General features: G+C 69.0%; 90 protein-coding genes (1 of these 90 running past the window's edge). 47 read left to right on the top strand and 43 right to left on the bottom strand.

Features of this window, described 5'->3' with window-relative positions; genetic code table 11:
- From VRZ77_RS04530 to trxA, 15 genes are all read left to right on the top strand, one after another.
- Nucleotides 1–241, top strand: the 3' portion of a protein-coding gene (locus tag VRZ77_RS04530) for a hypothetical protein (protein ID WP_414591471.1). 239 nt of this gene lie to the left of the window's left edge; the window shows 241 of its 480 coding nt (coding positions 240–480); its start codon lies beyond the left edge, outside the window; the stop codon is at nt 239–241.
- Nucleotides 242–360: 119 nt separating this feature from the next.
- Nucleotides 361–1368 carry a L,D-transpeptidase gene (locus VRZ77_RS04525; protein ID WP_414591470.1) on the top strand — a complete coding sequence of 336 codons (1008 nt, stop codon included), beginning with the start codon at nt 361–363 and terminating at the stop codon, nt 1366–1368.
- 130 nt (nt 1369–1498) lie between these two features.
- Nucleotides 1499–2302, top strand: coding sequence for a bifunctional demethylmenaquinone methyltransferase/2-methoxy-6-polyprenyl-1,4-benzoquinol methylase UbiE (ubiE, locus tag VRZ77_RS04520; protein WP_414591517.1), 804 nt, complete (start codon nt 1499–1501; stop codon nt 2300–2302).
- A gap of 5 nt (nt 2303–2307) precedes the next feature.
- Complete coding sequence (gene ubiB / locus VRZ77_RS04515; RefSeq protein WP_414591469.1) at nt 2308–3876, top strand: 2-polyprenylphenol 6-hydroxylase; 1569 nt, start codon at nt 2308–2310, stop codon at nt 3874–3876.
- Nucleotides 3877–3892: 16 nt separating this feature from the next.
- A complete protein-coding gene (locus VRZ77_RS04510) occupies nt 3893–4114 on the top strand; it encodes an amino acid transporter (RefSeq protein WP_414591468.1) in 222 nt (73 codons plus the stop codon).
- A gap of 195 nt (nt 4115–4309) precedes the next feature.
- Complete coding sequence (coaBC, locus tag VRZ77_RS04505; protein ID WP_414591467.1) at nt 4310–5566, top strand: bifunctional phosphopantothenoylcysteine decarboxylase/phosphopantothenate--cysteine ligase CoaBC; 1257 nt, start codon at nt 4310–4312, stop codon at nt 5564–5566.
- Nucleotides 5567–5568: 2 nt separating this feature from the next.
- Complete coding sequence (gene dut, locus VRZ77_RS04500) at nt 5569–6036, top strand: dUTP diphosphatase (protein WP_414591516.1); 468 nt, start codon at nt 5569–5571, stop codon at nt 6034–6036.
- A gap of 9 nt (nt 6037–6045) precedes the next feature.
- Nucleotides 6046–6489 (top strand): RrF2 family transcriptional regulator, encoded by a 444-nt coding sequence (locus VRZ77_RS04495; RefSeq protein WP_414591466.1) that lies wholly within the window; start codon nt 6046–6048, stop codon nt 6487–6489.
- 116 nt (nt 6490–6605) lie between these two features.
- On the top strand, nt 6606–7604 hold the full coding sequence (gene cysK / locus VRZ77_RS04490; RefSeq protein WP_414591465.1) for a cysteine synthase A: 999 nt from the start codon (nt 6606–6608) through the stop codon (nt 7602–7604).
- A gap of 178 nt (nt 7605–7782) precedes the next feature.
- Nucleotides 7783–10314, top strand: coding sequence for a PAS-domain containing protein (locus tag VRZ77_RS04485; protein ID WP_414591464.1), 2532 nt, complete (start codon nt 7783–7785; stop codon nt 10312–10314).
- Nucleotides 10315–10318: 4 nt separating this feature from the next.
- A complete protein-coding gene (tsaE, locus tag VRZ77_RS04480) occupies nt 10319–12163 on the top strand; it encodes a tRNA (adenosine(37)-N6)-threonylcarbamoyltransferase complex ATPase subunit type 1 TsaE (RefSeq protein ID WP_414591463.1) in 1845 nt (614 codons plus the stop codon).
- Nucleotides 12160–12891, top strand: coding sequence for a nucleotidyltransferase family protein (locus tag VRZ77_RS04475; protein WP_414591462.1), 732 nt, complete (start codon nt 12160–12162; stop codon nt 12889–12891). The genes tsaE and VRZ77_RS04475 overlap by 4 nt, the downstream gene beginning before the upstream one ends.
- 6 nt (nt 12892–12897) lie before the next feature.
- A complete protein-coding gene (addB, locus tag VRZ77_RS04470; protein ID WP_414591461.1) occupies nt 12898–15984 on the top strand; it encodes a double-strand break repair protein AddB in 3087 nt (1028 codons plus the stop codon).
- Nucleotides 15981–19391: a double-strand break repair helicase AddA gene (gene addA / locus VRZ77_RS04465; RefSeq protein WP_414591460.1), complete on the top strand. Its 3411-nt coding sequence runs from the start codon at nt 15981–15983 to the stop codon at nt 19389–19391. Before addB ends, addA begins: the two co-directional genes overlap by 4 nt.
- Before the next feature lie 67 nt (nt 19392–19458).
- Entirely contained in the window at nt 19459–19779 is a 321-nt protein-coding gene (gene trxA, locus VRZ77_RS04460; RefSeq protein WP_241621381.1) for a thioredoxin TrxA, read from the top strand.
- Between the two features lie 87 nt (nt 19780–19866).
- Here the strand turns inward: trxA and mdlC are convergent, their stop codons facing one another.
- The 6 genes from mdlC to VRZ77_RS04430 all read right to left on the bottom strand — a co-directional run bounded on the left by mdlC (nt 19867) and on the right by VRZ77_RS04430 (nt 29300).
- A complete protein-coding gene (gene mdlC / locus VRZ77_RS04455; protein ID WP_414591459.1) occupies nt 19867–21471 on the bottom strand; it encodes a benzoylformate decarboxylase in 1605 nt (534 codons plus the stop codon).
- A 129-nt stretch (nt 21472–21600) separates the two neighbouring features.
- Nucleotides 21601–22545 carry a ring-cleaving dioxygenase gene (locus VRZ77_RS04450; RefSeq protein ID WP_414591458.1) on the bottom strand — a complete coding sequence of 315 codons (945 nt, stop codon included), beginning with the start codon at nt 22543–22545 and terminating at the stop codon, nt 21601–21603.
- Between the two features lie 158 nt (nt 22546–22703).
- Complete coding sequence (locus VRZ77_RS04445; RefSeq protein ID WP_414591457.1) at nt 22704–24992, bottom strand: mechanosensitive ion channel domain-containing protein; 2289 nt, start codon at nt 24990–24992, stop codon at nt 22704–22706.
- Nucleotides 24993–25246: 254 nt separating this feature from the next.
- Nucleotides 25247–27418, bottom strand: coding sequence for a malate synthase G (locus tag VRZ77_RS04440; protein ID WP_414591456.1), 2172 nt, complete (start codon nt 27416–27418; stop codon nt 25247–25249).
- Nucleotides 27419–27630: 212 nt separating this feature from the next.
- Nucleotides 27631–28926 (bottom strand): isocitrate lyase, encoded by a 1296-nt coding sequence (aceA, locus tag VRZ77_RS04435; RefSeq protein ID WP_414591455.1) that lies wholly within the window; start codon nt 28924–28926, stop codon nt 27631–27633.
- 128 nt (nt 28927–29054) lie between these two features.
- Complete coding sequence (locus VRZ77_RS04430) at nt 29055–29300, bottom strand: hypothetical protein (protein ID WP_241621375.1); 246 nt, start codon at nt 29298–29300, stop codon at nt 29055–29057.
- Nucleotides 29301–29443: 143 nt separating this feature from the next.
- On the opposite strand from VRZ77_RS04430, the gene VRZ77_RS04425 reads away from it, so the two are divergent.
- Entirely contained in the window at nt 29444–30871 is a 1428-nt protein-coding gene (locus tag VRZ77_RS04425; protein WP_414591454.1) for a helix-turn-helix domain-containing protein, read from the top strand.
- 117 nt (nt 30872–30988) lie between these two features.
- The gene (locus VRZ77_RS04420) at nt 30989–32422 is read left to right on the top strand and encodes a diguanylate cyclase domain-containing protein (RefSeq protein WP_414591453.1); all 1434 of its coding nucleotides are present in this window, start codon (nt 30989–30991) and stop codon (nt 32420–32422) included.
- On the opposite strand, the gene hpt is transcribed toward VRZ77_RS04420, so the two are convergent.
- The gene (gene hpt, locus VRZ77_RS04415) at nt 32401–32934 is read right to left on the bottom strand and encodes a hypoxanthine phosphoribosyltransferase (RefSeq protein ID WP_414591515.1); all 534 of its coding nucleotides are present in this window, start codon (nt 32932–32934) and stop codon (nt 32401–32403) included. The two genes, VRZ77_RS04420 and hpt, sit on opposite strands and share 22 nt — an antisense overlap.
- A 282-nt stretch (nt 32935–33216) precedes the next feature.
- Here hpt and ftsE point away from each other — a divergent pair, with 282 nt between their 5' ends.
- Genes ftsE through VRZ77_RS04400 form a run of 3 tightly spaced genes read left to right on the top strand, consistent with a single transcriptional unit; the run spans nt 33217 to nt 35591 of the window.
- Nucleotides 33217–33876: a cell division ATP-binding protein FtsE gene (gene ftsE, locus VRZ77_RS04410; protein ID WP_414591452.1), complete on the top strand. Its 660-nt coding sequence runs from the start codon at nt 33217–33219 to the stop codon at nt 33874–33876.
- Nucleotides 33869–34918 carry a cell division protein FtsX gene (locus tag VRZ77_RS04405; RefSeq protein WP_414591451.1) on the top strand — a complete coding sequence of 350 codons (1050 nt, stop codon included), beginning with the start codon at nt 33869–33871 and terminating at the stop codon, nt 34916–34918. The genes ftsE and VRZ77_RS04405 overlap by 8 nt, the downstream gene beginning before the upstream one ends.
- Before the next feature lie 10 nt (nt 34919–34928).
- Nucleotides 34929–35591 carry a YdcF family protein gene (locus VRZ77_RS04400; protein WP_414591450.1) on the top strand — a complete coding sequence of 221 codons (663 nt, stop codon included), beginning with the start codon at nt 34929–34931 and terminating at the stop codon, nt 35589–35591.
- 42 nt (nt 35592–35633) lie between these two features.
- Here VRZ77_RS04400 and lysA read toward each other — a convergent pair whose 3' ends face one another.
- From lysA to VRZ77_RS04355, 9 genes are all read right to left on the bottom strand, one after another.
- Entirely contained in the window at nt 35634–36902 is a 1269-nt protein-coding gene (gene lysA / locus VRZ77_RS04395; protein WP_414591449.1) for a diaminopimelate decarboxylase, read from the bottom strand.
- Between the two features lie 44 nt (nt 36903–36946).
- Complete coding sequence (gene lptM, locus VRZ77_RS04390) at nt 36947–37159, bottom strand: LPS translocon maturation chaperone LptM (protein WP_414591448.1); 213 nt, start codon at nt 37157–37159, stop codon at nt 36947–36949.
- 105 nt (nt 37160–37264) lie between these two features.
- Entirely contained in the window at nt 37265–38083 is an 819-nt protein-coding gene (locus tag VRZ77_RS04385; RefSeq protein WP_414591447.1) for an exodeoxyribonuclease III, read from the bottom strand.
- A gap of 106 nt (nt 38084–38189) precedes the next feature.
- Entirely contained in the window at nt 38190–38897 is a 708-nt protein-coding gene (locus VRZ77_RS04380; protein ID WP_414591446.1) for a LolA family protein, read from the bottom strand.
- 137 nt (nt 38898–39034) lie between these two features.
- Nucleotides 39035–41671: a DNA translocase FtsK gene (locus tag VRZ77_RS04375; protein WP_414591445.1), complete on the bottom strand. Its 2637-nt coding sequence runs from the start codon at nt 41669–41671 to the stop codon at nt 39035–39037.
- A gap of 177 nt (nt 41672–41848) precedes the next feature.
- Entirely contained in the window at nt 41849–43174 is a 1326-nt protein-coding gene (locus VRZ77_RS04370) for an aminotransferase class I/II-fold pyridoxal phosphate-dependent enzyme (RefSeq protein ID WP_414591444.1), read from the bottom strand.
- 375 nt (nt 43175–43549) lie between these two features.
- Nucleotides 43550–44914: an ammonium transporter gene (locus VRZ77_RS04365; RefSeq protein ID WP_414591443.1), complete on the bottom strand. Its 1365-nt coding sequence runs from the start codon at nt 44912–44914 to the stop codon at nt 43550–43552.
- A 50-nt stretch (nt 44915–44964) separates the two neighbouring features.
- The gene (locus VRZ77_RS04360) at nt 44965–45303 is read right to left on the bottom strand and encodes a P-II family nitrogen regulator (RefSeq protein WP_414591442.1); all 339 of its coding nucleotides are present in this window, start codon (nt 45301–45303) and stop codon (nt 44965–44967) included.
- A 315-nt stretch (nt 45304–45618) separates the two neighbouring features.
- Complete coding sequence (locus VRZ77_RS04355; RefSeq protein WP_414591441.1) at nt 45619–46482, bottom strand: acyl-CoA thioesterase; 864 nt, start codon at nt 46480–46482, stop codon at nt 45619–45621.
- Nucleotides 46483–46656: 174 nt separating this feature from the next.
- On the opposite strand from VRZ77_RS04355, the gene VRZ77_RS04350 reads away from it, so the two are divergent.
- Nucleotides 46657–47967, top strand: a complete 1311-nt coding sequence (locus tag VRZ77_RS04350) for a ubiquinone biosynthesis hydroxylase (protein WP_414591440.1) — start codon at nt 46657–46659, stop codon at nt 47965–47967.
- A 14-nt stretch (nt 47968–47981) separates the two neighbouring features.
- Here the strand turns inward: VRZ77_RS04350 and aguA are convergent, their stop codons facing one another.
- From aguA to acnA, 5 genes are all read right to left on the bottom strand, one after another.
- A complete protein-coding gene (gene aguA / locus VRZ77_RS04345; RefSeq protein WP_414591439.1) occupies nt 47982–49070 on the bottom strand; it encodes an agmatine deiminase in 1089 nt (362 codons plus the stop codon).
- Between the two features lie 31 nt (nt 49071–49101).
- Complete coding sequence (gene aguB / locus VRZ77_RS04340; RefSeq protein ID WP_414591438.1) at nt 49102–49974, bottom strand: N-carbamoylputrescine amidase; 873 nt, start codon at nt 49972–49974, stop codon at nt 49102–49104.
- Between the two features lie 47 nt (nt 49975–50021).
- Nucleotides 50022–50372, bottom strand: coding sequence for a DUF2794 domain-containing protein (locus VRZ77_RS04335; protein WP_414591437.1), 351 nt, complete (start codon nt 50370–50372; stop codon nt 50022–50024).
- Nucleotides 50373–50757: 385 nt separating this feature from the next.
- On the bottom strand, nt 50758–51573 hold the full coding sequence (locus tag VRZ77_RS04330) for a DUF1223 domain-containing protein (RefSeq protein ID WP_414591436.1): 816 nt from the start codon (nt 51571–51573) through the stop codon (nt 50758–50760).
- A 276-nt stretch (nt 51574–51849) separates the two neighbouring features.
- Nucleotides 51850–54534, bottom strand: coding sequence for an aconitate hydratase AcnA (acnA, locus tag VRZ77_RS04325; protein WP_414591435.1), 2685 nt, complete (start codon nt 54532–54534; stop codon nt 51850–51852).
- 219 nt (nt 54535–54753) lie between these two features.
- Between acnA and ccmA the strand changes: the two genes are divergently transcribed.
- The 9 genes from ccmA to VRZ77_RS04280 all read left to right on the top strand — a co-directional run bounded on the left by ccmA (nt 54754) and on the right by VRZ77_RS04280 (nt 63057).
- Nucleotides 54754–55395 (top strand): heme ABC exporter ATP-binding protein CcmA, encoded by a 642-nt coding sequence (ccmA, locus tag VRZ77_RS04320; RefSeq protein WP_414591434.1) that lies wholly within the window; start codon nt 54754–54756, stop codon nt 55393–55395.
- Complete coding sequence (gene ccmB, locus VRZ77_RS04315) at nt 55395–56066, top strand: heme exporter protein CcmB (protein WP_414591433.1); 672 nt, start codon at nt 55395–55397, stop codon at nt 56064–56066. The genes ccmA and ccmB overlap by 1 nt, the downstream gene beginning before the upstream one ends.
- A 368-nt stretch (nt 56067–56434) precedes the next feature.
- Complete coding sequence (locus VRZ77_RS04310) at nt 56435–56989, top strand: F0F1 ATP synthase subunit delta (RefSeq protein WP_414591432.1); 555 nt, start codon at nt 56435–56437, stop codon at nt 56987–56989.
- Nucleotides 56989–58521, top strand: a complete 1533-nt coding sequence (atpA, locus tag VRZ77_RS04305; protein ID WP_414591431.1) for a F0F1 ATP synthase subunit alpha — start codon at nt 56989–56991, stop codon at nt 58519–58521. The genes VRZ77_RS04310 and atpA overlap by 1 nt, the downstream gene beginning before the upstream one ends.
- Nucleotides 58522–58555: 34 nt before the next feature.
- Nucleotides 58556–59434 carry a F0F1 ATP synthase subunit gamma gene (locus VRZ77_RS04300; RefSeq protein ID WP_414591430.1) on the top strand — a complete coding sequence of 293 codons (879 nt, stop codon included), beginning with the start codon at nt 58556–58558 and terminating at the stop codon, nt 59432–59434.
- A gap of 30 nt (nt 59435–59464) precedes the next feature.
- Nucleotides 59465–60901: a F0F1 ATP synthase subunit beta gene (gene atpD, locus VRZ77_RS04295; protein WP_414591429.1), complete on the top strand. Its 1437-nt coding sequence runs from the start codon at nt 59465–59467 to the stop codon at nt 60899–60901.
- Nucleotides 60902–61023: 122 nt separating this feature from the next.
- Nucleotides 61024–61440 carry a F0F1 ATP synthase subunit epsilon gene (locus VRZ77_RS04290; protein WP_414591428.1) on the top strand — a complete coding sequence of 139 codons (417 nt, stop codon included), beginning with the start codon at nt 61024–61026 and terminating at the stop codon, nt 61438–61440.
- An 86-nt stretch (nt 61441–61526) separates the two neighbouring features.
- A complete protein-coding gene (gene tenA, locus VRZ77_RS04285; protein WP_414591427.1) occupies nt 61527–62219 on the top strand; it encodes a thiaminase II in 693 nt (230 codons plus the stop codon).
- 91 nt (nt 62220–62310) lie between these two features.
- Nucleotides 62311–63057: a GntR family transcriptional regulator gene (locus VRZ77_RS04280; RefSeq protein WP_414591426.1), complete on the top strand. Its 747-nt coding sequence runs from the start codon at nt 62311–62313 to the stop codon at nt 63055–63057.
- A gap of 176 nt (nt 63058–63233) precedes the next feature.
- Here the strand turns inward: VRZ77_RS04280 and infA are convergent, their stop codons facing one another.
- Together infA and VRZ77_RS04270 are read right to left on the bottom strand one after the other, a co-directional pair.
- Nucleotides 63234–63515: a translation initiation factor IF-1 gene (infA, locus tag VRZ77_RS04275; protein WP_241621349.1), complete on the bottom strand. Its 282-nt coding sequence runs from the start codon at nt 63513–63515 to the stop codon at nt 63234–63236.
- Nucleotides 63516–63605: 90 nt separating this feature from the next.
- The gene (locus tag VRZ77_RS04270) at nt 63606–65066 is read right to left on the bottom strand and encodes a DEAD/DEAH box helicase (protein WP_414591425.1); all 1461 of its coding nucleotides are present in this window, start codon (nt 65064–65066) and stop codon (nt 63606–63608) included.
- A 259-nt stretch (nt 65067–65325) separates the two neighbouring features.
- On the opposite strand from VRZ77_RS04270, the gene VRZ77_RS04265 reads away from it, so the two are divergent.
- Together VRZ77_RS04265 and VRZ77_RS04260 are read left to right on the top strand one after the other, a co-directional pair.
- Entirely contained in the window at nt 65326–66054 is a 729-nt protein-coding gene (locus VRZ77_RS04265; RefSeq protein ID WP_414591424.1) for a class I SAM-dependent methyltransferase, read from the top strand.
- A gap of 92 nt (nt 66055–66146) precedes the next feature.
- Nucleotides 66147–66692 (top strand): hypothetical protein, encoded by a 546-nt coding sequence (locus VRZ77_RS04260; RefSeq protein ID WP_414591423.1) that lies wholly within the window; start codon nt 66147–66149, stop codon nt 66690–66692.
- Nucleotides 66693–66710: 18 nt separating this feature from the next.
- Here the strand turns inward: VRZ77_RS04260 and VRZ77_RS04255 are convergent, their stop codons facing one another.
- Nucleotides 66711–67508: a glutamine amidotransferase gene (locus tag VRZ77_RS04255; protein ID WP_414591422.1), complete on the bottom strand. Its 798-nt coding sequence runs from the start codon at nt 67506–67508 to the stop codon at nt 66711–66713.
- Nucleotides 67509–67825: 317 nt separating this feature from the next.
- Between VRZ77_RS04255 and VRZ77_RS04250 the strand changes: the two genes are divergently transcribed.
- Together VRZ77_RS04250 and VRZ77_RS04245 are read left to right on the top strand one after the other, a co-directional pair.
- Nucleotides 67826–68863, top strand: coding sequence for an LLM class flavin-dependent oxidoreductase (locus VRZ77_RS04250; protein WP_414591421.1), 1038 nt, complete (start codon nt 67826–67828; stop codon nt 68861–68863).
- Nucleotides 68864–68867: 4 nt separating this feature from the next.
- The gene (locus VRZ77_RS04245) at nt 68868–69338 is read left to right on the top strand and encodes an NUDIX hydrolase (RefSeq protein ID WP_414591420.1); all 471 of its coding nucleotides are present in this window, start codon (nt 68868–68870) and stop codon (nt 69336–69338) included.
- Here VRZ77_RS04245 and VRZ77_RS04240 read toward each other — a convergent pair.
- Nucleotides 69335–70246 (bottom strand): LysR family transcriptional regulator, encoded by a 912-nt coding sequence (locus tag VRZ77_RS04240; RefSeq protein WP_414591419.1) that lies wholly within the window; start codon nt 70244–70246, stop codon nt 69335–69337. The two genes, VRZ77_RS04245 and VRZ77_RS04240, sit on opposite strands and share 4 nt — an antisense overlap.
- 117 nt (nt 70247–70363) lie before the next feature.
- On the opposite strand from VRZ77_RS04240, the gene VRZ77_RS04235 reads away from it, so the two are divergent.
- A complete protein-coding gene (locus VRZ77_RS04235; protein ID WP_414591418.1) occupies nt 70364–71104 on the top strand; it encodes an SDR family oxidoreductase in 741 nt (246 codons plus the stop codon).
- A gap of 3 nt (nt 71105–71107) precedes the next feature.
- Here the strand turns inward: VRZ77_RS04235 and VRZ77_RS04230 are convergent, their stop codons facing one another.
- From VRZ77_RS04230 to VRZ77_RS04215, 4 genes are all read right to left on the bottom strand, one after another.
- Complete coding sequence (locus VRZ77_RS04230; RefSeq protein WP_414591417.1) at nt 71108–72442, bottom strand: ABC transporter permease; 1335 nt, start codon at nt 72440–72442, stop codon at nt 71108–71110.
- 4 nt (nt 72443–72446) lie between these two features.
- The gene (locus VRZ77_RS04225) at nt 72447–73139 is read right to left on the bottom strand and encodes an ABC transporter ATP-binding protein (RefSeq protein ID WP_414591416.1); all 693 of its coding nucleotides are present in this window, start codon (nt 73137–73139) and stop codon (nt 72447–72449) included.
- A 2-nt stretch (nt 73140–73141) separates the two neighbouring features.
- The gene (locus VRZ77_RS04220; protein WP_414591415.1) at nt 73142–73612 is read right to left on the bottom strand and encodes a hypothetical protein; all 471 of its coding nucleotides are present in this window, start codon (nt 73610–73612) and stop codon (nt 73142–73144) included.
- A 73-nt stretch (nt 73613–73685) separates the two neighbouring features.
- Nucleotides 73686–75428 (bottom strand): alkaline phosphatase, encoded by a 1743-nt coding sequence (locus tag VRZ77_RS04215; RefSeq protein ID WP_414591414.1) that lies wholly within the window; start codon nt 75426–75428, stop codon nt 73686–73688.
- A gap of 179 nt (nt 75429–75607) precedes the next feature.
- On the opposite strand from VRZ77_RS04215, the gene VRZ77_RS04210 reads away from it, so the two are divergent.
- Nucleotides 75608–76699, top strand: a complete 1092-nt coding sequence (locus VRZ77_RS04210; protein ID WP_414591413.1) for a bifunctional transcriptional activator/DNA repair enzyme AdaA — start codon at nt 75608–75610, stop codon at nt 76697–76699.
- Nucleotides 76700–77013: 314 nt separating this feature from the next.
- A complete protein-coding gene (locus tag VRZ77_RS04205; RefSeq protein WP_414591412.1) occupies nt 77014–78363 on the top strand; it encodes an MFS transporter in 1350 nt (449 codons plus the stop codon).
- A 32-nt stretch (nt 78364–78395) separates the two neighbouring features.
- Here the strand turns inward: VRZ77_RS04205 and gnd are convergent, their stop codons facing one another.
- The gene (gene gnd / locus VRZ77_RS04200) at nt 78396–79514 is read right to left on the bottom strand and encodes a phosphogluconate dehydrogenase (NAD(+)-dependent, decarboxylating) (protein WP_414591411.1); all 1119 of its coding nucleotides are present in this window, start codon (nt 79512–79514) and stop codon (nt 78396–78398) included.
- A gap of 288 nt (nt 79515–79802) precedes the next feature.
- Between gnd and VRZ77_RS04195 the strand changes: the two genes are divergently transcribed.
- Nucleotides 79803–82004, top strand: a complete 2202-nt coding sequence (locus VRZ77_RS04195) for a DEAD/DEAH box helicase (RefSeq protein WP_414591410.1) — start codon at nt 79803–79805, stop codon at nt 82002–82004.
- 60 nt (nt 82005–82064) lie between these two features.
- On the opposite strand, the gene VRZ77_RS04190 is transcribed toward VRZ77_RS04195, so the two are convergent.
- Nucleotides 82065–83261 (bottom strand): aminotransferase, encoded by a 1197-nt coding sequence (locus VRZ77_RS04190; protein WP_414591409.1) that lies wholly within the window; start codon nt 83259–83261, stop codon nt 82065–82067.
- Nucleotides 83262–83493: 232 nt separating this feature from the next.
- Here VRZ77_RS04190 and VRZ77_RS04185 point away from each other — a divergent pair, with 232 nt between their 5' ends.
- Nucleotides 83494–84309, top strand: coding sequence for a CbbQ/NirQ/NorQ/GpvN family protein (locus VRZ77_RS04185; protein ID WP_414591408.1), 816 nt, complete (start codon nt 83494–83496; stop codon nt 84307–84309).
- 26 nt (nt 84310–84335) lie between these two features.
- Nucleotides 84336–86630, top strand: a complete 2295-nt coding sequence (locus VRZ77_RS04180) for a nitric oxide reductase activation protein NorD (protein WP_414591407.1) — start codon at nt 84336–84338, stop codon at nt 86628–86630.
- 90 nt (nt 86631–86720) lie between these two features.
- Here VRZ77_RS04180 and VRZ77_RS04175 read toward each other — a convergent pair whose 3' ends face one another.
- From VRZ77_RS04175 to VRZ77_RS04150, 6 genes are all read right to left on the bottom strand, one after another.
- The gene (locus tag VRZ77_RS04175; protein WP_414591406.1) at nt 86721–87758 is read right to left on the bottom strand and encodes an aliphatic amidase; all 1038 of its coding nucleotides are present in this window, start codon (nt 87756–87758) and stop codon (nt 86721–86723) included.
- A gap of 316 nt (nt 87759–88074) precedes the next feature.
- Entirely contained in the window at nt 88075–88683 is a 609-nt protein-coding gene (locus tag VRZ77_RS04170) for an ANTAR domain-containing response regulator (RefSeq protein ID WP_414591405.1), read from the bottom strand.
- 20 nt (nt 88684–88703) lie between these two features.
- A complete protein-coding gene (locus VRZ77_RS04165) occupies nt 88704–89873 on the bottom strand; it encodes a transporter substrate-binding domain-containing protein (protein ID WP_414591404.1) in 1170 nt (389 codons plus the stop codon).
- Between the two features lie 100 nt (nt 89874–89973).
- On the bottom strand, nt 89974–90531 hold the full coding sequence (locus tag VRZ77_RS04160) for a TetR/AcrR family transcriptional regulator (RefSeq protein ID WP_414591514.1): 558 nt from the start codon (nt 90529–90531) through the stop codon (nt 89974–89976).
- Nucleotides 90532–90662: 131 nt separating this feature from the next.
- The gene (locus VRZ77_RS04155; RefSeq protein ID WP_414591403.1) at nt 90663–91487 is read right to left on the bottom strand and encodes an aldo/keto reductase; all 825 of its coding nucleotides are present in this window, start codon (nt 91485–91487) and stop codon (nt 90663–90665) included.
- Between the two features lie 35 nt (nt 91488–91522).
- Nucleotides 91523–92704, bottom strand: a complete 1182-nt coding sequence (locus VRZ77_RS04150; protein WP_414591513.1) for an MFS transporter — start codon at nt 92702–92704, stop codon at nt 91523–91525.
- Between the two features lie 175 nt (nt 92705–92879).
- On the opposite strand from VRZ77_RS04150, the gene VRZ77_RS04145 reads away from it, so the two are divergent.
- Nucleotides 92880–93794 (top strand): LysR family transcriptional regulator, encoded by a 915-nt coding sequence (locus tag VRZ77_RS04145; RefSeq protein WP_414591402.1) that lies wholly within the window; start codon nt 92880–92882, stop codon nt 93792–93794.
- Nucleotides 93795–93847: 53 nt separating this feature from the next.
- On the opposite strand, the gene VRZ77_RS04140 is transcribed toward VRZ77_RS04145, so the two are convergent.
- On the bottom strand, nt 93848–94702 hold the full coding sequence (locus tag VRZ77_RS04140) for an SDR family oxidoreductase (protein WP_414591401.1): 855 nt from the start codon (nt 94700–94702) through the stop codon (nt 93848–93850).
- Nucleotides 94703–94868: 166 nt separating this feature from the next.
- Between VRZ77_RS04140 and VRZ77_RS04135 the strand changes: the two genes are divergently transcribed.
- The gene (locus tag VRZ77_RS04135; protein WP_414591400.1) at nt 94869–95297 is read left to right on the top strand and encodes a winged helix-turn-helix transcriptional regulator; all 429 of its coding nucleotides are present in this window, start codon (nt 94869–94871) and stop codon (nt 95295–95297) included.
- On the opposite strand, the gene VRZ77_RS04130 is transcribed toward VRZ77_RS04135, so the two are convergent.
- The 4 genes from VRZ77_RS04130 to bcsA are packed head-to-tail and all read right to left on the bottom strand — an operon-like array spanning nt 95291 to nt 103741.
- Nucleotides 95291–97666, bottom strand: coding sequence for a hypothetical protein (locus VRZ77_RS04130; protein WP_414591399.1), 2376 nt, complete (start codon nt 97664–97666; stop codon nt 95291–95293). The genes VRZ77_RS04135 and VRZ77_RS04130 overlap by 7 nt on opposite strands.
- Nucleotides 97657–98715, bottom strand: a complete 1059-nt coding sequence (locus tag VRZ77_RS04125) for a glycosyl hydrolase family 8 (RefSeq protein WP_414591398.1) — start codon at nt 98713–98715, stop codon at nt 97657–97659. The genes VRZ77_RS04130 and VRZ77_RS04125 overlap by 10 nt, the downstream gene beginning before the upstream one ends.
- Entirely contained in the window at nt 98712–101528 is a 2817-nt protein-coding gene (locus VRZ77_RS04120) for a cellulose biosynthesis cyclic di-GMP-binding regulatory protein BcsB (RefSeq protein ID WP_414591397.1), read from the bottom strand. Before VRZ77_RS04120 ends, VRZ77_RS04125 begins: the two co-directional genes overlap by 4 nt.
- Nucleotides 101529–101530: 2 nt before the next feature.
- Complete coding sequence (bcsA, locus tag VRZ77_RS04115) at nt 101531–103741, bottom strand: UDP-forming cellulose synthase catalytic subunit (protein WP_414591396.1); 2211 nt, start codon at nt 103739–103741, stop codon at nt 101531–101533.
- A 357-nt stretch (nt 103742–104098) separates the two neighbouring features.
- Here bcsA and bcsN point away from each other — a divergent pair, with 357 nt between their 5' ends.
- The 4 genes from bcsN to VRZ77_RS04095 all read left to right on the top strand — a co-directional run bounded on the left by bcsN (nt 104099) and on the right by VRZ77_RS04095 (nt 109536).
- Complete coding sequence (gene bcsN / locus VRZ77_RS04110) at nt 104099–105169, top strand: cellulose biosynthesis protein BcsN (RefSeq protein ID WP_414591395.1); 1071 nt, start codon at nt 104099–104101, stop codon at nt 105167–105169.
- Nucleotides 105170–105304: 135 nt separating this feature from the next.
- Nucleotides 105305–107761 carry a transketolase gene (locus VRZ77_RS04105; RefSeq protein ID WP_414591394.1) on the top strand — a complete coding sequence of 819 codons (2457 nt, stop codon included), beginning with the start codon at nt 105305–105307 and terminating at the stop codon, nt 107759–107761.
- 5 nt (nt 107762–107766) lie between these two features.
- On the top strand, nt 107767–108975 hold the full coding sequence (locus VRZ77_RS04100; RefSeq protein WP_414591393.1) for a M23 family metallopeptidase: 1209 nt from the start codon (nt 107767–107769) through the stop codon (nt 108973–108975).
- A gap of 75 nt (nt 108976–109050) precedes the next feature.
- Nucleotides 109051–109536, top strand: a complete 486-nt coding sequence (locus tag VRZ77_RS04095; RefSeq protein ID WP_414591392.1) for a GNAT family N-acetyltransferase — start codon at nt 109051–109053, stop codon at nt 109534–109536.
- Between the two features lie 89 nt (nt 109537–109625).
- On the opposite strand, the gene pyk is transcribed toward VRZ77_RS04095, so the two are convergent.
- Nucleotides 109626–111173 (bottom strand): pyruvate kinase, encoded by a 1548-nt coding sequence (gene pyk / locus VRZ77_RS04090; RefSeq protein ID WP_414591391.1) that lies wholly within the window; start codon nt 111171–111173, stop codon nt 109626–109628.
- Nucleotides 111174–111664: 491 nt separating this feature from the next.
- Between pyk and pyc the strand changes: the two genes are divergently transcribed.
- Nucleotides 111665–115132 (top strand): pyruvate carboxylase, encoded by a 3468-nt coding sequence (gene pyc / locus VRZ77_RS04085; RefSeq protein ID WP_414591390.1) that lies wholly within the window; start codon nt 111665–111667, stop codon nt 115130–115132.
- The last annotated feature ends 211 nt before the right edge of the window (nt 115133–115343 follow it).

Below are 115343 nucleotides of genomic sequence, written 5' to 3'. Positions count from 1 at the left end.
CAGCCCTGGCACCTCGGGCGGCTTCATGATGTATCTCGCCGACCAGTCGCAGCCTTCCGAAGTGGTGTCGAAGCAGGTGGCCGGCGGCCCGATCTTCATTGGCCTGCCGGACGAGCCGCCGGGCGCGGACAGCGACCGCGAGGTGCTGCGCTTCGACGGGCAGGTGCTGGTGCTCAAATGGGTCGACAAGGAAGTCGCCGGCCGCTACGGCACCATGGTCTATGTGCGCTGCACATCCTGATCGCGAGCCCCGGCAGACGACGCGGCGATACCGGATTCCGGCACCGGCACTAACGGTAAATTAACCATAGGCGGGCAGCTTATGGTTAATGTAGCGTCACTGCCGGAGTGTCGTCCGCCATGTCTCAATCTGATTCGCTGTCGATCCGCGTTCTGGCCCGGGCCGGGCGCTTCGTCAGGTTGCCGCTCGGCGTGACGGCGCTGGGCCTCGGCCTCGTCTTTGCCGGCGCTCCCGCGCTCGCGCAGGGCGTCTACGGCGTGACCGAGTCCAATTACGGCGTGTTCTCCAGCCGCGGCAGCCAGGCGCCGGCGCGCGCCATGCCCTCCCGGACCGCGATGAATGACGGCGGTCGCTGGCGGCCCGGCGGCGCCAATGTGTATCCGCCGGCGGCCGTGACCGCGCCTCGGCCGCCCATGGATGTCGGCGCCGGCTATGGCGGCCCCTATCGCAGCAGCGGCGGCTATCGCGAGGCCCCGCCGGCCGATGTCTACGGTGCTGCGCCTCCGCGTGCCCCGCGCGGCAACATCACGGTGCAGACGCGCGGCGGCGGCATTCCCGCACCCGAAGTCTATACCCAGCCCAGGGTCGAGCAGGTCGCGGCGGTCGATGCCGACGACTATGATTACGACGACGAGGACGCTCCGCTCCCGGTCTATCGCGCCTCGGCGGGCGCCAAGGGCGTCGATCCCAAGTTCAACCGCAAGGTCGTGCGCTACACCACGGGCGAGGCGCGGGGCACGATCATCGTCGATACCGGCGCGCGCTTCCTCTATCTGGTGCAGGGCGACGGCACGGCCGTGCGCTACGGCATCGGTGTCGGCCGCGAGGGCTTCGGCTGGACCGGCACCCAGCGAATCAGCCGCAAGGCGGAATGGCCGGACTGGCGGCCGCCGGCGGAGATGGTGCAGCGCCGCCCCGACCTGCCAAACTACATGCCCGGCGGCGAGGACAACCCGCTCGGCGCCCGCGCGCTCTATCTCGGCGACACGCTCTACCGCATCCACGGCTCCAACGAACCGGACTCGATCGGGCAGGCGGTGTCCTCCGGCTGCTTCCGCATGCGCAACCAGGACGTGATCGACCTTTACAATCGTGTCGGCGTCGGCACGGTGGTCAAGGTGATCTGACCGGCGACAAGCGCGCGCCCCTCCCGTGGCGCGGGCCTGACCCGCCTTCTCCCGGCTTGGCAGTGCGGTCACCTCTCCGCTATGGTCCGCGCCGTTTCGAGCGAGAGGGTGGACCATGGCTGCGAGCACGATGGCGACGAACGACGCCGCCCCGGAAAGTGCGACGCCGGACGACGCCGGTTCCCGCGCCGACACCCATTTCGGTTTCCGCACCGTGCCGCTCGCCGAGAAGCAGCGCATGGTCGACGAGGTGTTCCACTCGGTCGCCAAGCGCTACGACGTGATGAACGACCTGATGTCGCTCGGCCTTCACCGCGTCTGGAAGGACCTTCTGGTCTCCAAGCTCCGCCCGCCGAAGAACGATCGCCCCTTCGCGCTGCTCGACGTCGCCGGCGGCACGGGTGACGTCTCGTTCCGCACGGTTGAGGCGGGCGGCGCCGGCACGCAGGCCACCGTGGCCGACATCAATGGCGGCATGCTCGGCGTCGGGCGCGAACGGGCGGAGGCCCGCGGCCTCGCCGGCCGCGTGGAGTTCGTCGAGGCCAATGCCGAGGAGCTTCCCTTCGCCGACCGCTCCTTCGACGCGGTGACCATCGCCTTCGGCATCCGCAACGTGCCGCGCATGGACAAGGCGCTGGCCGAGATGCGCCGGGTGCTTAAGCCGGGTGGGCGCTGCCTGGTGCTGGAATTCTCCCGCGTCGACGTGCCCGGCCTCGACGCGATCTACGACACCTATTCGTTCAAGCTGATCCCGGGCATGGGCAAGATGGTGACCGGCGACGCCGAGTCCTACCAATATCTCGTCGAATCGATCCGCCGCTTCCCCGCGCCGGAGGCCTTCGCCCAGCTCATGCGCGAGGCCGGGCTGAAGCGGGTGGACTGGACGCCGCTGACCGGGGGCATCGTCGCCCTGCATTCCGCCGTGCGGATCTGACCGGCGTGGCGACCCCGTTCGGAGATTTCCTTCGCCTCGCCCGCGCTGGCTATGTCATGGCGCGTGAAGGCGTGCTCTCGCGCATCGATCCTGGCGCGCTGCCGCCCGGCTCCGAGCCGGTGTTCGCGCTGGCTCGCCTCATCGAGCGGCGCGGGCCGGCATCGAGTGCCGCGCGGCTGTCGGCCGCCCTGTCGCGGCTAGGCCCCTCCTATGTGAAGCTCGGCCAGTTCCTCGCCACGCGGCCGGACGTGGTGGGCCCCAAGCTCGCCCGCGACCTCGAAGTGCTTCAGGACCGCATGCCCGCCTTCCCGATGCCGGTGGCGGAAGAGGCGATCCAGCGCTCGCTCGGCCGCCCGGCGCGGGAGACCTATGCCGCGCTCGGTCCGGCCATCGCCGCCGCCTCGATCGCGCAGGTGCATCAGGGCGAGGTGGCGGAGGCGGACGGCACGCGCCGCACTGTCGCGGTGAAGGTGCTGCGCCCCGACGTGCAGCGCCGCTTCCGCATCGACCTCTCCTCCTTCTACCGCGCGGCCCATTTCGGCGAGCGCACCTCGCCGGAAGGCCGCCGGCTGCGGCTGGTCGCCATCGTCGACACGCTGGCGCGTTCCGTCGCCATGGAGATGGACCTGCGTCTGGAGGCCTCCGCGCTGGCCGAACTCGCGCAGAATACCGAAGGCGAGGATGATTTCCGCGTGCCGGCGGTGGACTGGGACCGCACCGGCCGCGAGGTTCTGACCACCGAATGGATCGACGGCATCAAGCTCAATGATCTAGAGGCGCTCAAGGCGGCCGGGCACGATCTGCCGGCGCTGGGGCGCACGGTGATGCAGTCCTTCCTGCGCCACGCGCTGCGCGACGGCTTCTTCCACGCCGATATGCATCCCGGCAATCTGTTCGTCGACCGCGACGGCCGGCTGGTGGCGGTGGATTGCGGCATCATGGGCCGGCTCGGGCCCAAGGAGCGGCGCTTCCTCGCCGAAATCCTCTACGGCTTCATTACGCGCGACTGGAAGCGCACGGCGGAAGTGCATTTCGAGGCCGGCTACGTGCCCGCCCATCATTCGGTCGACGATTTCGCACAGGCGATCCGGGCGATCGGCGAGCCGATCCATTCCCGCCGCGCCGACCAGATTTCCATGGCCAAGCTGCTGACCCTGCTGTTCGAGGTTACCAGCCTGTTCGACATGAAGACCCGCCCCGAATTGCTGCTGCTGCAGAAGACCATGGTGGTGGTCGAGGGCGTCGCCCGCTCGCTCGACCCGCAGCTCGACATGTGGAAGACCTCCGAGCCGGTGGTGCGCTCGTGGATCGAGCGCAATCTCGGGCCGGTGGGGCGCATCGAGGAGGTGGCGGACGGCGTCGGCGCGCTTGCCCGCGCGCTGCAGACCCTGCCCGAGCTCATCGGCCATTCCCAGCGCGTGGTGGCGCAGCTCGACGCCGCGACCCGCAACGGTCTGGCGCTGTCGCCCGAGAGCGTGGAGCAGATCGGCCGCGCCGAAGGGCGCGGCAATCGCTGGGTAAGCACGGCGCTATGGGTGATCGCGGGACTTCTGGCGGCACATCTCATTTTCTGAAAATGGGGCGGCGGCGATGAGCCTCATTCATAACGAGCGGACGAAACTGTCGGCGACCTATCTCAACGGCGTCGCCATAGCTGTGATGGCGGTCGGCGGCCTCGGGCCGGTGGTTTCGGTGCTGAATGGCGGTTCTGCCTCCGCCGCGTCCGTCGCGGCGGTCAGCGTGATTTGTCTTGCGGGCAGTATCACCCTACATTTCCTGGCAAGACGTCTCCTCGGGAGCCTTGAGCCATGAACGCCGTGGATTTCCTGCTGCTGCTGATCATGCCGGTCGGGGCGCTGGTGGTTGGCGGGATTGTTTATTTCGTTGCCTCGCGCGGCCACCATCCCCATGCCGACCCGGCGGAGTGAGTTGCACCTCCCCGCCCCTGTGCCCCGTCTCATCCCTGCGTTATAGGCTGCGCAGCAACTCATGCGCAGGCACGGCCCCATGCTCGCCGACAAGACCATCCTTCTCATCATCGGCGGCGGCATCGCCGCCTATAAGAGCCTCGACCTTATCCGCCGGCTGAAAGAGCGCGGCGCGAGCGTGCGCGTGGTGATGACCGCCGGCGCCCAGCATTTCGTCACCCCGCTCGCCGCCGGCGCGCTGGCGCATGGCCCGGTGTTCACCGAGCTGTTTGATCGCGCGGCGGAGCAGGATATCGGCCATATCAGGCTGGCGCGCGAGGCGGACCTGATCATTGTCGCCCCCGCCACCGCCGACCTGATGGCGAAGATGGCGAACGGGCTCGCCGACGACCTTGCCACCGCCATTCTGCTGGCCTCGACCCGCAAGGTGCTGGCCGCCCCCGCCATGAACCCGGCGATGTGGGCGAACCCGGCGACCCGGCGCAACGTCGCCCGTCTCGCCGCCGACGGCATCGCCTTTGTCGGGCCCAATGCCGGCGCCATGGCCGAGCGCGGCGAGGAGGGGCCGGGCCGCATGGCCGAGGCGACCGAAATCGCGGACGCCGCCGAGAAGCTGCTGGCGCCGGCCGACCCTCTTGGCGGTCACCTTGCCGGGCGCCATGTGCTGGTGACCTCCGGCCCGACCCATGAACCGATCGACCCGGTGCGCTACATCGCCAACCGCTCCTCCGGCAAACAGGGCCACGCCATCGCCCTCGCTGCCGCCAGCGCGGGGGCGCGGGTGACGCTCATCGCCGGTCCGGTGAACCTGCCTGATCCCGCCGGCGTCACGGTGGTCCATGTCGAGACCGCGCGGCAGATGCTGGCGGCGGTCGAGGCGGCACTACCGGCGGACGCCGCCGTGTTCGCCGCCGCGGTCGCCGACTGGCGCACCAGTGAGGAGGCCGGGCAGAAGATGAAGAAGGACGGCGGCGCGCTGCCGACCCTCGCCTTGACCGAGAACCCCGACATTCTCGCCCGCGTCGCGCAGCTCGCGGCGGGGCGCCCAGGCCTTGTCGTCGGCTTCGCAGCGGAGACGCAGAACGTCGTCGCCCATGCCCAGGCCAAGCGCGCCCGCAAGGGCTGCGACTGGATCCTCGCCAATGACGTGTCGCAGGACGGCGACATCCCCGGCGGGGTGATGGGCGGCGATCGCAACGCGATCCATCTCGTCACCGAGGGCGGGGTAGAGGACTGGCCGGTCGCCTCCAAGGCCGAGGTCGCCGGGCGGCTGGTCGCACGCATCGCCGCCCATCTCGGGCCCCTCGATCCCCCAGCCGTGGAGAGCGCTTCGTGACGCTGACTGTTCCGGTGCAGGTGCTGCCCCACGGGGCCGGCCTGCCGCTGCCTGACTATGCCACCACGGGCGCGGCCGGGGTCGACCTGATCGCCGCGCTGCCGGAAGGGGAGGCGCTCATTCTCGCCCCCTTCGCCCGCGCGCTGGTGCCGACCGGGCTGGCGCTGGCGCTGCCGGAAGGCTTCGAGGCGCAGGTGCGCCCGCGTTCCGGCCTCGCCTTCAAGAACGGGATCACCGTGCTGAATGCGCCGGGAACGGTGGACGCCGATTATCGCGGCGAGGTGAAGGTGCTGCTGATCAATCTGGGCGATTCGCCTGTGACGCTGGAACGCGGCCAGCGCATCGCACAGATGGTGGTGGCGCCGGTGACGCGGATTAAGCTGATCGACGTCGGTAATTTGGAAGAAACAACACGAGGAAGTGGTGGTTTCGGTTCCACAGGGCTCGACGGCGCGGCGATATCGCGCTAGCCAAGAGCCATGCCACGTTTATCCGACAAGAGCCTGCTCGCCATCGCCGCCGTCGTGGACGTCGCGCTTCATGCGCGCGGCACGCCCGTGGCCGCCAAGGCGTTGGCCGCCCGCCACGAACTGCCGCCCCGCCATCTCGAACCCGTGCTGCAGGCGCTGGTGCATGCTGGCGTTCTGAAAGGCGTTCGCGGCCCGCGCGGGGGCTATGAACTCGCGCGCGAGCGCCGGCGCATCACTGTGGCCGAGGTGGTGCGGGTGGTGGAGGCGGAGGCCGACGAGGCGCTGGACAACCTTCCCGAGATCGTGCGCGACGTGGTGCAGCCGGCCGTGGCCGAGGCCGAACGAGCCTTCGAGGCAGCGCTGGACGGCGTGACCGTCGAAGACCTGTGTCGCGCCGCCGCGCAGGGCAATGCCCGTCGCGGCATGCCCGAAGGCATTGATTTTACCATTTAAGATTGTGAATATTAGGTTTTCTCGACATCGGTACGTGAATATGTTAGGCGTGCCGGGAAAGCCTGATAGCAAGTGATGACGGCGCCCGTCGCGGCGCCTGTTCCCCGGAGGTCCCCATGTCAGACGCTGCACTGTCCGACGCCGCCCGCGCGACGCCCGCTGCTGCCGAGAAGCCCGGCCGCGGCCGTGTCTACGACTCGATCACCGAGACCATGGGCAACACGCCCCTGGTCCGCCTCAACCGCCTGCCGGCGGAGCGTGGGGTGAAGGCGACGATCCTGGCCAAGCTCGAATTCTTCAACCCGCTCTCCAGCGTCAAGGACCGCATCGGGGTCTCGATGATCGAGGCGATGGAGGAGGCCGGCGTGCTGAAGCCGACCACGGTGCTGGTCGAGCCGACCTCGGGCAATACCGGCATCGCGCTCGCCTTCGTGGCCGCCGCGCGCGGCTATCGACTGGTGCTGGTGATGCCGGAATCCATGTCGGTCGAGCGCCGCAAGATGCTGGCGCTGCTCGGCGCCGAGCTGGTGCTGACCCCGGCAGCGCAGGGCATGCGCGGGGCGGTCAACCGCGCCGAGGAACTGGTGAAGGAACTGCCCGACGCCATCATTCCCCAGCAGTTCCGCAACCCGGCGAACCCCGCCGTGCACCGTCGCACCACGGCGGAGGAAATCTGGAACGACACGGACGGCGCGGTGGATATCGTTGTGTCCGGCGTCGGCACCGGCGGCACCATCACCGGCCTTGGCCAGGTGCTGAAGCCGCGCAAGGCCAGCCTCAAGATGGTCGCCGTGGAGCCCGAGGACAGCCCGGTCCTCTCCGGCGGCCAACCCGGCCCGCACAAGATTCAGGGCATCGGCCCCGGCTTCGTGCCGGACGTGCTGGACCGCTCGGTGATCGACGAGGTGGTCACCGTCGGCAACCAGACCGCCTTCGAGACCGCCCGCGCGGTGGCGCGGCTGGAAGGCATCCCGGTCGGCATCTCCTCGGGCGCGGCGATCGCGGCGGCGCTGGAGGTCGGCGCCCGGCCAGAGAACGAGGGCAAGACCATCGTGGTCATCATTCCCTCCTTCGCCGAGCGCTATCTGTCGACCCCGCTGTTCGAGGGCCTCTGAGCCGCCCGTCGGCCAGAGCCGGCACACGATACCATAGCGTCATGGCCGGGCTTGTCCCGGCCATTTTCGTTTTCCAGCTGCGCCCTTCTAGTGGGAGTCCCGCTTCGCTAAAGTCTGACTGATTCGGGCGCTGGGGGCGTGACCGAAGGATATGACTCGGCGAGGGGGAAAGCCGCGTATGGCGCAGCCGGCCGGCAGGCGCGGAGCTGGGGAGACGTTGCGTGGCCGCGTGCTGCGCGCCGCCCGCTATTGCCGTCTGCCCGGCTGCCTGTGGGCGGCGATCCCCATGTTCGCGGGCGGCGAGGCGCAGGCGCAGGGCGAGCTTCTGGTGCCCGTGGTGTCGGTGCTTAGCGATCCGGGCGCGCTGACCGGCATCGCCATGATCGTCGGACTGATCGCGTTCGCCGCCACCACCGCGATCGTCCATGTGCGCTTCCGCCGCGCGACGCTGGAGCGCGAGGCCTTCGCCTTCGGCGAAATCTCCAAGCTCGAAGCCCGGATCGAGGAAGGCCGCGCGCTGCTGATGGCCGAGCCGCAGATTGTCGTGGTCTGGCGCGATCCGGCGCTGGAGCCGGAGATCATCGGCAATACCGGCGCCTTTACCGGCGTCGCCGCGCCGGGGCGCATCCTGGCCTTCGGCAGCTGGCTGTCGCCGTCCTCGGCGCGCGAGATCGAGGCGGCGGTGGACCTGTTGCGCGCGCGCGGCGTGCCGCTTGCCGCCGCGCTGGTGACGCAGGACGGGCGCCATGTCGAGGCCGACGGCCGCCCGGTCGGCTCCGCCGTCATCCTGCGGCTGCGCGACATCACCGGCGTGCGGCTGGAGCACGCCCGTCTGATCGAGGCCTTCCGGGCCCAGAACCTTGAATTGTCGGCGCTGCGCACACTGCTCGACGCGCTGCCGGCCCCCGCCTGGGTCGCCGACGCGCAGGGCCGGCTGAGCTGGAGCAACGCCGCCTATCTCCACGCCGTCGAGGCGCGCGATGCCGGCGACGCCGCCAGCCGCTCGCTGGCGCTGCTCGACCAGTCCGGCCGCCAGCAGGCCGCCCGCGCCCATGCCGAGGGTCGCCGCTTCGCCGCGCGGCTTCCGGTGGTGGTGGCCGGCACGCGGCGCCTGCTCGACGTGCTGGAGGTGACGACCGGTGCCGGCGCGGAGCGCGGCACCGCCGGCATCGCACTCGATGCTACCGAGATCGAGAGCGTGCGCGCCGAGCTCGCGCAGGTCATCGGCGCCCACCGCCGCACGCTGGACCAGCTCTCGACCGCCGTCGCCATCTTCGGCGCCGACCAGAAGCTGGTGTTCCATAACGCCGCCTATGCCAGCCTGTTCGAGCTGGACGAGGCCTTCCTCGACGAGCGCCCGACCGACACCGCCGTCCTCGACCGGCTGCGCGCGGCGCGGCGCCTGCCGGAGCAGGCCGATTTCCGGGTCTGGCGCGCCGAGCTGCATGAGGCCTACCGCACCATCGAGCCGAAGGAACACTGGTGGCACCTGCCCGGCGGGCGCACGCTGCGCGTCGTCACCGCGCCGAATCCGGAGGGCGGCGTCACCTATCTGTGCGACGAGGTCACCGAGCGTCTCGCGCTGGAGAGCCGCTTCAACGCCTTCTCCCGCATCCAGGGCGAGACGCTGGACGCGCTGGCCGAGGCGGTGGCGGTGTTCCGCTCCGACGGCCGGCTCGGCCTGTTCAACTCGGCGTTCCGCAGCCTGTGGCGGCTCGACGCCGCCCTGCTCAAGGGCCATCCCCATATCGACGCGGTGGCGGAAGCCTGCGCCGGCCTCAGTGCCGGTGCGGCGGAATGGACCCGCCTGCGCGCCGCCGTCACCGGCATCGAGGCGCGCATTCCTCGCGCCTTCCGCATGGAGCGCCCGGACGGCATGATCCTCGACGGCTCCAGCCAGCCGCTGCCCGATGGCGGCACGCTGCTGACCTGGCGTGACGTCACCGACAGCGTGCATGTCGAGCGCGCGCTGGTGGACCGCAACCAGGCGCTGGTCGCGGCCGACCACCTCAAGAGCACTTTTGTCAGCCACGTCTCCTACGAGCTGCGCTCGCCGCTCACCACCATCATCGGCTTCGCGCAGCTGCTCGACGACACCGGCATCGGCCCGCTCAACGAGCGCCAGCGCGCCTATGTGAACCACATCACCGAATCCAGCGCCGCGCTGCTCGCCATCATCAACGACATTCTCGACCTCGCCACCATCGACGCCGGCGCCATGACGCTCGACCTCGCCCCGGTCGATGTGCGCGCGGCGATGGAGGCAGCGGCGGAAGGGGTGCGCGACCGGCTGGCCGAGGGCGGAATCGCGCTCGCCATCGAGGTGGCGCCCGACGTCGGCAGCTTCCGCGCCGATGCCAAGCGCGTGCGGCAGATCCTCTACAACCTGCTCTCCAACGCGGTCGGCTTCGCGCCCTCCGGCTCCACCGTCACGCTGGCGGCCGAGCGCGGCGAGGGCGAGCTGGTGTTCCGCGTGCGCGACCTCGGCCCCGGTATCGCGCCGGAGATCGGCGCGCGGGTGTTCGACCGCTTCGAGGCCCACAGCTCCGGCTCGCGCCATCGCGGCGTCGGGCTCGGCCTGTCGATCGTGCGTTCGCTGATGGCGCTGCATGGCGGCACGGTCACGCTCTCTCCCGCTCCGGGCGGGGGCACGCTGGTCACCTGCGCGTTTCCCCTCGATGCCGGCGCGAGCCGGGTAGCGGCGGAGTAGGGCCATGGTCGACATCCGCAATGTCCGGCCGGTGCACTGGGAAGTGGTGCTCCCCAACGAGGAAGCCACCGGCCGCCTCGCCATGGACCTGGTCGCCACCTTGGCGCCCGGCGACATCGTGGCGCTCAACGGCGATCTCGGCGCCGGCAAGACCACGCTGGCGCGGGCGCTGGTGCGCGCGCTCGCCGAGGACGACGAGCTGGAGGTGCCGAGCCCGACCTTCACGCTGATGCAGCTCTACGACCTGCCGCGCCACCGCGTGGTCCATGCCGATCTCTACCGCCTGGGCGAACCGGAGGAGCTGGAGGAAATCGGCTGGTCGGACCAGACCGACGGCGCGGTGGTGCTGGTGGAATGGCCTGAGCGCGGCGGCGAGGCGATGCTCGGCGCCAACCGGCTCGACATCACCATCTCGATCCCGGAGCAAAATCCCGAGCATGCCCGCCGCGTGCGCCTGCTCGGTCATGGCCGGCTGGCGGAGGCGCTGCGGCGCATGCGGGCGATCCGCGCGCTGATCGATCTCGCCGGTTTCGGCCCCGCCCTGCGGCGCCATCTTCAGGGCGACGCCTCCAGCCGAACCTATGAGCGCCTGATCGGGGCCAAGCGCAACGCGGTGCTGATGAACGCCCCGCGCCGGCCGGACGGCCCGCCGGTGCGCGGCGGCAGGCCCTACAGCCAGATCGCGCATCTGGCCGAGGACGTGAAGCCGTTCGTGGCCATGGCGCGCGGGCTGAAGGCGCGCGGCTTCTCCGCCCCCACCATCTACGCCGCCGACCTCAATGAGGGGCTCTTGGTCATTGAGGACCTCGGGGACGAGGGCGTGCTCGCTGGCCTGCCCGCCGCTCCGGTGCCGGAGCGCTACGAGGCCGCCGCCGACGTGCTGGCGGAACTGCACCAGCTCGACCTGCCGTCGACGCTGCCGGTGTCGCCGGAGATCGACCACCATCTGCCGGCCTACGACATGGAGGCGCTGCTGATCGAGGCCGAGCTGCTGCTCGACTGGTATCTGCCGCATCGCGGGGTGCCGGCGGCGGCGCCGAATTCGCCGATGCGCGGCGCGTTCCGCGCGCTGTGGAGCGAGGCTCTGGCCGGCCCGCTGGCGCAAAAGCCGGTCTGGGTGCTGCGCGACTATCATTCGCCGAACCTGATGTGGCTACCGGAGCGCGAGGGCACCGCGCGCGTCGGCCTGCTGGATTTCCAGGACGCGGTGATGGGGCCGGCGGCCTATGATCTGGTGTCGCTGACCCAGGACGCGCGCGTCGACGTGCCCGAGGAGCTGGAGCTCTCCCTGCTCGGGCGCTACATCAAGGCACGGCGGCTGGCCGATCCCGGCTTTGACATGCGCGGCTTCGCGGCCTCCTACGCGGTGATGGGCGCGCAGCGCGCCACCAAGATTCTCGGCATCTTCGCCCGGCTGAACCGGCGGGATGGCAAGCCGCACTATCTGCGCCACATTCCGCGCATCTGGACCTATCTGGAGCGCTGCCTCGCCTTCACCGAGCTCGACGCGCTGAAAGCGTGGTTCGCCGCCCATGTACCGCCGCCGGAAGGTACGCCGGGCGCGGAATACATCGTCGAAGCGCTGCGCGCGCAGGCCCACGCCCACAGCCAGCCCCCGGCCGCGCCCGCTGCGGCGCCCGTTCCGGCAATCGAGCCGACTCCTGCTCCCGAACCCAAGGCCGAGGCGTCCGCCGATATCGCGGCCGCGCCCGCTGCCGAACCCGAGCCGTCCTTGCCCTTAGACCCCGATCCTGTTTCCGGGGACATCCCTGCCGGCGATGTGCCCACCGAGGAAATCCCGGGCGAGGACGCCGCGCCGAACCCCGCCAGCCCACCGGCCGCGCCATGACCACGATCCGCAACGCCATGGTGTTCGCCGCCGGCCTCGGCACGCGGATGCGCCCGCTCACCGACCATCGCCCCAAGCCGATGGTGGAGGTGAACGGCCGGCCGCTGATCGACCATGTGCTCGACCGCCTCGAAAGTGCCGGTGTAGAAAAGGCGGTGGTGAACCTCCACTATCATGCCGATGTCCTCGAACAGCACCTTGTCCGGCGTGAGCGCGAGGGGATTGGCCCGCGTCTGGTGTTCTCCGACGAGCGCGACGTGCTGCTCGATACCGGCGGCGGCGCCGTGAAGGCACTGGCGGAGTTCGGCGACGCGCCGTTCTTCTCGATCAATTCCGACACGATCTGGATCGAGGGCATCCGGCCCAACCTGCCGGCGCTGGCCGCCGGCTTTGATCCCGACACTATGGACGCCCGGCTGCTGCTCGCCGCCAGCGCCACCTCGATCGGCTATGACGGCTCGGGGGATTTCCTGCTGGACCGCGACGGCCGGCTGAGCTTCCGTCCCGAGCGCCTCGTGGTACCCTTCGTCTTCGCTGGCGCGGCAGTTCTCTCCCCGCGCCTGTTCGACGGCGCGCCGAAAGGCGCGTTCTCGCTGGTAAAGCTGTTCGCCCGCGCCGCCGAGGCCGGGCGGCTGTTCGGCCAGCGCATGGAAGGGGTGTGGATGCATGTCGGCACGCCTGAGGCGATCCTTGAAGCCGAGGAAGCCATCCGCCGTTCCAAGGACTGAACGCGGATGAGTGCGGGCGAACGGGCCGGGCCGAGGCTCTTCACCATTCCGCCGTCGCGCCCGTTTCTCGCCGTGCTCGCGGACGCGCTGCTCGACGGGCGGCTGGTCCCGGATTTTTCCCCGCGCGGCGATGCGCTCGCGCTGGCCGGCGCCACCGTGTTCCTGCCCACCCGCCGCGCCGGCCGGCTGTTTGCCGAGGCGCTGCGCGAACGCATGCCCGGCGGCGCGACACTGCTGCCGCGCATCGTGGCGCTCGGCGATGTCGACGAGGACGCGCTCGCCTTCGCGGAGGATCACAGCGAGCCGCCCCATGCCGTCGCGCCCGCCACCCGCCGGCTGGCACTGGCGAGCCTTGTCGGGCGCTGGCGCGCGCTGCTCGCGACATCGGATGGCCGCGCCACCGTTGCCGCCGGACCGGGGGCGGAGCTGGCGCTGGCCGACGCGCTGGCGCGGCTGATCGACGAGATGGCGGTCCAGGAAGTGCCGTGGTCGCGGCTAGAGGATCTGGTGCCTGGCGAGCACGACCTCTACTGGGACATGGCGCTGGATTTCCTCAAGATCGCCAGCCGCTTCTGGCCGGAAGTGCTGGCCTCCCTCGGCGCGGTGGATGGCGCGGTGCGCCGCGACGCGCTGGTCGACGCCGAGGCGAAGCGTCTCACCGAGGCCGGCGCGGGGGCGGGCCCGGTGATCGCGGCGGGTTCCACCGGCTCGATGCCGGCAACCGCGCGGCTCCTCGCGGCGGTGGCCCGCCTGCCGAAGGGCTGCGTGGTGCTGCCCGGCCTCGACACCGGCATGGACGAGGTGTCCTGGGCCGCGCTCACCGCCGAGGCCGAGCCCTCGCCGAGCCACCCGCAATATGGCCTTGCTCTCCTGCTTCAGCGCTACATGCAGGTCGCGCGGGCAGAGGTGGTGGAACTCGCGCCGCCGGCTGGGTTCGGCCGCGAGGCGCTGCTGTCCGAGGCGCTGCGCCCGGTCGCGACCACGCAGGCCTGGGCCAGCCTCGACCAGCGTCTGCCGGCGCCTGCCATCGATGCTGCGCTGGCCGGTGTCACCGTGATCGAGGCCGAGGACCCGCGCGAGGAGGCGCTGACCGTGGCGCTCGCCCTGCGCGAGACGCTGGAACAGGAGGGCCGCACAGCGGCCCTCATCACCCCCGATCGCGACCTTGCACGCCGGGTCGCCGCCGAGATGCTGCGCTTTGGCGTGACCATCGATGATTCCGCCGGTGAACCGCTGTCGGAAACCTCGCCCGGCCGCTTCGCGCGGCTGGTGGCCGATGTCGCGGTGGAGCAGTTCGCCCCCATGCCGCTGAGCGCGCTGCTGCGCCACGAATTGGCCCGTTTCGCGCTTCCTAGCGCCGAGCGCGCCATGGCGGTGGATGCGCTGGAACTGATGGCGCTGCGCGGGCCGCGCCCGGCGCCGGGGCCGGAGGGCCTCATCGCCGCTGTTGACGGCTTCGCGGAAGCGGGCCTGCATCCGGGCAATCCGCGTCGCGCGGTGAGCGAAGTCGGCCAGCGTCTTGCCGCCGATCTCGCCCGCCGTCTGGCGGCGGCCTTCGCTCCATTGCAGAAGCTGGCGCGCGGCCGGCATCTGTTCTCGGCCCTGCTCGACGCCCATCGCGCAACGCTCGGGGCACTGCTCACGGCGCCCGACGAGGAGCCGCCGGCCGCCGGGAATGAGAATGCCCTCACCGAGCTTGCCGCTACGCTGGACCGCCTCGCCGAGGCGGCGCGGCAGGGTGAGGCGGCCGGTGCCGCCATGGAGCTGTCGCTCGTCGATTATGCCAGCGCCTTCCCGCTGCTGCTCGCCTCCAGCCCGGTGCGCCCGGCGCTGGAGCCGGGGACGCGGCTGCGCATCCTCGGCCCGCTGGAAGCGCGCCTTGTGGCCGTGGACCGCGCCGTGCTGGCGGGGCTGGTGGAACAGACCTGGCCGGCGGCGGTGACCGGCGATCCCTGGCTCAGCCGGCCGATGCGCCAGGCGCTGGGACTGGAGGCGCCGGAGCGGCGCATCGGCCTCTCCGCCCACGACTTCGTGCAATATTGCGGGGCGGCCAAACTGATCCTCAGCCGGCCGCAGAAGCTCGGCGGCGCGCCGACCGTGCCCTCGCGCTTTCTCCAGCGCCTTGCCGCCGTCAGCGGGGAGGCGCGCTGGGCCGAAATGGTGGCGCGCGGCAATCGGCTGCGCCGGCTCGCCGGGCTGATCGACGAGGCGCCGAAAATGGCGCGCCTCGACGCCCCGGCGCCGCGCCCGCCGCTGCGCCTGCGGCCGCGCCGGCTCAGCATCACCGAGATCGAGACCTGGCTGCGCGATCCCTATTCGATCTATGCCCGCCATGTGCTGAAGCTGCGCCCGCTTGATGGGCTGGACGAGGCACCCGGCGCGGCGGAGCGCGGCAGCGCCATTCACGAGGCGCTGGGCGAGTTCGCGAAGGCGTATCCTCGCGACCTGCCGGCGGACGCGCTGGCGCAGCTCCTCGCCTGCGGCCGCCGGGCCTTTGCCGATCTCGAAGCCTTTCCGGCCGAGCATGCGCTGTGGTGGGCGCGCTTCGAGCGGTTGGCGGCGCGGGTGCTGGCCTGGGAGGCCGGGCGGCGTCCGTTTATCGCCCATGTCCATGCCGAGATCGGAGGCAAGCTGGAGATACCCACGCCGCGCGGCGGCTTCGCGCTGACCGGCCGCGCCGACCGCATCGAGGAGCGGCGCGAGGGCGGGCTGGTGATCGTCGATTTCAAGACCGGTGCGGTGCCGACCGCCAAGCAGACCAGCGCGAATTATTCGCCCCAGCTGCCGTTAGAGGCGGCGATGGCCGCGCGTGGCGCCTTTGACCGCGTGCCCGCCCGGCCGGCGGCCCATCTCGCCTATGTCCGGCTCGGCGCGGCCTCGGTGAAGGAAGTCACGGCGCTGGAGAAGGACGACACTGCCTCCGCGCTGGCGGAGACCACCTTTGAGCGGCTGTGCGAACTCATCGCCGCCTTCGAGAACGAAGCGCAGCCCTATGTCTCGCTGCGCCGCCCGATGTTCGCCGGCCGCTTCGGCGATTACGACCATCTGGCGCGCATCAAGGAATGGTCGACCGGCGGGGAGGCCGAGGAATGAGCGAGGTGCCCTCCTCGGCGGCGCTGGGCGCGGCGACCGCGCTGCAGACCACGGCCTCCGATCCCGAGCTCTCGGTCTGGGTCTCCGCCAATGCCGGCTCGGGCAAGACCCATGTGCTGGCGCGCCGGGTGATCCGCCTGCTGATGCGCGGCGTGCAGCCCGGCCGTATCCTCTGCCTCACCTATACCAAGGCCGCCGCCGCCAATATGGCGAACCGTGTGCTCGGCGAGTTGCGCAAATGGGCGCGGCTCGATGACGAGGCGCTCGACCGCGCCATCGACGCGGCGGACGGGCCGTGCCTGCCGGGACCGCGGGAGGCACGGCGCGACCATGCCCGCCGCCTGTTCGCGCAGGCGCTGGAGACGCCGGGCGGGCTGAAGATCCAGACCATTCACGCCTTTTGCGGCGCGCTGCTGCATGCCTTCCCGTTCGAGGCCGGCGTTCCCGCCGGTTTCCGCCCGCTGGAGGAGGCGGCGCGGCTGGAGCTGATCGCCCGCGCCCGCGCCGAGATCGTGCTGGAAGCCGCGCGTGAGCCGGAGGGCGAACTTGCGCGCGCGCTGTCGCGGCTGGTGGACGAGCTGTCGGACGGCGTGCTGTCCGACCTCATCGCCGCGCTGATCGCCGACCCCGCCGCCCTCGCGGCGAGCGCGCAGGATATGGCGGAACGGCTTGGTCTGGAAACGCTGGAGACGGCGGCGGGAATCGAGCGCGAGGTTCTGGACGGCGCGCTGATCGCCCCCGGCGCCTGGCGCGGCATGGGCGAGGCGCTCGTGGCGGCGGGCGGGCGCGCCGCCGAGCGTGGGGCGGCGCTGCTGAGAGCCGCCGCCGCGCCGCCGGAGGAAGCCGCCGCGCTGTATCTTTCGGTGTTCATCAAGGATGACGGCATGCCTTATGCCGATTCCTCGATGGGCAAGGCCGACATCCGCGCGGCGTTCCCGTTGCTGCTATCCGAGCGCGATCGCCTGGCGCTTCTGGCGCAGCGCCTTGCCGCCGCCCGGGTGCTGGAGCGCAGCCTCGCGGCGCAGACGCTGGGCCGCCGCGCGCTGGAGCGCTACGAGGCGATGAAGGCCGCGCGCGGCGCGCTCGACTTCGCCGACCTCGTGAACGCGGCGCGGCGCCTGCTGGGCTCGGGGGCGGCGTCCTGGGTGCATTACAAGCTCGACCAGGGCATCGACCATGTGCTGCTCGACGAGGCGCAGGACACCAGCCCGGAGCAATGGGAGGTGATCCGCCCGCTGGTCGCGGAATTCTTTGCCGGCGAGGGCGCGCGTCCCGGCCGGCGCACCCTGTTCGTGGTCGGCGACGAGAAGCAGTCGATCTTCTCGTTCCAGGGCGCCGATCCCGGCCGCTTCGACGCGGTGCGCCGGGAATGGTTGGAGCTGGCGCCGCCCGAGCATTTCCGCCATATCGAGCTGCAGCACTCCTTCCGCTCGGCGCCGGGCATATTGGAGGCGGTGGACACGGTGTTCACCGCGAGCGACGCACATCGCGGGCTTTCCGCCGAGCTCAAGCCTCCGGTCCATGCAGCGATCCATGCCGCGCTGCCGGCGCTGGTGGAGATATGGGAGCCGGAGGCGCCGAGCGAGAAGGTTGATGTCGACCAGTGGCGCCGACCCCTCGACGCGCCCGGCGCCGACGACCCGGTGGCGCGGCTGGCGGCAAACATTGCCGGCCATATCCGCCAACGCATCGAGACCGGCTTCGTGCTGGAGGGTCGCCATGGACGCCATGCCGCGCGGGCGGACGATTTCCTCATCCTGGTGCGCCGGCGCGGGGCGGTGTTCGAGTCGGTGATCCGCGCGCTGAAAAGCGCGAAGGTGCCGGTGGCCGGCGCCGACCGGCTGGTGGTTCCCGAGCACATCGCGGTGATGGACCTGATGGCGCTGGGCGACGCGCTGATCTCGCGCGATGACGATCTGGCCCTGGCCTGCGCGCTCAAGAGCCCGCTGTTCGGCCTGACCGACGAGGACCTGATGCTCCTCGCGCCCGAACGCTCCGGCCGGCTCGGCGAAGCGCTGTCCGCCCGCGCGGCCGAGAAGCCGGAATGGGCCGAAGCCGCCGCCCGGCTGGAGCGGCTGCGGGCCGATGCCTTCCACCTGCGCCCGTTCGATTTCTATGCCCGCGTGCTCGGGCGCGAGCGCGGTCGCGCCTTGATGCTGGCGCGGCTCGGGCTGGAGGCGGCGGACGCGCTGGACGAGATGTTGGCGCTCGCCCGCGCCTATGAGAGCGTGGAAGCGCCCTCGCTGCCGGGCTTCCTCGCCTTTCTGCGGCGCGGCGGGGCCGAGGCCAAGCGCGACATGGAGGATGGGCGCGACGAGGTGCGGGTGATGACCGTGCACGGCGCCAAGGGGCTGGAGGCGCCTTATGTCATCCTCGCAGACACCACCAGCGGCCCGAACACCCGTCGCGCCGCCGGCCTGCTGCGCACCCGCACCGCCGACGGGCGGCCGCTCACTTTGCTGGCCGGGCCAAAGGCCAAGGACACGACGGCGCTGGGCCTGGCGCGCGCGGCCGGCGACGCGGCCGCGATGGATGAGTATCGCCGCCTGCTCTATGTCGCGCTGACGCGGGCGGAGAGCGCGCTGGTGCTGTGCGGCGCGGTGGGGGCGAAGAAGCGCCCGCCCGATTGCTGGTACGATGTGGTGCGGCGCGCGCTGGAGCCGGAAGCCCAGCTTCGCCCCGCTGTCGGCTTTGCGGGCGAGGTGCTGCGCTGGCGGGCCGACAATCGCGGACATCTTGATGTCGCCGCGGCGATTTCCGCCGCGCCGGTGGGTGAGGCCGGCGAGGAGGAGCGCGCCCTTGCGCGGCGGCTGGCGCGGCCGGTGCCCGCGGCTGCCCCGGCGCGGCAAGTCCTGCGGCCCTCGGCGCTGCCCGTGGACGCGGCGGAACAGCAAGCCTCGCTGGAGCGGGGCGAGCTGTTGCATCGGCTGCTGGCGGGCCTTGCCCCGCTGGCCGCAGCCGGGCGCGCGGAAGCCGGCCGCCGGCTGCTCGCCGCCGCGAGCGACTGGGAGGAGGCGCCGCGCGAGGCCCTGCTGGCCGAGGCGCTCGCGACGCTCGCTCTGCCCGAGCTTGCCGCGCTGTTCGCGCCGGGCAGCTTCGGCGAGGTGGCGCTCGCGGGCGATCTGGAGCCGGGCGGGCTGGCGGTCTCCGGCCGAATCGACCGGCTGGCGGTCACGGCAGGGCGCGTCACCTTCGCCGACTTCAAGACCGACCGGCATGTGCCGATGCGCATGGCCGATGTGCCGCCTGCGCATCGCCGGCAGGTGGCGGTTTATGCGCGGCTTCTGGAGAAAGTCTTTCCGGGCAAGGAGATAGAAGCGCTGCTGGTCTATAGCGCCGGCCCGCTCGTCCACAGGCTGGATGCCGAAGCGCTGGCGGCGGCGGCGCGCGGGCTCACGTCGCCGTGACGGCTGCTTGACGGGCGGGGTGGGGGCTACCTACCTTGCAGTCAACTCACGTTTGAAAGGTGTCGCCATGGGCGTCGAAAAAGTGTCGGACCAGTCCTTCGAGGCTGATGTCATCAAGTCCTCCGAGCCGGTGCTCGTCGATTTCTGGGCGGAATGGTGCGGCCCGTGCCGCATGGTCGCCCCGGTGCTCGACGAGGTTTCCGGCGAGCTCGAAGGCAAGCTGAAGATCGTGAAGCTCAATGTCGACGAGAATCCCGGCACGGCTTCCAAATACGGCATCATGTCGATCCCGACCCTGCTGCTGTTCAAGGACGGCCAGCTCGCGGCCCGCCAGGTCGGCGCCGCGCCGAAGGCCAAGCTGGTGCAGTGGATCAATTCCTCGATCTGATCGTCCGATCGGAATCGAGAACGAAAAAACCCGGAGCGCTCGCCGCTCCGGGTTTTTTGTTGAGGTCCAACGGCTTAGGGAGGGGGCTCAGCCCAGAAGCTTGCCGAGCTTCTTGGTGATCGGCACCACGATGACGCTGGTGCCGCTGAAGGCGAGGGCCGCCTTCAGGGCTTCCTCCAGCTCGGGTGCATTGCTCGCAAGCCGGGTATTGGCGCCATAGCCCTTGCCCAGCGCGACGATGTCGAGCCCCGGCAGGTCGAGTCCGGGGACGTTGGGCGTGTCCTCCAGCTCGGCGAACTCCTTCAGGATCCCGTATTCCTCATTCTGTAGAACGACATAGACCAGATGGGCGTTCTGCTGCACGCCGGTGTAGACGCCCTGTATCGAATACTGGAACGAGCCGTCGCCCATGAGGCACACCACAGGGCGGTTGCGCCCGCTCTTCGCCTCGCCCAAGGCGAGGCCGACGGCGGCCGGCAGGCCCCAGCCGAGGCCGCCCGAGGCGAAGGTGTAGAAGCTGTCGGGCTGCTCGATGCGCAGCCGGTTCTGCATCTGCGGCACGTTGGAGGGCGATTCCTCCACCAGCACGAATTCCTTCGGCACCTGCGCGGCGACGATGGCGAACACCGCGTCCGGCGTCAGCGGCATTTCGGCCAGATCGGCCGGCGCAGCGGCGGGGCGCAGGGGCGCGCCGGCGCCGCGCGGGCGGGCGTCGAGTTTGGGCAGGATGTCCGCGAGGAACAGCGCCGCATCGCTGACCAGGCTGTCACCCACCGCCGCCTTGGCGGACATGCCGGGATCGTCGGTGACGTGCAGCAGGCGGGCGCCCGCGGGCAGGTAGTCGCCGGGCACATAGGGGTAATAGCGGAACACCGGGGCGCCGACGACGATCACAAGATCATGCCCGGCGAGCTTGGCGGCAAGCGGGCCGATGGCCGCGGGCAGGGCGCCGGCATAAAGCGGGTGGGTTTCCGGGAACGGGGTGCGCTCGCAGAACGGCGCCGCCCAGACCGGGGCCCCGAGCTTTTCGGCGAAGGCGATGCCTTGCTCCCACGCCTGCGCGCGCGCGAGATCCGCGCCATAGACGATGACAGGGCTGCGGCTGGCATTGATCGCCTGCGCGAATTCCGCGATCCGGGCCGGGTCCGCCGCCTGCCGGGTCGCGACCGAGCGCAGCAGATCGCTCTCCGGCATCTCCTTCTCCCAGTCGTCGAGCGGCAGGGACAGGAAGACCGGGCCGGACGGCTGCTGCATGGCGGTGGCGTAGGCCCGCATGAAGGCGCCGGGCACGTCCTCCGCGCGCGAGGGCTCATAGGCCCATTTCACCCAGGGGCGCGGCAGGTTGACGGCGTCGATATTGGTGAGCAGCGGCTCCAGCAGCAGCATGTCGCGGGTCTGCTGGCCGGCAGTGATGATGAGCGGGGTCTTGTTCTGATACGCCGTGAGGATGGTACCCATGGCGTTGCCGAGACCAGCGCCGGTATGGACATTGACGATCACCGGCTTGCGCAGGCTCTGGGAGAGACCATCGGCGATGGCGACCACGCTGGCTTCCTGCAGGGCCATCACGTAGTCGAAATCCGCCGGGAAATCGCGCAGGAAGGTTTCCTCGGTCGATCCCGGATTGCCGACCACGGTCGTCACGCCGAGCCGGCGCAGCAGATTGAAGGTGACGTCCTTCACAGTAGGCATCGGGTATCCTCTCCTGTCGTTCGGCGCAGGAAGCGCTGCCGTCCCCCGGAGAGAACTTAAGGGCCGGTCAGGGAAGGTAAAGGGCGGCACGCGCCTCTCGCGGGCCGCCCCCATTTTTATAAAGGGAGTTCACGCCGTGAGCGGTGTCAGCCCGGCCTCGATCTGCGCGCGGCGCGCTTCGAGGAAGGGCGGCAGCGACAGGCTTTCGCCCAGCGTCTCCAGCGGCTCGTCCTGCGCGAAGCCCGGCCCGTCGGTCGCGATCTCGAACAGGATGCCGTTCGGCTCGCGGAAATACAGGCTCTTGAAGTAGAAGCGGTCCACCGGGCCGGAAGAGGGCACGCGCAGCTCGTTCAGCCGCTTGGCCCAGGCGCGGTACTGCTCCATGTCCGGCGTGCGGAAAGCGACGTGGTGCACCGCGCCCGCGCCCTGCCGCGCGGGCTTGAGATGCGGCTCCACCGCGACATGAAGCTCGGCAGCGGGGCCGCCTTCGCCCATCTCGTAGACATGAACCTTGGAGCCGGCGAGCTCATAGTCGCGCACGCGGCGCATCTCCATGACGCGCGTGAGCACGATGTCGGTCTGCTCCAGCGCCGGCACGCTCATGACGATCGGGCCGAGACCGCGGATCTGATGCTCCGCCGGCACCGGGGAGCGGTCCCACGGGTTGGCATCGCCCGCGCCGCCATCGTCGACCAGGGCGAGGCGCTGTCCCTCCGGGTCCTCGAAATCGAGGGTGAGGCGGCCGTCGCGCTCGACGATGCCGTCATGGGCGACGCCGGCGGCGGTGAGCCGTTCCGCCCACCAGTCCAGCGTGGCGCGGCCGGAGACGCGCAGCGAGGTGCGGATCACCGAATGGGTGCCGCGCCGCTCGGGCTGGACGTCCCAGTCGAAGAAGGTGAGGTCCGAGCCGGGCGAGGCCACGGCGTCGGCATAGAACAGGTGATAGGCCGAGGTGTCGTCCTGGTTCACGGTTTTCTTCACCAGCCGCATGCCGAGCGTGCCGGTGTAGAAGGCGTGGTTGGCGCCGGCCTGCGCCGTGATTGCGGTGAGGTGGTGGATGCCGGTGAGCTGCATGGTGTCATCCTCCGGGAGCGCGGGCGCTCCGCTGTTTGCATGTCGGTGCCGGGCGCGGTGAGTTATCCGTGCATCGGCGTTGGTGCAAACATGGATGAATTGACGCGTAAAATCCATGGCGCCAATGCAATGATGCCTTGGCGCGGCTGACACGCCGCTCAGCTCGCCGCGGCGTCGGCGGCGGCTTTCTCGGCGAGGTCGTTGGCGACCTGGCGCTGTTGGATCGCGGCGGCCGCGCCGCCCGGATCGCCGCTTCCTTCCGTGCGCACCGCCACCGTGTTGTTGGCGAACTCGATGCCTTGCTCGGGCAGGATGCGCACCATGCGCTTGATCGCCTCGCGCTGGACCACGGTCGGGCGCACCGGCTTCACGGTGAGCTTGAAGCGGACGACCAGCGCATTGTCGGCGATGTCGGTCACGCCCTGCATCTTCAGCGGCATCAGGAAGTCCTCCTTGTACTCGGGGTCTTCCTGAAGCTCGATGCCGATCTTCTTCACCGCCTTGCGCAGCTTTTCGAGATCGGTGTCGCGGGTGAAGCGCAGGTTGAATTTCAGCGTCGCCCAGTCGCGGCTGAAATTGGTGATCTGGCCGAGCTGGCCGAAGGGGATGGTGTGCACCATGCCGTTCTGGTGGCGCAGCCGGATCGAGCGCAGGGTGAAGCCTTCCACCGTGCCCTTGGCCCGGCCGCAGTCGATGTACTCGCCGACGCGGAAGGCATCGTCCACGAGATAGAACACGCCGGACACGATGTCCTTCACCAGCGTCTGGCTGCCGAAGGAGATGGCGAGGCCGACGATGGAGGCGCCGGCGATCAGCGGCGTTATATTGATGCCGAGCTGGGACAGCACGGTGAGCACGGCGATGACGATGATGGTGAGCAGCGCGGTGACGCGCAGCAGCGGCATCAGCGTGCTCATGCGCGAGGCGCCGGTGGCCATTTCCTCTGTGTCGTGCAGGCCGGGAACGGCGGGGCCGGCGGGCGCGGGGCCGTGCAGGCCGGTGAAATATTCCACCGCCTGCCAGGCGCAATAGGCGGCGAACAGGATCGCCCCGGCCGGCAGCGCGGCGGCGGCGATGGCGTTGTAGCCGCTCATGTCCATCATGCCCATGCCGGACACCGCCCAGGTGCGGAACAGCAGCGACACCGCGCCGAGCAGGATCGCGACCCGCACGCAGCGCATCACCGCCTCGATGGCGCGTTCGCGGGCCGTGGTTTCCGGCCGCAGATCCGCGCGCATCAGCCGGCACACCCGGTCCATGAAGCTTTCGAGGATCAGCAGCGCCAGCAGCACGTTCATCGTCATCAGGATCGCGTTCTGGATGCCGACCGAGGTGGTGAGCGCGCCATAGACCCGCGCGACGCCGAGGATGAGGAAGGCGGGGATGGCGAGGCACAGCCAGAACCGCGCCAGCGTCGCGACCAGCGGCGTGGAACGTCCGCCCTGCACCAGCCCGTTCAGCCATTGCGCCATCGGCTGGCGGAGGGCAGTGGCCGCCACGAGCAGCAGGGCGGTGAGGATCGCCGTGTTGAGCAGGATGACGCCCGCGACCACCAGAGGCGGCGACTGGATGCCCTCCAGCACCCGCCGCCCATCATTGAGCGCGATCGCCACGAAAAGCACGGCCGAGGCCCAGTAATAGAGGCGGGCAGCGCCGGCATCGTCGACATCGGCGAGCCGGGCCTGCGGCAGGCCGGGGCGCAGCGTGACGCGGAACGCCAGCATGTAGAGCCGCCAGTTGAACAGGCTGGTGAGCAGCAGGAAGCCGAGCCGGGCCTGCGGCTCCGGTCCGCCGAACAGGCCGACGATCACCGCATGCACCGCCAGCCACACGACGGCGAGGATTGCGATGTCGAGGCTGACCAGCCCGGTGAGCGCCCAGAGCGAGGAGGTGCCGACCACGCGCCCGGCCAGATGCCGGCGCGGACCGCGCAGCGCGAGGCGCAGCAGAACCTCCAGCGCCAGAACCCCGACGAGGCAACCCAGCACGATCAGCACGAAGGTGCTGGGCTCGCGGCCATTATTGATCTCGGCGCGCAGCAGCGCGGGAATGCGGGCGGTTTCGTCGAGGACGCCGGGAAGCTCGGCGAGCACGTCGTCGCTGCGCCCCAGCACATCGACCACCATTTCGGTGAACGGCGCTTCCTCCGTCATCTCCATCATCGGCGCGGCGGGTGACGGAGCTGCCGGCGCGGAGCCGGCGTGAGGGCGCGGTGTTTCTGGTGTGGTGGCCGCAGGGGCAGCGGGAACGGCGGTGGCCGCGCCTTCCTGCCTCAACCGTTCGGCGACCGCGCGGCTGAGCGAATCGACGAGCTGGTCGAATTGCTGCGGCGTCAGCGGGGAGGTGGCCGCTCCCGGCGCAGGTGCCGGCTGCGACTGCGCCACCAGCGCGCCCGCCGGCGCGAGGGCGAGAACCATGGCGAGAAGAAGCGGTCGGAGAGACAACATGATAGCAGCCGAGGCCCGCGAAGCCCTGTCAGCCGGCCTGCGGACCGGGACGTCGCGCCCCGGCCGTCCGGGCCGCCCGATCGTGCGGGCGTGATCTGGCAGCCATGATCGGCACGGCGCGACAACTATCCCGCGCAGCACGAGGGCTGTCCATCGCGAAATCCGGTGCCGGCTCAGGCCGGCGGGCATGAAAAAACCGGGACGAACGCTGGGCGTCCATCCCGGTCGATTTCAGTCCTTACCTCCCGTGCCCGTCAGGCCGCCGCGGCGGCCTTGGCCTCGCGGCGGCGCGCCGTGAGGATGAACTCGGTGTAGCCGTTCGGCTGGCGGCGGCCCTCGAAGACGAGATCGCGGGCGGCGCGGAAGGCGAAGCCGTCATAGGCCGGGGCCATCGGCGTGTAGTCCGGGTCGCCGGCGTTCTGGCCGTCCACCACCCTGGCCATGCGGCGCAGCGTTTCCTCGACCTGCTCCTCGGTGACGACGCCGTGCAGCAGCCAGTTGGCGACGTGCTGCGAGGAGATGCGAAGCGTGGCGCGGTCTTCCATCAGCCCGACATCGTGAATGTCGGGCACCTTGGAACAGCCGACGCCCTGGTCGATCCAGCGCACGACGTAGCCGAGGATGCCCTGGATGTTGTTGTCCAGCTCCTCCTGCACCGAGGTCGGCTCCCAATTGCCCTTGGAATCGACAGGAATCGTCAGCAGATCGTGCTGGTCGGCGCGGGGGCGGTGGCGCAGCTCCGCCTGGCGCTCGAACACGTTGATCTGGTGATAGTGCAGGGCGTGCAGCGTGGCGGCGGTCGGCGAGGGCACCCAGGCGGTGTTGGCGCCGGCGCGGGGATGGGCGATCTTCTGCTCCAGCATGTCGGCCATGCGGTCGGGCATCGCCCACATGCCCTTGCCGATCTGGCCATGGCCGTCGAGATGGGCGGCGAGGCCGGCGTCGACATTGTTGTCCTCATAGGACTTGATCCAGGCCTGCGCCTTCATCTCGGCCTTGCGGACCATCGGGCCGGCTTCCATGGAGGTGTGGATCTCGTCGCCGGTGCGGTCGAGGAAGCCGGTATTGATGAACACCACGCGCTCGCGCGCGGCGTGGATCGCGGCGGAGAGATTGGCGCTGGTGCGGCGCTCCTCGTCCATGATGCCGATCTTGAGCGTCTTCGGCGCCATGCCGAGCAGTTCTTCGACCCGGCCGAACAGCTCGATGGCGAGCGCCACCTCTTCCGGGCCGTGCATCTTCGGCTTGACGATATAGACCGAGCCAGTGCGGCTGTTGCGGATCGGGCCGTCGCCCTTGAGGTCGTGCAGCGCGATCAGCGAGGTGACGGCGGCGTCGATCAGCGTCTCCGGGATAGGATTGCCGGCCTCGTCCAGCACCGCGTCGGTCATCATGTGCTGGCCGACATTGCGCACCAGCAGCAGGCTGCGCCCGTGCAGGGTCAGGGTCGAGCCGTCCGGCGCGGTGTAGACGCGGTCCTCGTTGAGACGGCGCTCCACGGTGCGCCCGCCCTTCTCGAAATCGGCGGACAGATTGCCGCTCATGAGACCGAGCCAGTTGCGATAGACCAGCACCTTGTCTTCGGCGTCGACCACGGCGACGCTGTCCTCGAAGTCGACGATGGTGGTCAGCGCCGCCTCGACGATGACGTCGGCGATGCCGGCGGCGTCGGTGGCGCCGATGCGGTGGCCGCGATCGATGACCAGCTCGATATGCAGGCCGTTATGCGCCAGCAGGATCGCGGAGGGCGCGTCCGGCGCGCCGGTAAAGCCGGCGAACTGCGCGGGATCGGCGAGGGTGGTGGTCGAGCCATCGGTCAGCGCGACCTTGAGCGCGCCGTCTTCCACCAGATAGGCGCTGGCGTCGCGGTGGCTGGCGTCCGCGAGCGGCACGGCCTCGTCGAGGAAGCCACGGGCCTTGGCGATCACGCGCGCGGCGCGCACCGGGTTGAAGCCGTTGGAGCGGCCGGCGCCGTCGTCCTCGGGGATGGCGTCGGTGCCGTACAGCGCGTCATAGAGGCTGCCCCAGCGCGCATTGGCGGCGTTGAGCGCATAGCGCGCATTGGTGATCGGCACCACGAGCTGCGGGCCGGGAATGCGCGCCAGCTCGTCGTCCACCCGCTCGGTGACCACCTCGAACGGGGCGGGTTCGGGCTGGAGATAGCCGATATCGGCGAGGAAGCGCTCATAGGCCGCCTGGTCCGGTGCCTTGTGGCGGTGGCTGCGGTGCCATTCGTCGATGGAGAGCTGCAGCGCGTCGCGCTTGTCGAGCAGGGCCTGGTTTCGCGGGGCGAAGTCCTTCACCAGCGCGGCGAAACCGTTCCAGAACGCGGCAGCTTCCAGCCCTGTGCCGGCAAGCGCCTCGTCATTGACAAAGCTGTAAAGGGTGGAATCGACCTTGAGACCGGCGACGTCGATCGTGCTCATCTTTTCGGGTTCCTCGCAGGCAGATCTGGCCCTTTCGGGCCCTCTTGGTCTGTTGCTATGCAGCATGGAAAGGGTGCGACGCAACATCGCACTTAGTCGTACCGAGAAGGTTTTCCAGCTAGCGGGAAATAGATTTTTCGTTGTTTTGCAGCATGTTGATAAAGAAGGCCGCCGGTTGTGCCGACCGGCGGCCAGTTGGTCGAATTCTGAATTCAGAACTGCGCGGTCTCGGTCGAGTCCTGCATCGCGGTGGTCGCGCTCCTGCCGGCCGTGAGCGTGGTGGCGATGGCGTCGAAATAGGACGTCCCGACCTCGCGCTGGTGGCGCGTCGCGGTGAAGCCCAGCGCCTCGGCGGCGAATTCGGCCTCCTGCAGCTCGGAATAGGCGGCCATGCCCTCGGCCTTGTAACGGCGCGCGAGGTCGAAGGTGGTGAAGCTCACCGAGTGGAAGCCGGCCAGGGTGATGAACTGGTACTTGTAGCCCATCGCGCCCAGTTCGGCCTGGAAGCGCTTCATCGCCGCGCGGTCCATGTACTTCGCCCAGTTGAAGGACGGCGAGCAATTATAGGCCAGCATCTTGCCGGGATGCGCCTTGTGCACGCCTTCCGCGAAGCGCCGGGCGTCGTCGAGGCTCGGGGTCGAGGTCTCGCACCACAAGAGGTCCGCGTAAGGAGCATAGGCCACGGCGCGGGCGATGCCGGCCTCGAACCCGCCCTTCAGGCGATAGAAGCCTTCCGCGGTGCGCTCGCCGGTGATGAAGGGGCGGTCATACTCGTCGACATCCGAGGTGATGAGCCGCGCGGCCTCCGCGTCCGTGCGCGCCATGATGACGGTCGGCACGCCCATGACGTCGGCGGCGAGGCGCGCGGCGTTCAGGGTGCGGATGAACTGGCTGGTGGGCACCAGAACCTTGCCGCCGAGATGGCCGCACTTCTTCTCCGAGGCCAGCTGGTCCTCGAAATGCACCGCCGCCGCGCCGGCCTCGATCAGGGCTTTCGTCAGCTCATAGGCATTGAGCTGGCCGCCGAAGCCGGCCTCGGCGTCGGCGATGATCGGGACGATGTAGTCGGTCTTGGAGTCGGACTTGCCCTCGTGCCGCTCCAGCGTCTGGATTTGGTCGGCGCGCATCAGCGCCTTGTTGATGCGCTTGACCACGGCGGGAACGCTGTCGACCGGATAGAGGCTCTGGTCCGGGTACATGTCGCCCGACGAATTGCCGTCGGCGGCAACCTGCCAGCCGGAGAGGTAGATCGCCTCCAGCCCGCCCTTGACCTGCTGCACCGCCTGGTTGCCGGTATAGGCGCCGAAGGTGGGCAGGAAATCGCGGGTGTGGAGCAGCTCCCACAGCTTGCGCGCGCCGTGTTCGGCCAGCGTGTGCTGCACGCGGATGGAGCCGGCGAGCTTCTCGACGTCAGCGGGCGCGTAGCTGCGCGTGATGCCTTTCCAGCGGTCCGGCGCCCAGTGCGGCGCGGGGAACGGCGAGGTGGGGTTGTGCGGCTTGTCCAGCATGGTTCTTCCCTGCTGCTGAAGGATCGGGAGGGGTGGAAAGGGGAGGCGCGGGAGCCGTGTGGGGGTGCGAACCCCGCGCCCGCCGATCCACCTCGAACGGATCGAGGCGGGTCGGGCGAAAGCGCGGCCTAGCGGCCACGGCGGGTGTAGGTGGCGGCGACGAGCTGGCCGCCGGCGAGCAGGGAAGCCAGATCGCTGCCTTCCGGCATGGCGAGGCGATGGCGGCCGATGCGGTGGACGATGGTGTAGTCCTGCGCGGCGAGACCCTGCTCGCGGAAGGTGCGGCTGATCTCCTCGGCCGTGCCGCCGACGATGGTCACGAATTCCTCGTCGCCATTGTGCGGGGTGCGCGTGGTCTGGTGGGTCCGTTCCATGTCAATTCCTCCGTTGAGGGTGTGATGTAAAGATTTGCTACTCGACATGGAAAAGCAAGAACGATAGATAAATGAACGTGTTAAGCTGATAAGGCTTGTAAAGTTTCACCGCTGGTTTTGTAAATTCAGCAAAGGAGGAGAGCATGCTGGCCAGCGAACCGCGCATCGGCAGCCGTGTGCAGAGGCTCAGGCGGGGCAAGCGCGTCTCGCAGGCCGACCTTGCCGGCGCGCTCGGCATTTCCGCGAGCTATCTCAACCTGATCGAGCACAATCGCCGGCGCATCACCGTGCCGCTGCTGATGAAGCTGGCGGCCTATTTCGGCATCGAGCCGGGCGAGCTGGTGGAGAATGACGAGAGCCGGCTGGTCGGCGACCTGATGGAGCTGTTCGGCGACGAATTGTTCGCCGAGAGCGGGCTCACCAGCCAGGACGTGCGCGACCTCGCCGCGTCCAACCCGTCCGCCGGGCGCGCCGTGGTGCGCCTGTTCGACCAGTACCGCGCCCTGCGCGACGCCCGCCAGCGCGGCGAGGTCGATCTCGGCGGCGGCGAGGGCGGCGAGTTCCACCCGGCGACCGACGCGGTGTCGGACTTCATCCAGGAGAACGCCAACTATTTCCCGACGCTGGAAGACGCGGCCGAGCGGGTGCGGCGCGATATCGACGCCTCCGCCGATGCCTATGATTCCTTCGAATACGGGCTGCGCACCTATCTGTTCAACGTGTTCGGCCTGCAGTGGCGCACCGCCTCGCTGCCGGCCGGCGTCGCCCGCCGCTACGACGCCGAGCGGCGCGAATTGATCACCGCCGACACCCAGGCGCCGGAGACCGCGGTGTTCGCGGTGGCGCACCAGCTCGGCCTGATGGCGGCGGCGCCGCAGATCGACGCGCTGATCGCCTCCGGCAGCTTCTCGGCCGACGCGCCGGTGCTGATGCGCAACGCGCTGGCGAGCTATTTCGCCGCCGCGCTGGTCATGCCCTATGAGCCCTTCCTCAAGGCCTGCCGCGAGACGCGCTACGACATCGAACGGATCGAGCGCCGCTTCCGCACCAGCTTCGAGCAGGTGTGCCACCGCATGACCACCCTGCAGAAGCCGGGTGCCTCGGGCATTCCGCTGCATCTGGTGCGCACCGACATAGCCGGCAACATATCCAAGCGTTTCTCGTTGTCGGGCATCCGCATCTCGCGCCATTCCGGCGCCTGCCCGCGCTGGAACGTCTATTCGGCGTTTCTCAGCCCCGAACGCATCAATGTGCAGATCAGCCAGATGCCGGAGGGCCAGCGCTATTTCTGCATCGCGCGTTCCATCACCAAGGGCGGGCATCGCCACCACGCGCCGCGCCGGCATCTGTCGATCGGGCTGGGCTGCCATATCGCCCACGCCCCCGCCATGGTCTATTCCGACGGCATGAACCTTTCCGACATCGCGCAGGCGGTGCCGATCGGCGTCGGCTGCCGTATCTGCCCGCGCATGGATTGCGAGCAGCGCGCCCATCCGCCGAGCGATTACCGCTTCACGCTGGACGTCACCGACATGGCCGAGAGCATTTATGCGCAGGCGCGTCTGGTCTGAAGCGCTCGTGCAGTTCGGGTGGCCTTTCTGGAGGTATTACTGGCGGGATGTCAGCCGGCGCAAAAACCCGATAGCCTTTCAGTCGGCGACGACAGGCCGGCTGGATGCGCGCACGACATGACGACCACGATAAAGGGCGGCGAGGCGCCCGCGGACGGCCCCGGCGGCAGACTGGCGCGCGGCGCCGAGCTGCCGTTGCCGGGGCTGTGCCGTCTGGCCCGCGCCCTGTTCCAGGTGCCGGTCGCCGCCGTCACGCTTGAACGCGAGGGCGGCTGGATCGACCTGGACGAGGGCCTGAACGCCGGCGACTGGGCATTTGCCATCGCTGCCGAGCCCCACCCCGATGACGGCTATCCGCCCGCCATGATCGAGGATGCGCGGCACGATCCTTGTTATGCCGGCTATCGATATGTCGACGGGCCGCCCTATCTGCGCTTCGTCGCCAGCGCGCCGATCTGCGTCGGCGCGGGTGCCCCGGAGGGGAGGGTGGCGCTGTTCGATACCGTGCCGCGCCCGTTCGGGGCTGAGCAGATGCGCCGGTTGGAGGAGCTCGCCGCCCTGGCCGGGGAGTGCCTGAGGCTGTACCGCGAGGGGCGGGACGCGGCGAGGCGGGAGGCGCATTACCGGCTTCTGGCCGAAAGCTCGACCGACACCATCGTGCGCGGAAATCTCGACGGCGTAAGGCTTTACGTCTCTCCGGCGGTGCGCACGCTTCTGGGCTATGAGCCGGACGAGCTGATCGGCCGCCGCGCGCTGGACATCACCCACCCCGACGATGTCGTGGAGTTCGGCGCCCTGATGGCGCGGCTGCGCGAGGGCAAGCTGGAGCTTGCCGTGAGCGAGCAACGCCAGCGCCACAAGGACGGCTCCTGGGTCTGGCTGGAAGCGTCGATCCGGCTGACCTGCGACCCGGCGACGGGGCTGCCCGACGGCTATGTCGCCTCGGTCCGGGGCATCGGCCGCCGCAAGCAGGCCGAAGCGAGGCTGATGCACATCGCGCGGCACGACGCGCTCACCGGCCTCGCCAACCGCAAGCTGTTCGGCGAGCGGCTGGGGGCGGAAATCGCGCGGGCGGAGAGCGCCGGGCCGGGCTTCGCGCTGCTGTACATGGACATTGACCACTTCAAGCAGATCAATGACGGCTTGGGGCATGGCGCGGGCGATGCCGTGCTGCGCACCGTGGCGACGCGCCTCCTCGCCTCGGTGGGCGGGCAGGACATGGTGGCGCGCCTCGGGGGCGACGAGTTCGCCCTGCTCCAGATCGGCGGCGACCGCCGGGCGGCGGCGGCGCTGGCGGAACGGCTGATCGCCGCCGTCTCGCATCCGGTCGCCTTTGAAGGGCGGCCGATCTCGGTCGGCCTCTCCATCGGCATCGCCTGCTCGGGCGAGCATGAGCTCGACGCCGACCGGCTGATGGCGGCGGCCGACCAGGCGCTCTATCTGGCCAAGAGCGCGGGCCGACGCACCTTTCGGTTCGCGCCTGTCGAGGCGCCGGCCGATCCGCCGCCGGCGGCCTCACCGGGCCGTGATCATTCCGCGTCCGGAATATAGCCGATGAAGGGAAGCTGCCGGTAGGCATGGGCGACATCCATGCCGTAGCCCACCACGAAATAATCCGGGCACTGGAAGCCGACGAAATCGGCGGTGATCTGCACCGCCCGCTTGTTCGGCTTTTCCAGCAGCACGCAGACCATGACCCGGCGCGCGCCGCGCGCGGCGAGCAGGTCCTTGGCGAAGGCGAGGGTGCGGCCGGATTCCAGAATGTCGTCGACCAGCAGCACGTCTCGCCCGCGCACCTCGGTCTCGACGTCGCGCAGCACCGTGACGTGGCCCGAGGAGATGGTGGCGTTGCGGTAGCTGGAGAGGGTGATGAACTCGACCTCGGGCGCGAGCCCGGCATGGTGGAGCTGGCGGATCAGATCCGCCGCGAACACGAAGCTGCCCTTCAGCACCGCGATCACCACCAGCTTTTCCGGCTTGGAGGCGACGATTTCCTCGGCCAGCGCGCGGTTGCGCTCGGCGATGGTCTCGGGATCGTACAGCACCTCGACATGGCGCGACATCAGGCTGGCTTCGGGCAGTTCGCTTTCGGTGCGCCCGGCTTCTTTCTTGGTATTCATCGCTTCCCCTATGGGCGCCGCCTTGGCGCCCGCCGTCTTTTATCGATGAGGCAGGATGGACCGGCTGGCGGTCCGGCGTCCAGATTGCCGGCGCCGATCACCCGAGCTTTTGCCGCGCGACCCGCGCGCTATGCTAGACCGGGCGGCGACGAAAGAATCAATCGGGCCCGGACCGGCACGCCCACGCGGCCGGTCACAGGGCGCGATCCGTCAGGGGAACAAGGTTTGGTTCGCTTCGAGAATGTCGGCTTGCGCTACGGCATGGGGCCGGAAGTGCTGCGGGATGTCACCTTCGGCATTCCCCCGCGCTCGTTCCAGTTTCTCACCGGGCCGTCCGGCGCCGGCAAGACCACGCTGCTGCGGCTGATGCTGCTGTCGCTGCGCCCGACGCGCGGCCTTATCAACATCTTCGGCCGCGATGCCGCCGCACTGGGCGCGGATGAAGTGGCGGCGCTGCGCCAGCGCATCGGCATCGTGTTCCAGGATTTCCGCCTGCTCGACCATCTGACCACCTATGAGAACGTCGCCCTGCCGCTGCGTGTGCAGGGGCAGGAGGAGACCAGCTATCGCGCCGAAGTGCGCGAGCTGCTCGGCTGGGTCGGCCTTGGCGAGCGCATGCATGTGCTGCCCCCGGTGCTCTCGGGCGGCGAGAAGCAGCGTGCCGCCATCGCCCGCGCGCTGATCAGCCGGCCGGAAATCCTGCTCGCGGACGAGCCGACCGGCAATGTCGATCCGGGCCTTGCCCGCCGGCTGCTGCGCCTGTTCATGGAACTGCACAAGAGCGGCACCTCGGTGCTGATCGCCACCCACGACATCGCGCTGATGGACCAGTTCGATGCCCGCCGCCTCGTCATCAACCAGGGCAGGCTGACCGTCTATGACTGAGAAGCGCGCGGGCCGCTCTGGCGCCAGTTCCGCCCTCTCGCGTCTGCGCGGCCGGGCGGCGCATCACCATGAGGGACATCAAGAGGATGCCGCGGCGCAGGACGGCGCGCCGCACGAGGAGGCTCACGAGGCCGAGGACCGGCGGCGGGCGCCGCGCGGGGGCTCGATCGTGCCGAGCGGCACGGTGGCGGGCGCGGCGCTGGTGGCGGTGGTCGCGATCATGACCTTCCTCGCCGGCCTCACCATTGGCGGGGTGGCGGCGGTGCGCAACGTCGCCTCGGAATGGACCTCCGACATCGCGCGCGAGACCACGATCCAGATCAAGCCGGGCGACGGCCTCGATGTCGAGGCCGCGCTGGAGAAGGCGCGCGGCGTCGCACAGGCGACACCGGGTGTCGCGGGCTCGCGGGTGATGGGCCAGCGCGAGACCGCCGCGCTGCTGGAACCCTGGCTCGGCACCGGGCTCGATCTGTCCAACCTGCCGGTGCCCCGCCTCGTCATCGTCGAACTGGCGCCCGATGCCGGGCCGCAGACCATCGAGGCGCTGCGCGCCGCGCTGGCCTCGCAGGTGCCCTCCGCAAGCTTCGACGATCACCGGCAGTGGACGCAGCGCCTGTCCTCAACCGCACGCCTCGTGGTGGCGGGCGGGCTCGCCGTGCTGGCGCTGGTAGCGGCAGCGACCGTGCTGTGCGTGGTCTTCGCCACCCGCGCGGCGGTGGATGCCGGCCGCTCCATCGTCGAGGTGCTGCACTTCGTCGGCGCCCGCGACAGCTTCATCGCCGCCGAGTTCCAGCGCCATTTCCTCAATGTCGGCCTGCTGGGCGGGGCGATCGGCGGGGCGGGGGCGATGGCGGTGTTCTTCCTCGCCTCCACCGCGCCGCGCTGGCTGGGGCGCGGCACGCCGGCCGACACGCTGATCGGGGCGATGTCGCTGGACCTGCGCGGCTATGGCGGCATTCTCGGCGTGTCGGTGCTGGTCTCGCTGGTGACGGCGGTCACCTCCCGTGTCACGGTCTATCGCACTCTGCGTCGCATCAGCTAGGTTGCCTGCCGTGCCCGAGCCCCTGTCCACCTCTTCGTCCGTCGCGCGGCGCCGCCCGGCACGCCTGCTGGCGATCGGCATCAGCCTGGTGCTGGCGGCGGCGGTGCTGGCGGCCCTCGGCTTCGTGCTGTTCATCCTCCAGATCCGCAACTATCGGCCCGAGCTGCCGCCGAAGGCCGACGGCATCGTCGCGCTGACCGGCGGCGCCGACCGCGTGGTGGACGCCACCAATCTGCTGATCGGCGAGCGCGCCCGGCGCCTGCTGATCACCGGCGTGCATCCCGACACCACGCTGGCGGAGATCGGGCGCACCGTGCCGGCCGCGCGCGAGGTGCTGGACTGCTGCGTCGATCTCGGCCATTCCGCGCTCAACACCCGTGGCAACGGCATCGAGACCGCCGAATGGGTGCATCGCAGCGGCTTCCGCTCGGTGATCGTGGTGACCTCGGCCTGGCATATGCCGCGCGCGCTGGTGGAATTGCAGCGCGCCATGCCGGAGGTCGAGCTGGTGCCTTATCCGGTGGTGACCGAGCGCATGCGCCGCGAGCCGTGGTGGAGCGGCTTCGGCACCGGGCGGGTGCTGTTCATCGAATATGTGAAATACGTCGCCGCCTATCTCGGCATCAGCCCGTGGACCGCGGTCAGCACGGACAGGCAGCTCGGCGCGAAATAGCCCGGCGAAACAGCGCCGGGCAGTCGGGGGCGGTGACTCGCCTCAGTCGAGCCAGTTCGGCACGCGGTCGAGCGCGATGATGGCGTCGGTATCGACGCGCGGGCGCACCACGGCGAAGGCGTCGCCGCGCACCAGCACTTCCGGGATCAGCGCGCGGGTGTTGTAGGTCGAGGCCTGCACCGCGCCATAGGCGCCGGCGGTCATCACCGCGATCAGGTCGCCGGGCTTGGGCAGCGGCAGGTCGCGGCCGAGCGCCAGATAATCGCCGGTCTCGCAGACCGGGCCAACGATATCGGCCTTGATCCGGGTGGCGCCGGCGGGCGCCTGGCGCACCGGCTGCACCTCGTGATGGGCGTCGTAGAGCGTCGGGCGGATCAGGTCGTTCATCGCCGCGTCGACGATGACGAAGTTCCGTCCCTCGCCTTCCTTCACATAGATCACGCGGGTGACCATCACGCCGGCATTGGCCACCAGCAGGCGCCCGACCTCGAAGACGAGGCCGAGGCCGAGATTATGGGTGTGGCGCTTGATCAGCGCGGCATAGGCGGTGGGCAGCGGCGGCTCGGGATCGCCGGCGACATAAGGCACGCCCAGCCCGCCGCCGAGGTCGAGATGGGTCAGCTTGTGGCCGTCCGCCATCAGGTCGCGCGCCAGCTCCGCGAGCAGCGCCGTGGCGTTGTCAAAGGGCGAAAGATCGGTGATCTGGCTGCCGATATGCATGTCGACGCCGGTGACGCGGATGCCCGGCAGGGCGCTCGCGTGGCGGTACACCTCGCGGGCGCGCGAGATCGGGATGCCGAACTTGTTCTCGGACTTGCCGGTCGAGATCTTGGCGTGGGTCTTGGCGTCGACGTCCGGGTTGATGCGGATCGAGACCGGGGCAGCGACGCCGTGGCTGACCGCGACCTCGGACAGCGTGAGCAGCTCCGGCTCGCTCTCGACATTGAAGCACATGATGCCGGCATCGAGTGCGGCCGCTATTTCCTCGCGGGTCTTGCCGACGCCGGAGAACACGATTTTGTGGGGCTCCACGCCCGCCGCCAGCGCGCGCTTGAGCTCGCCGCCCGACACGATGTCGGCGCCCGCGCCCATTTTGGCGAAGGTACGGATCACCGCCTGGTTGGAATTGGCCTTCAGCGCGTAGCACAGCGTCGCGTTCACGTCGGCGAAGGCGTCCGTGAACACGCGGTAGTGCCGCTCCAGCGTCGCGGTGGAGTAGGCGTAGAACGGAGTGCCGACCTCACGGGCGATATCGGCGAGGCTGACATCCTCGGCATGGAGGACGCCGTCGGCATAGTCGAAATGGTGCATGGCAATTCGCCGTTGCGCCCGCCGGGGCGCGGTTCACGCGAGGATCAGAGCAGGCCGTCGAGGATGAAGGGGCGGTCCGGTTTCACCGGGCCGGTATCCTTCGGCATCTTGCCGTCCGGTCCGGGCTGTCCCATCGGCGAATCCGGCGGCGGCTCCAGTGCGCCTTTCACGCCGCAGCCGCCAAGCGTAAGCGCGCTGCCGACGAGCAGCGAGACGGCGAAGAGGCGGGGGAGGCTTCGAGCGGGACGGCGGGACAAGACGGGCTTCCTCAACTGGGACGGCCGAAGATACGTGAATTACCCGTAGCATAAAACGGGGCTGGCGGAAGGCGAGGCGCGTACTTTTAGGTGGGGCCGGACGTTTCACGCCTCGAAACGGACCACCACCGGGACGTGATCGGAAGGGCGCTCCCAGCCTCGCGCTTCGCGCAGCACGGTCATGGCGCGGGCCTGCGCCGCAAAGGCCGGCGTCGCCCAGACATGATCCAGCCGGCGCCCCTTGTTGGAGGCCGCCCAGTCCGCGGCGCGGTAGCTCCACCACGTATAGAGCTTCTCATCCGGCGGCACGAAGCCGCGCATCACATCCACCCACTTGCCGGCCGCCTGGAGCTTCGCCAGCCGCTCCACCTCGACCGGCGTGTGGCTGACCACGTCGAGAAGCTGCTTGTGGCTCCACACATCGGCCTCCAGCGGCGCGATGTTGAGGTCGCCGACCAGCACCGAGCGCGCGGCCGGGTCCTGCGGGTGCAGCAGCTCCCAGGCGGTGGCCTCGTCGAGGAAGTCCAGCTTGTGGCGGAATTTCTCGTTCACTGCCGGGTCGGGAATGTCGCCGCCGGCGGGAATGTAGAAATTGTGCACGGTGAGCGGCATTGACAGCCCGGCCTCGCGGCCGAGCACCACCGAGATGTGGCGGGCATCGCCCATGTTGCAGAAGCCCTGCCGGCTCACGCTCTCGAAGGGCCGCTTCGAGAGGATGGCGACGCCGTGATAGCCCTTCTGACCGTGGATCGCGGCGTGGGGATAGCCGAACCTCGCCGCGTCCTTCAGCGGGAAGCGGTCGTCGGGCGTCTTGGTCTCCTGGAGGCAGATGACGTCCGGCTGGTGCTCGGCCGCGAGCTTGCCGACGAGCTCGATGCGCAGGCGCACCGAATTGATGTTCCAGGTGGCGATGGAGAGCTGCAATGGTGGGACCTTGGGCGGGGCCTTGGGGGCGGGACCTTGAGACGGCGCAACGGCGGATTCGCGCGCACCCTACATCGCACCGCCCATCGAGGCCACCTGCCCAGGCTCAGTTGCGGTTGATCACGAACAGCGCGGGATCGGGCTTGTAGCTGGTGTCGAGGTTCGAGACCGCGACCGTGGTGTCGTAGCCCTGCGGGTCGGTCACGGTCCACTGCTTGAGCTGCATGGTCTTGGCGTCGAACATGATCATCAGCTTGAAGGTGCCGACCATGGGCTGCTTCTCCTCCAGCACCACGGTGGCGAACACGTCGTCCTTATAGACGCCGGTGACGTTGGCGTTGCGGGCGAGATTGAAGTTCTCCGACAGCAGGAAGCGCAGCGGCGTGGCCGAGAGCGGGGAGATGTCCTGCGTCTTCAGCTTCTTGTCGACCACGGCCACCGAGCGGCCATCGGCCACCAGCTCGATGCGGCTGGGCGCTGCATAGCGGAACAGCACGCGGCCGGGCTTCAGGATCGCGAACTCGCCCTGGCGGCGGGTGCCGTCGGGATCGACCTGCACGAAATCGCCGACCATGGTCTTGAAGCTGTTGAAATAGTCGTTGATGCGCTGAACCGTCTCGGCGGAGCCCTGCGCTCCCGAAGCGGCGGCGACCTGAAGCGGGGCGGCAGCGGGCGCGGCGGCGACCGCCGGGGCGGTCTCCTTCTGCATCGGCGGCTTGGGCGGCAGCGGCGCGGCGCTCACCGGCGCCTGCTGGGCGAGCGCTGCAGCGGGGGCGAGAAGGAGAACGGCGCAGAGCGGCAGGAAAGGACGCATGGGCACTCCCGAAGGCGCGGATGTCGCGCGAGGTTGGCGCTGCCTGAACGGGCGTCGGCACGAATGAAACCGCATAAAGCGCGGCTGTGGCGATCCTGTGTCCCCAACGTCATCCGCGGGGGTCGGGAGCGCTGCGATCAATAACCATCCGTCTCCTGCGGTTCCATCAGGATTTCGCGCTTGCCGGCATGGTTGGCCGGGCCAACCAGCCCTTCGCGCTCCATGCGCTCCACCAGCGAGGCCGCGCGGTTATAGCCGATCTGCAAGCGGCGCTGGATATAGGAGGTGGAGCACTTGCGGTCGCGCATCACCACGGCGACAGCCTGGCTGTAGAGATCGCCGCCTTCCTCACCGAAGCCGCCCTTGTCGAATACCGCCCCGTCCTCGCCGCCCTCGGCGTCGAGATCCGTGGTCACCTCGTCGAGATAATCCGGCGCGCCCTGGGCTTTCAGATGCTCGACCACGCGCTCGACCTCCTGGTCGGAGACGAACGGGCCGTGGACGCGGGAGATGCGGCCGCCACCGGCCATGTACAGCATGTCGCCCTGGCCCAGCAGCTGCTCCGCGCCCATCTCGCCGAGAATGGTGCGGCTGTCGATCTTGGAGGTGACCTGGAAGGAGATGCGGGTCGGGAAATTGGCCTTGATGGTGCCGGTGATGACGTCGACGCTCGGGCGCTGCGTCGCCATGATGAGGTGGATGCCGGCGGCGCGGGCCATCTGGGCGAGGCGCTGGATCGCGCCTTCGATGTCCTTGCCGGCGACCATCATCAGGTCGGCCATTTCGTCGACCACGACCACGATATAGGGGATCGGCGAGAGGTCCATTTCCTCGCGCTCATAGATCGCCTCGCCGGTCTCGCGGTCGAAGCCGGTCTGCACGGTGCGCACGATGGTCTCGCCCTTGGCGCTCGCTTCCGCGATGCGGGCGTTGAAGCCGTCGATGTTGCGCACGCCGACCTTCGACATCTTCTTGTAGCGCTCCTCCATCTCCCGCACTGCCCATTTCAGCGCGACGACCGCCTTCTTGGGATCGGTGACGACGGGCGTCAGCAGATGGGGAATGCCGTCATAGACCGACAGCTCCAGCATCTTCGGGTCGATCATGATCAGGCGGCACTGTTCCGGCTTGTGGCGGTAGAGCAGCGACAGGATCATGGTGTTGATGGCGACCGACTTGCCCGAGCCGGTCGTGCCGGCGACCAGCAGATGCGGCATGCGGGCCAGATCGACGATCACCGGCTCGCCGCCGATGGTTTTGCCGAGCGCGATGGCGAGCTTGTGGGCGGCCTCGCCGAAATCCTTGGCGGCGAGAATCTCCCGCAGCAGCACCTTGTCGCGCCGGGGGTTGGGCAGCTCGATGCCGATGGCATTCTTGCCGGGGATGACCGCGACGCGGGCCGAGATCGCGCTCATCGAACGGGCGATGTCGTCGGACAAGCCGATGACGCGGCTCGACTTGATGCCGGGCGCCGGCTCCAGCTCGTAGAGCGTCACCACCGGGCCGGGGCGCGCGTTCACGATGGCGCCGCGTACGCCGAAATCATCGAGCACGCCTTCGAGGTCGCGGGAATTCTGCGCCAACTCGTCCTTGGGGATCGACGGCCCGCCGCGCGGCGGGGGCGGGGAGAGCAGGTCGAGGCCGGGCAGCATGTAGCGCTGACGCATCGCCTCGGCATCGGCCCGGCCGCCGCGGATCGAGCGTAGCGAGGTACGGCGGCTTCCGCGGGAGGGCGCGCGCGCCGGCTCGGGAGCAGGAAGCGGCTCGTTGAAATCGTCCGGCTCGTCGGCCTCGACGAAATCCATCGGCGCCTCGTCGCGCAGCCCGTCGGGATTGAAGTTCGGTTCCATCCGCGCGCCGGGACGCACCGCGAGCGAGTCGTCCTCCTCGCCCGCGAACGCGCCGCGCAGCCGGGCCAGCAGGCCGGGTCGCGGCTCGTCGCGGTAGCGCAGCCGGGTGCGCGACATGCCGCGTCCTGGCAGCAGCCGCGCCTTCAGCGAGAGCAGGCCATGGGTGAGCGCGCCGAGCGAGAGCAGGCTGAAGCCGCCGGGCTCGTCATCCTCGTAGAAGCTCTCGTCGGATTCGTCTTCCGCCGCGTCCGGGTCCTTCAGGCCCATGCCGAAGGCGATCGGCAGGGTGAACACCGCGCCGAGCAGGCACAGCGCGCCGATCACCGCGAAGTCGAAGCTGCCGAGCCAGCTGGAGCGCAGCGCGTCCGGCACCGCCAGCACGCCCTCGCCGAGCACGCCGCCGAGCCCGCTCGGCAGCGGCCAGGTGCCGATGCGCGGCAGGCAGGCGGCAAGGCCGGCGGCGAACACGGTGCCGCCCGCCAGCGCCAGATAGCGCGCGCGTTTACGGTTCGGGCGGCGATGGGTGAGGATCAGCCAGCCCCAGGTGCCGAGCGCCAGCACCACCACCAGCGAGGCGACACCGAGCAGCTGCATCAGCAGGTCGGCGATCGCCGCGCCTGGCAGGCCGAGCAGGTTGGCCGGCTGGGCGGCGCTGGAGCGCGACAGGCTGGGGTCTTCCGCCGACCAGCTCGCCAGCGCCACCAGCAGCAGCGCGGTGACGCCGAGTAGCGCGAGGCCGATCATTTCCTGCGCCCGGCGACCGAGCGCGCCCTTCACTTCCTCGGGCAGGAAGCCGCCGCGGCTGTGTCGCTTGCGCCGAACCGGGGTGCCGGCCTGCACAGAGCCACGATTGCCGGCCTTGCCCTTGGCGCCCGACTGGCCGGCGCGGGCGGAAGCGCCCTTGGGCGCGGAGCTCTTCACCATCGAGCCGGTTCTCATCGAGGCCGCGCGGGCCGCCGGTCGCGGCGGCTGGCGCGCGAGATCGTCACGCGGGAATTGATCCCGCGCGACGTCGCGGAGCGTGTCCTCATCCGCCTGTGCCGTCCGCCCCATTGCCTGGTACCACCCACCCATGGTCTCGCCCGCCCCGTTTGCACCCGCTCAGGAAAGCCCCGCCACCAGGCGGGGCAGCGCCGCCTCGGTCGCGGCGAGGTCCTGCACCAGCGCGATGCGCAGATAGTCCCGTCCCGGATTGACGCCGTTCTCGTCGGTTCGGCACAGATAGCCCCCCGGCACGGTGCGCAGCCCCTCACGCTCCCAGAGCCGGCGTGCCGCCACCTCTCCGCCGCCGAGCCCGGCGGTGGCGAGGTTGCCGACATCCAGCCAGGCGAAGAAGCCGCCATCGGGCCGCTCATAGCCGAACCGCCCCGCGAGGATGCGGTCGGCGGCGTCGAACTTGGCGCGGTAGAGTGCGCGGCTTTCGATCACATGCGCCTCGTCCTCCAGCGCGGCGATGCCGACATGCTGCAGCGGCTCGGGCACTTGCGGGGCCGCGACATTGCGGAAATCGGCGAAGGCCTCGATGAAAGCGGCGTCTCCGGCGCAGAAGCCGCACCGCAGCCCCGGCAGGCTGGAGCGCTTCGACAGCGAGTTGAAGGCGACGACGCCGCCATAATCCGGCCCGGCCACTTCGAGGATGCCGGTCGGCGGCGCGTCGCCGAGCCAGATCTCGGAATAGCATTCGTCGGACAGGATCAGCACCTCATGGGCGCGGGCGAGCGCCACCAGCCGCTCCAGATAGGCGCGCGGGGCGATGGTGCCCTGCGGATTGGCCGGCGAGGCGAAATAGATCGCGATGGTGCGGTCCATCAGCGCCGGGGTCAGCGCGTCGAGGTCCGGCAGCCAGCCCCCGCTCGCCGGCAATGGCAGTGGCACGCTCTCGCAGCCGGCGGCCTCTGCGCCCGCGCCATAGGCGGCGTAGAACGGGTTGGGCAGCAGGATCGCCGGCTGGCGCCCGGCGAGGGCGGCCTGCTTGGCCGGGGAGAGAAGCCGTCGCGCCAGCAGCGCGGAGAAGAACAGGCCCTCGCGCGAACCGTTGAGCACCAGCACCTCGCGCTCGGGATCGACGGCGCGCGGCAGGGCGTAGCGCCGGCCGAGCCAGGCGGCGACGGCGGCGCGGAACTCGGGCAGGCCGCGCCCGGCGGGGTAGCGGCCGAAACCGTCGAGATGGGCGGCAAGCACGGGCCCGACGAAACCCGGCATGGCGTGACGCGGCTCGCCGACCGCAAGGCTCAGCGGCGGCTTGCCCGGCGTCAGGTCGGCCAGCAGCTCGGTCAGCCGGATGAAGGGCGAGCGCGCGGCCGGCCCCGCATCGGCGAGCGAGGCGGGGGAACCGTTGGCGGCGGCGCTCTGAGTGGGCGTTTCGGGCACGAAGCAGGTCTCGCGGCAGGCCGCGCGGAGCGGCGGATGGGCGAGAATAGCGGGCATGCGGTAAAGGCGCTCTTAACCATGGCGCCATCCGCGCGGGAACAAGAGGTGCGTGCCGCGGGAGTGAGACGCAGCGAGTTCGAGGCGCGGGCGCCAGCCATGGCCGCAACGCATGGACGGCGACGAAGGGCCTTGAGGCACGGACACGAGGCAAGGATACGAGGCACGGACACGAGGCAGGATACGAGGCACGCGCGCAAGGCATGAACGGCGGCGCAGGGCGCGAGGCCACCCACGGGACGCTGCCGGGCAAAAGAAAACCCCGGCGGTGAAGCCGGGGTTTGCAGTCGGCGGGAGGGTGCGTCCCGGAGGATCGAAGACGCGGGTCGCCGGAACGGGACGGCGGCGCAGGAGTGCCGCGCCGCCGCGCAGGGATCAGCTGTGGTAGGCGCGCTCGCCGTGCTCGGTGATATCGAGGCCTTCGCGCTCCTTCTCCACCGACGGACGCAGGCCGATGATGATGTCGACGATCTTGTAGAGGATCGCCGAGACCACGCCGCACCACACGATGGTGATGGCGACCGCCTGGATCTGGATCCACACCTGCGAACCCATCTCGTAGCCGTCGATGCCGGGGCCGCCGAGGGCCGGGGCGACCACGATGCCAGTGCCGATGGCGCCGATGATGCCGCCGACGCCATGGACGCCGAACACATCGAGGCTGTCGTCATAGCCAAGCGAGTTCTTCACGGTGGTGACGAAGAAGAAGCAGACGATGGAGGCCACGAAGCCGAGCACGATCGCGCCGATCGGGCCGCAGAGGCCGGCGGCCGGGGTGATCGCGACGAGGCCGGCGACCATGCCGGAAATCGCGCCGAGCATCGAGGGCTTGCCCTTGGCCAGCCATTCGATCAGCGACCAGCCGACAATGGCGCCGGCGGTGGCGACGAGGGTGTTCACGACGGCGAGCGTCGTGCCGGCATTGGCTTCGAGGTTCGAACCGGCGTTAAAGCCGAACCAGCCGACCCACAGGACGCTGGCGCCGACCATGGCGAAGGGCAGCGAGTGGGGAGGCATCAGTTCCTTGCCGAAGCCGGTGCGCTTGCCGACCAGGATGCAGCCGACGAGGCCCGCAATACCGGCATTGATGTGCACCACGGTGCCGCCGGCGAAGTCGAGCGCGCCGAGCTCGAACAGGTAGCCTTCCGAGAACCACACCATGTGGGCGATCGGGTAGTAGACGAAGGTCACCCAGAGGACGCAGAACAGCACGATCGCCGAGAACTTCATGCGCTCGGCGAAGGCGCCGATGATCAGGGCCGGGGTGATGGCCGAGAAGGTCATCTGGAACGCCATGAAGATGTATTCGGGGATCTTCGCGTCAGCCGAGAAGGTGTCCGACAGGCTGTCGGTGGTCACGCCGGCAAGGAACGCCTTGGAGAAGCCGCCGATGAAGGCGTTGCCTTCGGTGAAGGCGAGCGAGTAGCCGTAGAACACCCAGATCAGCATCATCACCGCGGCGATGACCGTGACCTGCATCAGGACCGACAGCATGTTCTTGGCGCGGACCAAGCCGCCGTAGAACAGCGCGAGGCCGGGAACGGTCATGAACAGCACGAGGATGGTCGAGACCATCATCCAGGTGACGTCGCCCTTGTTGACGGTGGCGACGACGGCGGCGGCCTCCGCGGTGGCCTCGGCGCCGGTCTGCGGCGCGTCCTGGGCGAAAGCGGCGGCTGCTACCAGCGCCGTCGTCGCCAGCACGGGAAGTCCCGTGCGCATCCAATTCTTGATCGTCATGGGTTCAATGCTCCGTCGCATTCGGAAAATGGCTGGTCTGTGGCGTTCGCTCAGAGGGCATCCGCGTCGGTTTCGCCGGTGCGGATACGCACGGCCTGGTCGATCGCGTAGACGAAGATCTTGCCGTCGCCGATCTGGCCGGTCTTGGCCGAGGTCGTAATGGCGTCGATCACCTTCGCCACCTGATCGGAGGAGACGGCCACCTCGATCTTGAGCTTCGGGAGGAAGCTCACCGCGTATTCAGCGCCGCGGTAGATCTCGGTGTGGCCCTTCTGACGGCCGTATCCCTTGACCTCCGTAACGGTCAGTCCGTGCACACCGATGCCGGTGAGCGCATCCCGGACTTCCTCAAGCTTGAAAGGCTTGATGATAGCCATGACGATCTTCATGGTTCCTGTCCCCGCTTGGCCCCGCTCCGCGACTGGTGCGGATGCCGGGCGTTTCATGTCGGACTCGACCAGGCGGGTTTTACCCACTCCTTCGGACAAGCCGGGCATTGGGAATCAATTCGCGTGCCAACCGAGGCGGATAAAGGCTTTTCGCCGGTCCGGCACATGGCGAAGCGGCACGGGGCGGGCGAATCCGTGTCACAAATGCGGCGACGCCGGGCGTGCGGAGCTGCACAATTCTTGATCTGTGTGAATCTGGCGCGACAGCGAGGGGTAATAAAAAGGCATCAACTGCTCAAGAATCAGGCGGACACCCTATTCCGGTACGGCAACGGGCCGGATCAGCCCTTCCTGCGCCACCGACGCGACCAGCCGGCCCTGCCGGTCGTAGATCAGCCCACGTGCGAGCCCGCGCGCCCCGCTCGCGCTCGGGCTGTCCTGCGCGTAGAGCAGCCAGTCGTCGGCCCGGAACGGACGGTGGAACCACAGTGCATGGTCGAGACTGGCGGCCTGGATGCCCTCGCCGAGCACGCTGGTGCCGTGGACCACGGCGGTGGCTTCGAGCAGTGTCATGTCGGAGGCATAGGCCAGCACCGCGCGGTGCAGCGTCGCGCCGTCCGGCAGCGCGCCATGGGCGCGGAACCACACCTCGCGGCGCGGCGCCTCGCGCCGGAGACCGAGCCCGACCGGGCGCAGCTCGATCGGGCGGGGCCGCGTCCAATAGTCGCGCGCGCGCTTGGGCAGGGTGGCCAGCGCCTCCTCAGGCAGTTCCTCGATGGAGGGCACCTCCTCGGGCGGCGGCACGCCTTCCGGCAGGTCGAGCTGATGCTCCAGCCCGGCTTCCTCGCGGTGGAACGACACCGACATGATGAAGATCGGCCGGCCGTGCTGGATCGCCACCACGCGCCGCGTGGCGAAGCTGCGCCCATCGCGCACCCGCTCGACATCGTAGAGGATCGGGATCCTGGGGTCGCCGGCCAGCAGGAAATAGGCGTGCAGCGAATGGGCGAGCGTGCCCTCCACCGTGCGCTGCGCCGCCACCAGCGCCTGCCCCAGCACCTGGCCGCCGAACACGCGGGTGCGGAACGGCCAGGATTCCGGCGGGTTGAGGCCGCGGAACAGATTGACCTCCAGCGTTTCGAGATCGAGAAGCTGGACGAGTTCGGCGACGGTCGACATGGCGGCTCCCGGTACTGGCGGACAGGCTGGGCAGAAAAACAGGGCGACGCACCCGGCGCTACGCCGGGGCGCGAACCTATCCGTAACCCCGCGCATTGTCCCTCGCATCCAGCTAAGGCATATGTTGCAGTGCGCACAAGTTGCGGCGCGGCGCGAGACGGAGGGCGTCCGGCGATGGAACAGCAGACGACCGGCTCCGGCAGGACGGACACACGTGTCGCGCGCTTCGATGCGGTGATTGCCGGCGGTGGGCTGGCAGGCCTCGCTTTGGCGCTCGCGCTACGCCACGGCATGGGCGAGGAAGCCCGCATCGCCGTCGCTGATCCGCATTTCGCCTTGCCTGATCCACGCAGCGACGACATGCGCGCCTCGGCCTTCGCCGCCGGCGCGCGCCGGCTGCTGGAGACCGTCGGTGTCTGGGAGGCGGTGGCGCACGAGGCGCAGCCGATCCTCGCCATGGACATTACCGATTCCAAGCTGGGCGACGCCGCGCGCCCGGTGTTCCTGTCGTTCGAGGGCGAGGTCGAGCCGGGTGAGCCCTTCGCCCACATGGTGCCGAACGCGCTGCTGCAGGACGCGATGCTGGCGGCGGCCCGTGCGCACGACATCGCGCTGCTGCCGTCCGGGGTGGCCAGTTTCGAGGCCGGGGCGGGCAGCATGGCGCTGAGCCTTTCCGACGGAGCGAAACTCGCCGCTCCCCTGCTCGCCGCCTGTGACGGGGGGCGCTCGCGCCTGCGCTCGCTCGCCGGCATCGCCACGGTGGGCTGGCCCTATGGCCAGTCGGCCATCGTGCTCACCGTTGGCCATGAGCGCGACCATGAGGGGCGCGCCATCGAGCATTTCCTGCCGGCCGGCCCGTTCGCCATGCTGCCGCTGACCGGCAATCGCTGCTCCATCGTGTGGACGGAAAGCACGGCGAAGGCGGCGAAGCTGCTCGCGCTTCCCCGCGCCCTGCTGCTCGACGAGCTGGAGCAGCGCTTCGGCCTGGAGCTGGGGACGATCGAGATTCTCGATGAGCCGCGGGCATTTCCGCTCGGCTTCCAGATGGCGCGGCGCTTCATCGACGAGCGCTTCGCACTGGTGGGCGATGCCGCACACACCATCCACCCCATTGCCGGGCAGGGCATCAATATGGGTCTGCGCGACGTGGCGGCGCTGGCCGAGGTGGTGACCGACGCCGCGCGGCTCGGCCTCGACATTGGCGGGCCGGACGTGCTGGAGCGCTACCAGCGCTGGCGCCGCTTCGACACGCTTGCCATGGGCATGGCGACCGACGGGTTGAACCGCCTGTTCGCCCCGCATTCCGACGTGGTGCGGCTGGTGCGCGATGTCGGGCTCGGGCTGGTCGACCGCCTGCCGACGCTCAAGAACCATTTCATCCGCGACGCCGCCGGCCTCGGTGGCGCGGCGCCTGGCGGGCAACTGCTCGGTGGACAGGTGTTTGGCGCTCAGGTGCCGAAGCTGCTGCGCGGCGAGGTGCTGTAGCCTGCGGCCCTGATTCAGCCGGGCACGCCCGCCGGCTGCTGCTGGGTGATGCAGTGAATATTGCCGCCGCCGAGCAGGATCTCGCGGGTCGGCAGGCCGATCACGGTGCGGTCCGGGAACAGGCCGGCGAGGATGGCGCGGGCCTCCTCGTCATGGGCGGGATCGAGAAACGGCATCAGCACCAGCCCGTTGCCGATGTAGAAATTGACGTAGGACCCGCCGAGCCGCTCGCCGAAATGCCGGCTCATCGTGCCGCCGGAATCGATCTCGATCGCCTCGTCCTCGCGGCGGAACAGCGGGCCGGGCAGTGGCAGCTTCACCACCTCGATGTTCCGGCCGCGCGCATCCCTCGCTTTGGACAGCCGCTCATAGGCGTCGCGCGAAATGGCGTATTGCGGGTCGGCCGGGTCGTCGCACCAGGTCAGCGCCACCACGCCGGGACGTACGAAGCAGGCGATGTTGTCGATATGGCCGGAGGTCTCGTCATGGACGAGGCCGGCGCCGAGCCAGATCACGGTCGAGACGCCGAGATAATCCTTCAGATGCTGCTCGATCTCGGCGCGCGACAAGCCGGGATTGCGGTTGGGGTTCAGGAGGCATTCCTCGGTGGTGAGCACCGTGCCCTCGCCGTCGACATGGATCGAGCCGCCCTCCAGCACCAGCGGCGCGCGGTAGCGCGGGGCGCGCTCGGTCTCCAGCACCTTGGCGGCCACCATCTCGTCCCGGTCGAACGGGGCGTAGAGCCCGCCCCAGGCGTTGAACCCCCAGTCCACGCCGCGCAGCCGGCCGTGCGCATCGGTGAGGAAGCTCGGCCCGCTGTCGCGGCACCAGGCATCGTCGGTGCCGGCCTCGACGAGGCGGACGGCGGGAGGCAGCAGCGCGCGCGCGTTTGCCCATTGTCCGGCGGAGACCAGCATGGTCATCGGCTCGAAACGGGCGATGGTGGCGGCGACCTCGGCGAAGGCGGCCTGACCGGGCCCACCGCCCGCGCGCCAGTTGTCGGCGCGTTCGGGCCAGATCATCCAGCAGCCGGCATGCGGCTCCCATTCGGCCGGCATGCGGAAGCCATCGGCGGCGGGCAGGCTGTTCAGCGTCTCGGCCATGATGAGCGGGTCTTTCAGCGCAGTTTTACGGTCAGCGATAGCCGTCGAGGGTAAGCAGCGGGCCGTAGAGTTCCGGCCGGCGATCGCGGAACACGCCCCAGCTGTGGCGCTGATGGGCAATGGCATCGAGGTCGAAGGTCGCGGTGAGCACGGTCTGCTCGCCGCGCCCGGCCTCGGCGACCTTGGCGCCGGTGGCGTCGGCGATGAAGGACGAGCCGTAGAAGCTGATCGAGGTGCCGTTGCGCCCCCGTTCCGTGCCGATGCGGTTGGAGGCGACCAGCGGCATCAGGTTGGCGCCGGCGTGGCCCTGCATCACCCGCTGCCAGTGGCCGGAAGAATCCAACGTCGAATCATGCGGTTCCGAGCCGATGGCGGTCGGGTAGAGCAGGATCTCGGCGCCCAGCAGCGCCATGGCGCGCGCCGATTCGGGGAACCACTGATCCCAGCAGATGCCGACGCCGACCCGGCCCACCGCGGTCTCCCACACCCGGAACCCGGTATCGCCGGGCGAGAAGTAGAATTTCTCGGTGTAGCCCGGCCCGTCTGGGATGTGGCTCTTGCGGTAGAGGCCGAGCAACTGGCCGTCGGCGTCGATCATGGCGAGGCTGTTGAAGGCGGTCTGGCCGGAACGCTCGAAGAACGAGATCGGCAGCACCACCTCCAGCTCGCGCGCCAGCGCGGCGAAATGGGCGAGCAGCCGGTTGTCCTCCAGCGGCGCCGCCAGCGACAGGAACTCGTAGTCCTGGTCCTGGCAGAAATAGGGGGTCTCGAACAGCTCCTGCAGCAGGATGAGCCGCGCGCCCTGCGCGGCGGCCTCGCGCACCAGCGATTCGGCACGGGCGACGTTGCCGTCGATGTTCCAGTCGCAAGCCATCTGGGTGGCGGCGACGGTGAGGCTGCGCATCGGGAACTCCTTCGGGATGCGGTCGGTGGGCGAAGCGCCGGGAGCGTTCAGTTCACGGCGCGCAGCGGCTTTTCCAGCACCGCGAGCACGCGCGCAAGCTCATGCCCGCGCTTGAGGATGAGGCCGGTCTGCGACACCACGGTGTAGGCGCCCTGGCGGCGGGCGAGGCGCGGGTCCTTCTCGATGCGGTAGATCGGCACTTCCGCCGCGCGGCGGAAGATCGAGAACACGGCGCGCTCGCGCGTGAAGTCGATGGCGTAGTCGCGCCATTCGCCCAGCGCGACCATGCGGCCGTACAGGTTGAGGATGCTGTCCAGTTCGCGACGGTCGAAAGAAACGACGTCGGCACGCTCGTTGCGGGTGCCGACCGGCAGACCTATCGGGTCGGTATCGGCCACGCGGCTCCTCCGGGCTTGGACTCAAGGTGACGCGCGATTGTCATCGCGCGGTCATGATCGCGCCGCCGGCGCTCGGCTTCAAGCGCCTTGTAGGCCGCCGCGGCAATGCCGGCTCCGCTCACGGGCTCGTTAACGAAAAACACACGGCCGCCCAAATTCGGCCCTTGCGGCGCCCATGGCGGGGGCCATCTTCTTAACCATACACCGGGTCGGTTCGCGAGGCGCATCGGTTTCCCAGCCCCCCAGCCCCCCGCGGCGTTTTGTGGGCCGGCTCGGTGTAGCGCATTAAGGTTCAATCCCCAATTGGCCTTCAGGGTCGGCAGTCGCCGGCCCTATTTTTTTGCCCGGCGCAGCGCCGAACCGGCCAGATCGGACAGGGCGTGTGTCAGCGCAGCGGCGTCAGCGCCGCGCCGACGATGGCGCCCGGCGCGGCCGAGGAGCCGTTCTGCACCAGCACCGCGACGGCATCGACGCCCTCCGTCTGGACGCTCGACAGCGGCACCTCGAACCGGGTTTCCCCGCCCTTCCAGTCGCCGAGCTTGGTCCAGCCGCGCACCACATTGTGGTAGCCGACCTTGGATCCCTCATTCTCGCCGCGGCCGATGTCGACCTCCATCTGGCTGGCGACGGGGCACAGCCACACCTCGCCCGACCCCGCCCCCGCGCCGACCGAGACCGCGAGCGTGCCGCCGCGGGCTTCCAGCGCCACCGGCACGGCGAGGTGCGGGACGCTGGCGATGGAGCGCTCCAGCCCCTCCTCGTCGGAGCCGATCGCCATGGCATGGCCGTTCACGATCGCCTGCGGCGTGAACATCTTCCCGTCGCCGCGCTGCTTGGCATAGGCCTTCTGGCGCACCGAATGGCCGTGCTTGGCCAACGTGTCCTTCCAGCCAAGATAGTCCCAGTAGTCCACGGCGAGGGTGAGGGCGATCACGTTCTCGTGGCCGGCGATCTCGCCGAGCAGCTTGTCGGCCGGTGGGCAGGAGGAGCACCCCTGGCTGGTGAACAGCTCGACCACCGCCGCCGGCGCCGTGATGGCACGGGGCGTGGGGTCCTCCGCCCGCGCGGCCGACGCGCCCATCGCCATCCATCCCAACGCCGCCAGCAACACGGCAAGCCCCTGCGGCGCACCGGAGGGCGCGGTCGAGGCCTCGTTGTGGGTGGTGAAACCGGCGGAGAGGAAAGCCAGGAGAAAAGCCATGTCGTGCACGTCGCCCCTCGGCGCATCCGGCAATGGGGGATGCGACTGAAGCCGGATCGCCCGCCCGCAAGGCCGTGCCGCGCGGGCAGGAGAGGCTCCCATGAAAAGACAGAGCGCGCTCCGGCGGGGCCGGGGCGCGCTCTAGCCAATAGGACGACGGGCACGGCGGCACCAGTCACATTCGGGTGTCGCCGCCGCACGGAAAGGTGAAGCGGGAAGTGAGCCGGGCCGGCGCGCGAGACCCTGCGGTCCGCCGCGCCGGCCCGGCGGGTCCGGTCAGGCCGCGAGGTTGCGCAGCACGTACTGGAGGATGCCGCCGTTGCGGAAGTAGTCCAGCTCGTCCAGCGTATCGATGCGGCAGGTGAGCGGCACGTCCTTCACCGTGCCGTCGGCAAACGCGATCTTGGCGATCAGGGTCTGGCGCGGCTTGAGGTCGCCCTCGATGCCCTTGATGGTGACGATCTCGTCACCCTTCACGCCGAGCGACTGCCAGCTCTCGTCGTTCTGGAACACCAGCGGCACGATGCCCATGCCGACCAGGTTCGAGCGGTGGATGCGCTCAAAGCTCTGGGCGATGACGGCGCGGATGCCGAGCAGCTTGGTACCCTTGGCCGCCCAGTCGCGCGAGGAGCCGGTGCCATATTCCTTGCCGGCGAAGATGACCGTCGGCACGCCTTCGCTCTTGTAGAGCATGGCGGCGTCGTAGATCGGCATCTCGGTGCCATCCGGCCAGTGCTTGGTGAGGCCGCCTTCCTTGCCGCCCAGCATCTGGTTCTTGATGCGGATGTTGGCGAAGGTGCCGCGCATCATCACCTGATGGTTGCCGCGCCGCGTGCCGTACTGGTTGAAGTCGGCGGGGCGGACCTGATGATCGCGCAGATAGACGCCGGCCGGGCTCGCTTCCTTGATCGAGCCGGCGGGGGAGATGTGGTCGGTGGTGATCGAATCCAGGAACAGGCCCATGACCCGCGCGTCGAGGATGTCGGTGACCGGCTCGGGGGTCATCTCCATGCCCTCGAAATAGGGCGGGTTCTGCACATAGGTCGAGCGGTCGTCCCAGGCATAGGTCTCGCCGAGCGGCACGGCGATCTTCTGCCAGTTGGCATCGCCCTTGAAGACGTCGGCGTATTTCTCCTGGAACATCTTCTTGGTGACGTTCTCGCGGATGAACTTCGCGATTTCCTGGTTCGAGGGCCAAATGTCCTTGAGATAGACCGGCTGGCCGTCCGAGCCGGTGCCGAGCGGCTCGGTGGTGAGGTCGATCTGCAGCGAGCCGGCCAGCGCATAGGCCACCACCAGCGGCGGGGAGGCGAGGTAGTTCGCCTTCACGTCGGGGTTCACGCGGCCTTCGAAGTTGCGGTTGCCGGAGATCACGGCGCCGGCCACGAGGTCGTTCTTGTTGATCGCCTCGGAGATCGGCTCGGGGAGCGGGCCGGAATTGCCGATGCAGGTGGTGCAGCCGAAGCCGACCAGATTGAAGCCGACCGCGTCGAGGTCCTTCTGCAGGTCGGCGGCGGCCAGGTAGCCCTCGACCACCTGCGAGCCGGGCGCCAGCGAGGTCTTCACCCACGGCTTGGAGGTCAGGCCCTTGGCGACCGCGTTGCGGGCGAGCAGGCCCGCGGCGATCAGCACGCTCGGGTTCGAGGTGTTGGTGCAGGAGGTGATGGCGGCAATCGTCACGTCGCCATGGCCGAGCGTGTAGTCGGTGCCTTCCACCGGCACCCGCTTGGCGGCTTCGCCCGGCTTCTTGAACTCACCTTCCAGCGCGGCGAGGAAGCCGTCCTTGGTGCCGGAGAGCAGCACGCGATCCTGCGGGCGCTTGGGGCCGGCGAGCGAGGGCAGCACGGTCGAGATGTCGAGTTCGAGGATGTCGGTGAACACCGGATCGGCGGTGCCGGCCTCTCGCCACATGCCCTGGGCCTTGGAATAGGCCTCGACCAGCGCGATGCGGTCGTCGGTGCGGCCGGTCTCGTCGAGATAGGCGATGGTCTCGTCGTCGACCGGGAAGAAGCCGCAGGTCGCGCCATATTCCGGCGCCATGTTGCCGATGGTCGCGCGGTCGGCGAGCGAGAGATGATCGAGGCCGGGGCCGAAGAACTCGACGAACTTACCGACCACGCCCTTCTTGCGCAGCATCTGGGTGACGGTCAGCACGAGATCGGTGGCGGTGATGCCCTCGTTAAGCTGGCCGGTGAGCTTGAAGCCGATCACCTCGGGGATGAGCATGGAGACCGGCTGGCCGAGCATGGCGGCTTCCGCCTCGATGCCGCCCACGCCCCAGCCCAGAACGCCGAGGCCGTTGACCATGGTGGTGTGCGAATCGGTGCCCACGCAGGTGTCGGGATAGGCGACGGTCACGCCGTCCTCTTCCTTGGTCCAGACGGTCTGGGCGAGGTATTCGAGGTTCACCTGATGGCAGATGCCGGTGCCGGGCGGCACCACGCGGAAATTGTCGAAGGCCGATTGGCCCCACTTCAGGAAGCGGTAGCGTTCCTGGTTCTGCTTGTATTCCTCGTCGACGTTCTTGCCGAAGGCGTCATTGTTGCCGAAGAAGTTGACGATCACCGAGTGGTCGATCACGAGGTCGACCGGCACCAGCGGGTTGATGCGCTTGGGATCGCCGCCGAGATGGACCATGGCGTCGCGCATCGCGGCGAGATCGACCACCGCGGGAACGCCGGTGAAGTCCTGCATCAGCACGCGCGCCGGGCGGTAGGCGATCTCGTTCTCCACCTTGCCGCGGTTCACCAGCCAGTCCTTGATGAAGACGATGTCCTTCTTCGACACCGACCTGCCATCCTCGAAGCGCAGCAGGTTTTCCAGCAGCACCTTCATCGAGAACGGGAGCGCGGAGACCCCGTCGAGGCCGTTCTTTTCGGCGTCCGGCAGGCTGTAATAGGTGTAGGTCTTGGAACCGACGGTGAGGGTTTTGCGGCTTTTGAAGCTGTCGAGCGACGTCACGGCGGGCTGGTCCTCGCGTTGAGGGAAGGGCGACGCACAACGCGGCTTGGACAGCAGGCGCCGTCGCGGGCTATAGCTCGCGCGGCCCGGCCGCAGGGCTACGGCGCGTCGTTCAGTTTTCTATATAGAGCCATTTCAAACTCCGATCCTAGAGGGCTAGCGCGATGCATCGAAAAATTGTGCGCTGCCGCGCCGCCGGTGCCGCGCGGGGGGACGGGCATGCGGCTGGTCGCTGAAGGACTGGCCTGCCGCCGTGGTGCCCGGCTGCTGTTCGAGGGTCTGGACCTCTCGGTGCCCGCCGGCCATGCGCTGGTGGTCACCGGGCCCAACGGCACCGGCAAATCCTCGCTTCTGCGCATCCTCGCCGGGCTCGCGGCGCCGGAGGCCGGGCGGATCCGGCTGGAGGGCGCGGACGAGCCGGAGCAGGTCGGCGGACAGGCGCATTATCTCGGTCATCTCGACGCCCACAAGCTCGCGCTGAGCGCGCAGGAGAACCTCGCCTTCTGGCGCGACATGCTGGGCCGCCCGGCGCTTCCGGTCGACGAGGCGATGGAGGAGGTCGGGCTCGGCGGGCTCGGCGCGCTGCCCGCCGCCGTGCTCTCGGCCGGGCAGAAGCGGCGCCTCGCGCTCGCCCGGCTTCTGGTGGCGAAACGCCCGCTCTGGCTGCTCGACGAGCCGACCACGGCGCTCGACCGGGAGGCGCAGGCCCGCTTCGCCGCCCTCGCGCGCGCGCACCTGGAACAAGGCGGCCTGATGGTCGCCGCCACCCATGCCCCGCTCGACCTCGGCCCCTCGCTGGAACTCGACCTCGGCGCGTTCCGGCCGCGCCGCCCGGCGGCGGTGATGGAGGCGGCGTTCTGATGGGACGCGCGTTTCTGGCCCTGTTGCGGCGCGACCTCGCGCTCGCCCTGCGCGCCGGCGGCGGGGCCGGGCTCGGCGTGGTGTTCTTTCTCGCGGTCGTGGTGATCACGCCGTTCGCCATCGGCCCCGACCTCGCGCTGCTGGCGCGAATCGGCCCGGCGATCCTGTGGATCGGCGCGCTGCTCGCCTCGCTGATCGGGCTGGACCGGCTGTTCGCCGCCGATGCCGAGGACGGCTCGCTCGATGTGATGGTGATGGCCGACCTGCCGCTGGAGCTGATCGCGGCCGCCAAGGGGCTGGCGCACTGGATCGCCACCGGCCTGCCGCTGATCATCGCAGCGCCGGTACTCTCGCTGCTGCTGAACCTGTCGCCGGCCTCGATCGGCGCGCTGACGCTGACGCTGCTGGTGGGCACGCCGGCCATCACCTTTCTCGGGCTGGTGGGCGCAGCGTTCGCGGCCGCGTTCCGGCGCGGGGGGCTGCTGGTGGCGGTGCTGGTGATGCCGCTGACCATCCCCGTTCTGATCTTCGCCGTGGCCGCGACGGGGACCGCTTTGGGCGGCACCGTGGCGTTCGGCACGCCGTTCCTCGTGCTGCTGGGCCTGTCGCTCGCCTGCCTTGTCCTCGGCCCGGTGGCCGCGGCCGCTGCGCTGCGGGCGACCCGCGAGTGAAAGCAGCGCGCGGCGGTGCGCGTGGCCGGTGCGCGCGAAGGACGCACGGGGCGTGGTCTCTGGCATACCAGGTGCAACAAAGCGCCGCAGGTCAGCGCAAAGCCTTGAAACCATTGCTGTGCAGCGCATTTCCGGCGTTGCGACGCGGCTGCACGCGCGCCGCGGGAGCGTTACGTCAATTCGCCCCCCTGAATCCCTCACGTCCTCGTGTTGCAGCACGCGGAAAGCCGTGTTAGGGAACCGCCGACTTGATTGGCGGGTGGGGCAAGTCCGTCTCCGGCCGTCAGTCTCAAATCCTTGTAAATCCGGGGTTCGGACCACGCCATTCCGGTGGTGGTGGGTGCCCTGGGAAGCCCGAGAGAGGCACGGTGGCCGAGACGTTCGTATCCGGTGTGGCGGGGCGCTATGCGACGGCTCTTTTCGAGCTTGCGCGCGAGGCCGGCGCCATCGACGCGGTGAAGTCGGACCTCGACAGGTTCGTCGCCCTTGTCGCCGAAAGCGACGACCTCAAGCGGCTGGTCCGCAGCGCGGTCTTCTCCTCCGAGGAGCAGGAGCGCGCGATGGCCGCGATCCTCGATCGCGCGGGTATTACCGGCCTCGCCGGCAATTTCTTCAAGACCGTGGCGGCCAACCGGCGCCTGTTCGCGGTCGAATCGATCATCCGCGCCTATGATGCGCTGGTGGCCGCGGACAAGGGCGAGATCGTCGCCGACATCACGGTCGCCCAGCCGCTTTCCGACGCACATGCCGCCACGCTGAAGGAGGCCCTCGACCAGATGACCGGCAAGAGCGTCAAGCTCGCCGTCACGGTCGATCCTGCCCTGCTCGGCGGCCTCACGGTCAAGATCGGCAGCCGCCTGGTGGATGCCTCGCTCAAGACCAAGCTCAACTCGATCCGCACTGCGATGAAAGAGGTTCGCTGATGGATATCCGCGCTGCTGAAATTTCCGCGATCCTCAAGGAACAGATCAAGAATTTCGGCCAGGAAGCCGAAGTTTCCGAGGTGGGTCAGGTTCTCTCCGTCGGTGACGGCATCGCCCGCGTCTACGGCCTCGACAATGTCCAGGCCGGCGAGATGGTCGAGTTCGAGAACGGCACGCGCGGCATGGCGCTGAACCTCGAAATCGACAATGTCGGCGTCGTGATCTTCGGTTCCGACCGCGAGATCAAGGAAGGCCAGACCGTCAAGCGCACCGGCGCCATCGTCGACGTGCCGGTCGGCCGCGGCCTGCTCGGCCGCGTGGTCGACGCGCTCGGCAACCCGATCGACGGCAAGGGCCCGATCTTCTTCGAGAAGCGCTCGCGCGTCGACGTGAAGGCCCCCGGCATCATTCCCCGCAAGTCGGTGCACGAGCCGATGCAGACCGGCCTCAAGGCGATCGACGCCCTGATCCCGGTCGGCCGCGGCCAGCGTGAGCTGATCATCGGCGACCGCCAGACCGGCAAGACCGCCGTCGCGCTCGACACCATCCTGAACCAGAAGCCGCTGAACGCCGGCGACGCCCCCGAGAGCCAGAAGCTGTACTGCGTCTATGTCGCGGTCGGCCAGAAGCGCTCCACCGTCGCGCAGTTCGTGAAGGTGCTGGAAGAGCAGGGCGCGCTGGAATACTCCATCGTCGTCGCCGCCACCGCCTCGGACGCCGCGCCGATGCAGTTCCTGGCGCCGTTCGCCGGCACCGCCATGGGCGAGTATTTCCGCGACAACGGCATGCACGCGCTGATCATCCACGACGACCTGTCCAAGCAGGCCGTGGCGTATCGCCAGATGTCGCTGCTGCTGCGCCGCCCGCCGGGCCGCGAAGCCTATCCCGGCGACGTGTTCTATCTCCACTCGCGCCTGCTGGAGCGCGCGGCCAAGCTGAACGACGAGAACGGCGCCGGCTCGCTCACCGCTCTTCCGGTCATCGAGACCCAGGCCAACGACGTGTCGGCCTACATCCCGACCAACGTGATCTCGATCACCGACGGCCAGATCTTCCTTGAGTCCGACCTGTTCTTCCAGGGCATCCGCCCGGCGGTGAACGTCGGCCTCTCGGTGTCGCGCGTCGGCTCCTCGGCGCAGATCAAGGCGATGAAGCAGGTCGCGGGCAAGATCAAGGGCGAGCTCGCCCAGTATCGCGAGCTGGCGGCCTTCGCCCAGTTCGGCTCGGACCTCGATGCCTCGACCCAGAAGCTGCTGAACCGCGGCGCCCGCCTGACCGAGCTGCTCAAGCAGTCTCAGTTCTCGCCGCTGAAGGTGGAAGAGCAGGTCGTGGTGATCTATGCCGGCACCAACGGCTATCTCGATACGCTGCCGCTGAACAAGGTGCGCGCCTTCGAGGACGGTCTGCTGCTGTTCATCCGCACCAACCACGCCGACATTCTCGACGCGATCCGCACCTCCAAGGAGCTGTCCAAGGAGACCACTGCGAGCCTCGTCAAGGCGCTCGACGCCTTCGCGAAGACCTTCGCCTGATCAGGTAGCCGCAAGGCAACGGAGTCGAGGGCAGATGGCCAGCCTCAAGGACCTGCGCAACCGGATCACTTCGGTCAAGGCGACGCAGAAGATCACCAAGGCGATGCAGATGGTCGCCGCCGCCAAGCTGCGGCGCGCCCAGATGGCCGCCGAGGCCGCGCGCCCCTATGCGACGCGCATGGGCACGGTGCTCGGCAGCATCGCCTCCACCGTGTCGCCCGGGCCGGACGTGCCGCTGCTGATGAGCGGCACCGGCAAGGATCAGACGCATCTGCTGCTGGTACTGACCGCCGAGCGCGGCCTGTGCGGCGCGTTCAATTCCTCGATCGTGCGCCTCGCCCGCGAGCGCGCACTGTCGCTGATGAACCAGGGCAAGACGGTCAAGATCTTCTGTGTGGGCCGCAAGGGCTACGAGCCGCTGCGCCGCCAGTTCGAGAAGCAGATCGTCGAGGTGGTCGAGCTGCGCTCCAACAAGGGCGTGACCTTCGCCGACGCGCAGAACATCGCCGAGAAGATCATGGCGATGTTCAATGCCGGCGAGTTCGACATCGCCACCGAATTCTACAGCCGCTTCAATTCGGTGATCTCGCAGGTGCCCACCGCCCAGCAGATCATCCCGGCGACCTTCCCGGAGGCCAAGGCCCCGGCCGGCGCCACGGCGGTCTATGAGTATGAGCCGGGCGAGACCGAGATTCTCGCCGAGCTGCTGCCGCGCAATCTTGCCGTGCAGATCTTTACCGCGCTGCTCGAAAACGCCGCGTCCGAGCAGGGCGCGCGCATGAGCGCGATGGACAACGCGACCCGCAACGCGGGTGACATGATCAAGAAGCAGACGCTGATCTATAACCGCACACGTCAGGCCCAGATCACCAAAGAACTGATCGAAATCATTTCCGGCGCCGAAGCGCTCTGACGGCAGCGGTCAAAGACAAAGGACGCGAAGATGGCGAACACCAACGGACGCATTACCCAGGTCATCGGCGCCGTCGTTGACGTGCAGTTCGAAGATCACCTCCCGGCAATTCTGAACGCTCTGGAAGCCTCCAACCAGGGCAACCGCCTTGTGCTGGAAGTTGCCCAGCATCTCGGCGAGAACACCGTGCGCGCCATCGCCATGGACTCGACCGAAGGTCTGGTTCGCGGCACCCCGGTGTCCGACACCGGCGCCCCGATCATGGTTCCGGTGGGCGAAGCCACGCTCGGTCGCATCATGAACGTCATCGGCGAGCCGGTGGACGAACTCGGTCCGGTGATCGGTGAGGCCACCCGCGCCATCCATCAGGACGCGCCTTCCTACGCAGACCAGTCGACTGAGGCGGAAATTCTCGTCACCGGCATCAAGGTCGTCGACCTGCTGGCGCCTTATTCCAAGGGCGGCAAGATCGGCCTGTTCGGCGGCGCCGGCGTCGGCAAGACCGTGCTGATCATGGAGCTCATCAACAACATCGCGAAGGCGCACGGCGGCTATTCCGTGTTCGCCGGCGTCGGTGAGCGTACCCGTGAGGGCAACGATCTCTATCACGAGATGATCGAGTCCAAGGTGAACGTCGACCCGCACGAGCATGGCGGCTCCTCCGCCGGTTCGAAGTGCGCGCTGGTGTACGGCCAGATGAACGAGCCCCCGGGTGCCCGCGCCCGCGTCGCGCTCACCGGCCTCACCGTCGCCGAGCATTTCCGCGACCAGGGCCAGGACGTGCTGTTCTTCGTCGACAACATCTTCCGCTTCACCCAGGCGGGTTCGGAAGTGTCGGCGCTGCTCGGCCGTATTCCTTCGGCGGTGGGCTATCAGCCGACGCTCGCGACCGACATGGGCGCGCTGCAGGAGCGTATCACCACCACCACCACCGGTTCGATCACTTCGGTCCAGGCCATTTACGTGCCCGCCGACGACCTGACCGACCCGGCCCCGGCCGCCTCCTTCGCCCATCTTGACGCGACCACCGTGCTGTCGCGCTCGATCGCGGAAAAGGGCATCTACCCGGCGGTGGACCCGCTCGACTCGACCTCGCGCATCCTGTCGCCCCTCGTCATCGGCGAGGAGCACTACAATGTGGCGCGCCAGGTGCAGCAGACGCTGCAGCGCTACAAGTCGCTGCAGGACATCATCGCGATCCTGGGCATGGACGAGCTCTCGGAAGAGGACAAGCTCACCGTCGCCCGCGCCCGCAAGATCGAGCGCTTCCTGTCCCAGCCCTTCCACGTCGCCGAAGTGTTCACCGGCTCGCCCGGCAAGCTCGTCGACCTCGCCGACACCATCAAGGGCTTCAAGGGCCTGGTGGAAGGCAAGTACGATCACCTCCCGGAGCAGGCCTTCTACATGGTCGGCACCATCGAAGAGGCGATCGAGAAGGGCAAGAAGATGGCTGCCGAGGCGGCGTGATCTTCGACTTTCCGGGTGCCGCGCCGCGGTGCCCGGAGCCGGCCTTCCGGCCGGCGTGTTGAAGACTGCCTGCTGACGCATCCACCGGCGCCGCGCGTGCCGGCGCATCCCCTGGAGGATCCATGGCCAATTTCTCGTTTGAACTCGTCTCGCCGGAGCGCCTCGTCTATTCCGGCTCGGTGACCGAAGTCGTGGTCCCCGGCACCGAGGGCGAATTCGGCGTGCTGGCCGGCCATGCGCCTTTCGTCTCCACGCTGAAGCCCGGCGTGCTGATCATCAAGGGCGACGGCGCCCCCCGCAAGCTGTTCGTCAGCGGCGGTCTCGCCGAAGCCAACCCGGCCGGCCTCACCGTGCTGGCCGAGACCGCGGTTCCGCTCAGCGAGATGAACCCGGCCCGCCTTGCGCAGATGATCAAGGACGCGCAGGAAGACGTCGAGGACGCCCGCGACGACGCGTCCCGGCTGCGCCTTCAGGGCACGCTGGATTCGCTCAAGGCGACCGCCGCCGCCATCGAGGCCGACAGCCGCGCCAGCCACTGATACGCTTCGCCCCGCGCTCCCGCGGTGGCAGGGCATAATGATCCGGGCCGCCTTGGGGCGGCCCTTTTCATGTCCGGAGGAACGCCATGCCTGAAACCGCCCCGAACCCGCCGGTGCCGCGCTTCAGCGATGAAGCCTGGGCGCGCAATCTTCCCGTGTTCGAGGCGATCCGCACCATGCCGTTCAACGAGGCGCTGGCGGCTGGCACGCTCGATGTCGCGCGCTTCAAGCACTACATGATCCAGGACGCGCATTACCTGATCGCCTTCGGCCGTGCGCTGGCGATCGCCGCCGCCAAGGCGGACGATGCTGACGGGCTGGTGCAGTTCGCCGAAGCCGCGAAGGTGGCGGTGGTGGTGGAGCGCTCGCTCCATGCCGATTTCTTCACCAGCTTCGGCATCGCGCCGGAGGAGTTCGCGCAGGCGCAGCTGTCGCCGGTCTGCCACCACTACACCAGCTTCCTGATGGCCACCGCCTATGGCGAGCCCTATCCCGTGGTGCTGGCGGGCTTGCTGCCCTGCTTCTGGATCTATGCCGAGATCGGCCGCGACATCCTCGCCCGCGCGGTGCGACCGAACCCCTATGACGCCTGGATCGACACCTATGCCGGCGAGGAGTTCCACGAGGCGGTGCGCGCGGTGATCGCCACCACCGACCGCGCGGCGGAGGCCGCCTCGCCGTCGGTGCGCGCGCGCATGCATGAAGCCTATGGCCGCGCCAGCCAGCTCGAATGGATGTTCTGGGATTCGGCCTGGCGGCTTGCGGACTGGCCGGTCTGAAAAGACGCGGCTCGCGCCCGCCGCGCATGGTACGTGGCACCAAAGATGCTTATGCTTGCCCGAGCGGGCAGGCGCCTGCGCCGAGACGTTCATGGACGACATGACTGCCGAACATCAGGTGAAGGGGCGCGGCCGCTCGGAGGCTGTGATCCGTTCACGCATCCTCCAGGCTATCTTCGAGCGGCGCCTGCCGCCGGGCGAAAAGCTCACCGAGGACCGGCTGGCGGAGCTGTTCGGCGTGAGCCGCACCGTGGTGCGTCAGGCTCTGGCGCGCCTCGCGCAGGACGGCATCGTCGAGCAGCAGCCCAATCGCGGCGCCTTCGTCGCGGCGCCGACCCGTGCGGATGCCGCCCATGTGCTGGCGGCGCGCGCCGTGGTCGAGCCGGAAATCGCCGCGAATGTCGCCTGTTCCTGTGGCGCGAGCGCGCTGGCGCGGCTGCGCGGGCACATCACCATGGAGGATCAGGCGCGGGCCTCGGGCGACCGGGCGGCGCTGGTGCGCCTCACCGGCGAGTTCCACGTTACGCTGGCGGAGGCGGCGGGCAATCCGGTTTTCGTGCGGCTGCTGACCGAGCTGCATGCGCTGAGCTCGCTCGCCATCCTGCTCTATGCGCGCGGCGAGCACGCGGCCTGCCCGCCCCATGAGCATGGCGCCATCGTCGCGGCGATCGAGCGGGGAGATGCGGCGGAGGCGGCGCGGCTGATGCGCACGCATATCGCCCATGTCGCTTCGGAAATGGATCTGAGCGAACCGCTCGCCAAACCTTCCGGCCTGGCGCAGGCGCTGGGCCTCAAGCCGTCGCGCCAGCGGAGTCGCGTGCGCGACCCGCAGGACTGAGAGCCGCGCCGAAAGTGGGCCTGACCGTCGCGCGGGCACTCACATGAAACCCGGCGGCTGAGCCGCGTGGCAACATGCGACCGGCGCGCCGCGCCCACGCGATACCGCCCATCATTCCGCAGGCGCCCCGCTGTCGGAGCGCCCGCCGGCCGGCGCGGCGCGCGGGGCGAAAGCGCTCAGCGGCGGCGGCCGGGAGGCGGACGGCGCTGGCCGCTGCCGGGCGGCGGGGTCGGGCCGCCGGTCTTGTGGCGGAAGTTGATGCGGCCGCGCTCCAGATCGTAGGGCGACATCTCGACGACCACGCGGTCGCCGACGATGGTGCGGATGCGGTTCTTCTTCATCTTCCCCGCCGCATAGGCGAGAATTTCATGTTCGTTATCGAGCACGACGCGGAAGTTTCCGTCGGGCAGCACCTCGGTCACGGTGCCGTCGAACTCGAGCAGTTCCTCTTTCGCCATTCCTGGCTCTCCTCGTAAAGTCCCTTCAGGCTTTGGGCTTCTGGCGGCCTGTCGTCAGGGCAATACCCTGACGACGCCGCTTTGTCTTCCTCAACGCGCGGGGCGGAAGCTTTTCTGCGATCCGTCGCTGCGCCGCTCGCCACGCGGAGCGCCGTCGCGCCGGCCCTCGTGACGGGCACCCTCGTGACGGTGGCCGTCATTGCGGTGCGCGTCGGGACGATGCCCCTCGTGACGCGGGCGCTCGCCGCGCGGCTCGCCGGCCGCGCGCTGTTCGCCGCCACGGTTCTCACCGCCGCGATATTCCGGACGGTTGCGCGGGCCACGGGCACCGCCCGGACGCGAGGAGCGCTCGCCGTCACGGCGGGGCTGCTCCTCGCGCGGGCTGTTGAAGCCGGTGGCGCGGCGCGGCTCGCCGCGACGGTCCGCCGAGGGGATGGTGATCTTGATCAGCCGCTCGATGTCACGCAGGAAGGCGCGCTCCTCGCCGTCGCACAGCGAGATGGCGATGCCGTCGGCGCCGGCGCGCGCGGTGCGGCCGATGCGGTGGACATAGCTCTCCGGGATGTTCGGCAGGTCGTAGTTCACGACATGGCTCACGCCCGGCACGTCGATGCCGCGCGCGGCGATGTCGGTCGCCACCAGTACCTTGACCTTGCCTTCGCGGAAGGCGGCCAGCGCGCGCTCGCGCTGCGGCTGCGACTTGTTGCCGTGGATCGCCTCGGCATTGATGCCGGCGGTCACCAGGCCCTTCACCACGCGGTCGGCGCCGTGCTTGGTGCGCGAGAACACCAGGGCGCGATCGACGCTGGCGTCGGAGAGCACCTCGATCAGCAGGTCCGGCTTGCCGGCGCGGTCGGTGAAGAACACCTTCTGCTCGATCTTGTCGGCAGTCTTGGCGACCGGGGTCACCGCGACGCGGGCCGGGTTGGTCAGCAGCTGGTCGGCGAGCTTCTCGATCTCCTTCGGCATGGTGGCCGAGAAGAACAGGTTGCGGCGCTTGGCCGGCAGCTTGGCGACGATGGCGCGGATGGCGTGGATGAAGCCCATATCCAGCATCTGGTCGGCTTCATCGAGCACGAACACCTCGATCTGGTCGAGGCGCACCGCGTCGTTCTCCACCAGGTCGACGAGGCGGCCCGGCGTGGCGACGAGGATGTCGATGCCGTTCATCAGCGCGCGGGCCTGGCGCCCGAGCGGGACGCCGCCAATGGCGAGCGCGGTGGAGGGGCGCACATGCTTGCCGTAGAGCCGGAAGCTTTCGAGGATCTGGCCGGAGAGCTCGCGGGTCGGGCTCAGCACCAGAACGCGCGCGGAGCGGCGCTCCGGGCGGCGGCGCTCGGTGACGAGGTGGTTGAGGATCGGCAGGGCGAAGGCAGCGGTCTTGCCGGTGCCGGTCTGCGCGATGCCGATCAGGTCGCGGCCCGCGAGAACCTGCGGAACAGCCTGGGCCTGGATCGGCGTGGGGGTGGAATGGTTGGCCTCTTTGAGGGCCTGCAGAATCGGTTCGGCAAGGCCGAGCTCAGCGAAACTGGTCAAGTAGCGTTCTTTCATGGGTGATGGCGCCCGCACGCCGGAACGGCATGCGCGGCACGCATCGGGGGTGTTGGACACCCCGCGCAGCCTGGGACGTCGGCGATAGGCTGATGATGAAGGGCAGAAGTCTGCTGCGGCGGCTGGCCGGGCTGGCCTTTGCCGAAGCGGAAATCGAGCGACGCGGCCCCGGATACGGGCAATTTCCCGTACGAACCGCTATGTGGCCTAAATACGTGTTGATTTCAAGGCGTCACGGCGCGCGTTATAGGCTGAAGCCATGTTTCCCGATGTCGTCGACCTTCGCAGCTTCTATGCCCAGCCGCTCGGCGTGGTCACGCGCCGGCTGGTGGCGCGCGGCATTCGTGCGCGCTTCGACAATGTGCGCGGGCTCTCCGTGCTCGGCATCGGCTACGCGACGCCCTATCTCGGCGTGTTCCGCGAGGAGTGCGAGCGCGCGCTCGCCTTCATGCCCGGCGCGCAGGGGGTGACGCGCTGGCCTTCCGCCGCGCCGACGCTGGCGGCGCTGGTCGACGAATGCGAGCTGCCGCTGCCGACCGCTGCCATCGACCGCGTGATTGCGGTGCATCTATTGGAAAACACGCCGGACGCCGAGGAGGTGCTGCGCGAGGTGTGGCGCGTGCTGGCTCCGGGCGGGCGGCTGCTCTGCGTGGTGCCGAACCGGCGCGGCGTGTGGGCACGGGTCGACAACAACCCCTTCGGCCATGGCCGCCCGTTCTCGCGCACGCAGATCACCGACCTGCTGCGCGAGGCGCTGTTCACCCCGGTCGGCTGGAGCGAGGCGCTGTACATGCCGCCGGTGACGCGGAGCTGGTTCCTGCGCACGGCGGTGGCCTGGGAGCGCGCGGGCGCGACGCTCTCCCTGCCGTTCTCGGGGGTGCACATCGTCGAGGCCGCCAAGCAGGTCTATAAGCCGGTGGCGGTGAAGCGGCGGGCGCGGCTGCGCGTGCTCCAGCCGGTGCTGGCGCCGCAGGCGATCGGCGGATAGGCGCATCGCCAGCCCTCCGGTGCTCTGCTATCAGGAGGTGCCATAGAACTCCGGCCGGGCAGACCCGGCCGGGCAGGCAGCGCAGGGCAATCATGGCCGACCACACGCTCGAACTCGACATCCACCTGCGCGACCTCCGCAATTTCTTCGCGACACCCGAGATCGATCCGTTCGAGGGCGAGCATATCGACGAGGCCGGCATCGACCAGATCATCGACGTGCTGCGCGCCGGGCGCATCTGGCGCCGCCGCCGGGTGCGCGCCACGCTGCATGTGCCGGCCGGCGCGCAGACCACCGCGCTGACCCCGCGCATCGCCGAGGCGCTGGCCAGCTACTGCGACAAGCATGTGCAATATTCCCGGCGCAAACTCGCCGAGGTGCGCGCCGACGGGCTGCGCGCGCTGGCGGTCGGCGTGCTGTTTCTCGCCGTGTGCATCGGGCTCGCGGGCGTGATCGAAAAGCTGATCGGCTCGGAAAGCCTTGCCGGCCGCTTCCTGGTCGAGGGCGCGGTCATCGCCGGCTGGGTCGGGCTGTGGCGGCCGATCGAAATCCTGCTGTTCGACTGGTGGCCCTATGCGCTGAACGTGAAGCTCTATAACGATCTGCGCGCCATGGACATCGTGGTGCGGCCGATCTGAGCCGTCACCCCTGAGCCGTCACGCTGCGCGGGAGGCGCCGCCCGCCAGCCAGTGGTCGAGGAAATCGTCGAGCCAGAGCCGGATCCGGGTGTCGTGTTGCAGCCGGTCGGTGAAATGGGCGCGGCGCGGACGGGCGCCCGGCAGGTCCAGCCGCTCGCTGCCCCGAACGGTCCAGCGGCACATCATGTGATGCGTCACTTCCGGGTGGAACTGGATGCCGAAGGCGGCCGGGCCATAGCGGAACGCCTGGTTGGGAAAGCTGTCGCCGGTCGCCAGCAGCTCGGCACCCGCGGCGAGGTCGAAGCCCTCGCGATGCCAGTGATAGACGTGATCGGGCCAGGAGGATGCCTCACGGGGAGCGCCACGCGACCTCTGCCGGACTCGCGCGGCACGGCCATTCGCGCTCGCGCCATTGGCGGCGAGCAGCGCGGTGCCGGCCTGCGTGGCGCGGATCGGGTAGTAGCCGATCTCCACCAGCCCTTCCGGATGGGGGGCGACGCGGGCGCCGAGATGGCGCGCCAGCATCTGGGCGCCGAGGCAAATGCCGAGATAGGGCTTGCCCGACTTTAGCGGCACGCCGATCCAGTCGATCTCGGCGCGTACATAATCGTGGCAGTCATTGGCGCTCTGCGGCCCACCGAAGATCACGGCGCCGACGTGCTCATCCATGGTGTCGGGCAGCGGATCGCCAAGGCAGGGGCGGCGAATGTCCAGCCGGTAGCCGCGTTCGACCAGCAGGCGGCCCAATCGTCCGGGAGAGGAGTGCTCCTGATGAAGCACGATCAGGACCGAGGGGGACGAGGCGGTTTCGGGCATTCGGCTCCGTCGCGGGTTGGCGGCGGCCGGCGAATCCGGCGATGCGGCGGCCATCTCGCGATGACGCCACGGATTTTCCCGGCTTTCAAGGCTTCGCCACCCGCGCGACGCGCATGGCAGCGCCTCTGTTGCATCGCAGTACCAGTGTCGGCGCGCGGGGCGCGGGTGAGGGTGGTCGCCTTCCCGGCGCGTCACTTTATCGTGTGGAAGATGGGGGCTCGCGGAAGGCGCCGGGCGGTTGCGAAAGCTGTGGGCGCGCTTTACCTCCGCGCGGCGGAACCGGCGCCGGCTGCCGGTCCTCAGGAGATCGACACGGCATGGCACGGCATCTGGAACTCGGGCTCGACACGTTCGGCGACGTCACGCTTGGCGCGGACGGGCAGATGCTGCCGCACGCGCAGGTGATCCGCGATCTGGTGGAGCAGGCGGTGCTGGCCGATCAGCTCGGCGTCGATTTCATCGGGGTGGGCGAGCATCACCGTGCCGATTTCGCGGTGTCCTCGCCGGAAATGGTGCTGGCGGCGATTGCCGCGCGCACCACGCGTATCCGGCTCGGCTCGGCGGTCACCGTGCTGTCCTCCGACGAGCCGGTGCGGGTGTTCCAGCGCTTCTCGACGCTCGACGCCGTGTCGAATGGCCGGGCCGAGGTGATTCTCGGGCGCGGCTCCTTCACCGAATCCTTCCCGCTGTTCGGGTTTCCGCTCGATCAGTACGAGACGCTGTTCACCGAGAAGCTCGATCTGTTCGCGGCGCTGCTGAAGGGCGGGCCGGTGACGTGGCGCGGCACGACGCGCGCCCCGCTGGAGAACCAGAGCGTCTTTCCGCCGATCGAGCATGGCACGCTCAAGACCTGGATCGGGGTCGGCGGCAGCCCGGAATCGGTGGTGCGCGCGGCGCGCTACGGCCTGCCGCTGATGCTGGCGATCATCGGCGGCAACCCGGCGCGGTTCCAGCCCTATGTCGATCTCTACCAGCGCGCCTTCGCCCAGCTCGGCACGCAGGTGCAGCCGATCGGCGTGCATTCGCCCGGCTACATCGCCGACAGCGACGAGCAGGCCCGCGAGGAGCTGTGGCCGCATTACAAGCGCATGCACGACAAGATCGGCGCCGAGCGCGGCTGGCCGCCCATGGAGCGCGACGCCTTCGAGCGGGAGGCTACGCAGGGATCGCTCTATGTCGGCGCGCCGGAAAGCGTGGCGCGTCGCATCGCGGCGACCGCGAAGGCGCTCGACCTCTCGCGCTTCGACCTGAAATACAGCGCCGGCCCGATGCCGCATCGCCAGCTCATGCGCTGCGTCGAGCTGTACGGCACCCGCGTCATGCCGCTGGTGCGCGAGATGCTGGCGGAAGGCTGACGACATGACCCCGGCGACGAGCGCCTGGCGGCCGAAATCCCACATCCGCGTGGTCGCGATCGGGCTGGTCTGGCGCGAGGGCCGGCTGCTGGCGGCCGAGGTGCGCGACGATGCCGGCGCGCTCAAGGGCGTGCGCCCACTCGGCGGCGGCGTCGCGTTCGGCGAGCGCTGGCAGGAGGCGCTGAGCCGCGAGTTCCGCGAGGAGCTGGGGCTGGAGGTGAGCATCGGGCCCTGTCTCGCGGTGCTGGAGAACATCTTCAGCCATGAGGGCGCCACCGGCCATGAGGTGGTGTTCGTCGCCGATGTCGCCCTGCCGCCCGGCGCGCTGGCAGGGATCGAGGCGGTCGCGTTTGAAGAGGATGGCGGGGAGCCGTGCCTTGCCCGCTGGTACGAGCCGGAGGTGCTCGACGGCGAAGGGCCGGCGCTGTTTCCCACCGGCCTCAAGGCGCTGCTGGCGCGGCACGGCGTGGATTAGCCGATCGGGCCGCTGCGCGGGTTGCGCGCCGCGAATTCACGGATCACCCAATCGATGAACACCCGCACCCGCGGCGAGAGCTGGCGGTCGCGCGGATAGAGCAGGCTTACCGGCGTCGGGCTGGGCGGCGTGTCGGTGAGCAGCGGCACCAGCGCGCCGTTGGCAAAATCCTCCGCGAAGCGGTAGCGCGGCGCCTGGATGATGCCGAGCCCTAGGCGGGCGGCGGCATAAAGGCTGTCCGCGCCGTTCACCGTCACGGTGGCGGGGAGGGTGATGTGGCGGGTTCGGCCGTCCTCGACGAATTCCAGCGGGATGATCGCGGCGGTGGCCGAGGACCGGAAGCCGACCATGACATGCCCGTCCAGCTCGTCGATGCGGCGCGGCGTGCCGTGTCGTTCGAGATAGGCGGGGGCGGCGCAGGTGGCCTCCTCCAGCAGCGCGACGCGCCGGGCGATCATGTCGCTATCCGCCAGCTCGCCGACGCGCAGCACGCAGTCGATGCCCTCGCGCACCAGATCAACCAGCCGGTCGCCCTCGCTCATCTGCAGTTCCAGCTCGGGATAGGCTGCGAGGAAGTCCGGCAGGCCCGGCAGCAGGAAATGCCGGGCGAGGGTGCCATGGACATCGACCCGCAGCAGGCCGCGCGGGCGGGCGCCGGCAAAGGCGCCTTCCGCCTCCTCGATATCGGCAAGGATGGCGAGGCAGCGCCGGTGGTAGGCCTCGCCGTCCAGCGTCGGGCTGACATGACGGGTGGTGCGGTTGATGAGGCGCACGCCGAGCCGGGCTTCGAGCTGCTTCACCGCGTCGGTGACGGTCGAGCGCGGCAGGCCGACATCCTGCGCCGCGAGGGTGAAGCTGCGCCGCGCCACCACCCGCGTGAACACCTGCATGGCTTCGAGACGGTCCATCGGATTTTTCGCAAACGCCGGATAATGATGCCGGATAGTGCATGATTATGCGATCAGGTCCAATGGGCATGTTAGCGCCATCACCCGCGCAGACAGCGCGGTTATGGGAGACGGATCATGACCCAGCTTCAGAACAAGGTGGCCATCGTCACCGGCGCCTCGCGCGGCATCGGCGCCGCGGTGGCCGACCGGCTCGCGCGTGACGGCTATGCCGTCATCGTCAACTCTGCCGGCAGCGCCGCCGCCGCCGAAAAGGTGGCCGGCGCCATCGAGGCGCGCGGCGGGCGGGCGCTCGCGGTGCAGGCCGATGTCAGCGATCCCGCCGCCGTCGGCGCGATGTTTAACAAGGTGGAGGCCGCGTTCGGTGGGGTCGACGTGGTGGTGAACAATGCCGGCGTGATGACGCTCGCCCCGCTGGCGGAGGTGACGGACGAAGCGTTCGACCGCCAGTTCTCGATCAATGTGAAGGGCACGTTCAACGTGATGCGCGAAGCCGCGCGGCGGCTGCGAGCCGGCGGCAGCGTGGTGAATTTCTCCTCCAGCGTCATCGGCCTGCGGATGGAGAACTACGCGGTTTACTGCGCCACCAAGGCGGCGGTGGAGGCGATGACCGCCGTCATGTCCAAGGAGATGCGCGGCCGCTCGATCCGCGTCAACGCAGTGGCGCCCGGCCCGGTGGCGACCGAGCTGTTCCTCCACGGCAAGAGCCCGGAACTGATCGACCGCCTCGCCAAGCTCAACCCGATGGAGCGCCTCGGCACGCCGGAGGACATTGCCGGCGTGGTCTCGCTGCTGGTCGGGCCGGACGGCAGCTGGGTGAACGGGCAGGTGCTGCGCGCCAATGGCGGCATGGTGTGAGCATCAGCCCCGTAGCGCGGCGGCCGGCGACTGGCGATAGGCGCTGAGTGCCGGAACCGCCGAGACCAGCGCGCTGATTGCCAGCAGCAGGGCAAAGCGCGAGAGGTCCGCCCCGGCGAATTCCACCGGCAGCGGCACGCCGCTCATTCCGGCGAGTAGAGCGGAGAGCGCGCGGGCGCCGACGAAGCCCAGCGCGAAGCCGGCGACGAGGCCGGCCGCGATCAGCGCGAATGCCTCCAGCCAGACAATGGCGCACACGGCGAGGCGCGGCGCTCCGAAGGCGCGCAGCGCGCCGATCTGCCGGCGGCGCTGGCCAATATGCAGGATCACCACCAGAAGGATCGCCGCGCCGACCAGCGCCTGCGCCCCGGCGGCTACCGCGCCGAGCACAAGGCGGGCATCGCCGAGCGTTCCGTACAGCCGGGTCAGCACCTCGGCCGGGAACACGGCGAGCGTGTGATCGGAACGATAGGCCTGCCGCAGCCTGTAGGCATCGGCGATGGTTCGCGGCTTGACCAGGATCGCCGGCACGCCGGGCGCATGGGGATCGGCGGCGGCGCCGGGATCGATGGGGGCGTCGAGCCCGTCGGCCTCGTCATGATCATGGTCGCCGTCGGCGTGCTCGCTCGCCCGAACCGGGGCGGGTTCGGCAGGCTCGTGCGTGTCGTCGTCCCCGACATCGTGGTCATGCCCGTCGTGGTCATGCCCCTCATGGTCGTGTCCTTCATGATCTTTGGCATGCTGCCCGTGGACCCGCCACACCGCCTCGATCGGCACCAGCAGCGCGCGGTCCCATGGCGTGCCGGTCGGCTTCATCCGTCCGACGATGCGATAGGCCGCGCCGGCATGGACGTGGCCGCCCTGTTCGACGAGGCCGTGCTGAGGCTTGATCGCATCGCCCTCGCGCAGATTGACTCCGGCGCCGATCACCGCCTCGTCCAGCCGCGCGAAAGGGCGTCCCGAGGAAAGTCCGCCGAGCCCGTCCACCAGCGCTTGCGTGGTGCCGACGATGGGCTGGCGCTCATAGAAGTCGCCGAAGCCGACCGGCGCGGCATAGGCGACGCGCGGATCGGCGATCAGCCCGGCCAGCACCTCGCCGTCCATCAGAGGCAGCGGCGCCGCCTGCAGGAACACGGCGGAAAGCACGAGCTGGGTCTCGCTGCCCGGCGCGCCGACCACGAGGTCGAAGGCCTGGGCCGCCCGCGCGCTGCCGAGCCGCAGCGCGCGTTCCTGTAGCGTGACCACCACGCCGAGCGCGGTGGCGAAGGCGACGATGAGTACGACGGCGAGCGCCCCCGCCCAATGGCGTCGCAGGTCGGCCGCGATGAACCCGAACATGCGCTCACTCCTTCACGAGGCCGGATTCCAGCCGCAACGTGCGGCCGAGCCGGGCGACGAGGCGGGGATCGTGGGTCGCGACGATCAGCGTGGCGGCGGCCTCATGGGCGAGTTCCAGCAGCAGATCGGATACCGCCGCGCCGGACGCGTCATCGAGGCTGGCGGTCGGCTCGTCGGCGACGATGATGCGCGGATGCGCCGCCAGAGCGCGCGCCACCGCGACGCGCTGCATCTGCCCGCGCGAGAGGGTTTCGATGCGCTGGTCGTGGCGCGCGATGCCGACGCGGTTCAGAAGCCGCGCGGCCTCCCCCGCCGCGCCGGGTGGCAGGCGGAAATGGAAAAGCCGCTGCGGGAGCAAGACATTGTCGAGCGCGGAAAGGCCGGGAAACAGGTGGAAGTCCTGCATCACCAGCCCGACATGGCGGGCGCGCCAGTGGTCGCGCTTGCCTTCGGAAAGCCGCGCGAGATCAACGCCGCTCCACAGCACCGCCCCGGAGCCGGGGCGCTCCAGCCCGGTGACGATGTTGAGGAAGGTGGTCTTGCCCGAGCCGGACGGCCCGGTGAGCGCGACCTGCTCGCCAGATCCGAGATCGAGCGCCGGCGCCGACAGCGCCGGCCGTTCGAGGCCGGGGAAGCGCACTTCGACATCACGCAGGGTAAGGGCGTGGGCGGGGTCCGACATGGCGGCGACGTTCATGGTCAGGCCGTCGCGAAGCTGGCGCCGACGATGCGCAGCCGGCTCACGAATCCGGTCGCCGGGTCGGTCCGCGAGCCGACCTCGAGCGTGCCGCGCACCTCGATCAGCGCATTGGCCTGCTCGAAGGTCTGCGCGCGTTCGAGATAGACCACGACGATATTGTCCGGCCAGTCGGCATCGGAAGAACAGAACGGGCAGATCGACATCGGGATTTCGGTGAGCACGAAGAAATCCGCCTCAGCCTTGAGCGGCGGTGCCATGTAGCCCTGCATCGCCACTTCGCGGCCGGCCAGCGCCTTGACCTTGTCGGAGAAGGTGAGGCCGAGCACGCTGACCGAGCCATAGAGCTCGTCGAAGTCGAGCGTGTCCGCGGCGCGAGCCGCCGCGCAGGGCAAAATGGGCGTCAGCAGGCCGGAAAGCACGATGCCGGCTCCGCCCAGCACGAGACGGCGCGAGAGACTATGCGGGCTCATACCGTGGCTCCTGAACGGGTCGCGGCCCGGCATTGTCCTCCGGGCCGCGCTGACGTGGAATGAGCGGGCGGCGTCAGTCGGCCTGCGGGCCGACCGCCATGACTTCCATCAGCACGCGGTAGACGTCGCTCTGCTCCATGTAGCCGCGGAAGCCCTCGGCGCCGGGGCCGGTGACCTGCAGCACCACGTCGTCAACGGCATGGACGGCGGTGTCGCTGGAGCGGGGAAGGTTGCCCTCACGCAGCACGGCGCCGGGGACATCCTTGTAAGCCTGGTTGGCAACGTATTCCTTCTTCTCGTTCTGCACCGCCGGCTCGAACGGGCCATCCAGCTTGGGGCGGAAGGTTTCGTAATAGTCGGGGAAGTTGTTGGCGAACAGCATCAGGCGGCGCGAGACGTCGATGCGGTCGGGATAGCCGTCGCCGTTCTTGTCCTCATAGTTCGGGAAGCCGGCATCGGCATAGACGCCGACCTTCTCGCGCATTTCGGTGCCCGGCTTGTCGTCGTCCACCGTGCCGACAATCGCCACGCCGTGGGTGTGGTCGCCGGTGACGACGATCAGCGTGTCGGGATGGGTCTTGGCGAAATCGAGCGCGGCGCCGATCGCCTGGTCGAACTCGATGGTCTCGACGAGCGCGCGGTCCCAGTCCATCGGGTGGGACATCTTGTCGATCGAGGAGCCCTCGACCATCAGGAAGAAGCCCTCGGGGTTCTTGGAGAGTTCGCCGAGCGCGACCTTGGTCATCTCGACGAGGCCGGGCTGGTTCGGGAACTTCGACACGGTGCCCTTCTTGAGGAACTCGCGGTCGAGCGTGGTGTCCATGTTGCCGGTGTGGAACAGGCCGAGGATCTTGCCGGAATTGGTGCCGGCGGCGGCGGCCAGTTCGGTCTTGTCGGTGGCGAGCGCGTAGCCGGCCTCCCGGAACATCGCGATGAAGTCCTGCTCGTCCTTGCGCTTCGAGCCCGGCGTGCTCTTGGGCAGGAAATAGGCCGAGCCGCCGCCGAGGATCACCTCGGGCTTCACGGCGAACATCTGGCCGACCACCGCGGCTTTTTCCGAGCGGAGGCGGGTGTGGGCGACCACGGCGGCCGGGGTGGCGTCCTCGATCTCCGAGGGGGCGACGATGCCGATCGACTTCCGGGTGGTGCGGCGCAGCGCCTCGGCGATGTTCTCGACGCGCGGATCGTCGAACGCGTCCTTGGTGCGGTCGGCATAGACCCCGATGGCGTTCACCGCGGTCTTGTGGCCGGTCATGTAGGCCGACATGGTGTTGGCGCTGTCGGTGGCGATGGCGTTGGTGGCCGAGGTGCCGATGAAGGCGGCCGGCGGAATGCCGTCCATGTTCAGGCGGCCATCGGCCTTGCCCTCATGCATGCCCTTCGACATCAGGCGCGCGCCGGTGCGGTGGGCGACCGACAGGCCGTCGCCGAGGAAGAAGATGACGTTCCGGGCCTTGGCGGTCGCCGGGGTGCCGTAGACTTCCCAGTTCACGGTCTTGGTCTCGGCGCCGGCCTTGGCCTCGACCGTGTAGGTGCCGGGCTTGGCAATCGCGCCGGCGCGGATCAGAACGGCGGAGGCCTCGAAGCCGGGCTCCTTCTCGACGAACACGACATCCTTGCCGAGCACCTTGGCGGCGGGCTCGCCATTGATGGTGACGGTGACGTCCGCCGGCTTCACCACGGCGTCGAATTCCACCTTCAGGTCGAAGGGCGAGCCGGCGAGGATGGTGGCGCGGTCGAGCGGGTACACCGTCGCGGCCTGCGCGGCCGAGAACAGGCAGGTGGTGGCGGCAAGGGCTGCGATGAGCGAGCGCATCCGGCGGGTCTCCCCAGAAGGTGATGGATCGGCGGTAACGGATCGGCGCTTTGGCTAAAGCCCGCCCATGTCACCGGGATGACTGCCCCTGCGTCAGCCGGCGCATGCCGTCGTGCCGGGGCGGAAGAGACGCCCGATTTCCGGCGACGTGCGGTCTCGCGCGGCGCTAGGCTGTCGCCATGCTGTTCGATCTTCCCCCCGCCCCGGTGCTCTATCAGGCCCTGCTCGCGCGCGACGGCGCCTATGACGGGCGCGCCTATGTCGGCGTTACCTCGACCGGCATTTTCTGCCGGCTGACCTGCCCGGCGCGAAAGCCGAAGCCGGAGAACTGCCGCTTCTTCGCCAGCGTGCCGGAATGCCTTGCGGCGGGCTTTCGCGCCTGCAAGCGCTGTGCGCCGCTCGCCCCGGCGGCCGAGAGCGATCCCGCGATCCGCACGCTGCTGGGCGCGCTGGAGCAGCGCCCGGCCTATCGCTGGAGCGAGCAGGATGTCGAGCGGATGGGGCTGGATCCCTCCACGGTGCGGCGCGCCTTCCGCCGCCATTTCGGCATGACGTTCCTTGAAATGGCGCGGATGGAGCGGCTGCGTGCCGGCTTCCAGACGCTGGGCGAGGGCGGGCGGGTGATCGACGCGCAGCTGGAAGCCGGCTTCGCCTCGCCCGAAGGTTTTCGCGAGGCGTTCGCGCGGCTCGCGGGCGTGGCGCCGGGCAAGCTGTCGCGGGAGCCTTTATTGGCCGCGCACTGGCTCGACACCCCGCTCGGCGCCATGGTGGCGATCTGCGACACCGAGCGGCTGCATCTCCTGGAGTTCGCCGACCGCAAGGGCCTGCCGGCGGAACTCAAGCGGCTGAACGGGCTGGCGCGCGGCACGCTTGGTATCGCCCGCATGGCCCTGCACGACCGACTGGGAGATGAGCTCGCGCGCTATTTCGACGGGCGGCCGGGCGGGTTCTCGATTCCGCTCGCGCTTCACGGCAGCGCCTTCACCCGCGCGGTGTGGGCGGAGCTGATGACCATCCCGCCCGGGGTCACCCGCAGCTATTCCGAGATCGCGCAGGCGCTGGGCCAGCCGCTCGCCGTGCGCGCGGTCGCCCGTGCCAACGGCGCCAACCAGATCGCGCTGCTGATCCCCTGCCACCGCGTCATCGGCGCCGACGGCTCGCTCACCGGCTATGGCGGCGGGCTTTGGCGCAAGCAGAAGCTGATCGAGATCGAGCGGCAGCTCGCCCGCGAGCACGCTTTCGACGAAGGTCGTACGGCTCGCGCGGATTAGGTATCGGACGGCGCCGGCCATGCGCGCACGGGGTTTTGTCATGAGCCTGCCGCATGGCTCAGCGGCCGCGCGCGCTTCATTTGCCCGGTGCCTGCGTATATGAGGGGTGTCATGAAACGGGCGGCCCTTGCCGCCTCGAACCGACCCGCGACGCATGTTCCGTTCGCCGGCCCCGACGTGGCCGCAAGGAGATTGCGTCCGACCCCTCAAGCCGGGTTCGTTTCGACAAGCCGGAGCCGGCTTGCCGGCACGGACCCGCAGCGCTGCCCGACGGCCGAGACGGCTGCCGGCCGCGCTGCTCTCGGAGCGTTGCCATGTCCGTCACCCTCGCCGCCCCGGCGACCCCCGCCGCCGTCAATCCGCGCTCGCGCGTCATTCTCGCGAGCCTCGTCGGCACCACGATCGAGTTCTACGACTTCTACGTCTATGCCACGGCGGCGGTGCTGGTGTTCCCGCACCTGTTCTTTCCGGCCGGCAACGAGACCACCGCGCTGCTCGCCTCCTTCGCGGTGTTCGGCGCGGCCATGGTGGCGCGCCCCCTCGGGGCGATCTTCTTTGGCCATCTCGGCGACAAGCGCGGGCGCAAGGTGACGCTGGTTGGCGCGCTGCTGACCATGGGCATCGCGACCTTCCTGATCGGCGCGCTGCCGACCTTCCCGATGGTGGGCTGGCTGGCTCCGGCGCTGCTGGTGGTGCTGCGCCTCGCGCAGGGTTTCGCGCTGGGCGGCGAATGGAGCGGGGCGGCGCTGGTCGCCACCGAGAATGCCCCGCCCGGCAAGCGCGCCATCTTCGGCACCTTCCCGCAACTCGGCGCCCCGCTCGGCTTCATCATCGCCAACGGCCTGTTCCTGATCATCGCTGCGGTGCTGCCGTCGGAGGACCCCTCGCGCCCCTCCGACGCCTTCCTGAACTGGGGCTGGCGCATCCCGTTCCTGTTCTCGGCGGTGATGGTGATCGTCGGCCTGTGGGTGCGGCTGAACCTCGTGGAGAGCACCGCCTTCGAGAAGACGGTGAAGGCCGGCAAGGTGAAGAGCCTGCCGCTCGCCAGCGTGTTCCGCACCCATGGAAGGGAGGTCGTGCTCGGCACGTTCTACATGCTGGCGACCTATGTGCTGTTCTACCTGATGACCACCTTCTCGCTCAGCTATGGCCGGGCCGCCGCCGGCGCCGCGCTGCCGGGGCTCGGCTACGACTATACGAGCTTCGTGCTGATGATGATCTTCGGCGTGGTGTTCTTCGGCATCTTCACCATGGCCTCCGGCCCCTGGGCCGACCGCCACGGCCGCCGCGCGACGCTGATCGGGGTGACGCTGGCCATCGTCGCCTTCGGGCTGGTCTGGGTGCCGCTGCTCTCGGCCGGCTTCGTCGGCGTCATGGCGTGGCTGGTGATCGGCTTCAGCCTGATGGGCATGACCTTCGGCCCGATGGGCGCGCTGCTGCCGGAACTATTCCCGGCCAATGTGCGCTACACCGGCTCGGGCATTGCCTATAACGTGTCCTCGATCCTCGGCGCGGCGGTGGCGCCGTTCATCGCGGTGGCGCTGTGGAGCTATGGCGGGGGCTCGCCGTTCTGGGTCGGCGTCTACCTCTCTGCCATGGCGCTGGTCACCCTGATCGCGCTGCTGCTCGGTTCGGAGACCAAGGACGTCGACATCGAGGCCTGACGCCCCGATGTCGACCCGATACCCCTGCCGGCTCAGCCGCCGGCAGGTTTTTCGACGTGGCCGCCAAACTGGTAGCGCATGGCCGAGAGCATCTTCTCGCCGAAAGTGTGGTCCTGGCGCGAGCGGAAGCGGGTGTAGAGCGCGGCGGTGAGCACTTCCGCCGAGACCGCCTCCTCGATCGCCGCCTGCACGGTCCAGCGGCCCTCGCCGGAATCGGCGACCGCGCCGGAATATTCGGCGAGTTCCTCGCTCTGGGCGAGCGCGATGGCGGAAAGGTCGAGCAGCCAGGACGACACCACGCTGCCGCGCCGCCACACCTCGGCGATGTCCGGCAGGTTGAGCGTGAAGCGCTCGGCTTCCGGCAGATCTTCCGAGGATTTGCGCTTCATGATCTCGAAGCCCTCGGCATAGGCCTGCATCAGGCCGTACTCGATGCCGTTATGCACCATCTTGACGAAATGACCCGCCCCGGCCGGGCCGGCATGGATGTAGCCCTGCTCGGCGCGGGCGTCGCGGCCCTCGCGGCCGGGAGTGAGCGGAACAGTGCCGATGCCCGGAGCCAACGTTCGGAAGATCGGGTCGAGCCGGTCGACCGCCGCGGTCTCGCCGCCGATCATCATGCAATAGCCGCGGTCCAAACCCCAGACCCCGCCCGACGTGCCGACATCGACATAGACCACGCCGCGCTCGCGCAGCGTGGCGGCGCGGCGGATGTCGTCCTTATAGAAGCTGTTACCGCCGTCGATCACGGTGTCGCCCGGCGACATCATCGCGGCGAGGGCGGTCACGGTCTCCTCGGTCGGCCCGCCGGCAGGCAGCATCACCCACACCGCGCGCGGAGCTTCCAGCTTCTCCACCATGTCGGCGAGGCCGGTGGCGGCGATGTTGCCTTCCTTGGCCAACTCGGCGACGGCGGCCTCGCTGCGGTCCCAGACGACGCAGCTATGGCCGTCGCGCGCGAGGCGCCGCGCGATGTTCGCGCCCATGCGGCCGAGGCCGACGATACCGATCTGCATCTTATGCTCCTGATTCAACGACGGGCGGTGCACCCTAGCGCAACAAGGTGACACCGCAACAAGGTGACACCGCAGCACGGGCGAAACGGCGGGCGCACCGGAAAGCCGGGCGGAGTCGATGCCGCCTGACACCATTCGCTTCGGCCCATGCCAGGCGCGCCGCCCGCGCGGGGTGGTCCCGCTCGCCTTATGCCCCCCTCGCGCCAGCCGCGCGGGGCGGGCATGGGTGCCATTTCCGCGCAACCGCACGCCGGCCATGGCTTTGTCGCCCACTCTGAATTAGAAGGAAGGTCGTTCCGCCGTCTGAGATCGCCTCTCGCGTGCTGGCTTTGGCCTGCGCGCGTCGTGGTGCTCGCGGCTCTCCGCCGGAGCAACCCGCGCCTTCGCCGCGCCGGGAGGCCCGGCCAAAAGGCTGTTTATTCCGTGGCTTTCACGACCTCCAATCCCGCGCTCGGCCGTGCTCTCGCCGCCCGCAACTACGACGACCCGACCCCGGTGCAGGCGGCGGTGTCCGCCCCCGAGACGGCGGGGCGCGACCTTTTGGTCTCTGCGCAGACCGGCTCCGGCAAGACGGTCGCCTTCGGCCTCGCCATCGCCGAGACCCTGCTCGGCACGCAGGAGCGCTTCGGCCCTGCCGCGACCCCGCTGGCGCTGGTGGTGGCGCCGACCCGCGAGTTGGCGCTTCAGGTCCAGCGCGAATTCGTCTGGCTGTTCGGCGAGACCGGTGCGCGCATCGTTTCCTGCGTCGGCGGCATGGACCCGCGCGCCGAGCAGCGCCAGCTCGATTACGGCGCGCATATCGTGGTCGGCACGCCGGGCCGGCTGCGCGACCATCTGGAGCGCGGGCGGCTCGACCTCTCGGCGCTGCGCGTCGCGGTGCTGGACGAGGCCGACGAGATGCTCGACCTCGGCTTCCGCGAGGACCTCGAATTCATCCTCGACGCCACCCCGCCGGAACGCCGGAGCCTGCTGTTCTCCGCCACCCTGCCGCGCGGCATCCTCGTGCTCGCCGGCCGCTACCAGACCGACGCGCTGCGGGTCGAGGTCGCCAATGCGATCGGCGGCCATGCCGATATCGAATATCGCGTGATGCGCATCGCGCCCAAGGAGATGGAGCACGCCGTCGTCAACGTGCTGCGCTTCTACGAATCCCCGACCGCCATGGTGTTCTGCAACACCCGCTCGGTGGTGCGCCACCTGCACGCGACGCTGCAGGAGCGCGGCTTCTCGGCGGTCGCCCTGTCCGGCGAACTCAGCCAGAACGACCGCAACCAGGCGCTCCAGGCGCTGCGCGACGGCCGGGCGCGGGTGTGCGTGGCGACCGACGTCGCCGCGCGCGGCATCGACCTGCCCAATCTCGGCCTCGTCATCCATGCCGAGCTGCCCAATGATTCGGAAAGCCTCCAGCACCGCTCCGGTCGCACCGGCCGCGCCGGGCGCAAGGGGGTGAGCGTGCTCTTGGTGCCGCCGATGCGCCGGCGCCGCGCCACCGACCTGATGGCCGGGATCGGCGTCAACGTGCCGTGGACGGCGGCGCCTTCTCCGGAGGAGATCGGCCAGCTCGACCGCGAGCGCATGCTGGCGGACCCGCTGCTCACCGAGGAGGTGGGCGAGGAGGACATCGCGCGCGGCCGCGACCTGCTGGCCGCCTACACCCCCGAGCATGTGGCCGCCGCGCTGGCCCGGCTCTATCGCGCGCGCCTGCCGGCGCCGGAAGAGGTGGAGGACCCCGGCGAGGGCCGGCCGATGCGCGAGCGCGCCACGCGCCGCGACTTCGCCGCGCCGGGCGAGGGCGGCTCCACCTGGTTCCGTCTCAATATCGGCCGCACCAAGAATGCCGATCCGCGCTGGCTGCTGCCGCTGATCTGCCGTCGCGGCAACATCACCAAGAAGGAGATCGGCGCGATCCGCATCTTCGAGAACGAGACCGCCTTCGAGATCCAGGCCGGGGCGGCCGAGGCGTTCGGCCGCGCGGCGCTGGGCTCGGGCGGCAAGGGTGAGGTGATCGAGCCGCTGCCGGGCGGGCTTTCCTCGCTCGGCGACGAGGGGCGGGGCGGTCCGCGCCGGTCGTTCGGAAAACCGCGCGACGAGCGCCCCCGTGACGACCGCCCCCGCGAGCGCTCTTATGGCGAGCGTTCCTATGGCGACCGCGCGCCGCGCGAAGAGCGGCCGAGGGACGAGCGTCCGCGCGAGGATCGCGCCTTCACCGAGCGCCCGCGCAGTTTCCGGCCGCGCGAGGAGCGTGGTCCGGAGGACCGGCCGGCCGCTCCGCCGAAGAAGCCCTATCGCAAGGCTGACGAGGTTCGCGGCTTCGATCCGCTGACGGAGCGTCCCGCCAAGCCACGCGCCAAGAACTTCGAGTCGCAGGGCTACGAGGATCGCCCGGCACGTGCCGAGGGATTCAAGGGCAAGAGCGCCCGCCCGGCTTACGCCCCCCGTTCCGAGGAGGGCGCGCCCGCGCGCAAATTCGCGGGCAAAAGTTCGACCGGCAAGCACTCAGCGGGCAAGCATGCGACGGGCATGCCGGAAGCCCATGCCGGCAAGAAGCCGGGCAAATCCGGCAAGCCGAACGGCAAGCCCGGCGGGGCATTCGGCGACAAGCCCAAAGGCAAGCCTGGCCGCTGAGCGGCCGGGGACACGGGCAAGCCCGGCCGCTGAGCGGCCGCGGGGATACGGGGAACGGCGCTAGCGCCGCTCCCGCCCAGCGCCGAACGCGTTCAGCCGCGCGCCGAGCCCGGCCAGCCGGTCATCCTCGACATTGGCGAAGGCGACCCGCAGGAAATCCTCCTGCCCCGGTCCGAAGAACGCGCCGGGCAGGGTGAGGATGCCCGCCTCGCGCGCCAGCGCTTCCGCCACCGCGGCGCCGTCCTGCGCGAAAGGGTGGCGCAGATAGGCGAAATAGGCGCCGATCGAGCTCAGCTCCCAGCCTTCCGCCTGCGCGATCTCACGCGTGAACAGCTGGGCGCGGACGTTGAATTCGGCCCGCATGCGCCGGCGCGCCGGCAAGAGCGGCTCCACGGCGTCGGCGAGCGCGAGCTGCCCGGTGCGCGGCGCGCAAATCTGCAGACTGTCCATCACCTTGGTGAGCTGTTCGAGGAAAGCCGCCCCGCCCGCCAGCGCGCCGATGCGATGGCCCGGGACGGCGTAGGATTTCGAGAAGCTGTAGAGATGCACCAGCACCTCGCGCCAGTCGCCCCGCGCGAACAGGTCGTGCGCGGCCTCGTCATGGCCGTCGGGCAGGAAGTCGCGATAGGTTTCGTCGAGCACGAGGCGGATGCCGGCCTCTTTCGCCAGCGCCGCGAAGGCCGCGATGGTGGCGCGGTCATAGACCGCCCCGGTCGGGTTGTTGGGCGTGATCAACACCAGCGCGCGGGTGCGCGGCGTGATGAGCGCCCGCGCCTGCGCCACATCCGGCACGAAGCCATTCGAGGCCGCGCAGGGCAGGGGCACCGCGACCATGCCGAGCATGTCGAGCGTCATCTTGTAGTTGAAGTACCACGGCGTCGGCAGGATCACCTCGTCGCCGGCTTTGGCCAGCGTCATCAGCGTCACGAAGAACGCCTGGTTGCAGCCGGCGGTGATGGCGATGTCGTCGGCGCGCACCTCGCCGCGATAGGTGCGGGAGATGTCGGCGGCGAGCGCCGCGCGCAGCGCCTCGTCGCCGAGGATTGCGCCATAGCGCGCCGCTTCCGCCGCCCCGGCAGCCTGCGCGAGGGCGGCGAGCAGTTCCGGCTCCGGCGCCCGGCCGGGCACGGCCTGCGACAGGTTGATCGCCGGCCCGGCGGACCCGTCATAGGCCGCGAGCCACGCCCCGGCGGCGGGGATCGGCGCGCCTTCGGTGGCGGCGAGCAGCGGGTTCAGCGGCTGGAGCGGTGAGGGCATCGCAGGTCTCGGCGGCAGCGAGGGGGCAGGCTTCCCTTTGCCGCGCGGGCGCCGCGCTGTCTAAGCGGCGCCTTGTGCCGCGCGGCATTCTCCCGTTTAATCGCAGGCATCGGCCAGCGACAGGGACGTCGCGGGCCGGTGACACGGCAAGGATTGCCGGCTGCCCTGTTCCGGGGCCGTCGTTCCTTGCCTGAAGGACGCCGCCGCGGAGCCCCGAACGCGGAGACCCTTCATGGATGCCTCGACCTCACCGCTCGACCGCTACCGCATCGCCGCCGAGCCGTTCTACCAGCCGGTGGGCAACGAGGTTTCGGTGTTCGAGGCCGCCTGGCAACATCGCCTGCCGGTGATGCTCAAGGGGCCGACCGGCTGCGGCAAGACCCGTTTCGTCGAGCACATGGCGTGGAAGCTCGGCCGGCCGCTGGTCACGGTCGCGGCCCATGAGGACATGACGGCGGCGGATCTTGCCGGGCGCTTTCTGCTCGGGCCCGAAGGCACGGTGTGGCAGGACGGGCCGCTCACCCTCGCCGTGCGCCATGGCGGCATCTGCTATCTCGACGAGATCGTCGAGGCGCGGCAGGACACCACCGTCGTCATCCACCCGCTCACCGATGCCCGGCGCGTGCTGCCGCTGGAAAAGAGCGGCGAGCTGATCCACGCCCACCCGGATTTCCAGCTCGTCATCTCCTACAACCCCGGCTACCAGAGCGCGGTGAAGGATCTGAAGGAATCCACCAAGCAGCGCTTCATCGCGCTGGATTTCGACTATCCCGAGCCGGGGCTGGAAGCGGGGATCGTCGCGCGCGAGGCCGGCACCGATGGCGAGCTGGCACGGCTTCTGGTCACCATCGCCGGCCGCACGCGGAACCTGCGCGGGCAGGGGCTGGACGAGGGCGCCTCGACCCGCATGCTGATCCATACCGGGCGCCTCGTCGCCGGTGGCGTGCCGCTTGAGATGGCGGTGCGGGCCGGGATCATCCTGCCGATCACCGACGACGCCGATGTGCGCGAGACGCTGGGCGCGGCGATCTCCGCCTGCCTGCCGTGAGCGGCGTCGTGCTCCCGGAGCCCGCCTTGCGCCGTGCCACGCCGCATGGCGACGCGCTGGCGCGCCAGATGCGCGGCCGGACGCTGCTGCGCGCCGCGTTCGAGGAAACATGGCAGGCGCTGTTGCGCACCCATGGGCCGGAGGCGCTGGAGCCCTGGGCGGCTGGCGTGCTGGAATTGACGCGGGTGAACGCAGGCGCCGGGTGCCTGCTGGCGTTCTGGCGCCTGAGCGTGGCGCACGGGCTGCGGTTGACGCCGCAACAACTTGGCGCGGCCGGCTTTGCGGCCGCCGACGTTTGTCGTCACGCCGGCGCCACCGCGGCGCTGGCGGCGATCGAGGCTTTTGCCGTAGCCGAAGGACGGCTTGGCGATGCCGAGGCGCGGCAGCGCTGGTGGACGATGATGACGGCGATTGCGCAGGGCGCGCCGGATGAACTCGCGGCCTTCGCCGGGCATATGCCGACCCTGCTGGCGAAGGGAAGCCTCGTCGAGGTCGCGGATTTCGCCGCCGCCGGGCTGCGCGCCGCTGGAAAAGATCGCGCCCGGCGCCGGGCGTTCTTCGCGCTGGAGGACCCGCTGGCGCGGAGGCTGATCGCGCGCATGGGCGCCGGTCCGGGCTTCGCCGAACTGGAAGTCGGGCTGCGGCGCCTGCTCGCCGCGCTGTGGGGCGGGCGGCCGGGTTTTCCGCCCAGCCTCCAGCCCCTGCCGGTGGCCGAGATCGGCGATGCCCCGCGCCGCACCAACATTGCCGGCCCGGTGATCCGCCTGCCGGAAGTGTTTTCCGGCGTGACGGGCGCGGCCTCGCACGCGCTCTATCGCGCCGCCAGCGTCCATGCCGGTGCGCATCTGGCTTATGGCGGGCCGCGCTTCACGCTCGGCAAGGTGAAGCCGGTGCAGATGGCGTGCATCAACCTGATCGAGGACGCCCGCGTCGAGGCGCTGGCCATGGCGCGCTTTCCCGGCCTGCGCCGGCTCTGGGCGCCGTTCCATGTCGCTGGCCCCTCGGCCGAGCCGCTGGCGGCCCTGCTGCTGGCGCGGATCGCCCGCGCGCTGTTCGACCCCGGCTATCAGGATCCCGACGCGCTGATCGCCAAGGCGCGGGCGCTGTTCGCCGAGCGAAGCGACCGGCTCGACGATCCCGCCATCAGCTTCGACATCGGCACCCGGCTCGCCAACGATCTCGGCCAGCGCCGCATCCGCTTCGACGCGCGCGGCCATGTGGTGGAGCCGGCCTATCGCGATGACGGGCTCGGCCTGTGGGATTTCGGCGAGGAGAATGCCGAGCGCACCGAGGAGGTGGAACTCGCGGTCGATGCCGCGCGGATCGAGCGCCGCGAGGAGGAGAACGCCCCGCAGCCGCCCGAAGCTGCACCGCAGCCCGCGCCGACCGGGCGCGCCCGCCCCGCCCCGGCCGATGAGCGCGGGCGCATCGTCGCGCGTTATCCCGAATGGGACGCGCAGGCCGGGCTGGAGCGGGCGGACTGGACCACGATTCGCGAAAGCGAGCCGCCGCTCGGCGATTCCCGCCGGCTGGCGCGGGCGCTGGAGCGCGCCGGCCCGCTTCGCGCGCAGATCGCCCGGCTGGTGCGTGCGGCCAAGGTCGGTCGCGCGGTGCGGCTGAAGCGGCAGTCGGAAGGTGCCGCGCTCGATATCGACGCGGCGATCGAGGCGGCGGTGAGCCGGCCGGCCGGCGAGACGCCGGACGAGCGGGTGTTCACCTCCTCGGCGCTGCGCCAGCGCGACCTCGCCGTGCTGGTGCTGCTCGACACCTCCGAATCCACCCGCGACCGCCTTTCCGACGGCGCGAGCGTGCTCGATGTCGAGACGCTCGCGGTGGCGATGCTGGCCGAGGCGATGGCGGGGCTGGGCGATGAGATGGCGCTCGCCGCCTTCGCCTCCGCGGGCCGGGACGATGTGCGCTACATTCCTGTGAAGCGCTTCAGCGAGCGCTATGGCGAGCAAAGCCTCGCGCGGCTCGCCGGGCTGCACTCCGGCCTGTCGACCCGGCTCGGGACGGCGCTGCGGCATGCCGGCGAGGAGATCGCCGGGGTGCGGGCATTCCGCAAGCTCATTCTGGTGCTGACCGATGGCGAGCCGTCCGACATCGATGTCGACCGCTCGTCCGATCTGGTGGCGGATGCGCGCCGGGTGGTGCTGGGCTTGCGAGCGCGTGGCATCGACACTTTCGGCGTGACGCTCGACCCCGGCGGGGTCGGCTCGGGCGCCGCGATCTTCGGCAAGGCCAACACCATGCCGGTGCGCCGCATCGCGGACCTGCCGATGCGGCTCTCCGAACTCTATTTCCGGCTGGCGCGGCGGTGATGAGCGCCGCCGCGCGATGGCCTCGGGAGGCGGGCCGGCGGAGGTGCTTCCCGTTCGGAGCGGATATCCGAACGGGAAGGGCGCCAGATGTCAGCGATGCGTGGTCGACTGGTTCGGAATGCCGTCGATCGGGCATTCCTCGGTGCCCACCGTCGGGCGCGTGAAGGATTCCACCATCTCGCGGGTGCCTTCCGGATCGGTGATCCACTTCTTGTAGAAGTCATAGGGGCAGGCGGCCACGCCCTTGTCGCCGTCGCCGGAATTGATCATGCCGGTGTAGCCGCGATGGACCAGCTTGAAGAGGTGGTTCTCCGACTGCATGTTCTTGCGTGCGTCGCGGATCAGCGAGGTGGAGAGCTGGGCGTACTGGATGCCGTATTCCTCCTCGCCGCATTCGCCCATGGTGCGCCCGTCGAAGCCGACGATCGCCGAGTGGCCGAAATAGGAATAGACGCCGTCGAAGCCGGCGGCGTTGGCCACCGCGACATAGCAGTTGTTCGCCCAGGCCATGGCCTTGGCCATCAGCACCTGCTGGTCCTTAGCCGGATACATATATCCCTGGCAGCGCACGATCAGCTCGGCGCCCTTCATGGCGCAGTCGCGCCAGATTTCCGGGTAATTGCCGTCGTCGCAGATGATCAGCGAGACCTTCAGCCCCTTCGGGCCCTCCGAGACATAGGTGCAGTTGCCGGGATACCAGCCCTCGATCGGCACCCAGGGCATGATCTTGCGGTACTTCTGGACGATCTCGCCCTTGTCGTTCATCAGGATGAGGGTGTTGTAGGGCGCCTTGTTCGGGTGCTCCTCGTGCTGCTCGCCGGTGAGCGAGAACACGCCCCAGACCTTGGCCTTGCGGCAGGCCTCGGCGAAGATCTCGGTCTCGTCGCCGGGTACGGTCGAGGCGGTCTCGTACATCTCCTTGGAATCGTACATGATTCCGTGGGTCGAGTATTCGGGGAAGATCACGAGGTCCATGCCCGGCAGGCCGACCTTCATGCCGACCACCATATCGGCGATCTTCCTGGCGTTGGCGAGCACCTCGGCCTTGGTGTGCAGGCGCGGCATCTTGTAGTTCACCACCGCCACGCCGACGGTGTCTTTGCTGCTGGAAACGTCGCCATGATACATCGGGCATTCTCCTCATGCCGGTGCCGCGCGGCGGGGGTCTGACCGCGCGGCCGGATTGTTGTGCTGGAAGGAAGGGTCGAACTTTCGTGCGGCCGGAACTGGCGTTCCGTCCGGGGGATGTGGCCGGCGCCGGGGCCGTGCGAACAACGTTGTCGCCGGTAGCCCTGAGCGCGAAAAATGGCCCTGAACGCAAAAAAGCCCGGCAGGCCCCTTATCGGAGCCTTTCCGGGCTACAGCGCCAGACCCGCGCAACATCCTTGGTGCGTGGGCACGACGTTTTCAAAGGCGGTGCCTCGAAAACGTCCATGAGCGCGATCTAATCACCCCGCGCGCGGAAGTTCAAGAGCTCGCTGGCGTTGATGATGGCGACCGCCAGTTCCTCCATCGCGACGCGCTTGGCCATGGCCTGCCGGCGCAGGCTTTGATAGGCCTCCTCCTCGCCGATCCCCTGGCTTTCCATCAGGATGGTCTTGGCCTTCTGGATCTTCTGGATGCCGGTGAGCTTGCGCTCCAGCTTCTTGAGCCGGCGCGCGGTCTCCTCGCGCTCCATCCACAGGCTGCGGGCGATGGTGAGGTTGGTCAGCAGGCCGAACGGGCGGATCGGGCGTTCCACCACCGCCACGGCGCCGGATTCCAGCACGAGCTGCAGCGTGGACGGATTCTCATAGCCGACGATGGCGATGATCGTCGGGCGGGCCTCCGGCGCGCTCTTGAACAGTTTCTGGATCGGCACGCGCGCGTCCTGCTCGATGGCGAGCAGCACGATGTCGGCGTTTTGCGGCCATTCCGGCGGCACCGGCCAGGTGGTGTCCACCATGCAGCCGATGCGGCGCAGGTGCTCCACCAGCCGGGCGCGTTCCTCGTCGGGAGGATGGATGACGTGGAGCCTGAGCCCGCGCAGGTCCTTCAGGATCTGGATTGCCATGCGTCGATCCGCTTCCGGCGTCAGACAGGGGTGACGGCAAGGCCGTCCGCGGACCAGTCGTCGAGACTTTGCACCACGCAATAGGGATCGGGCTTGACCCGCGTGCCGGGGTTCCAGACGATCTGGAACCGCCCGCGCGCATCGACCCGGCCGACGCGGGGCCACAGCCAGGTGTGGTTGGTCTCGCCGTCGATCCGCACCCGGCCCTGCGGCGCGTCGAACTCGGCGTCGCGCAGTTCCGTGAGGATGTCGTCCGGCGCGTCGGAGCCGGAGCGGGCGAGCGCGCGCAGCGCGAGATGAACCTGGAAATAGGCGGCCTCCGCCGCCGCCGTCACCGGCGCGTCGGCGCCGTTGCGCGCCTTGAAGGCGGCGACGAAGCGCCGGGCCGCCGGGGTGGTCATGGTTTCGAAGAACGGGGCGGCGGTGATGTGCCCGGCCGCCGCTTCCGCCCCCATCAGCGCGATTTCCGCTTCCGAGGTGGTGAGGCTGGCGATCGGCATCTTCGCCGGATCGAAGCCGGCGGCGTGATAGGCGCGGTAGAGGCTCGCCGTGCCAGCGCCGACCACGGTGGAGAAGATCACGTCCGGCGCGGTCTTGGCGATCCGCGCGATCACCTTGTCGATGTCGCCCGCCTTGGGCTCCAGCGGAATGTAGAGCTCGTCGAGCACCCGGCCGTTCGACTGGGTGACGAAATCGGTCATGATCCGGTTCGACTCATAAGGGAACACGTAGTTCGAGCCGACCAGCAGGAAGCGGTTGCCATAGGTGCCCAGCAGATATTTGGCGAGCTGGATCGAGTTCTGGTTGGGCGCCGCGCCGGTATAGACGCAGTGGCGGGAATATTCGAAGCCTTCATAGAGCGTCGGGTAGAACAAGAGGCCGCGCAGCGCCTCGACCACCGGCAGCACCGCCTTGCGCGCGCTGGACATGTAGCAGCCGAAGATCAGCCGCACGCCATCTTCCTCGATCAACCGCGCCGCGAGCTGGCCATACTGGCGGGGAATGGACGCGGGATCGTAGACCACGGCCTCGATCTGGCGCCCGAGCACGCCCCCGGCGGCATTGATTTCGTCGATCGCCAGCAGCGTGGCGCCGAGCTGGGAGCGTTCGACGCCGCTGGTGACGCCGGTCTGGGAGAACAGCACGCCGACACGCCAGGGAGTGGCGGCGGCATCGGGAGCGGGGGTCATCGGCGCGGGCAACCTCGAACTGCGAACGGCACCCGCTCGTTTTGCCCCCGCGCCGCTGCGCGTGCAATGGCGCCGCCTCGTGTTTCCCGGCCGCCCGGCGTCAGACGCCGAAGCGCTCGGCGATCTCGCTGCGGGCGCTGGTCAGGATTTCCCGCGAGAGCTCGGGATCGCTCGCCGCAACCGCGCGCGCCATGGTCAGCGCGCCCACCATCGCCGAGAAGATCGCGACCGCCCGGCGCCGGCGCTCGGGTGAGGGCTCGCCGGGCAGGCGCTGCTCGATGGCCTGGAGGAAGCCCTCCACGCCATCGGTGTAGTCTTCCCGCAGCGGAACGCCCCGCGCGGCCTCACCCGCAAGCGCCGAGACTGAACAGCCGCGCGCCGGGTTGTCGCGATGCTCGATCGAGAGATAGCCGTCGATGATGCGTTTCAGCTCCGGCATCTTTTCCCAGCGCGCGAGGCTCTGCGCGCAGGCTTCGCGGCAGGCCTCGCTCGCCAGCTCATCCTTGGAGCGGAAATGGCCGTAGAAGGCGCCATGGGTCAGGCCGCTCGCCTGCATGATCTCGGCGACGCCGACATCACCCACGCCGCGTTCCCGGAACATCCGCGCGGCGGTCTCCAGAATGGTGCGCCGGTGTTCGGCGACCTTTTCCCGTGTCACCCGCAAGAGGCTCTTCCTTCCGAGAGAGGACAGTTCATCACCATCCCATAACCCGGCTGGAAGAGTTTTTGCTGATCCAGATCAGAAATTGATCGCAATCTTCCGGAGCGGAAGGAAGAGGCCTCCGATGCTCAATCCCAGATGGGGGCGAGGCCCGACGGGCTGACGATACGTCCATCCGGCCGGGCCAGCCCATGGATCGCCGCCATCTCTCCAGCGGTCAGCTCGAAGTCGAAGATCGCGGCGTTTTCAGTGACGCGGGCCTCGCTGACCGTCTTGGACAGCGCGACCAGCCCGTCCTGCTGCACCACCCAGCGCAGCACCACCTGCGCCACGCTGCGGCCATGCGCGGTCGCGATCTCCTTCAGCACCGGCTCGTCGAACACCCGGCCATCGGCCATGGCATAATAGGCGGTGACCGACATGCCGGCTGCGCGGGCGGCGGCGATCAGCGTCGACTGGTCGAGATAGGGGTGATACTCGACCTGATTGGTGACCAGCGGCGCCGCGCTGAGGCTCGCGGCTTCCGCCATCAGCGCGGTGGAGAAATTGCTCACCCCGATATGGCGCACCTTGCCGGCGCGCACCACCTCGTTCAGCGCCGCGACCGGCTCGGCCAGCGCCGCGCCCGCCGGCCAGTGCAGCAGCAGCAGGTCGACATAATCCGTACGCAGCTTCTTCAGGCTCTCGTCGACCGAGGCGATCAGCGCATCATGGCCGTATTTGTCGACCCAGACCTTGGTGGTGAGGAAGATGTCGGCGCGCGTCACGCCCGACGCCTCGATCCCCTCGCCGACTTCGGCCTCGTTGCCGTAGATCTGCGCGGTGTCGATGTGGCGGAAGCCGGCCTTGAGCGCCGCCGGCACGATGCGCCGCGTGTCCGGCCCGGAGACGCGGAAAGTGCCGAAGCCGAGCGCGGGAATGCGGGCGCCGTTGGCGGTGACGATGTGTTCCATGAAAGGCTCCTTGAAAAACTAGTCGGGCGGACGGATCACGCGGGGCTCAGCACGGGGACGGCGCGGCGGTCGAGCACGCCACTCCAGATGGTGAGCCCGAGCGCGCCGGCAACCAGCACGGCACCGATCGCCGGCGTGGCGATCAGCCCCAGCGGGGAGGCGACCACCAGCCCGCCGACCCAGGCGCCGAGCGCGATGCCGAGATTGAACGCGGCGATGTTGAGCGCCGAGGCGACATCGACCGCGCCCGGCCGGTGCTTCTTCGCCAGCTCGACCACATAGATCTGCAGGCCCGGCACATTGGCGAAGGACAGGAAGCCCAGCGCGGCGAGGGTTATGAGCGTCCAGCCCGGCGAGAGCGCGGTGACGCTGAACAGGGCGAGCACCAGCGCCTGAAGCGCGAACAGCACGGTGAGCGCCTTCACCGGGTCGCGGTCGGCAATGCGCCCGCCGATCAGGTTGCCGGCGGCGATGGCGAGGCCGTACAGCACCAGGATCAGGCTGACGCTGGAGGCGGCAAAGCCGGTGACGTGTTCGAGGATCGAGGCGAGATAGGTGAAGGCGACGAAGGTGCCGCCATAGCCGAAGGCGGTCATCGCGAACACGATGAGCAGCCGGCCCGAGCCCAGCACACGAATCTGGTCGATCAGCCGGGCCGGGGCGGCGCGGGTGAGGTTCGAGGGCAGCAGCGCGGCGATGGCGAGGAAGGCGACGACGCCCAGCCCCGAGACCGCCCAGAAGGTGGCGCGCCAGCCGAAGCTCTGGCCGATGAAGGTACCGAGCGGCACGCCGGTGACGATGGCGACGGTCAACCCCATGAACATCAGCGCGATCGCCGAGGCGCGCTTGTCCGGCGCCACGAGGTCGGCGGCGATCGTGGCGCCGACCGAGAAGAATACGCCATGGGCAAAGGCGGAGAGCACGCGCGCCACCAGCAGCGTCTCATAGGACGGGCTGAGCGCGGCGGCACTGTTGCCGACGACGAACAGCGCCATCAGTCCGAGCAGCAGCGGCTTGCGCTCGATCTTCCCGGTGAGCGCGGTCAGCACCGGGGCGCCGAAAGTGACGCCGAGCGCATAGACCGAGACGATGAGGCCGGCGAGCGGCAGGGTGATGTCGAGGTCCGCCGCCACGGTGGGCAGCAGGCCGACAATGACGAATTCGGTGGTGCCGATGGCATAGGCGGCGATGGTCAGCGCGAACAGCGCCGCGGGCATCCGGGTGGGCGACATGGCAATAGTTCTCCGTGCGCCGTTGGCCGCTTCCGGCCCGGCGCCACAACGATGTCGATTGGCTTGAGGCGAATATGCGCGGCGCCGGCTTGCGCGAGTAGCCGCCCTGGTGGACCAATGATTGTGAATTGATTTCACAGATCGCGGGGGCAAGGGCGCCATGGACAATCGCGCGGGCGAGATGCAGGTGCTGGTGGAAGCGGCGGATCGCGGCAGCTTCTCGGCCGCCGGACGGCGGCTCGGCCTGTCGCCCTCGGCGGTGAGCAAGCTGATCGCCCGGCTGGAGGAGCGGCTCGGGGCGCGGCTGCTGGTACGCTCCACCCGCGCCGTGGTGCTGACGCCCGAGGGCGAGGCCTATGTCGCGCGGGCGCGGCGCATTCTCGGCGAGATCGAGGAGGCGGATCGCTTCATCACCGCCGGCGCCGCCGCCACCCCGCGCGGCAAGCTGCGGGTGAGCGCGACGGTGGGCTTCGGCGAGCGCTGCCTGGTGCCGCTGGTGCCGGAATTCCTCGCGCTTTACCCCGAGGTGCAGCTCGACCTGTCGTTGACCGACGAGGTGATCGACCTCGTGGCCGAGCGGGCGGACATCGCACTGCGCGCCGGGCCAATGCGCGATTCGACGCTGAAGGCGCGCAAGATACTGGAGAGCCGGCGCGTCATCGTCGCTTCGCCGGACTATATCGCCCGTCACGGCACGCCGCAGACGCCTCATGATCTCGCCCGGCACAATTGCCTGCGCTTCAATTTCCGCCGCGCCATGGACGACTGGCCGTTCATCGACCCGGCGACCGGGGCGAGCTATGCGCTGGCGGTGTCGGGCAATCTGGAGGGCAATAGCGGCTCGATGGTGCGGCGCCTTGCGCTGGACGGCCTCGGCCTCGCGCGCATGGCCCGCTATGTCGCGGAAGACGACATCGCGGCGGGAACGCTGGTGCCGGTGCTGGAGGCTTTCAACGGCCGCGACATCGAGTTGCTGCACGCCGTGTTCGTCGGCCACGACTATCTCGCCGGGCGTATCCGCGCCTTTGTCGATTTTCTCGCGGCTCGGATCGGAAAACAGCCCGGCCCCTTATGAGGTTAGACCCTTTGAGGGCCAGGCTACCGGTCAGGTGAAAGCCAGCCTTCTTGTCATGCGAAAGCCTTGAGATAGGCGCGGGCCGGGGTCGAGGGGCGGCCGGCGAGCCGCTCCACATCGCCGGAGGTCTGCGCATATTCGCCGGCGCCGAGCGCGGCATAGAAGCTGGCGACGCCGCTCGCCACCCAGTCCGGCAGGCCCATGGCGAGGAACTGGTCCTCGAAGGCCTTCACCGGCACGTCGAGCGCGTCGACCTTGCGGCCGGTCAGCTCGGTGAGCAGCGCCGCGAGCTCGACCGCGCTATAGGCCGTGGCGCCCGCAATCTCATAGACCCTGTTGTCGTGGCCGGTGCCGGTGATAGCCCCGATCAGCGACTCCGCCACGTCGTCGTGGCTAACATAGGCGACCTTGGCCTCGATGCCGGGGAAGGGCAGCACGCCGTTCTTCACGGCATCGGCGAACAGCGGGTCGTTGTTCGCGAAGTAGGAATTGTCGCGAAGGATGGTCCAGGCGAGGCCCGATGCCTTGAGTTCCGCCTCGGTCGCCTCATGGGCGGCGGCCCAGTCGAAGCGGCTGGCGGCAACCGGGTTGGTGGCGCTGGTGTAGACGAGGCGCGTCACGCCAGCGGCTTTGGCGGCGTCGATCGCGTTGTGATGCTGGCGGATGCGGACCTCGTTCGGGCCCACGCCGGAGATGAGCAGGGCGATGTCGGCGCCAGCGAAGGCGGCCTTCAGGCTGCCGGCATCGTCGTAATCGGCGGCGACCACCTCGAAGCCCTGCGCCTTGCGGGCGGCGAGCTTTTCCGGGGAGCGGACGGCAAGCCGGACCTGCGCGGAGAGGCCGCGCGCGGCGAGCTTGTCGGCGAGGGCGGCGCCCAGCTTGCCGCTGGCGGCGGTGATGACGATCATTGCATGCGTCCCATGTCAGGGCGGCAGCGGTGGAAGCGACTGTCGCCGGTTACTTTATGAGAGTAAGATGCAAATCGTAACCGAGCGCGCAAGAAGGGTTTTTGAAGTGCCTCGGTATGCCGGGAGTAACCGGCACACGCCGTCACGCGTGAGAAAGGGAGAGGCGATGCTGGTCGATCGCGCGACATATGAGCTGCAGGAGCTGTGCCCGATCCGCGACGTGCTGGACCGGATCGGCGACCGCTGGACGGTTCTGGTGCTGAGCGAGCTGGAGGGCGGCACGCGGCGCTTCAGCGTGCTGCGTCGGGCGATCCCGGACATATCCCAGCGCATGCTGGCGCAGACGCTGCGGCATCTGGAGGCCGACGGCCTCGCCCTGCGCACGGTCTATCCGACCATTCCACCGCGGGTGGATTACGAGCTGACCGATCTCGGCCGTTCGCTGCTGGTGCCACTGCGCGGGCTGGTCGCGTGGGCCGAGGGGCATCATCAGGCGGTGAAGGCCGCGCGGCGACGCTATGCCGGGGCGGGGGAGGCGGGTGCGGCGCCGCCGGAAAAGGCGGTGCGCGAGGCCGCCGCGACGCCGGCTCAGTAATAGCCGAGGCGGCGGTTGCGGCCAATGATGGCGTTGACGCCTTCCTGCGCATCCATATTGCCCTGGGCGGCGAGCGCCTTGAAGATGCGGTTCGCCGACTGGGTGTCGTTGATGTTGTAGTAGGCCCAGGCGCGCAGCATCATCAGATCCTGCTGCTCGGGGGCAATGCGGCTGCGTTCGTCGAGGGCGATCAGCGCCTCGACATAACGCTCGTCCTTATAGGCGACCAACGCCTGCTGGGCGAGGAGGTCGCCGGTAAGCTGCATCGAGCGGCGCGGATTCTGCGGGGCTTCCAGCGAGGCGATCTGCGCCGCATTGGTCATGCCCTTGCGCAGATAAGCCAGTGACTTGCCGTAGGCGGCGTCCTCGGCGTCCTTGGCCGAGCCGTATTTGATGGCGTAGTCGAACTCGCGCACCGCTTCGATCGGGCGGTTGAGGTCCATCAGCCGCCAGCCGCGCGCCACCGCCGAGCCGGCCGAGCCGCCAGCGGCAGCGCCGGTCGACGCCGCGACGGAGGAAGAGGCCGCACGGCGCGGGGCCGCCGCGCGCCGGCGGGGCGCGGGTGCGGTGTATTGCGGCTGGTAGTCGACCTGGGTGGCCGCCGGGGCGGCATAGGCGCGCTGCACCGGCTGCACGCCCGACGCGACCACCGGCTGGTTCGCGGCCGTCGGCACCGGAACGAAGCCCTGATTGGGAAGGCCCGGAGTCTGGACGAAGGGCTGCACCCCGACGCGCGGCTGCGCGGTCGGCGCGTAGGACATCGGGCCGACCGGAGTGGTGGGGACCGCCAGCGGATTCACGCCCGGCGCGGGAGCGACATATTGCGGGGTCGGCGTGCGGACATAACCGCGCGCGGCCGGCTGCACCGGCGTCATCACGCCCAGCGTGTTCATCGGCGGCGGCGTCAGGCGGGCGGCGGCGGCCACCAGCGGATCGGTGAACGAGCCGAGCGCCATGTTCGGCAGATTCTGCGCCTCAAGCCGCGCCCGCACCACCGGGTCGACCAGCGCCACGATGCGCTCGGAGCGCGGGCCCCAGGTCTGCACGATGGTGTTGAGCCGGGCCATGTCTTGCGTGCGCCAGTAGGTCAGCGCCAGGCCATAGGCCGAGGGCTCGTCGTTGGGGTCCCATTGCAGGGCGGTCTCGAACCAGGCCTGCGCGGTGGGGATCTGCCCGGTATTGTAGGCGTACCAGCCGAGGCCCTGCGCGCCCGGCACGTATTTGTCGCGGACCACGACCGGGCTGAAGCGGGAGAGCACGATCTCGTCGAGCACCGGCGGCGGGTCGGCGGTCAGCAGGCTGATCACGACGTCGAGATAGGCCTTGTTGTTCTCCGGCGCCGAGTCCTTCCACTCATAGGCGATCGGCTCGGCTTCGAGCGCGCGGCCGAGGAAGTTCAGCGCCAGCACATAACCTTCCGCCGCCTTCGGGCCGCCCTTGCGGTCGAGCGCCAGCTTGAACCATTCGAGCGAACGGGTCGCGTCGTCGTGGCGGAACAGGTACCAGCCCAGCAGCAGCGGATCGCCCGGCGTGTCGGATTGCTTGGAGAGGGTCTCCATCCGCTTGATGTCGTCGTCGGGGACGGTGAATTCCGGGTTCGCTGCGGCGGCACCCATGCGGCGGCGGATCAGCTCGTCGCGCAGCGAGGCGAATTCCGGCTTGCCGTCGGCGTCCTTGCGCTCCAGTGCCAGCAGGCCCTTGAGCTGGTCGTCGTTCAGCAGCGGCATGGCCTTCTGCAACGTGGCGAGGCGCTCGTTCGTGTCGTTGCAGTTGGTCAGGATATAGGTGAAGGCATCGATCGAGCGGTTCATCTGCTCGGTCTTGGCGAAGGCCTCGGCGACGCGCCACAGGAGATCAATGTTCTGGCAGGTCAGCACCGCCGGCGTGTCGGTGGCGAGCCGCAGCACGGTGGACCACTGGCCCGCGTCGGAAGCGTTGATGAGCCGGCGACGGGTTTCGGATTCGTCGAGCCGGGCGATGAGGTCGGCCGGCGGGTCCCAACTCGGATCGGCGGCCTGCCGCGCGGCGATGGCGCTGCGCACGTCGGAGAACTTGCCGTCCGTGTAGAGCTTCCACATGTGCTCCAGCTCGGTGTCGGTCTGCGGACCGAACAGATCGGCGGGAGGGGACCAGTCGGGATAGAGCGCGCGCAGGCGACCGATTTCGGCTTCGAGCCGGCGGGTGTCGCCCTGCGAGGCGAAGTAGCGGAGCGCGGTTTCGTCGACCTTGGGGCGCGCGGCGCGTGCGGTGGTGTTGGAACCTGCGGCGGGAGTGGAGCCTGAGCTGCCGGGGAGGTCGATTTGCTGAGCAATCGCGGGAACGACGGCGCCCCCGAGCAAGACCAGCAAAGCGGCTCTCTTCAAAGACATCTCGGATATCTCTCCGCTACCAGTGCCCAACTCAACAAGAACAACGTCGACGGGTAGTAGAGCGTGGGCTCAAACCGTCGCAAATCTACCGGAATCGGCGCTGAATTCAGCGCGCATGCGAGCGACGCACCGAGCATCCGGTATCCCGGATCGGTGAGTTGCTCCAAGACCTTGCCGGTGGCGATGTCGACGATCGCGGGGTTGCCCCCATTCTCGATCAACCAGCTCCGGCGGTACGATTCCAGTATCTCCGTGTCTCTTATCCCTGCCCGCAAAAGGTAAAGAGATATCCTTAACGAATTGTAACCAAACACGGCGGGGAAACCCTCCGCCGCGACGACCGGCGCCCCCGCCGGTGCCGAAATCCAGTCCGGCTGCAGCTTTGCCGGCCCGAGCTGCGCCTGCCGGAGAAGTTCCAGCCCGGCATTGCTCAGGTTCGGCCAGTCGATTTCCGGCGCAAGCTGCGCCATTACCGGAAATGTCTCGAATATCCAGTAAGATAGATTGAGGATCGGACCATCTTTCCGGTCCTTGGCTGTAAAGCCGGTGACGCCGGGAAGCAACACGAGGCGGCTTCCGTCGCGTATCACCAGCGCCTTGCCGATCGCGCGCGCGATCTTCTGTGCGCTGTCCAGATAAGGCTGATGCCCCCAGGCGCGGCCAGCCCGCGCCAGAGCATAGGAGATTAACAGATCGCCATCGCTCGCGGCGTTGACGTCCGTTACATGAGGCGTCGAATTCGGATCCCAACGCCATGCCACCAGCCCATCGTCGCGAATCAGTAATTCAGTGCGCGTGAAGCTCCAAATACGCTCGAAACCGCCTCGGTCGCCAGCTAAAAAAGCCAGCAACATGCCATAACCTTGGCCTTCGCTGTGGCTGATGCCGCCATTAGCGGTGTCGATGACGCGGCCGCTCACGTCGACGAAGGCCGCCTTATAGGCTTCCCACGCCTCCGGGGGCACCGGAGACGAAGCATTTTGCGCTTTCAGTGGAAGTATCCCGCAGGCAAGCAACAGAAAAAGGCCGGCTAGCAGGTTCAACTTCATGTGGGGCGCCCGAGTCGGTGGAGCAGGAAGGTGGTTGCGATGCCAAGAACCATGCCCGCGATCATCAGGATCAGGGCGTACGGCACGATATTGGTCGAGAACCAGTTGGCCGCGATCATACGGATATTGGAGAAGCCGAGCGGCTGCGTGATGATGAGCCGGAACGAGGCGATATCGCGCCGCTCCACCTCGCCGCTGGAGGACTGATAGGCGACGGCCTGTCCGCCGATCCGGTTCCACACGTTGTCGGAGGTGAAGCGCGGCATGGCGGCCGCCAGCGTCTCGGCGGTGCGGCCGGCGACCAGCGTCCAGGTGCTCTGGCCATCGGTGCTGTTGCCCTGGGCCATGAGCACGGAGGTGCGCGGCGGCGGCTCGTAGAGCGTGCGCCGGCCCTCCTGGATGCGCAGCGATTCGAAGCCGATCGAGAAGGTGCGCTGGAGCCAGCCCTCGAAGCCCTCGGCGATGGCATAGAGGCCGCCCTTGCCCTGTACGTTCTCGCGCCAGCGGTCATAGACCTCCGGCGTATTGGCAAGGCTCGGCTGCTCGCTCGGCACGTCCGCCCGCGTATTGGCGGTCTGACGGCTGCGGAAGCCGGCGAGTACGCTGTCATAGTTCTCGCTGGAGCTGTCTCCGGCGGCATCGTCGCCGACCGAGACCACCCAGTTGGCACGGGTGGATTCGGAGATGCCGACCTGTTCCAGCACGGCGCTGGAAATCTGGTCGATGCCGCCGACGAAGATGGCGTTGCGCTCGCCCAGCGTCACCGAGGCCGGGGAGGCGTCCATCGGCAGCGGCGCGCCGTTGGAGAGCGCGAGCCGCGACATCAGCGTGGCGGCGGCCGAGAGCGTGGCCGAATCCGGCCGCGCCAGCACCACCGCGACCGGGCTGCCGTCGAGGCTGTAGGGGAAGGCGTCGGCGGTGAGCGCCGCGAGATTCGGCACGCGGCCGATCCGGGCGAAATTATCCATCGAGAACTCGGTGGAATCGAACAGCACGAAGCGGTTGTCCGCCGGCAGCGTGGCGCCGGGCAGGCAGCGCGCATCCGATTCCGTGTCGAGGATGACTTCGAGGAACAGGCGATTGATACCGGGCCGGAAATTGCGCAGCGGCACCTGCATGCGCTGGTGCTCGAACAGCCCGCCGCCGCGCTTGGTGATCGGCAGGTTCGAGGCGATCTGCTGGTTCACATAGAGGTCGACATGGCTGCCCTGGCGCACCACGCCGGTGAAGGCGGCGTCGAGCAAGAGCGAGGCATTGCCATAGGCTTCGGCGAAGAAGTCCGGCGGCAGCGCGATCTGGAACTCGGCGCGGAAGCGGCGGCCGGAGAATTCCTGGGTGGGAATGCCGAGATCGGAGAAGCGCACGGTACGCGCGCCATTGAACAGCGGCGCGTTGGGCGACCAGCGGGTCGAGGTGTTCACCGCGTCGGTCTGCTCGATCGAGACATTGTTCAGCCGGTCGATGGCGCGGTCGACATCCGAAGCGCTCGGGCCGGAGATCAGCAGGGTGGGCGCGCCGAGGCGCTCATCCTTGACGAAGCTGGTGATCGGGCGCTGGCGGGCTTCCGCCGGCACCGAGGCCATCAGGCGCGGCAGTTCCGAGGCCGAGCCGACCACCACGGTCAGCGTGCCGGGGGGGGCCGTGCCGGGGGTGCCGTCGGCGATGACCACGGCGGGATTGGGGAACAGGCCGCGCACCGACAGGCCCTGAACCACGCGCAGCACGCGCGAGGAGCCGCCGCCCTCGATCGGCCCGGGGGTGACGACGCGGATCGTGGTCACGCCCTTCTCGTCGAAGCCTACCGCCGGCAGGCTGTCGAGGCCGCCGACCAGGGTCGGCGCGCCGCCGTCGAAGGTGATGCCGCTGCCTTCATTATTGATTTCGGTCCATAGCTCATAGGTCGCGGTGACCGCGCAATCGGTGCGGTGACGCTGCACCACGTCGACGCGGATCAGGTTCGCGCCGGTCCGCAGCGTGCCGCGGCGCATCGGCACCTGCAGCCGCGCCGGCTCCTGCGAGGAGGCGAGCGGGGATTCCACGATGGTCTGGCCGTTGATGGTGACCCGGATGCGCGAGGTCTCCGGCATCACCAGAACCGAGTTGAGGTAGCTCAGCAGGAAGCCGCTGGCGCGCTGCGCTTCTTCCTCGGACACATAGAGGGTCCAGGAGCGCGACGAGATTTCGCCGGCGAAGATCATGCGCTGCTGGGGAATGATGAAGCGGTCGGGCCGGCTCGGGGGCGGCGGAGTGGTGTCGACCGGGCGGATCGCCGCGCGCGGCGCCGGCTGGCCAGGCCGCATCTGGAACGGATCGGCGGTCGAGGCCGCCGCCGGCGGGCTGCCGGCGCTGTCGCGGGACGGGGATGTCGAGGCGGCCGACGGGCTGGAGCCGGGGGAGCCGCCGCTGGTGGCGGACGGGGACGCGGCGGGAGCCTGCGCGGTCGACGAATTCACGCCCGTCACGGGTGTCTCGACGGGGCGCAGCGTGGTGGTCGGCGGATTGGCCGCCGACCCCGGCGAGGAGGTCGCCGGCACGTAATTATAGGTGCCGGCCGTCGAGGGCCGCGCGGTCGGGCTCGCGGGCGCGAGCGGCGCGGGGGCCGCGGCGGCGCCGGTCGAGGTCGAGATCGAGGTTCCCGAATTCGGCGACGAGGTGCTCGATGTGCCGCCGGGCAGGGGCGGCGTCATCTGGAACAGCGATCCCGTGCCCTGGCCGGCGGAAATTCCCTGCTGCGCGAGGGCGAAACCGTGCGGAAGCAGCGGGGCGGACAAAAGCGCCAGTCCAAGCGCGGCGATCGAGGAGAGGGCGCGCATGGTCATGATCCGCGTTTGGCCGGGGTGAGCGCGGCGCTACGGCGCCGGCTCCGCCAGACATTGTGGAGCTGCAACATGTAGGACAGGCCGCGGAAGGTGTGGAAGATCGCCATGCGTACGAAGCGGATGGTGCCCAGCAGCACGCCGGGGTTCACGCGGCGCGCATCCTGGAATTTCTTCCATTCGTCGGCATTGGCGAAGATCAGGTCCGCGACCAGGCGGTGATGCATGGGAATCTCGGGCTGGAACTCGCAGCCCAGCACGAGGCCGGTGTCGTCGCGCTCGACGTTGCGTATCGCCATGGGCAGCGTGTCGATGGTGATGTCGGTGGCTTCCGGGGCGAAGCGCAGCAGGGCGTGCATGCCGCGCTCGATCTCCGGCAGGCCGAGATTGGGGTTCACGCGGATGCGCGCGCCGCCGACCGAGCCGTCTTCCATCATCGAGGGATAGATCAGCCCGTTGATGATGATCTCGCAGCGCCGCGCCAGGTTGACGCGGTGGGTGCGGCGGCGGTTGGCGCGCTCGGAGACCACGCCGAGCGCGCAGCCGATGAACAGGATGTTCAACAGGTTCCAGCACCCGACCACGATGATGACGTCGGCGTTGTAGGGCTCGGTCAGCAGGCGATAGATCGTCACCACCACGCCGAGGATCAGGATGGCGTAGATGATGAAGAACGGCCGGCCGATCTCCGAGACCCGGCTCTCGCCCATGTTCTCGCCCTTGGCCGTGACGTTGAAGGTCGGCTTGTGCGGGTTGGCGATCACGGCGAGCAGGGCCGGGAACAGGTAGATCGACTGGATGTATTCGTAGAGCTCCGACACCCAGGGCCAGCGATACTTGCCGTACAAGTAGTTCTGGATGAGCAGGTTCACCAGCATATAGGTCGTGGTGTAGGCCATGAACTCGGCGCCGGAGGCGTTGAAGATCTCAAGGCCGAAGAACAGGTAGAACAGCGGCGAGACCAGGAACATCAGGCGCGCATAGGGGAACAGCCAGAACAGCACGGAGGAGCAGTAGCTCAGGCGCTGCTCCAGCCGCAGGCCGCGCTTGAAGGGCGGGAAGTGGAAGCGCAGGATCTGCATCATGCCCTGCGCCCAGCGCGAGCGCTGGCCGATGAAGCTGGCGAAGCTGTCCGGCTGCAGGCCGGCGATCAGCGGCTTCTCGACATAGACCGAGTGCCAGCCCTTGGCGTGCAGGCCGAGCGCGGTCTCGCAGTCCTCGGTGATGGTGATGCCGCTGAAACCGTCGGTTTCCTTGAGCGCCTTGCGGCTGAGCACCGCCGCCGAGCCGCAGAAGAACGCCGCATCCCACTTGTCCAGGCCGCGCTGGATGATGCCGTAGAACATCTCGTTCTCGGACTGCATGTAGGTGAAGGTGTCGATGTTGCGTTCGAGCGGGTCGGGATTGATGAAGAAGTGCGGCGTCTGCACCAGGAACAGATTGTCCATCTCGCAGAAATAGCCGACGGTTTCCTGCAGGAAGGTGCGGGCGGGAACGTGGTCGGCGTCGAACACCACCACCAGGTCGCTGGTGGAATGTTCGAGGCCGTTGTTCAGGTTGCCGGCCTTGGCGTGTTCGTTGCGCGCGCGCGTGAGGTAGTTGACGCCGAAATCCGCGCAGAGCTGCTGCAACTCGCGCCGGCGGTTCTGGGCCTCCAGCGCCTTTGTCGGGTCGTTCTGCTCGCATTTCTGGTCGGTGCCGCCATCGTCCAGCAGCCAGATGGTGAGCTTGTCGGCCGGGTAGTCCATGCCCTTCGCCGCCGCCACCGTGGTGATCAGCAGGTCCTTGGGCTCGTTATAGGTCGGGATGAACACGTCGACGGTCGGGGTGTCGTCGGCCGGAATCGGCGGCGCCGAGCGTATCGGCATCGGCGAGGACACCACGAACAGGCTGAGGAACAGCATGAAAACGCTGTACATTTCAGCGAGATAGAGCATGAAGCCGGGAATGAAGTCCTCGACCTGGCTGATCGGCGGAATCGTGCTGGTGGTGCGCCAGTAGACGTAGCGCAGCACGATGGCGGTGCCGAGGGCGAGCGCGATCATGCGGAACACGCCGACGGGCGGGCCGAAGGTCTTCAGAAGCACGATCGCGCACACGACGATGCAGCCGGCGATCAGGTGGGCCTGCAGGCTGATCGGGAGGGTGATCAACAGCACCACCACGATCGAGGCAATCGCCCACAAGCCGGTAACCCATGCAGTGCGCATTGTCGCTCCAAACCCGGTTTCAGCTCGCGCTGATCATTTCATCTCGTCAGTGTCTTAAATGACTAGAGGTTGAGGAAATCTATCCAAACCCAAACTTCATGGCCATTCGTCGATTCCAACCAGTTGCTCGGCAGGCTAAAGTTCCGAAGACGCAGGTGATTCGGCGGGGTTTCACCCGCTGTTTTTTTACTTGCGCCTGGGGGTGGGTTTTCGCCGTGTCGGCGGCCCAAACATTCAGACGAGGTCATGAGACAACGGAACACCCGCGCGCCTTTCTGGGGAGGTCTGGCTGTTTCCGTTGCTTTGCTCGCGGCGGGCTGCTCCCCGTATCCGTGGTATGGCACGAACATCAAGGTGATGACCTCCACTGTCGAGGTTCCGCTCTCTGACGCCATCGTGCTGCCGGAGCCGGGCGCCGCGCCGCGCGTGCTCGCGGTGCTGGAGACACGCTATTATAACGCGGTCGAGCAGGAAATCGCGCTCGAAACCAATTCCTATGCGCGCGGCCAGAACGCCTTCCATGCCGTGTTCTTCGGTCCGGTGAAGGAACGCACCGGCAGCGAGAACCTGCGCGCCGACGACTGGCTGAACGAAGAAGTCATCGACGACGAGATGACCGAGCGCATGCCCGGCATTTCGATGCATGTCTCAAACTACTTCGTGCAGAACCGCTACGGGCCGTTCAACTATGCCATGGGCATCGGCGGCGCCGGCGAATTGTGCATGTATGCGTGGCAGCGCATCCAGTCACAGGCTCCACTCTACATACTGATGCGCGACCGCGGCATCATCGCGCTGCGCCTGCGCCTGTGCCAGGTGGGGGCGACCGAGCAGGACCTGCTGCGCGTGATGTACCGCTTCTCGATCAACGCCTATTTCCTGCCGAAGGGCTGGCAGCCCTATGGCCGTCCGCTCGGCGAGCCCGAGGGCATCGGTCGCATCGGCGGGCCGCTGGCCTACCCGTCCGGCCTGCAGGGTGACGGCACGGTGCTCGATGGCTGGCTCGGACCGGAGCCGCGCGCCACTGTTGCGCCCGCCCCCCGGCGCAGCGCCCCGCGCCCCCCTCGCTACGGCGCGCCGGTGGCGCAGCCCGAGCAGGTCTATACCGAGCCGTTCTACCAGCAGCCGCAAGGCCAGGAGAGCCCGCTCTACCCGGTGGAGGGCTATCCGCAAGTGCCCGGACCGGGCGTGTCCACCCAGCTCGCGCCGTCCGCCACGCCGAGCGTAGTGCGCGGCACGCCGCCGGCCGGCACGGTGGTCGATCCCGCGCCCTCGCGCAGCGTGACGACGCCGAGCCAGAACTCGCCCTTCAGCGCGCCGCCGACCATCCCAGGCCTGCCCTCCGGCCAGTCGCCGTCGACGGGGACGACGGGCGCCCCGGTGCGGCTGGTGCCGGGCGCGTCGAGCTACCCCTCGACCGCCAACTGAAACCGCGCGCCCGTGACCGGGCGCGCCTTGTTTCCGACGCTGCCGAAGTCACATTTCTGTCCTCATACCAAGAGTGCCTTGCCGAGCGGCCCTTTCCGGCGACATGCTCTCCTGACGCAGGAGGAGACGACCGGTATGAGCGAAAATCGCCGCCACGACGTGCATGATGCCAGCGCCGCCCGCCGCGGGGCGGCCGACTTCCGGCTGCTCGGCGCGCTGGAGCGCAAGGTGTCCTGGCTTTCGGCCTGGACCATCCACCACGCCAACCATGTCCGCCCCAATGCCGACGGGCTGAAGGTCGGCGGCCATCAGGCCTCCTCGGCCTCGCTGTCCACGATCCTGACCGCGCTGTATTTCTCGGTGCTGCGCCCGCAGGACCGCGTGGCGGTGAAGCCCCATGCCTCGCCGATCTTCCACGCCATCCAGTATATGCTCGGCCACCAGACGCGGGAGAAGCTGGAGAATTACCGCGGCTACAAGGGCGCACAGTCCTATCCCTCGCGTACCAAGGACATTGACGACGTGGACTTTTCCACCGGCTCGGTCGGGCTCGGGGTGGCGCAGACGCTGTTCGCCAGCCTGGTGCAGGACTATGTGCGCGCCCACAAATTCGGCGACCGCCAGCTGGACGGGCGGATGATCGCGCTGGTCGGCGACGCCGAGATGGACGAGGGCAATATCTATGAGGCCCTGCTCGAAGGCTGGAAGCAGGGTCTGCGCAATTGCTGGTGGATCCTCGACTACAATCGCCAGAGCCTCGATGCGGTGATCCGCGAGGGCCTGCCGGCGCGGCTTGAGGCGCTGTTCCGCGCCTTTGGCTGGGAGGTGGTGACGCTGAAATACGGCGCGCGGCTGATGGAAGCGTTCGCCGAGCCCGGCGGTGACAAGCTGCGCGACTGGATCGACCGCGCGCCCAACCAGCTCTATTCGGCGCTGACCTTCCAGGGCGGCGCGGCCTGGCGCAAGCGCCTCAATGACGATCTCGGCGACCAGGGCCCGCTCACCGCGCTGATCGACAAGCGCTCCGACGAGGAACTCTCGGCGCTGATGACCAATCTGGGCGGCCACGACCTGCCCTCGCTGACCGAGGCCTTCGCCGCGATCGACCACGACCGGCCGGTGCTGTTCATCACCTACACCATCAAGGGCTACGGCCTGCCGCTCGCCGGCCACAAGGACAACCATGCCGGACTGATGACCCCGGCGCAGATGGAAGGCTTCCGCACCTCCATGGATGTGCGCCGCGGCCATGAGTGGGACCGGTTCGAGGGGCTCGACGTGGCGCCGGCGGAGCTGGAACGCTTCCTGGCCGAGGTGCCGTTCAACGCGCTGGGCAAGCGCCGCTTCGAGGATGTGCACCTGCCGGTGCCTTCGACGCTGGCGCTGCCCAAGCAGCCGGAGCTGTCGACCCAGCAGGGCTTCGGCCTGATCATGGCGGAGCTCGGCAAGCAGGGCGGACCGCTGGCGGACCGCATCGTCACCACCTCGCCGGACGTTACGGTCTCCACCAATCTCGGCGGCTGGGTGAACCGGCGCGGGGTGTTCGCCCCGCAGGAGATTGCCGACCTGTTCCGCGCCGAGCGCATCCCCTCCACCTTCGACTGGACCGCCTCGCCGCGCGGCCAGCACATGGAGCTCGGCATCGCGGAGATGAACCTGTTCATCCTGCTTTCCGCGCTCGGCCTGTCGCATTCGCTGTTCGGCGCGCGGCTGATTCCGGTCGGCACGCTGTACGACCCGTTCATCCAGCGCGGCCTCGATGCGCTCAACTATGCCTGCTACCAGGACGCCCGCTTCATTCTGGTGGCGACACCCTCCGGGCTCACGCTGGCGCCGGAAGGCGGCGCGCACCAGTCGATCGGCACGCCGCTGATCGGCATGGCGCAGGACGGGCTCGCCGCCTTTGAGCCGGCCTATGTCGACGAGTTGTCGATCATCCTGCGCTGGGCGTTCGACTATCTCCAGCGCGAGGGCGTGCCGCTGCCGGAAGTCGAGGCCGAGGAGCAGAGCTGGCTGCGCGACGAGACCGGCGGCTCGGTCTATCTGCGGCTGTCGACCCGCACGCTGGCGCAGCCGGCGCGTGACATCACCCCCGCGCTGGAGCGCGACATCATCGAGGGCGGCTACTGGGTGCGCCGGCCGGGGCCGAATGCCGAGGTGGTGGTGGTCTATACGGGCGTGGTGGCGCCCGAGGCGATCGAGGCGGTGGGGCTGATGGCCGAGGACCGCAAGGATGTCGGCCTCCTCGCCGTCACCTCCGCCGACCGCCTCAATGCCGGCTGGACCGCCTCGGCCCGCGCCCGCGAACGCGGCCTCGTCAAGGCGCGCAGCCATGTCGAGCGCCTGCTCGCCGACGTGCCGCAGGGCTGCTCGCTGGTCACGGTGCTCGACGGTCATCCCGCGACGCTGGGCTGGCTCGGCTCGGTCGCCGGCCACCGCACCCGCGCGCTCGGCGTCGAGCATTTCGGCCAGACCGGCTCGATCGCCGACCTCTACCGCCATCATGGCATCGACGCCAACGCCATCGTCGCGGCCGCGCAGTCGGTGGCGCCGGGCAAGCCGATCCGCTACCTCCGCGCGCTCGAAGGGTGATCGCCATGAGCTGTCGATCGAGGTTCGCCACGCTTGGCGGTGCGGCGGCCCTCGCCGTGCTGCTGGCGCTGCCGGCCGCCGGTCAGTCGCTGAAGCCCGACGAGGTTCTGTCCTCGATCGTGGTTCGCCCCCTGAGCGCGCCCGATCCGGTGCGCGGCGCCGACGGGCGGGTGCACCTGGCCTATGAGCTGGCGGTGAGCAATGCCAGCGCCTGGTACGTCCGGCTCGACCGGCTGGAGAGCGTCGATGCCTCCGGCAACCTGCTCGCCACGCTGTCGGGCGAGGGCTTGACGGCGATGACGCATTTTTATGCCGGCAGGGACGGCGCCATCGCGCCCGGCGGCTCGGCCGTGGTGTTTCTCGACGTCAGCCTCGATGCCGGCGCCACCTTGCCCGCACAGGTCTCCGCCCGCACCACCGCGACGCGGCTGAAGGAGGAGAACGGCACGCTGGTGCCCGACGCCTCGGATGGCCCCGCGCCGGCCGTCTACACCTTCACCGGCGCGCCTGTGGTGCCCGGGCCCCCGGCCGTGGTGGTGGCGCCGCCGCTGCGCGGCAAGGGCTGGGTCGCGGTCAGCGGCTGCTGCGACGCACTCACCGCCCATCGCGGGGCGATCCTGGCCATCAATGGCCGTCAGGTCGCGCCGGAGCGCTTCGCCATCGATTGGGTGAAGCTTCAGGAGGACGGGCATCTGTTCACCGGCCACGGCACCAGGCTGGCCGACTACGCCTATTATGGCGACCCGATCCTCGCCGCCGCCGATGGCGTGGTGGTGAACCGCTATGACGAGGCGGACGAGCAGGTGCCGGGGCCGGACGCCAAGCCGACCGGGATCGTGCCGGCCAATATCGGCGGCAACATGCTGGTCGTCGACATTGGCGGAGGCGCCTATGCCTTCTACGCCCATCTCCAGCGCGGCAGCCTCAAGGTCGGGCTCGGCGACCGGGTGAAGACCGGCGACGTCATCGGCCTTCTGGGCAACACCGGCAATTCCACCGCGCCGCACCTGCATTTCCATGTGATGGACGGCCCCTCGCCGCTGAATGCCAGCGGCCTGCCCTATGTCTTCACCCGCTTTTCCGGGCAGGGCACGCTTTCGCCGGGCAATGAGGACGAGCTGGAGAACGGCAAGAAGGCGCGCATCGAGCCGCGCCTTGTCGGCGCGATGACAGACGCGCTGCCGCTGAACAACCAGGTTGTCGATTTCGAATAGGGCGCGGCAGGGCTTCCAGAGCGGGCGGCGATTCGGCTAGTCTTCTGTGATCACAGTGACCAGCCGAGTCGAGTCATGAGCACCCATCTTGATCACGCCCGCATCGTCCTGCGCCCGGCACGCTCCGGCGACGGTCAGGCGCTGTTCGATATCACCTGGCTATCGGTCAAGGGCTTGTCGGTCCAGCATTATTCCCCCGAGCAGATCGCCGGTTGGATGGGCCGGCGCGACGCGGATTATTACGAGGTGCTGATCGGCCGGGGCGCCATCACCGTCGCCGAGCTGGATGGCGCGTTGATCGGCTTCGTCGATGCGGTGCCCGGCGAGGTGACGCGGCTGTTCCTGCACCCGAAAGCCGCCGGGGCCGGTCTCGGCAGCCGGCTGCTGGAGATCGGCATCGCGCAGGCGCGCCGCGACCATGACGGACCGGTCCGTGTCGAATCCACGCTGAACGCGGCCGGATTCTACCAGCGCCACGGCTTCGAGGTGGTCGGCACTGGCTATTTCTCGCACGGCATCGGCGGCGCGCCGATCGAGATCGTGGCGATGGAACTGGCCTGAGCGGCAAGGCTTACCGTGCCGCAGGTGCCAAAATGAAAAGGCCCTCTCGCGGGAGAGGGCCTTTCCTCGTGTGATCACGCGTCGGCGTGTCAGTCCGCCGGATCTTCCAGCGGGTTCGAGCGCAGCGTCGCATCGCCCGTGGCGCGCGCCGCCGCGCGCGGTACCGGGCGCTCGGCAACGGTCTCGCTGGAGGGCAGGCGGGCCAGCATCGTCTTGTCGATGGTGACGATGCGCAGCACGTTGGTGGTACCCGGCATGGCAAAGGGCACGCCGGCGGTGATCGCGATGCGGTCGCCTTCGCGGGCGAAGCCGTGTTCCAGCGTCACCTGCGTCGCCTTGTTGGCCATCTCGCCGAAGGTGTGGATTTCCTCGGGCGCGTGGACGACATGGACGCCATAGGACAGCACCAGCCGGCGGGCGGTGTCGAGGCGGCTGGCAATGCCGACGATCGGGATGCGCGCGCGCTCGCGGGCGGCGTGCAGCGTCGTGGTGCCGGAGAGCGTGTAGGTCACGATCGCCGCCGCATCGACCGCGTTCGCCGCCTGATAGGCGGCCTGGGTCACCGCATTGGCGACGTTGTGGCCTTCCTCGGGGCGCTGGGAATCGATGATCTTGCGATAGCCGGGATCGCGCTCCACGTGCTTGATGATCTGATCCATCATCGCCACCGCTTCGACCGGGTACTGGCCGGCGGCGCTTTCCGCCGAGAGCATGACGGCGTCGGCGCCCTCATACACGGCATTGGCGACGTCCGAGACCTCGGCGCGGGTCGGCACCGGGGCGGAAATCATCGATTCCAGCATCTGGGTGGCGACGATCACCGGCTTGCCCTGGCGGCGGCACTCGCGGATCACCCGCTTCTGCAGCGCCGGCAGTTCCGGCAGCGACAGCTCGACGCCGAGATCGCCGCGCGCGAACATCACGCTGTCGGTCAGTTCAATGACGCGGGTGAGGTGGTCGATCGCCGCCGGCTTTTCCAGCTTGAGGTTGATCTGGGCGCGGTCCTCGATCAGCTCGCGGGCCTCGATGATGTCCTCGGGGCGCTGCACGAAGGAGAGCGCAATCCACTCCACGCCCTGGTCGAGCGCGAAGGTGAGGTCGGAACGGTCCTTGTCGGTGAGCGCCGAGACCGGCAGCACCACGTCGGGAACGTTGAAGCCCTTGTTGTTGGACAGCCGGTTACCGGCGATGACCGCGGCCTCGATGAAGCCGGCGCCCTTCTTGACCACCTTCACGCGGACCTTGCCGTCGTCGAGCAGGACGGTGGAGCCCTCATGCAGGGCTTCGAGAATTTCCGGGTGCGGGATCGGCACGCGGGTCTCGTCGCCCGGCGTCGGGTCGGTGTCGAAGCGGATGGTGCTGCCAGCGGTCAGGTTGATGAAGCCGTCGACGAACCGTCCAAGGCGCAGCTTGGGCCCCTGAAGATCGGCCAGCACGCCGATGGGGCGGCGGACTTCCTTCTCCAGCGCGCGCACGTCGGCGATCACCCGGCCGTGGTTCTCCTGCGTCCCGTGGCTGAAATTCATCCGGAACACATCAACGCCGGCCTCGTACAGGGCCTTGATCTTCTCGGGGCTGGACGACGCCGGCCCGAGGGTCGCCACGATCTTGGTCGCGCGTTCCCGCCTGCTGTACATGGGTTCCTCCGTGATTATGAATTCAGTTCTCGATTCAACTTCGATGATATGAACCAAAACGAGGGGCGTGTCTCGCAGATGTTGTTTTGCATTGCAGCGTGTCGATTCGGCGACATCAGTATTCACGTTTGCGCGGGGTGCTGTTCGCAAGTGCTCGCGGGGCGCGTCGCGCGGTGCGGCGCGGCAAGGGAGCGCTAACCACGCCGCTGCGCCAGCCTGGGCCGGTGACGGAATCGGGCTTGCTGGTATTTAGAATTCTGTATACCAATTAGCTGTCTAGAGCGCGCGGTCTTTTTGCACAGGTGCGGTATCCACGGCATGGCTCGTGCATCGGAGAGGCTTCCTACATGCGGCATACGGCGACCCCTGTCGCCGGTCGCGAATGGCGTGTGCCTCCGGTGTGGCCTTGGCTCGCTGGCCGGAAGCCGCTGGCTCGGATGTAGGTCACTGACGAACACGTCCCGTGGCACCGATACATCCAGGACACGCTCATGACCCGACCGATCAAGAAATTGCTGGTCGCCAACCGCTCCGAAATCGCCATCCGCGTGTTTCGGGCCGCCTCCGAGCTCGGCATCGCCACCGTCGCGATCTATGCCGAGGAGGACAAGCTCTCCCTCCACCGCTTCAAGGCGGACGAGGCCTATCAGGTCGGGCGCGGGCCGTGGCTGGCGAAGCCGCTCGGCCCGATCGACGCCTATCTGTCGATTGACGAGGTGATCCGCGTCGCCAAAGAGGCGAAGGTCGACGCCATCCATCCCGGCTACGGCTTCCTGTCGGAAAGCCCGGAATTCGCCGAGGCGTGTGACGAGGCCGGCATCGTGTTCATCGGGCCGACGCCGCAGACCATGCGCACGCTCGGCAACAAGGTCGCCGCGCGCAATCTCGCCATTTCCGTCGGCGTGCCGGTCATGCCCGCGACCGAGCCGCTGCCGGACGATGACGCCTTGGTGCTGGAGGCGGCGCGCAAGGTCGGCTACCCCGTCATGCTCAAGGCGAGCTGGGGCGGCGGCGGGCGCGGCATGCGCCCGATCGAGAGCGAGGACAAGCTGCTCGACGCGGTGATGACCGCCAAGCGCGAAGCCAAGGCTGCCTTCGGCAAGGACGAGGTCTATCTCGAAAAGCTGGTGCGCCGCGCGCGCCATGTCGAGGTGCAGATCCTCGGCGATACCCATGGCAATCTGGTCCATGTCTTCGAGCGCGACTGCTCGATCCAGCGCCGCAACCAGAAGGTCATCGAGCGCGCCCCGGCGCCTTATGTCGATGAGGCGACCCGAAAGGGACTGACCGACGCCGCGCTCGCCATCGGCCGGGCCACCGATTATGTCGGCGCCGGCACGGTCGAGTTCCTGATGGATTCCGACACCGGGGCCTTCTACTTCATCGAGGTGAACCCGCGCATCCAGGTCGAGCACACCGTGACCGAGGTCGTCACCGGCCTCGACCTGATCAAGGCGCAGATCAAGATTCTCGAAGGCGGCCATATCGGCAAGGTCGAGGAGACCGGCATTCCGGAGCAGGGCGACATCGCGCTGAACGGCCATGCCATGCAGTGCCGCATCACCACGGAAAATCCCGAGAACAACTTCATCCCGGACTATGGCCGCATCACCGCCTATCGCGGCGCCATGGGCTTCGGCATCCGCGTTGACGGCGGCACCGCCTATTCCGGCGCGGTGGTGACGCGGTTCTATGACCCGATGCTGGAGAAGGTGACCGCCGGGGCGCCGACCGGCGAGGAAGTGATCGCCCGCATGTACCGCGCGCTGCGCGAGTACCGCATCCGCGGCGTCGCCACCAATCTGCCGTTCCTGGAGAACGTCCTCACCCATGAGGACTTCACCCAGTGCCGCTACACCACGCGCTTCATCGACTCCACGCCCGAACTGTTCGACTTCGGCGGCCGGCGTGACCGCGCGACGAAGCTGCTGGCGTGGATCGCCGATGTCACGGTGAACGGCCACCCGGAGGTAAAGGGCCGTGCGAAGCCCTCCGCCACCGCCCGCGTGCCCGAGCCCCCGAGCTTCCTCAACGCGCCGGCGCCCGGCACGCGGCAGCTTTTGGAACAACTCGGCCCCAAGGGCTTCGCCGACTGGATGCTGGCGCAGAAGCGGGTGCTGGTCACCGACACCACGATGCGCGACGCCCACCAGTCGCTGCTCGCCACCCGCATGCGCGCCTACGACATCGCGAAGGTCGCCGATTCCTACGCCCGCGGCCTGCCCGAGCTCTTGTCGCTGGAATGCTGGGGCGGCGCGGCCTTCGACGTTTCGATGCGCTTCCTCTCGGAAGACCCGTGGGAGCTGCTCGCCAAGATCCGCGCCAATGTGCCGAACGTGCTCACCCAGACCCTGGTGCGCGGCGCCAATGGCGTGGGCTATGCCAATTATCCCGACAATGTGGTGCGCTTCTTCATCCGCCAGGCGGCGGATGCCGGCATGGACATCTTCCGTGTCTTCGACTGCCTCAACTGGATCGAGAACATGCGCATCTCGATCGACGAGGCGCTGAAGACCGGCAAGCTGGTGGAAGGCGCGATCTGCTACGCCGGCGACCTCTTGGACCCCGACCGCTCCAAGTACAATCTCAAATACTACGTCTCCATGGCGAAGGAGCTGGAGAAGACCGGCGTCCACATTCTCGGCCTCAAGGACATGGGCGGCCTCGTCAAGCCGGCGGCCGCGAAGGTGCTGTTCAAGGCGCTGAAGGAAGAGGTCGGCCTGCCGATCCACTTCCACACCCACGACACCTCCGGCGTTGCAGCAGCCTCGGTGCTGGCGGCGGTGGAGGCGGGGGTCGACGCGGTCGACCTCGCCATGGACGCGATGAGCGGGATGACCTCGCAGCCCTGCCTCGGTTCGATCGTCGAGGCGCTGCGCGGCTCCGAGCGCGACACCGGCCTCGACCCGGAAGCGATCCGGCGCATCAGCTTCTATTGGGAAGGCGTGCGCGCGCAATACGCCGCCTTCGAAAGCGACCTCAAGGGGCCGGCCTCCGAAGTCTATCTCCACGAGATGCCGGGCGGGCAGTTCACCAATCTCAAGGAGCAGGCACGCTCCATGGGTCTGGAGAGCCGCTGGCACGAGGTCGCCAAGGCCTATCGCGATGCCAACGACCTGTTCGGCGACATCATCAAGGTCACGCCCTCTTCCAAGGTGGTGGGCGACCTCGCATTGATGATGGTGAGCCAGGGTCTTACCGCGGCCGACGTGCTCGATCCCACCCGCGACGTCGCCTTCCCGGCCTCGGCGGTGGCGATGCTGCATGGCGAATACGGGCAGCCGGTCGGCGGCTGGCCGCAGGCCTTGCAGAAGAAGGCGCTGAAGGGCGAAGAACCGATCACGGTGCGTTACGGCTCGCTGATCCCGGAGGCGGATCTGGAGGCCGAGCGGGCCGAGGTGTCGAAGCTGGTCGGCCACGAGGCGAGCGACCGCGAGCTGGCATCCTATCTGATGTACCCGAAGGTGTTCGCCGATTTCGCGCCCGTGGTCGCCAAATTCGGCCCGGTCTCGGCGCTGCCGACCCCGGTGTTTTTCTACGGCATGAAGCCGGGCGACGAGACCGTGATCGAGATCGAGCGCGGCAAGGCGCTGATGGTCCGGCTCACCGCCATCGGCGAGACCCGCGACGACGGCATGGTCGAGGTGTTCTTCGAGCTCAACGGCCAGCCGCGCATGATCGTGGTGGTGGACCGCGACGCGGTGCCGAAGGTCGCCGGCCGCCGCAAGGCGGAGGAGGGCAACGAGTTCCACGTCGCTGCGCCGATGCCCGGTACCATCTCCTCGCTCGCCGCCCTTACCGGGCAGGCGGTCAAGGCCGGTGATGTCCTGTTGACCATCGAGGCGATGAAGATGGAAACCGCGATCCACGCCCCTCGCGCGGGCAAGGTGCTGGAGATACTGGTGGCGCCCGGCAGTTCCATTGATGCCAAGGACCTGCTCGCCATACTGGAAGACTGAACGAAAACCGCCGGACGTAATGGCGGGACTGATGACATCTTGAGACTACCTTCTTGGGAGGAAGGCGAATGAAGCTGAGCATTTTGCACGAAGACGTTTTGGTTGAGCCCCGTGTTTCGGGTTCGGTTGAGACGGTGAAGCGGTTTGTCGGTCTTGGTGCCGAGGTTGTTGTGGCGTCGGGGGCGGGTCTGGCGTCGGGGGTGTCGGACGC

Source organism: Ancylobacter sp. G4_0304 (assembly GCF_047501495.1).
GTDB lineage: Bacteria > Pseudomonadota > Alphaproteobacteria > Rhizobiales > Xanthobacteraceae > Ancylobacter.
The sequence above is the reverse complement of the archived record's forward strand: the minus strand, read 5'-3'. Positions and strand labels throughout refer to the sequence as shown.

Excerpts from the sequence above, each read along its gene's own strand:
- infA (WP_241621349.1), bottom strand. The coding sequence starts at position 63,515 with ATGGCGAAAGAGGAACTGCTCGAGTTCGACGGCACCGTGACCGAGGTG.
- pyk (WP_414591391.1), bottom strand. The coding sequence starts at position 111,173 with ATGTACAGCAGGCGGGAACGCGCGACCAAGATCGTGGCGACCCTCGGG.
- bcsA (WP_414591396.1), bottom strand. The coding sequence starts at position 103,741 with ATGCGCACTGCATGGGTTACCGGCTTGTGGGCGATTGCCTCGATCGTG.
- addB (WP_414591461.1), top strand. The coding sequence starts at position 12,898 with ATGAGTGCGGGCGAACGGGCCGGGCCGAGGCTCTTCACCATTCCGCCG.
- VRZ77_RS04135 (WP_414591400.1), top strand. The coding sequence starts at position 94,869 with ATGCTGGTCGATCGCGCGACATATGAGCTGCAGGAGCTGTGCCCGATC.
- VRZ77_RS04375 (WP_414591445.1), bottom strand. The coding sequence starts at position 41,671 with ATGGTGAAGAGCTCCGCGCCCAAGGGCGCTTCCGCCCGCGCCGGCCAG.
- VRZ77_RS04210 (WP_414591413.1), top strand. The coding sequence starts at position 75,608 with ATGCTGTTCGATCTTCCCCCCGCCCCGGTGCTCTATCAGGCCCTGCTC.
- VRZ77_RS04360 (WP_414591442.1), bottom strand. The coding sequence starts at position 45,303 with ATGAAGATCGTCATGGCTATCATCAAGCCTTTCAAGCTTGAGGAAGTC.
- VRZ77_RS04300 (WP_414591430.1), top strand. The coding sequence starts at position 58,556 with ATGGCCAGCCTCAAGGACCTGCGCAACCGGATCACTTCGGTCAAGGCG.
- VRZ77_RS04205 (WP_414591412.1), top strand. The coding sequence starts at position 77,014 with ATGTCCGTCACCCTCGCCGCCCCGGCGACCCCCGCCGCCGTCAATCCG.
- bcsN (WP_414591395.1), top strand. The coding sequence starts at position 104,099 with ATGACCTCCACTGTCGAGGTTCCGCTCTCTGACGCCATCGTGCTGCCG.
- VRZ77_RS04215 (WP_414591414.1), bottom strand. The coding sequence starts at position 75,428 with ATGCGCTCGCTCATCGCAGCCCTTGCCGCCACCACCTGCCTGTTCTCG.
- VRZ77_RS04120 (WP_414591397.1), bottom strand. The coding sequence starts at position 101,528 with ATGCGCGCCCTCTCCTCGATCGCCGCGCTTGGACTGGCGCTTTTGTCC.
- VRZ77_RS04355 (WP_414591441.1), bottom strand. The coding sequence starts at position 46,482 with ATGTCGACCGTCGCCGAACTCGTCCAGCTTCTCGATCTCGAAACGCTG.
- VRZ77_RS04185 (WP_414591408.1), top strand. The coding sequence starts at position 83,494 with ATGGATGCCTCGACCTCACCGCTCGACCGCTACCGCATCGCCGCCGAG.
- VRZ77_RS04125 (WP_414591398.1), bottom strand. The coding sequence starts at position 98,715 with ATGAAGTTGAACCTGCTAGCCGGCCTTTTTCTGTTGCTTGCCTGCGGG.
- VRZ77_RS04225 (WP_414591416.1), bottom strand. The coding sequence starts at position 73,139 with ATGAACGTCGCCGCCATGTCGGACCCCGCCCACGCCCTTACCCTGCGT.
- atpD (WP_414591429.1), top strand. The coding sequence starts at position 59,465 with ATGGCGAACACCAACGGACGCATTACCCAGGTCATCGGCGCCGTCGTT.
- VRZ77_RS04145 (WP_414591402.1), top strand. The coding sequence starts at position 92,880 with ATGGACAATCGCGCGGGCGAGATGCAGGTGCTGGTGGAAGCGGCGGAT.
- VRZ77_RS04250 (WP_414591421.1), top strand. The coding sequence starts at position 67,826 with ATGGCACGGCATCTGGAACTCGGGCTCGACACGTTCGGCGACGTCACG.
- VRZ77_RS04370 (WP_414591444.1), bottom strand. The coding sequence starts at position 43,174 with ATGCCCGCTATTCTCGCCCATCCGCCGCTCCGCGCGGCCTGCCGCGAG.
- VRZ77_RS04130 (WP_414591399.1), bottom strand. The coding sequence starts at position 97,666 with ATGTCTTTGAAGAGAGCCGCTTTGCTGGTCTTGCTCGGGGGCGCCGTC.
- VRZ77_RS04510 (WP_414591468.1), top strand. The coding sequence starts at position 3,893 with ATGAGCCTCATTCATAACGAGCGGACGAAACTGTCGGCGACCTATCTC.
- ccmA (WP_414591434.1), top strand. The coding sequence starts at position 54,754 with ATGCGGCTGGTCGCTGAAGGACTGGCCTGCCGCCGTGGTGCCCGGCTG.
- trxA (WP_241621381.1), top strand. The coding sequence starts at position 19,459 with ATGGGCGTCGAAAAAGTGTCGGACCAGTCCTTCGAGGCTGATGTCATC.
- VRZ77_RS04105 (WP_414591394.1), top strand. The coding sequence starts at position 105,305 with ATGAGCGAAAATCGCCGCCACGACGTGCATGATGCCAGCGCCGCCCGC.
- VRZ77_RS04405 (WP_414591451.1), top strand. The coding sequence starts at position 33,869 with ATGACTGAGAAGCGCGCGGGCCGCTCTGGCGCCAGTTCCGCCCTCTCG.
- VRZ77_RS04495 (WP_414591466.1), top strand. The coding sequence starts at position 6,046 with ATGCCACGTTTATCCGACAAGAGCCTGCTCGCCATCGCCGCCGTCGTG.
- VRZ77_RS04255 (WP_414591422.1), bottom strand. The coding sequence starts at position 67,508 with ATGCCCGAAACCGCCTCGTCCCCCTCGGTCCTGATCGTGCTTCATCAG.
- aguA (WP_414591439.1), bottom strand. The coding sequence starts at position 49,070 with ATGGCCGAGACGCTGAACAGCCTGCCCGCCGCCGATGGCTTCCGCATG.
- tenA (WP_414591427.1), top strand. The coding sequence starts at position 61,527 with ATGCCTGAAACCGCCCCGAACCCGCCGGTGCCGCGCTTCAGCGATGAA.
- VRZ77_RS04265 (WP_414591424.1), top strand. The coding sequence starts at position 65,326 with ATGTTTCCCGATGTCGTCGACCTTCGCAGCTTCTATGCCCAGCCGCTC.
- VRZ77_RS04270 (WP_414591425.1), bottom strand. The coding sequence starts at position 65,066 with ATGAAAGAACGCTACTTGACCAGTTTCGCTGAGCTCGGCCTTGCCGAA.
- VRZ77_RS04095 (WP_414591392.1), top strand. The coding sequence starts at position 109,051 with ATGAGCACCCATCTTGATCACGCCCGCATCGTCCTGCGCCCGGCACGC.
- VRZ77_RS04155 (WP_414591403.1), bottom strand. The coding sequence starts at position 91,487 with ATGGAACACATCGTCACCGCCAACGGCGCCCGCATTCCCGCGCTCGGC.
- gnd (WP_414591411.1), bottom strand. The coding sequence starts at position 79,514 with ATGGTGTCAGGCGGCATCGACTCCGCCCGGCTTTCCGGTGCGCCCGCC.
- aguB (WP_414591438.1), bottom strand. The coding sequence starts at position 49,974 with ATGCGCAGCCTCACCGTCGCCGCCACCCAGATGGCTTGCGACTGGAAC.
- VRZ77_RS04380 (WP_414591446.1), bottom strand. The coding sequence starts at position 38,897 with ATGCGTCCTTTCCTGCCGCTCTGCGCCGTTCTCCTTCTCGCCCCCGCT.
- addA (WP_414591460.1), top strand. The coding sequence starts at position 15,981 with ATGAGCGAGGTGCCCTCCTCGGCGGCGCTGGGCGCGGCGACCGCGCTG.
- VRZ77_RS04365 (WP_414591443.1), bottom strand. The coding sequence starts at position 44,914 with ATGACGATCAAGAATTGGATGCGCACGGGACTTCCCGTGCTGGCGACG.
- hpt (WP_414591515.1), bottom strand. The coding sequence starts at position 32,934 with ATGTCGCGCCATGTCGAGGTGCTGTACGATCCCGAGACCATCGCCGAG.
- atpA (WP_414591431.1), top strand. The coding sequence starts at position 56,989 with ATGGATATCCGCGCTGCTGAAATTTCCGCGATCCTCAAGGAACAGATC.
- tsaE (WP_414591463.1), top strand. The coding sequence starts at position 10,319 with ATGGTCGACATCCGCAATGTCCGGCCGGTGCACTGGGAAGTGGTGCTC.
- aceA (WP_414591455.1), bottom strand. The coding sequence starts at position 28,926 with ATGCTGGACAAGCCGCACAACCCCACCTCGCCGTTCCCCGCGCCGCAC.
- VRZ77_RS04170 (WP_414591405.1), bottom strand. The coding sequence starts at position 88,683 with ATGGCAATCCAGATCCTGAAGGACCTGCGCGGGCTCAGGCTCCACGTC.
- VRZ77_RS04445 (WP_414591457.1), bottom strand. The coding sequence starts at position 24,992 with ATGTTGTCTCTCCGACCGCTTCTTCTCGCCATGGTTCTCGCCCTCGCG.
- mdlC (WP_414591459.1), bottom strand. The coding sequence starts at position 21,471 with ATGCCTACTGTGAAGGACGTCACCTTCAATCTGCTGCGCCGGCTCGGC.
- VRZ77_RS04350 (WP_414591440.1), top strand. The coding sequence starts at position 46,657 with ATGGAACAGCAGACGACCGGCTCCGGCAGGACGGACACACGTGTCGCG.
- VRZ77_RS04240 (WP_414591419.1), bottom strand. The coding sequence starts at position 70,246 with ATGGACCGTCTCGAAGCCATGCAGGTGTTCACGCGGGTGGTGGCGCGG.
- lysA (WP_414591449.1), bottom strand. The coding sequence starts at position 36,902 with ATGCACCATTTCGACTATGCCGACGGCGTCCTCCATGCCGAGGATGTC.
- VRZ77_RS04280 (WP_414591426.1), top strand. The coding sequence starts at position 62,311 with ATGGACGACATGACTGCCGAACATCAGGTGAAGGGGCGCGGCCGCTCG.
- VRZ77_RS04290 (WP_414591428.1), top strand. The coding sequence starts at position 61,024 with ATGGCCAATTTCTCGTTTGAACTCGTCTCGCCGGAGCGCCTCGTCTAT.
- VRZ77_RS04440 (WP_414591456.1), bottom strand. The coding sequence starts at position 27,418 with ATGAGCACGATCGACGTCGCCGGTCTCAAGGTCGATTCCACCCTTTAC.
- VRZ77_RS04330 (WP_414591436.1), bottom strand. The coding sequence starts at position 51,573 with ATGGCTTTTCTCCTGGCTTTCCTCTCCGCCGGTTTCACCACCCACAAC.
- VRZ77_RS04450 (WP_414591458.1), bottom strand. The coding sequence starts at position 22,545 with ATGCAGCTCACCGGCATCCACCACCTCACCGCAATCACGGCGCAGGCC.
- ccmB (WP_414591433.1), top strand. The coding sequence starts at position 55,395 with ATGGGACGCGCGTTTCTGGCCCTGTTGCGGCGCGACCTCGCGCTCGCC.
- VRZ77_RS04420 (WP_414591453.1), top strand. The coding sequence starts at position 30,989 with ATGACGACCACGATAAAGGGCGGCGAGGCGCCCGCGGACGGCCCCGGC.
- coaBC (WP_414591467.1), top strand. The coding sequence starts at position 4,310 with ATGCTCGCCGACAAGACCATCCTTCTCATCATCGGCGGCGGCATCGCC.
- cysK (WP_414591465.1), top strand. The coding sequence starts at position 6,606 with ATGTCAGACGCTGCACTGTCCGACGCCGCCCGCGCGACGCCCGCTGCT.
- VRZ77_RS04175 (WP_414591406.1), bottom strand. The coding sequence starts at position 87,758 with ATGTATCATGGCGACGTTTCCAGCAGCAAAGACACCGTCGGCGTGGCG.
- VRZ77_RS04100 (WP_414591393.1), top strand. The coding sequence starts at position 107,767 with ATGAGCTGTCGATCGAGGTTCGCCACGCTTGGCGGTGCGGCGGCCCTC.
- VRZ77_RS04260 (WP_414591423.1), top strand. The coding sequence starts at position 66,147 with ATGGCCGACCACACGCTCGAACTCGACATCCACCTGCGCGACCTCCGC.
- VRZ77_RS04475 (WP_414591462.1), top strand. The coding sequence starts at position 12,160 with ATGACCACGATCCGCAACGCCATGGTGTTCGCCGCCGGCCTCGGCACG.
- VRZ77_RS04485 (WP_414591464.1), top strand. The coding sequence starts at position 7,783 with ATGGCGCAGCCGGCCGGCAGGCGCGGAGCTGGGGAGACGTTGCGTGGC.
- VRZ77_RS04220 (WP_414591415.1), bottom strand. The coding sequence starts at position 73,612 with ATGAGCCCGCATAGTCTCTCGCGCCGTCTCGTGCTGGGCGGAGCCGGC.
- VRZ77_RS04150 (WP_414591513.1), bottom strand. The coding sequence starts at position 92,704 with ATGCCCGCGGCGCTGTTCGCGCTGACCATCGCCGCCTATGCCATCGGC.
- VRZ77_RS04230 (WP_414591417.1), bottom strand. The coding sequence starts at position 72,442 with ATGTTCGGGTTCATCGCGGCCGACCTGCGACGCCATTGGGCGGGGGCG.
- VRZ77_RS04245 (WP_414591420.1), top strand. The coding sequence starts at position 68,868 with ATGACCCCGGCGACGAGCGCCTGGCGGCCGAAATCCCACATCCGCGTG.
- VRZ77_RS04190 (WP_414591409.1), bottom strand. The coding sequence starts at position 83,261 with ATGCCCTCACCGCTCCAGCCGCTGAACCCGCTGCTCGCCGCCACCGAA.
- pyc (WP_414591390.1), top strand. The coding sequence starts at position 111,665 with ATGACCCGACCGATCAAGAAATTGCTGGTCGCCAACCGCTCCGAAATC.
- VRZ77_RS04425 (WP_414591454.1), top strand. The coding sequence starts at position 29,444 with ATGCTGGCCAGCGAACCGCGCATCGGCAGCCGTGTGCAGAGGCTCAGG.
- VRZ77_RS04165 (WP_414591404.1), bottom strand. The coding sequence starts at position 89,873 with ATGACCCCCGCTCCCGATGCCGCCGCCACTCCCTGGCGTGTCGGCGTG.
- VRZ77_RS04430 (WP_241621375.1), bottom strand. The coding sequence starts at position 29,300 with ATGGAACGGACCCACCAGACCACGCGCACCCCGCACAATGGCGACGAG.
- ubiE (WP_414591517.1), top strand. The coding sequence starts at position 1,499 with ATGGCGACGAACGACGCCGCCCCGGAAAGTGCGACGCCGGACGACGCC.
- VRZ77_RS04235 (WP_414591418.1), top strand. The coding sequence starts at position 70,364 with ATGACCCAGCTTCAGAACAAGGTGGCCATCGTCACCGGCGCCTCGCGC.
- VRZ77_RS04525 (WP_414591470.1), top strand. The coding sequence starts at position 361 with ATGTCTCAATCTGATTCGCTGTCGATCCGCGTTCTGGCCCGGGCCGGG.
- VRZ77_RS04140 (WP_414591401.1), bottom strand. The coding sequence starts at position 94,702 with ATGATCGTCATCACCGCCGCCAGCGGCAAGCTGGGCGCCGCCCTCGCC.